Source organism: Amycolatopsis sp. NPDC051716, assembly GCF_040681595.1.
Lineage (GTDB): Bacteria > Actinomycetota > Actinomycetes > Mycobacteriales > Pseudonocardiaceae > Amycolatopsis.
In genome coordinates this window covers 284191-374508 of record NZ_JBFAZA010000003.1, presented here as the reverse complement: position 1 = coordinate 374508, position 90318 = coordinate 284191, and the positions used below count along the sequence as shown (strand labels likewise).

Annotated in this window: 87 protein-coding genes; 39 read left to right on the top strand and 48 right to left on the bottom strand. The window is 71.5% G+C overall.

The features are described 5' to 3' along the window. The first annotated feature begins 477 nt into the window (after nucleotides 1-477). Entirely contained in the window at nucleotides 478-1545 is a 1068-nt protein-coding gene (locus tag AB0M30_RS06040; protein WP_364580477.1) for a DUF2235 domain-containing protein, read from the top strand. 82 nt (nucleotides 1546-1627) lie between these two features. On the opposite strand, the gene AB0M30_RS06035 is transcribed toward AB0M30_RS06040, so the two are convergent. The 7 genes from AB0M30_RS06035 to AB0M30_RS06005 all read right to left on the bottom strand — a co-directional run bounded on the left by AB0M30_RS06035 (nucleotide 1628) and on the right by AB0M30_RS06005 (nucleotide 9998). After that, nucleotides 1628-2386: a hypothetical protein gene (locus AB0M30_RS06035; protein WP_364580474.1), complete on the bottom strand. Its 759-nt coding sequence runs from the start codon at nucleotides 2384-2386 to the stop codon at nucleotides 1628-1630. Nucleotides 2387-2498: 112 nt separating this feature from the next. Continuing rightward, nucleotides 2499-3944: a glycoside hydrolase family 3 N-terminal domain-containing protein gene (locus AB0M30_RS06030; protein WP_364580472.1), complete on the bottom strand. Its 1446-nt coding sequence runs from the start codon at nucleotides 3942-3944 to the stop codon at nucleotides 2499-2501. Nucleotides 3945-3947: 3 nt separating this feature from the next. Further along, entirely contained in the window at nucleotides 3948-4778 is an 831-nt protein-coding gene (locus AB0M30_RS06025) for a carbohydrate ABC transporter permease (protein WP_364580469.1), read from the bottom strand. Further along, nucleotides 4775-5761 carry a sugar ABC transporter permease gene (locus AB0M30_RS06020; protein ID WP_364580467.1) on the bottom strand — a complete coding sequence of 329 codons (987 nt, stop codon included), beginning with the start codon at nucleotides 5759-5761 and terminating at the stop codon, nucleotides 4775-4777. Before AB0M30_RS06020 ends, AB0M30_RS06025 begins: the two co-directional genes overlap by 4 nt. Beyond that, nucleotides 5758-7059 (bottom strand): sugar ABC transporter substrate-binding protein, encoded by a 1302-nt coding sequence (locus AB0M30_RS06015; RefSeq protein WP_364580464.1) that lies wholly within the window; start codon nucleotides 7057-7059, stop codon nucleotides 5758-5760. Before AB0M30_RS06015 ends, AB0M30_RS06020 begins: the two co-directional genes overlap by 4 nt. Before the next feature lie 301 nt (nucleotides 7060-7360). Then, entirely contained in the window at nucleotides 7361-9160 is a 1800-nt protein-coding gene (locus AB0M30_RS06010) for a TIM barrel protein (protein WP_364580462.1), read from the bottom strand. Beyond that, complete coding sequence (locus AB0M30_RS06005) at nucleotides 9150-9998, bottom strand: shikimate dehydrogenase (RefSeq protein WP_364580459.1); 849 nt, start codon at nucleotides 9996-9998, stop codon at nucleotides 9150-9152. The genes AB0M30_RS06010 and AB0M30_RS06005 overlap by 11 nt, the downstream gene beginning before the upstream one ends. A 113-nt stretch (nucleotides 9999-10111) precedes the next feature. On the opposite strand from AB0M30_RS06005, the gene AB0M30_RS06000 reads away from it, so the two are divergent. Together AB0M30_RS06000 and AB0M30_RS05995 are read left to right on the top strand one after the other, a co-directional pair. Next, a complete protein-coding gene (locus tag AB0M30_RS06000) occupies nucleotides 10112-10756 on the top strand; it encodes a TetR/AcrR family transcriptional regulator (protein ID WP_364580456.1) in 645 nt (214 codons plus the stop codon). A 130-nt stretch (nucleotides 10757-10886) separates the two neighbouring features. Further along, nucleotides 10887-12200: an MFS transporter gene (locus AB0M30_RS05995; RefSeq protein WP_364580453.1), complete on the top strand. Its 1314-nt coding sequence runs from the start codon at nucleotides 10887-10889 to the stop codon at nucleotides 12198-12200. Here AB0M30_RS05995 and AB0M30_RS05990 read toward each other — a convergent pair. The 3 genes from AB0M30_RS05990 to AB0M30_RS05980 form a co-directional block, all read right to left on the bottom strand. After that, nucleotides 12197-12334 carry a hypothetical protein gene (locus tag AB0M30_RS05990; protein ID WP_364580450.1) on the bottom strand — a complete coding sequence of 46 codons (138 nt, stop codon included), beginning with the start codon at nucleotides 12332-12334 and terminating at the stop codon, nucleotides 12197-12199. The genes AB0M30_RS05995 and AB0M30_RS05990 overlap by 4 nt on opposite strands. A gap of 229 nt (nucleotides 12335-12563) precedes the next feature. After that, nucleotides 12564-14666 (bottom strand): (Fe-S)-binding protein, encoded by a 2103-nt coding sequence (locus tag AB0M30_RS05985; protein WP_364580449.1) that lies wholly within the window; start codon nucleotides 14664-14666, stop codon nucleotides 12564-12566. Nucleotides 14667-14697: 31 nt separating this feature from the next. Further along, nucleotides 14698-15114 (bottom strand): hypothetical protein, encoded by a 417-nt coding sequence (locus AB0M30_RS05980; protein WP_103339050.1) that lies wholly within the window; start codon nucleotides 15112-15114, stop codon nucleotides 14698-14700. Nucleotides 15115-15334: 220 nt separating this feature from the next. On the opposite strand from AB0M30_RS05980, the gene AB0M30_RS05975 reads away from it, so the two are divergent. Further along, nucleotides 15335-15997 (top strand): nitroreductase family protein, encoded by a 663-nt coding sequence (locus tag AB0M30_RS05975; RefSeq protein WP_364580446.1) that lies wholly within the window; start codon nucleotides 15335-15337, stop codon nucleotides 15995-15997. 1 nt (nucleotide 15998) lies between these two features. Here the strand turns inward: AB0M30_RS05975 and AB0M30_RS05970 are convergent, their stop codons facing one another. The 3 genes from AB0M30_RS05970 to AB0M30_RS05960 form a co-directional block, all read right to left on the bottom strand. Next, complete coding sequence (locus tag AB0M30_RS05970; protein WP_364580443.1) at nucleotides 15999-18101, bottom strand: diguanylate cyclase; 2103 nt, start codon at nucleotides 18099-18101, stop codon at nucleotides 15999-16001. An 84-nt stretch (nucleotides 18102-18185) separates the two neighbouring features. After that, nucleotides 18186-19283 (bottom strand): alpha/beta fold hydrolase, encoded by a 1098-nt coding sequence (locus AB0M30_RS05965; protein WP_364580440.1) that lies wholly within the window; start codon nucleotides 19281-19283, stop codon nucleotides 18186-18188. A gap of 61 nt (nucleotides 19284-19344) precedes the next feature. After that, nucleotides 19345-20676 (bottom strand): cytochrome P450, encoded by a 1332-nt coding sequence (locus tag AB0M30_RS05960; protein ID WP_364580438.1) that lies wholly within the window; start codon nucleotides 20674-20676, stop codon nucleotides 19345-19347. A 122-nt stretch (nucleotides 20677-20798) separates the two neighbouring features. Here AB0M30_RS05960 and AB0M30_RS05955 point away from each other — a divergent pair, with 122 nt between their 5' ends. Beyond that, nucleotides 20799-21620, top strand: a complete 822-nt coding sequence (locus tag AB0M30_RS05955) for an SAM-dependent methyltransferase (protein WP_364580435.1) — start codon at nucleotides 20799-20801, stop codon at nucleotides 21618-21620. A 1-nt stretch (nucleotide 21621) separates the two neighbouring features. Here the strand turns inward: AB0M30_RS05955 and AB0M30_RS05950 are convergent, their stop codons facing one another. Beyond that, nucleotides 21622-24549 (bottom strand): glycoside hydrolase family 3 C-terminal domain-containing protein, encoded by a 2928-nt coding sequence (locus tag AB0M30_RS05950; protein ID WP_364580432.1) that lies wholly within the window; start codon nucleotides 24547-24549, stop codon nucleotides 21622-21624. A 347-nt stretch (nucleotides 24550-24896) separates the two neighbouring features. Between AB0M30_RS05950 and AB0M30_RS05945 the strand changes: the two genes are divergently transcribed. The 5 genes from AB0M30_RS05945 to AB0M30_RS05925 all read left to right on the top strand — a co-directional run bounded on the left by AB0M30_RS05945 (nucleotide 24897) and on the right by AB0M30_RS05925 (nucleotide 31142). Beyond that, entirely contained in the window at nucleotides 24897-25904 is a 1008-nt protein-coding gene (locus tag AB0M30_RS05945; protein WP_364580429.1) for a LacI family DNA-binding transcriptional regulator, read from the top strand. Nucleotides 25905-25956: 52 nt separating this feature from the next. Beyond that, nucleotides 25957-27189 carry a sugar ABC transporter substrate-binding protein gene (locus tag AB0M30_RS05940; protein ID WP_364580426.1) on the top strand — a complete coding sequence of 411 codons (1233 nt, stop codon included), beginning with the start codon at nucleotides 25957-25959 and terminating at the stop codon, nucleotides 27187-27189. After that, nucleotides 27186-28124, top strand: a complete 939-nt coding sequence (locus AB0M30_RS05935) for a sugar ABC transporter permease (RefSeq protein WP_364580424.1) — start codon at nucleotides 27186-27188, stop codon at nucleotides 28122-28124. Before AB0M30_RS05940 ends, AB0M30_RS05935 begins: the two co-directional genes overlap by 4 nt. A gap of 88 nt (nucleotides 28125-28212) precedes the next feature. Next, nucleotides 28213-29028 (top strand): carbohydrate ABC transporter permease, encoded by an 816-nt coding sequence (locus tag AB0M30_RS05930; protein ID WP_364580421.1) that lies wholly within the window; start codon nucleotides 28213-28215, stop codon nucleotides 29026-29028. A 110-nt stretch (nucleotides 29029-29138) separates the two neighbouring features. After that, a complete protein-coding gene (locus tag AB0M30_RS05925) occupies nucleotides 29139-31142 on the top strand; it encodes a TIM-barrel domain-containing protein (protein ID WP_364580418.1) in 2004 nt (667 codons plus the stop codon). Here AB0M30_RS05925 and AB0M30_RS05920 read toward each other — a convergent pair. Continuing rightward, nucleotides 31129-32067 (bottom strand): pentapeptide repeat-containing protein, encoded by a 939-nt coding sequence (locus AB0M30_RS05920; RefSeq protein ID WP_364580416.1) that lies wholly within the window; start codon nucleotides 32065-32067, stop codon nucleotides 31129-31131. The genes AB0M30_RS05925 and AB0M30_RS05920 overlap by 14 nt on opposite strands. Nucleotides 32068-32111: 44 nt before the next feature. On the opposite strand from AB0M30_RS05920, the gene AB0M30_RS05915 reads away from it, so the two are divergent. Then, nucleotides 32112-32714, top strand: a complete 603-nt coding sequence (locus tag AB0M30_RS05915; protein ID WP_364580413.1) for a TetR/AcrR family transcriptional regulator — start codon at nucleotides 32112-32114, stop codon at nucleotides 32712-32714. A gap of 21 nt (nucleotides 32715-32735) precedes the next feature. Here the strand turns inward: AB0M30_RS05915 and AB0M30_RS05910 are convergent, their stop codons facing one another. After that, nucleotides 32736-33293 (bottom strand): YceI family protein, encoded by a 558-nt coding sequence (locus AB0M30_RS05910; RefSeq protein ID WP_364580410.1) that lies wholly within the window; start codon nucleotides 33291-33293, stop codon nucleotides 32736-32738. A gap of 106 nt (nucleotides 33294-33399) precedes the next feature. Between AB0M30_RS05910 and AB0M30_RS05905 the strand changes: the two genes are divergently transcribed. The 3 genes from AB0M30_RS05905 to AB0M30_RS05895 are packed head-to-tail and all read left to right on the top strand — an operon-like array spanning nucleotide 33400 to nucleotide 35673. Then, complete coding sequence (locus tag AB0M30_RS05905) at nucleotides 33400-33876, top strand: MarR family winged helix-turn-helix transcriptional regulator (RefSeq protein ID WP_364580407.1); 477 nt, start codon at nucleotides 33400-33402, stop codon at nucleotides 33874-33876. Nucleotides 33877-33884: 8 nt separating this feature from the next. After that, nucleotides 33885-34868 carry a glutathione S-transferase C-terminal domain-containing protein gene (locus tag AB0M30_RS05900; RefSeq protein ID WP_364580405.1) on the top strand — a complete coding sequence of 328 codons (984 nt, stop codon included), beginning with the start codon at nucleotides 33885-33887 and terminating at the stop codon, nucleotides 34866-34868. Nucleotides 34869-34890: 22 nt separating this feature from the next. After that, nucleotides 34891-35673 (top strand): SDR family oxidoreductase, encoded by a 783-nt coding sequence (locus AB0M30_RS05895; protein WP_364580402.1) that lies wholly within the window; start codon nucleotides 34891-34893, stop codon nucleotides 35671-35673. 27 nt (nucleotides 35674-35700) lie between these two features. Here the strand turns inward: AB0M30_RS05895 and AB0M30_RS05890 are convergent, their stop codons facing one another. Further along, a complete protein-coding gene (locus AB0M30_RS05890; protein WP_364580399.1) occupies nucleotides 35701-36633 on the bottom strand; it encodes a WYL domain-containing protein in 933 nt (310 codons plus the stop codon). Nucleotides 36634-36694: 61 nt separating this feature from the next. Between AB0M30_RS05890 and AB0M30_RS05885 the strand changes: the two genes are divergently transcribed. After that, nucleotides 36695-37825, top strand: a complete 1131-nt coding sequence (locus AB0M30_RS05885; RefSeq protein ID WP_364580396.1) for an epoxide hydrolase family protein — start codon at nucleotides 36695-36697, stop codon at nucleotides 37823-37825. On the opposite strand, the gene AB0M30_RS05880 is transcribed toward AB0M30_RS05885, so the two are convergent. The 3 genes from AB0M30_RS05880 to AB0M30_RS05870 are packed head-to-tail and all read right to left on the bottom strand — an operon-like array spanning nucleotide 37822 to nucleotide 39422. Further along, the gene (locus AB0M30_RS05880; protein WP_364580393.1) at nucleotides 37822-38325 is read right to left on the bottom strand and encodes a GNAT family N-acetyltransferase; all 504 of its coding nucleotides are present in this window, start codon (nucleotides 38323-38325) and stop codon (nucleotides 37822-37824) included. The genes AB0M30_RS05885 and AB0M30_RS05880 overlap by 4 nt on opposite strands. Before the next feature lies 1 nt (nucleotide 38326). Next, nucleotides 38327-38839: a TetR/AcrR family transcriptional regulator gene (locus AB0M30_RS05875; RefSeq protein ID WP_364580508.1), complete on the bottom strand. Its 513-nt coding sequence runs from the start codon at nucleotides 38837-38839 to the stop codon at nucleotides 38327-38329. Continuing rightward, nucleotides 38781-39422, bottom strand: a complete 642-nt coding sequence (locus AB0M30_RS05870; protein ID WP_364580390.1) for a GNAT family N-acetyltransferase — start codon at nucleotides 39420-39422, stop codon at nucleotides 38781-38783. Before AB0M30_RS05870 ends, AB0M30_RS05875 begins: the two co-directional genes overlap by 59 nt. 133 nt (nucleotides 39423-39555) lie before the next feature. On the opposite strand from AB0M30_RS05870, the gene AB0M30_RS05865 reads away from it, so the two are divergent. Further along, nucleotides 39556-40155: a hypothetical protein gene (locus AB0M30_RS05865; RefSeq protein WP_364580387.1), complete on the top strand. Its 600-nt coding sequence runs from the start codon at nucleotides 39556-39558 to the stop codon at nucleotides 40153-40155. 76 nt (nucleotides 40156-40231) lie between these two features. On the opposite strand, the gene groL is transcribed toward AB0M30_RS05865, so the two are convergent. The 9 genes from groL to AB0M30_RS05820 form a co-directional block, all read right to left on the bottom strand. Continuing rightward, nucleotides 40232-41923, bottom strand: coding sequence for a chaperonin GroEL (groL, locus tag AB0M30_RS05860; RefSeq protein WP_364580384.1), 1692 nt, complete (start codon nucleotides 41921-41923; stop codon nucleotides 40232-40234). 11 nt (nucleotides 41924-41934) lie between these two features. Continuing rightward, nucleotides 41935-42960, bottom strand: coding sequence for an NAD(P)-dependent alcohol dehydrogenase (locus tag AB0M30_RS05855; protein WP_364580381.1), 1026 nt, complete (start codon nucleotides 42958-42960; stop codon nucleotides 41935-41937). Next, the gene (locus AB0M30_RS05850) at nucleotides 42957-43652 is read right to left on the bottom strand and encodes an iron-sulfur cluster assembly protein (protein WP_364580378.1); all 696 of its coding nucleotides are present in this window, start codon (nucleotides 43650-43652) and stop codon (nucleotides 42957-42959) included. The genes AB0M30_RS05855 and AB0M30_RS05850 overlap by 4 nt, the downstream gene beginning before the upstream one ends. Continuing rightward, complete coding sequence (locus tag AB0M30_RS05845) at nucleotides 43649-44686, bottom strand: amidohydrolase family protein (RefSeq protein WP_364580375.1); 1038 nt, start codon at nucleotides 44684-44686, stop codon at nucleotides 43649-43651. Before AB0M30_RS05845 ends, AB0M30_RS05850 begins: the two co-directional genes overlap by 4 nt. A gap of 136 nt (nucleotides 44687-44822) precedes the next feature. Continuing rightward, complete coding sequence (mimD, locus tag AB0M30_RS05840) at nucleotides 44823-45194, bottom strand: propane 2-monooxygenase effector subunit MimD (protein WP_364580372.1); 372 nt, start codon at nucleotides 45192-45194, stop codon at nucleotides 44823-44825. Next, nucleotides 45191-46360, bottom strand: a complete 1170-nt coding sequence (locus AB0M30_RS05835) for a toluene hydroxylase (protein ID WP_364580369.1) — start codon at nucleotides 46358-46360, stop codon at nucleotides 45191-45193. The genes mimD and AB0M30_RS05835 overlap by 4 nt, the downstream gene beginning before the upstream one ends. A gap of 8 nt (nucleotides 46361-46368) precedes the next feature. Further along, the gene (locus AB0M30_RS05830; RefSeq protein WP_364580366.1) at nucleotides 46369-47397 is read right to left on the bottom strand and encodes a 2Fe-2S iron-sulfur cluster binding domain-containing protein; all 1029 of its coding nucleotides are present in this window, start codon (nucleotides 47395-47397) and stop codon (nucleotides 46369-46371) included. 15 nt (nucleotides 47398-47412) lie between these two features. Further along, nucleotides 47413-49062 (bottom strand): methane monooxygenase, encoded by a 1650-nt coding sequence (locus AB0M30_RS05825; protein ID WP_360185760.1) that lies wholly within the window; start codon nucleotides 49060-49062, stop codon nucleotides 47413-47415. Between the two features lie 105 nt (nucleotides 49063-49167). Beyond that, the gene (locus AB0M30_RS05820; protein WP_364580363.1) at nucleotides 49168-49407 is read right to left on the bottom strand and encodes a hypothetical protein; all 240 of its coding nucleotides are present in this window, start codon (nucleotides 49405-49407) and stop codon (nucleotides 49168-49170) included. 138 nt (nucleotides 49408-49545) lie between these two features. Between AB0M30_RS05820 and AB0M30_RS05815 the strand changes: the two genes are divergently transcribed. After that, nucleotides 49546-51333, top strand: coding sequence for a helix-turn-helix domain-containing protein (locus AB0M30_RS05815; RefSeq protein WP_364580360.1), 1788 nt, complete (start codon nucleotides 49546-49548; stop codon nucleotides 51331-51333). A 44-nt stretch (nucleotides 51334-51377) separates the two neighbouring features. Here AB0M30_RS05815 and AB0M30_RS05810 read toward each other — a convergent pair whose 3' ends face one another. Further along, nucleotides 51378-52553: an FAD-dependent monooxygenase gene (locus tag AB0M30_RS05810; RefSeq protein WP_364580357.1), complete on the bottom strand. Its 1176-nt coding sequence runs from the start codon at nucleotides 52551-52553 to the stop codon at nucleotides 51378-51380. A gap of 97 nt (nucleotides 52554-52650) precedes the next feature. On the opposite strand from AB0M30_RS05810, the gene AB0M30_RS05805 reads away from it, so the two are divergent. Further along, nucleotides 52651-53220, top strand: coding sequence for a TetR family transcriptional regulator (locus AB0M30_RS05805; RefSeq protein WP_364580354.1), 570 nt, complete (start codon nucleotides 52651-52653; stop codon nucleotides 53218-53220). 72 nt (nucleotides 53221-53292) lie between these two features. On the opposite strand, the gene AB0M30_RS05800 is transcribed toward AB0M30_RS05805, so the two are convergent. Beyond that, complete coding sequence (locus tag AB0M30_RS05800; RefSeq protein WP_364580352.1) at nucleotides 53293-54000, bottom strand: DUF4142 domain-containing protein; 708 nt, start codon at nucleotides 53998-54000, stop codon at nucleotides 53293-53295. Nucleotides 54001-54221: 221 nt separating this feature from the next. Here AB0M30_RS05800 and AB0M30_RS05795 point away from each other — a divergent pair, with 221 nt between their 5' ends. After that, complete coding sequence (locus tag AB0M30_RS05795; RefSeq protein ID WP_364580349.1) at nucleotides 54222-54695, top strand: MarR family transcriptional regulator; 474 nt, start codon at nucleotides 54222-54224, stop codon at nucleotides 54693-54695. Between the two features lie 17 nt (nucleotides 54696-54712). After that, nucleotides 54713-55126: a DUF5655 domain-containing protein gene (locus AB0M30_RS05790; protein ID WP_364580346.1), complete on the top strand. Its 414-nt coding sequence runs from the start codon at nucleotides 54713-54715 to the stop codon at nucleotides 55124-55126. A gap of 3 nt (nucleotides 55127-55129) precedes the next feature. On the opposite strand, the gene AB0M30_RS05785 is transcribed toward AB0M30_RS05790, so the two are convergent. Further along, the gene (locus AB0M30_RS05785; RefSeq protein WP_364580343.1) at nucleotides 55130-56395 is read right to left on the bottom strand and encodes a YncE family protein; all 1266 of its coding nucleotides are present in this window, start codon (nucleotides 56393-56395) and stop codon (nucleotides 55130-55132) included. 177 nt (nucleotides 56396-56572) lie between these two features. Here AB0M30_RS05785 and AB0M30_RS05780 point away from each other — a divergent pair, with 177 nt between their 5' ends. Then, a complete protein-coding gene (locus tag AB0M30_RS05780; protein WP_364580340.1) occupies nucleotides 56573-57691 on the top strand; it encodes a helix-turn-helix domain-containing protein in 1119 nt (372 codons plus the stop codon). A gap of 10 nt (nucleotides 57692-57701) precedes the next feature. Then, nucleotides 57702-58151 carry an HIT family protein gene (locus AB0M30_RS05775; RefSeq protein WP_364580337.1) on the top strand — a complete coding sequence of 150 codons (450 nt, stop codon included), beginning with the start codon at nucleotides 57702-57704 and terminating at the stop codon, nucleotides 58149-58151. 8 nt (nucleotides 58152-58159) lie between these two features. Here AB0M30_RS05775 and AB0M30_RS05770 read toward each other — a convergent pair whose 3' ends face one another. The 5 genes from AB0M30_RS05770 to AB0M30_RS05750 all read right to left on the bottom strand — a co-directional run bounded on the left by AB0M30_RS05770 (nucleotide 58160) and on the right by AB0M30_RS05750 (nucleotide 65218). Next, a complete protein-coding gene (locus AB0M30_RS05770) occupies nucleotides 58160-58369 on the bottom strand; it encodes a DUF2945 domain-containing protein (protein ID WP_364580334.1) in 210 nt (69 codons plus the stop codon). A 20-nt stretch (nucleotides 58370-58389) separates the two neighbouring features. Then, nucleotides 58390-59628 (bottom strand): FAD-dependent monooxygenase, encoded by a 1239-nt coding sequence (locus AB0M30_RS05765; protein WP_364580331.1) that lies wholly within the window; start codon nucleotides 59626-59628, stop codon nucleotides 58390-58392. A 31-nt stretch (nucleotides 59629-59659) separates the two neighbouring features. Beyond that, nucleotides 59660-62665, bottom strand: coding sequence for a BTAD domain-containing putative transcriptional regulator (locus AB0M30_RS05760; RefSeq protein WP_364580328.1), 3006 nt, complete (start codon nucleotides 62663-62665; stop codon nucleotides 59660-59662). Nucleotides 62666-63035: 370 nt separating this feature from the next. Next, complete coding sequence (locus AB0M30_RS05755; protein WP_364580326.1) at nucleotides 63036-64094, bottom strand: winged helix DNA-binding domain-containing protein; 1059 nt, start codon at nucleotides 64092-64094, stop codon at nucleotides 63036-63038. Then, on the bottom strand, nucleotides 64091-65218 hold the full coding sequence (locus AB0M30_RS05750; protein WP_364580323.1) for an epoxide hydrolase family protein: 1128 nt from the start codon (nucleotides 65216-65218) through the stop codon (nucleotides 64091-64093). The genes AB0M30_RS05755 and AB0M30_RS05750 overlap by 4 nt, the downstream gene beginning before the upstream one ends. A 62-nt stretch (nucleotides 65219-65280) precedes the next feature. On the opposite strand from AB0M30_RS05750, the gene AB0M30_RS05745 reads away from it, so the two are divergent. Then, nucleotides 65281-66249, top strand: a complete 969-nt coding sequence (locus AB0M30_RS05745) for a YafY family protein (RefSeq protein ID WP_364580320.1) — start codon at nucleotides 65281-65283, stop codon at nucleotides 66247-66249. Here the strand turns inward: AB0M30_RS05745 and AB0M30_RS05740 are convergent. Together AB0M30_RS05740 and AB0M30_RS05735 are read right to left on the bottom strand one after the other, a co-directional pair. Beyond that, the gene (locus tag AB0M30_RS05740) at nucleotides 66218-66697 is read right to left on the bottom strand and encodes an SRPBCC family protein (RefSeq protein WP_364580317.1); all 480 of its coding nucleotides are present in this window, start codon (nucleotides 66695-66697) and stop codon (nucleotides 66218-66220) included. The two genes, AB0M30_RS05745 and AB0M30_RS05740, sit on opposite strands and share 32 nt — an antisense overlap. Nucleotide 66698: 1 nt before the next feature. Then, nucleotides 66699-67034, bottom strand: a complete 336-nt coding sequence (locus AB0M30_RS05735; RefSeq protein ID WP_103339421.1) for a metalloregulator ArsR/SmtB family transcription factor — start codon at nucleotides 67032-67034, stop codon at nucleotides 66699-66701. Nucleotides 67035-67122: 88 nt separating this feature from the next. Here AB0M30_RS05735 and AB0M30_RS05730 point away from each other — a divergent pair, with 88 nt between their 5' ends. The 6 genes from AB0M30_RS05730 (at nucleotide 67123) to AB0M30_RS05705 (ending at nucleotide 73279) form a co-directional block, all read left to right on the top strand. Continuing rightward, nucleotides 67123-68346, top strand: coding sequence for an ROK family transcriptional regulator (locus AB0M30_RS05730; RefSeq protein WP_364580505.1), 1224 nt, complete (start codon nucleotides 67123-67125; stop codon nucleotides 68344-68346). A gap of 101 nt (nucleotides 68347-68447) precedes the next feature. Then, nucleotides 68448-69467, top strand: a complete 1020-nt coding sequence (locus tag AB0M30_RS05725) for an ABC transporter substrate-binding protein (protein ID WP_364580314.1) — start codon at nucleotides 68448-68450, stop codon at nucleotides 69465-69467. Beyond that, a complete protein-coding gene (locus AB0M30_RS05720) occupies nucleotides 69464-70237 on the top strand; it encodes an ABC transporter ATP-binding protein (protein ID WP_103339004.1) in 774 nt (257 codons plus the stop codon). Before AB0M30_RS05725 ends, AB0M30_RS05720 begins: the two co-directional genes overlap by 4 nt. Beyond that, nucleotides 70234-71076, top strand: coding sequence for an ABC transporter permease (locus tag AB0M30_RS05715; RefSeq protein ID WP_364580312.1), 843 nt, complete (start codon nucleotides 70234-70236; stop codon nucleotides 71074-71076). Before AB0M30_RS05720 ends, AB0M30_RS05715 begins: the two co-directional genes overlap by 4 nt. Then, nucleotides 71073-72386, top strand: coding sequence for an LLM class flavin-dependent oxidoreductase (locus tag AB0M30_RS05710; RefSeq protein WP_364580309.1), 1314 nt, complete (start codon nucleotides 71073-71075; stop codon nucleotides 72384-72386). Before AB0M30_RS05715 ends, AB0M30_RS05710 begins: the two co-directional genes overlap by 4 nt. Next, nucleotides 72383-73279: a TauD/TfdA family dioxygenase gene (locus AB0M30_RS05705; RefSeq protein WP_364580306.1), complete on the top strand. Its 897-nt coding sequence runs from the start codon at nucleotides 72383-72385 to the stop codon at nucleotides 73277-73279. Before AB0M30_RS05710 ends, AB0M30_RS05705 begins: the two co-directional genes overlap by 4 nt. Nucleotides 73280-73327: 48 nt before the next feature. On the opposite strand, the gene AB0M30_RS05700 is transcribed toward AB0M30_RS05705, so the two are convergent. Continuing rightward, nucleotides 73328-74515, bottom strand: a complete 1188-nt coding sequence (locus AB0M30_RS05700; protein WP_364580303.1) for an amidohydrolase — start codon at nucleotides 74513-74515, stop codon at nucleotides 73328-73330. A gap of 89 nt (nucleotides 74516-74604) precedes the next feature. Here AB0M30_RS05700 and AB0M30_RS05695 point away from each other — a divergent pair, with 89 nt between their 5' ends. Beyond that, nucleotides 74605-76065, top strand: a complete 1461-nt coding sequence (locus tag AB0M30_RS05695; protein WP_364580300.1) for an ornithine decarboxylase — start codon at nucleotides 74605-74607, stop codon at nucleotides 76063-76065. A 49-nt stretch (nucleotides 76066-76114) separates the two neighbouring features. Here the strand turns inward: AB0M30_RS05695 and AB0M30_RS05690 are convergent, their stop codons facing one another. After that, a complete protein-coding gene (locus tag AB0M30_RS05690) occupies nucleotides 76115-76594 on the bottom strand; it encodes a hemerythrin domain-containing protein (protein WP_360185831.1) in 480 nt (159 codons plus the stop codon). Nucleotides 76595-76691: 97 nt separating this feature from the next. Between AB0M30_RS05690 and AB0M30_RS05685 the strand changes: the two genes are divergently transcribed. Together AB0M30_RS05685 and AB0M30_RS05680 are read left to right on the top strand one after the other, a co-directional pair. Next, nucleotides 76692-77786 (top strand): glutamate--cysteine ligase, encoded by a 1095-nt coding sequence (locus tag AB0M30_RS05685; RefSeq protein ID WP_364580297.1) that lies wholly within the window; start codon nucleotides 76692-76694, stop codon nucleotides 77784-77786. Between the two features lie 111 nt (nucleotides 77787-77897). Then, entirely contained in the window at nucleotides 77898-78629 is a 732-nt protein-coding gene (locus AB0M30_RS05680) for a hypothetical protein (protein WP_364580294.1), read from the top strand. A gap of 45 nt (nucleotides 78630-78674) precedes the next feature. Here AB0M30_RS05680 and AB0M30_RS05675 read toward each other — a convergent pair whose 3' ends face one another. Further along, nucleotides 78675-79061, bottom strand: a complete 387-nt coding sequence (locus tag AB0M30_RS05675; RefSeq protein WP_364580291.1) for an STAS domain-containing protein — start codon at nucleotides 79059-79061, stop codon at nucleotides 78675-78677. A 106-nt stretch (nucleotides 79062-79167) separates the two neighbouring features. On the opposite strand from AB0M30_RS05675, the gene AB0M30_RS05670 reads away from it, so the two are divergent. Together AB0M30_RS05670 and AB0M30_RS05665 are read left to right on the top strand one after the other, a co-directional pair. Further along, nucleotides 79168-80301: a glutamate--cysteine ligase gene (locus AB0M30_RS05670; protein WP_364580289.1), complete on the top strand. Its 1134-nt coding sequence runs from the start codon at nucleotides 79168-79170 to the stop codon at nucleotides 80299-80301. A gap of 8 nt (nucleotides 80302-80309) precedes the next feature. Beyond that, nucleotides 80310-81305, top strand: coding sequence for an iron-containing redox enzyme family protein (locus AB0M30_RS05665; RefSeq protein ID WP_364580286.1), 996 nt, complete (start codon nucleotides 80310-80312; stop codon nucleotides 81303-81305). A gap of 49 nt (nucleotides 81306-81354) precedes the next feature. Here AB0M30_RS05665 and AB0M30_RS05660 read toward each other — a convergent pair whose 3' ends face one another. Both AB0M30_RS05660 and AB0M30_RS05655 read right to left on the bottom strand, forming a co-directional pair. Next, nucleotides 81355-81567 (bottom strand): CDGSH iron-sulfur domain-containing protein, encoded by a 213-nt coding sequence (locus AB0M30_RS05660; protein ID WP_103338993.1) that lies wholly within the window; start codon nucleotides 81565-81567, stop codon nucleotides 81355-81357. Further along, entirely contained in the window at nucleotides 81554-82273 is a 720-nt protein-coding gene (locus AB0M30_RS05655; RefSeq protein ID WP_103338992.1) for a methyltransferase, read from the bottom strand. The genes AB0M30_RS05660 and AB0M30_RS05655 overlap by 14 nt, the downstream gene beginning before the upstream one ends. Nucleotides 82274-82429: 156 nt before the next feature. On the opposite strand from AB0M30_RS05655, the gene AB0M30_RS05650 reads away from it, so the two are divergent. Further along, complete coding sequence (locus AB0M30_RS05650; protein WP_014467084.1) at nucleotides 82430-82594, top strand: hypothetical protein; 165 nt, start codon at nucleotides 82430-82432, stop codon at nucleotides 82592-82594. A 66-nt stretch (nucleotides 82595-82660) separates the two neighbouring features. On the opposite strand, the gene AB0M30_RS05645 is transcribed toward AB0M30_RS05650, so the two are convergent. After that, nucleotides 82661-83935, bottom strand: a complete 1275-nt coding sequence (locus tag AB0M30_RS05645; RefSeq protein ID WP_364580283.1) for an ATP-grasp domain-containing protein — start codon at nucleotides 83933-83935, stop codon at nucleotides 82661-82663. 83 nt (nucleotides 83936-84018) lie between these two features. On the opposite strand from AB0M30_RS05645, the gene AB0M30_RS05640 reads away from it, so the two are divergent. Next, entirely contained in the window at nucleotides 84019-85536 is a 1518-nt protein-coding gene (locus tag AB0M30_RS05640) for an FAD-dependent oxidoreductase (protein WP_364580280.1), read from the top strand. Nucleotides 85537-85592: 56 nt separating this feature from the next. On the opposite strand, the gene AB0M30_RS05635 is transcribed toward AB0M30_RS05640, so the two are convergent. After that, nucleotides 85593-86120 carry a DUF1360 domain-containing protein gene (locus AB0M30_RS05635; protein WP_364580277.1) on the bottom strand — a complete coding sequence of 176 codons (528 nt, stop codon included), beginning with the start codon at nucleotides 86118-86120 and terminating at the stop codon, nucleotides 85593-85595. A gap of 91 nt (nucleotides 86121-86211) precedes the next feature. Here AB0M30_RS05635 and AB0M30_RS05630 point away from each other — a divergent pair, with 91 nt between their 5' ends. Together AB0M30_RS05630 and AB0M30_RS05625 are read left to right on the top strand one after the other, a co-directional pair. Further along, complete coding sequence (locus AB0M30_RS05630; RefSeq protein ID WP_364580274.1) at nucleotides 86212-87225, top strand: DNA topoisomerase IB; 1014 nt, start codon at nucleotides 86212-86214, stop codon at nucleotides 87223-87225. Between the two features lie 81 nt (nucleotides 87226-87306). Next, nucleotides 87307-87636 (top strand): hypothetical protein, encoded by a 330-nt coding sequence (locus AB0M30_RS05625; RefSeq protein WP_364580271.1) that lies wholly within the window; start codon nucleotides 87307-87309, stop codon nucleotides 87634-87636. A gap of 530 nt (nucleotides 87637-88166) precedes the next feature. Here the strand turns inward: AB0M30_RS05625 and AB0M30_RS05620 are convergent. Next, complete coding sequence (locus AB0M30_RS05620) at nucleotides 88167-88547, bottom strand: VOC family protein (protein WP_364580268.1); 381 nt, start codon at nucleotides 88545-88547, stop codon at nucleotides 88167-88169. Nucleotides 88548-88551: 4 nt separating this feature from the next. Next, entirely contained in the window at nucleotides 88552-89535 is a 984-nt protein-coding gene (locus AB0M30_RS05615) for a YihY/virulence factor BrkB family protein (protein WP_364580265.1), read from the bottom strand. An 82-nt stretch (nucleotides 89536-89617) separates the two neighbouring features. Between AB0M30_RS05615 and AB0M30_RS05610 the strand changes: the two genes are divergently transcribed. Next, nucleotides 89618-90085 (top strand): SRPBCC family protein, encoded by a 468-nt coding sequence (locus tag AB0M30_RS05610; protein ID WP_364580262.1) that lies wholly within the window; start codon nucleotides 89618-89620, stop codon nucleotides 90083-90085. Nucleotides 90086-90318 lie beyond the last annotated feature (233 nt).

Below are 90318 nucleotides of genomic sequence, written 5' to 3'. Positions count from 1 at the left end.
GCGCGTCGCAAGTTGTTTGACGTCCGGGAAGAGCGCCCCAATGTGGCCTTCGGTGCGTTGAACGCAACCAAGGCCACATTGGGGCGCTCGGGGACCGGGCCGCTGTCACTGAACTTCGGACGCGCGACACTAGTCGAGGTGGCCGAACTCCTCCCGAGGATAACAAAGCAGCACGCAAGGAGACGTTCCTCGCCGGCGGGCAAGAGGCTGACCCGGACCATTGCCGCTCCGCCGGGCACGTCGGCGGTGAACGGGGATCTGCCGGGAAACGGGCCATGGCACACGACGCTCGTCGTTCCGCGGTCCAGGGTGCCGCCGAGACACTGCGGAAGGTGGAGGACTGTCCCCTTCCGGCACCTGGTGCTCGGGCCGCCGGGCGATCGCCGAAACGGGAAGCATCACCGTTCCGGGTGATCGGCCAGGCGTAACGCCGTACCGGGTGCCGGCGACTCACGGGGGTCGGACCGGGGAGGAAGCATGGCGAAACGTCTGGTCATCTGCTGTGACGGGACCTGGAACACCCTCCGCCAGCCGGCTCCGACCAACGTGGGCCAGCTCCAGAAGGCCGTCGCGCCCGCCGACCCGGCCGGTGTGCCGCAGCGGGTGTACTACCGCGAAGGCGTCGGCACCGGGAAGCTGTGGGACCACCTCATCGGCGGCGCTTTCGGCATGGGACTCTCGGCGCACGTCCAGGACGCTTACCGCTTCGTCGCCGAAAACTACGAACCCGGCGACGAACTGTTCTTCTTCGGCTTCAGCCGCGGTGCCTACACCGCGCGCAGCACCGTGGGCTTCATCCGCAACTGCGGCGTCCTGCTTCCCGGCGAACTCGGCCGGCTCGACGAGGCCTACCGGCTCTACCGCGACCGCGATCGGGACACCTCGGGCCCGGACAGCCCGCGCGCCCGCGACTTCCGCGCGAAGTACGCCCGCGAAGACCGGACGCCCATCCGGTTCGTCGGCGTCTGGGACACCGTCGGCGCGCTGGGCATCCCCCTCAGCGGCGGCCGGCTGATCCACCTGCTGAACAAGCGCTGGCAGTTCCACGACATGGAGCTGACGTCGATCGTGCAGGCGGCGTTCCAGGCGCTGGCGGTCGACGAGCACCGCAAGTCCTTCAGCCCCGCCGTCTGGGCGCCGGCGAAGTCGGCGAAGGCGTCGAAAGCGGCCGACGGCCGGATTCGTGAACAGGTCTGGTTCGCCGGGGCCCATTCCGATGTCGGCGGCGGCTATCGGCCGTCGGCCCTGTCGGATCTGGCCCTGCGGTGGATGACCGACCGCGCGGAGCAATGCGGCCTCGCGTTCAAGGAAAACGCGTTCGGGTATCTGGCCAAGCCCGACGAACTGGGCGCGCTGCACAATTCGCTCAACGCGTTCTTCCGCTGGTTCGGCTCGGCCGACCGCGCCATCGGCGGGGTGGATCCGGCGACGGAGTTCGCGGGGTCGTGCGCGCTGCACCGCAGTGAGCAGATGCGGCCGCCGTACCGGCCCGGGAACCTGCTGGCCTACCTCGCGGATCCGGAGCACCGCGTCATGAAGATCTGACTGTCCGAACCGGACTGTGCACCGCACGCGGACGAGCCCCTGTCCGGGAGAGGTGGACAGGGGCTCGAACACGGTCAGCGAGTCAGTGGTTGACCTTGAACCACGGCTGCGACCAGCCGAGGTAGGTCTGGCCCCACTTGCTCTTGATCTGCGCGATCGTGGTCTCGGTGTAGCTGCCGTAGCCGTTGATGTCGTTCGACAGGAACTTGCCGCCGCCGATCGAGATCATCGTGTGCCCGGCACCGCTGCTCTTGAAGAAGGCGAGCCCGCCGGCCGGGACCTGGTAGTCACCCGGGTGCTTGAAGGAGCTCGGGATCTGGGTCCAGTGGACGTAGGCCGTCTCGGAGCCCGAAGCGGACCAGCCGTAGTTCTGGGCGTTGATCCGGTCGCACCAGCCCTCGTAGGCGTCGAGGTCGTTCGTGTGGATGCGGGTCTTCGCCTTGGCCACCGCTTCGGCGCAGGTGTTCGGGTCGCCGGTGCCCGAGGTCGAGCAGGCCAGCGTCGAGCCCGCGCAGTCCGGGGCGACCCGGCCGTCGGAGCCGGTGTAGACGTAGGCGTCGCTGACGTAGCCGTTGCCCACCTTGTCCCAGATGTCCGAGGTGCCGTACTTGCCGTCGACGGTGGATCCGTTGGTCTGGCAGCTGATGGTCACCGCGGTGCCGTCGGCGATGCTGCCGACCGAGCCCGCACTGGCGCTCGGGCTCGACCGCACGGTCAGCGGTGCGCCCGAATCGGTGTGCACGGTGCCCGCTGCGGCGAACGCCGGGCCCGCCCCGACGACCACGATCGCCGCGGCGATCCCGGCGACCCCCGCCATCCGCTTCACGATGCCCATGTTCATTCTTCCGTCCTCCAGTTTTCGGTGTGAGGACAGAATGAAGACCGCCGGTACAAGGCCCGTACAAATCGCGGACGCCGTTCTGGAGTTGCGGCAAACCGGACGAAATCCCGATTCAGGCCAGGTATTCCGCCGCGGCACGCAGGCTGACGTACGAACCGCTGAACGTGTCGATCCGCGGCCCGTGGCCGTCACCGCCGCCGGGTCCGGGCACGCCCGTTTCCACCCGGATGAAGTCCAGTCCGGACAGGGCGGTGAGCAGCGCGCGCACCCGCGGGTGCCGGTGCGCTTCCCGCGTCACCACGACGACGCTGCGGAACCCCGGCGCCGCCTCCAGCACCACGTCGGCGTCGTCGGGGGTCACGGTGAGCGCCCGGGTGCCCGGCACGAGCTCGGCCAGGTGCGCGCCGAGGCCCCACGGCATCGGCCCGGCCGCGATCGTCGGGTCGGTCTGGACGTCGACGACCAGCGGCGGGCCGGCCAGCCGGGGCTCGCCCTGCACCCGCAGCGCCTTGCGGGCCGCTTCGAGGCCCAGCCGCCGGTCGACCGGGCCCACCTGCGCCGGCGCCGGGTCGGTGCCCAGGCCCGCCGTCCGCGAAGCCGCCTCCGCCAGCCGCTCCAGTGGCAGCTCGCCCGCCGCGACCGCGGCCACGATCGCCGCGACGCAGGCGTCGAGGTGCTCGGCCTCGAACGCCGCGCCGCCGAGGCACAGCGCGTCCGCGCCCGCGGCCAGGGCCCGCACGGCCGAGCGGCCCAAGCCGTCGTGACGCCCGTACGCGCCGGACACCGCGCCCATCTCGAGGGCGTCGGTGATCACCGCGCCGGTGAAACCGAGCTCGCCGCGCAGGACGTCGGTGAGCGCGGTCCGGTTGAGCGTGGCCGGCTCGTCGCCCCAGGCGCGGACGACCAGGTGGCCCGACATCACCGAGCGGACGCCGGCCCGGATCGCCGCGGCGAACGGGACCAGCTCGATCGCGTGCAGTTCCTCGACCGTGCGCGGCAGCACCGGCAGCGCCACGTGCGAGTCCTCGGTCGCCGCGCCGTGGCCCGGGAAGTGCTTCGCGCACGCCGCGACGCCGTACTTCTGCAGGCCGGTCACGTACGCCGCGACGTGCGGCGACGCCTTCGCCGGGTCGGACCCGAACGCCCGGACGCCGATGATCGGGTCCTCGGCGGCCAGGGTCAGGTCCGCGCAGGGCGCCAGGTCGAGCGTGACCCCGCAGGCCGCGAGCCGTTCGCCGAGCGCGGCCGCGACGGCCGTGGTCAGCTCCGGGTCGTCGGCCGCGCCGAGGGCGAGCGGGCCCGGCACGAACGACCCGGTGTTCACGTCGAGGCGGGTGACGTCACCACCCTCTTCGTCGATCCCGACAACGACGCCGTCGCGCTCCCCGCGCAGCTGCGCGGTCAACGCGGCGACCTGCTCGTCGTCGACGACGTTGCGGCCGAACAGCACCACCCCGCCCAGGCCGCCGGCGATCCGGCGGCGCAGCCAGTCCGGCGCGGTCGTCCCGGCGAACCCGGGCAGGAGGACGGCTTCGGCGAGCTTCTCGGGCGAGGACAACGGCTACCCCTTCACCGCGCCGGCGGCCACGCCGGCGACGAGCTTGCGCTGCACGATCAGGAAGAACACCAGCGCCGGGACCGCGTAGATCACCGACGCGGCCATGACGCCGCCCCAGTCGGTCGCGAACGCCGTGCGGAACGAGGCCAGCCACACCGGCAGCGTCTCCCGTTCCTTGGTGTGGATGAACACCAAGGCGAACAGGTACTCGTTCCACGCCGTGATGAAGCTGAACACCGACGTCGTGACCAGCCCCGGCGCGAGCAGCGGCAGCGTCACCCGGCGGAACGCGCCGGTCTGGCTGCAGCCGTCGATCATCGCGGCCTCTTCCAGGTCGTACGGGATCCCGTTGACGAAGCCGTAGAGCATCCAGATGGTGAACGGCAGCGTGGTCGCGAAGTAGATCAGCAGCAGCGACGGCAACGTGTCGAGCAGCCCGGCGTCCCGCATCAGCAGGAACAGCGGGATGAACAGCGCCGACGTCGGAGCCAGCTGCGCCACCATCACCAGCAGCAGGAAGCCCTTGCGGCCGGTGAAGCGCAGCCGGGCCAGCGGGATCGCCGCCAGTGTCCCGGCGACCAGCGCGCAGAGCACCGCGCCGACCGCGACGATCAGGCTGTTGAGCAGGTACGTCGGGAAGTTGTCCCGGGCGAGCGCGGTGGCGAAGTTGCCGAACGAGAACGACGTCGGGATCAGATCGTACTTGGGCGAGAGGATCTGCCCCGGCGTCCGCAGCGACGTGACGAACATCCAGTACGTCGGGAAGAAGATCAGCAACGCCACGACGACGCCGACGACCGACAGCGCGATCCGCTGCGGCAGCGATTTCCTCACTTGAGCTCACCTTCCGGGGTACGGACGAGCAGCTGGATGTACCGGCCGGTGATGAGCGCGAGCAGGATCAGCATCAGCGTCGCGATCGCGCCCGCCGCGCCGAAGTGGTTGCCCGCGATGCCCTTGAGGTACAGGACGACGGCCAGTGTGGTGCTCTCGCCGTCCGGGCCGCCTTCGCGGATCGCCCAGATCTGGGCGAAGGCGTTGAAGTCCCACAGGACCGACAGGAACGTCACCATCGTGGTGATCGGGGCGATGGAGGGCCAGGTGACCGCGCGGAACGTCTGCCACGGTCCGGCGCCGTCCATCCCGGCGGCCTCGTACTGCTCCTGCGGGACGCCGATGAGCCCGGCGTAGAGCGAGAACGTCACGAACGGCACGGCCTGCCACACGATGAGCAGCCCGATCACGGTCAGCGTGCTCGCGCCACTGGAGAACCACGAAAACCCGATGAAGCCGGGGAACCCGAGCCGGTCCAGCGTCTTGTTCAGGATGCCGTACTGCTCGTCGAAGATCCACTGGAACACCGTGGTCGTGGCGATCACCGGGGTCGCCCACGCCAGCACCAGCGTCACCTGGACCATGATCCGCACGACCGGGCCGAGGTGGCGCATCAGGATCGCCAGCAGCAGGCCGCCGAGGATGGTGGCGGCCACGATGGCGGCGGTGAAGACCAGGGTCCGGACGGTGATCGTCCAGAACTCGGAGTCGGCCAGGGTCTTCGTGTAGTTGTCGAGCCCGATCCAGACGGTCTTGCCGGAGATGAGCTGCCCGACGTCGAGCTTGCGGAAGCTGATCGCCAGCACCTGGACCAGCGGCCACGCGAGGAGGACGAGGATCGCGGCGACGCCGGGGAGCAGGAGCAAGTACGGGAGCACCCGGTCGCCGAACCGGCCCCGCCTGCGCCTCTTGACCCGCGTGTCGCGCGGCGATGCCGGCGGGGTCGCCCCCGCCGGCATCGTCACATCGGCGGTCGCTGTCATCCGCCGATGAGCTTGTTCAGCGCTGCGTTGGCGTCGGCGGTCGCCTGGTCGAGCGTCTTCTTGCCGGTCAGGTACGCGGTCAGCATGTCCTTGACCGGGTTCTGGCCGGACTCCACGTCACCCCACTTCGGGCTGGCCGGCACGGCCTTGCCGTTGGCCGAAGCCTTGGCCATCACGCTGCCCAGCGGGTCCTTGTCCAGACCGGTGAGGTCGGTCGACGCGCCGGGCACGACGCCGGCCGCGGCGAACTGGCTCTGGTACTTCGAGCTGGAGATCAGCTTGATGTACTCCTTGGCCGCGGCCACGTTCTTGCTGTTGGCCGGGATGGCCAGGTTGGAGCCACCGAGGAAGACCGGGGCGCTCTGGCCGGCGGTCTTGCTCGGGATGGCGAAGGCGCTGGTCTTGCCGGTCAGGCTCGCGTCGGTCTTGGCCGCGGTGGCCAGCTCCCACGGGAGGCCGATCATCATGGCCACCTTGCCGGCGCCGTAGACGGTCGCCTGCTGCGGCTTGGCCTCGTCGGCGTCCTTCGGAGCCTTGGTGCCGGAGGTGTCGACGAGCTTCTTGTAGAAGTCCAGGCCGGCCTTGGCCTCGGGGGTGTCGAGGGTCGCCTTGTAGTTCTTGCCGTCGGCCTTGGCGATGTCACCGCCGTTGTCCCAGATGAAGGACAGCAGCGCGTACCAGTTCTGGCCGGGCATGTAGAGCGCCTGGAAGTCGGGGTCGGAGCCGAACTTGGCCTTCAGCTTGCCGATCGCGTCGATCCACTCGTCGTTCGACGCCGGCGGCTTGGCGATGCCCGCCTGCTCGAACATGTCCTTGCGGTAGATGACCTCACGGTTGGCCGCGTAGAACGGGACGCCGTAGGTCTTGCCGTCGTAGCTGCCGGAGTCGGCGAGACCCTTGAGCCACTGCGAGCCGTTGAAGCTGTCCTTGTCGGCGGTCAGGTCGGTCAGCACGCCGTCCTGCGCGGCGAACGCGGCGGTCTGCGTGTTGCCGATCTCGATGACGTCCGGCGGCGCGCCGCTGGCCAGCGCGGTGGTCAGCTTCTGCTGGATGCCGTCCCACTGCTGGACTTCGTACTTGACCTTGACCCCGGGGTGCGCGGCCTCGAACTCCTTGTGGAGCGCGTCGGTCAGGGTGGCCGGCGCGGAGCCGGTCATCAGCCAGACCGTGACGGTCCCGCTCAGCGGTGCATTGCCGCTCGACGAGGCCGCGGTGTCCGAGCCGCTGGAGCCCGCGCAGCCTGCGGTCGCGAGCGTGAGTGCGGCGGCGCCCGCCGCCAGCTTGAGCCAGCGTTTCACTCGATGCCGTCCTTTCCATGCCCGGCCAACCGCGGCCGAGCGCCCCAAATGGTGTAGACCAATGTTGGGGTTAGAGTGGTACGTACCACAGGCCCTGTCAAGGCGGTTGCCGGAACGTTGTAAACGCCTGCGGCGAGTAGCCGGGCGATTACCCACGCTCGGAGAGGCGCGCCAGAAGTCGTCCGAATAGGGTGGCGTCCCGGACCTTTTTCACCGCTGGGCACCGGAAATCCGCGCGTCCGCGGTGGCGGGCCACGACGAAAACCGCCCCGGGAAAGACTTCCCGGGGCGGTGAAGGCGATCAGGCCGGCGTTTTCACCGGCGGGGCCGCGTGTCGCCGCGCGCGGTGGGCGGCCATCCGCACCGGCGCGTTGGCCACGCCGAACCCGCGGTACCCGCCGATCCGCTGCACCACCTCGAAGAACACCCGCGCCCCGGCGAGCGCGGTGTAGAAGTGCAGGAACTCGCCTTCCGCGTCCCGGTCGTAGAGCACCGCATGCTCCCGCAGCGCGGCGAGTCGTTCCAGCGGCAGGTCCAGCCGGGCTTCGAGGTCGTCGTAGTAGTTGCCGGGGATGTCCAGCAGCGGCGCACCGGCCGCCCGCATCGCCGCGGCCGCAGCGAGCGCGTCCGCGCAGGCGAACGCCACGTGCTGCGGTTCGGGGACCGCCGGCGCCCATTCGCCGCGGCGGACCACGGCCGCCTCCAGCGTCAGCCGGACCTCCCCCGCCGCCACCGAGCGGCTGCGCACGAGCCCGAACGGCGCCGCGAACTCGGCCACCGGGGACGGCGTCAACCCGAACACCGAGCGGTAGAACAGCGCCGCCTCCTCGAAGTGGTCGAACGGCTGCGTGAGGGCCACGTGATCGATTCCGAGGATTCCCGCGCCGGCCGCCGTTTCGCAGGTGGGCGCGAAGTCGTCCCGCCAGTCGTCGCCGCAGAGGAACACCTGGGTGCCGTCCGGCGCCGCGACCGACGCCAGGTCGGCCTCGCGCGGGCCGCGCACACGCGGCAGGACCGGCGCGAGCAGGGCTTCGGCACGGGCGGCGGAGCGGGCCGGATCGGCGCTCACCAGCGCGACCGCCCCCACGGCGCCGTGGGCCGCGCCGCCTTCGTTGACCACCACCCGGGCCTCGCCCTGCTCCCACAGCTCGACCGGCTTGGTCCGGTGGACGCCGGTGCGCGCGAACCCGAGCGAAGCCAGCACCCTGCCCGCCCCCGCATCGGTCACGACCTCGGCGAACGCGTGGCCGGTCAGCGCCGGCGCGGCCGGCAGCTCGAGCACGCCCAGGGATTCCTTGAGCGCCAGCAGCGACCGCAGCGCGTCGACCGCGGCCGGGCGCGGGTCGGCCTGGCGGAACACGTCGTTGAAGACTTCCAGCGACAGCGGCCCGCGGTAGCCCGCGGCGAGCACGTGCCCGGTGAACGCGGTCAGGTCGAAGTCGCCCTGGCCGGGGAAGAGCCGGTGGTGGCGGCTCCACGGCAGCACGTCCATCGGCAGCGTGGGCGCGTCGGCGAGCTGCAGGAAGAAGATCTTTTCGCCGGGGATCGCGCGGATCGGCGCCGGGTCGTGCCCCTTCGAAAGGATGTGGAAGCTGTCCAGGCAGACGCCGAGCGCGGGGTGCGCGGCACGGCGGACGATGCGCCAGGCGTGCTCGTACCCGCTGACGTGCCGGCCCCAGGCCAGGGCTTCGTAGGCGATCCGCATTCCCCGCGCCGCGGCCAGCTCGGCCAGCGCGTGCAGCTGTTCGGCCGCCAGTTCGTCGTCGTCGATCGCCTCCGGCGACACCGAGGAGCAGACCAGGACCGTGCCGGTTCCGAGTTCGGCCATGACGTCGAACTTGTGCGCCGCGCGGCGCAGGTTGGCCGCGTGCCGCTCCGGCGGGACGGCTTCGAAGTCGCGGAACGGCTGGTAGAGGTCGATGGACAGGCCGAGGTCGGCGCAGCGGCGGCGGATCTCCGCCGGGCTCGACGGGGAGACCACCAGGTCGTTCTCGAACAGCTCGACGCCGTCGAACCCAGCCGCGGCGGCCGCGGCCAGCTTGTCCTCCAGCGTGCCGGACAGGCAGACGGTGGCGATGGCGGTGCGCGGTTCAGGCGACACGGGCGGCCTCCCCTTCCAGGGCGTCGAAGTGACGCAGCATCCGCGCCGGGTCGGGCTCGGCGCCGGTGAACAGCCGGAACGATTCGGCGGCCTGGAACACGACCATGCCCCCGCCGTGCAGCACCCGGCAGCCGCGGGCGCGGGCAGCGGCCAGCAGCGCGGTCTCCAGGGGGCGGTAGACGATGTCGGCGACCCACAGCCGCGGGTGCAGCAGCTCGGCCGGCACCGGCGAGCCCGGGTGGGCGGCCATCCCGGTCGGGGTGGCGTGCACCAGGCCGTCGGCGTGGTGGATCGCGGTCAGGTCCCCGGTCGCCGCCCGACCCGGGCCGAACTTCCGCTCGAGCCCTTCGACGAGGCGGGCGCCGCGATCGCCGTCGACGTCGTGGACGGTGAGGCGGCCGGTGCCCAGCGAGAGGAGCGCGTGGGCGACTGCCGCCCCCGCTCCCCCGGCGCCGAGCAGGACGACGTCGTCCAGCCGCACGTCCGGCAGGCCGCGGGTGAGGCTGCGGGCGAACCCGGTCGCGTCGGTGTTGTGGCCGATCGCGCGGCCCCGGTCGAAGACGACGGTGTTGACCGCGCCGAGCGCGGCGGCTTCGGGCGAGAGCTCGTCGAGGTGCGCCACGACCGCCTGCTTGGCGGGGTGGGTGACGTTCAGGCCGTCGAACCCGGCGAGCCGGGCCGCCGCGAGCACCTCGGGGACCGGGCGGCGCAGCACGTCGAGGTCCAGCAGGCGGTAGACGTAACGCAGGCCCAGCTCGTCGGCCTCGCGTTCGTGCAGGGCCGGGCTGGCGGACGGCCCGATGCCCGTGCCGACGAGCCCGATCAGGTAGCTGGTCACGCGTCACCCTCCGGCCGTTAATGTACGAACTAGTACGTTCACGGTAGCGCGGCGTCCGCCCCGGCGGAAGGGCTGGACTAGAGTGGGTGTTCACCTGCAGCGGAGGGAGCCCGGTGGCCGCACCATCGTCGGAGGCCGAGCGCCAGCGCGACAAGGAACGGACGCGCGCCGACATCCTCGCGGTGGCCACCCGGGAGTTCGCGGACAAGGGCTACACCGGCGCCCGGGTCGACGAGATCGCCGCCCGCACCAGCACCACCAAGCGGATGATCTACTACTACTTCGGTGGCAAGGAACAGCTCTACCTCGCCGTGCTGGAGCACGCGTACACCGCGATCCGGAAGCTGGAAGCGCAGCTGGACGTCGAGCACCTGGCCCCCGAGGACGCCCTTCGGCAGCTGGCCGCGCTGACCTTCGACCACCACGAGGCGAACCCGGACTTCATCCGGCTGGTCAGCATCGAGAACATCCACCGCGCCGAACACCTGTCGCGGTCGGAGATCCTCGCCGGGCTGGCCGACCCGGCACTCGGCAGCATCACCCGGATCCTCGACCGGGGCCGGAAGGCCGGCTTGTTCCGCGAGGACGTCGACGCACTCGACGTCCACATGCTCATCAGCTCCTTCTGCGTGTTCCGCCTGGCCAACCGCCACACGTTCAAGGCGATCTTCGGCCGCGACATGCTGGAGCCGGCTCGACGGGAGCACTACCGCGCGATGCTGGGCACCCTGCTGATCGAATACCTGACCGCACGCTGAGCGCTCCGCTCCGCCCGGCAAAAGGATCTCTTGACACCCGGGGTCCGGTCTCGCACTCTCTATTAACTAACTAGACCGTACATTGCTTCCCCTCCGCAGCAACGAAGCACGGACGTCAGGAGCACCTCCCGTGACCGGATCGATGCCCCGCAAGGCGGCGCTGGCCGCCTGGATCGGCAGCGCGCTCGAGTACTACGACTTCTTCATCTACGGCACCGCCGCCGCGCTCGTGTTCGGCAAGGTGTTCTTCCCCGCCTCCTCCCCCGCCACCGGCACCCTGCTGGCGCTGGCGACCTTCGGCGTCGGCTACCTCGCACGGCCGGTCGGCGCGTTCATCCTCGGCCACGTCGGCGACCGGTTCGGCCGCAAGCGCGTGCTCGTCTTCACCCTGCTGCTCATGGGATTCGCGACGTTCTGCGTCGGCTGCCTGCCGACGTACGCGAGCGTCGGCGTCCTCGCTCCGGTCCTGCTGGTCGTGCTCCGCCTCCTGCAAGGGCTTTCCGCGGCCGGCGAGCAGGCGGGCGCGAACTCGATGTCGCTGGAACACGCCCCGGAGCACCGGCGCGCCTACTTCACCAGCTTCACGTTGAGCGGCACGCAAGCCGGGCAGATCCTGGCCACCGCGATCTTCCTGCCGGTCGCCGCGCTGCCGGCGCAGGACCTGCTGACCTGGGGCTGGCGGCTGCCGTTCTGGGGCAGCGCGCTCGTAGTGGTGGTCGGCTTCGTGATCCGGCGCAAGCTCGACGAGACGCCGGTGTTCGAACGCACCGACGTCGCGAAGCTGCCGGTCGCGGTGCTGTTCCGCCACCACTGGGCGGACGTCCTGCGGGTGGTGGTCGCGGCGACGATCGCTTCGGTGAGCACGATCTTCACCGTCTACGCGCTGAGCTACGCGGTCAACACGATCGGCCTGTCCCGCACCCCGATGCTCTGGGTCGGCGTGCTCGCGAACGTCGTCGCGCTGGCGGCGATCCCGCTGCTGGCCGGGCTCGCCGACCGCATCGGCCGCAAACCGGTGTTCATCACCGGCTGCCTGGCATGCGGCGTGCTGATCTTCCCGTACCTGTGGTCGATCTCGATCGGCTCGTACGCCTTGCTGTTCGGGCTCGGCATCGCGTTGTTCGGCGTGGCGTACTCCGGCGTCAACGGGGTCTGGCCGGCCCTGTACGGCGAGATGTTCAGCGCCCGGGTCCGCCTGTCCGGCATGGCGATCGGCACCCAGATCGGCTTCGCGGTAGCGGGCTTCGCCCCCAGCGTCGTGGCGGCGATCGGTTCGGGCAAGGGAGACTGGCTGGGCGTCGCGATCTTCACGGCGGCGGTGTGCGTACTGGCGGCTTTGGCCGCGGCGACGGCCCGGGAGACCCACCGGGTACCGACCGCCCAACTCGGCGGCGCGGTGCCCGCGAAACCGTCCACTGTGGTCGCGTCCGCTGTGGACGGTTAGCACGGGACGGCGGCGGCGAGGGCCCGCACCGCCGTCCACCGCCCGGCGCCGGCGGTCGCGAGGCCGCCGGCGTCCCGGAGCAGGTCGCTCCAGCAACGCGAACTGCCGCGCATCGAAGCCCCGGCGTCGGTCACCCACGTCCCCCCGCGCGTCCTGGCGGCTCCAGGCATGCCGCAACGACACCTGGTCCGACGGCAGCCGCAGGTCCGCGTCGGGCCCCCGCCCCACCAGCCGCGAGCCCAGGCGCACCGCCAGGCGCGCGCCGGACGCCGGCCGTCTCGATCCTCGCCCCGCCCATCGGCACCCTCCCGCCGCACGGCCGCCCGATGGGCAGAGCCGTGCGGCGGCCCTGGAGAGCTCCGGTCAGACCTTCGGCACCGAGGTGTCCGTGGCTTTCACCCGCTCCAGCAACAACTGGGCGACATCGCGCACGTCCACGTTCTCCGCCTTCTGCTCGCTCTGGCGCTGGACCAGCCCATCGGTGAGCATCACCCGGCAGAACGGGCAGCCCGTCACGATCGTCTCCGCGTCCGTGGCGATCGCCTCGTCGACCCGCTCCAGGTTGATGCGCTTGCCGATCTGCTCCTCCATCCACATGCGAGCGCCGCCCGCGCCGCAGCACAGGGCACGGTCCGCGTGGCGCGGCATTTCCGCCAGCGATGCGCCCGTCGCGCCGACCAGTTCGCGCGGTGGTGTGTAGACCTTGTTGTGGCGGCCCAGGTAGCAGGGGTCGTGGTAGGTGACCTTCGGGCCGTCCTCGACCGGCTTCACCGGGGTCAGCTGGCCGCCGCGGACCAGGCGGTTGAGCAACTGCGTGTGGTGGACCACCTCGTAGTGGCCGTCCAGGTCCGGGTATTCGCGGCCGAGGGTGTTCAGGCAGTGCGGGCAGGTCGTCACGATCTTGCGCAGCCGCGGCTCGCGCCCCTCGAACACGGCGTTCAGCGTCTCGGCCGTCTGCTGCGCCATCATCTGGAAGAGGAACTCGTTGCCCGCGCGGCGCGCCGGGTCGCCGGTGCAGGACTCCTCCTTGCCCAGCACCACGTACTTCACCCCGGCGATGTGCAGGAGCTCGGCCGTCGCGCGGACGGTCTTGCGTGCCTGGTCGTCGAACGCGCCGGCGCAGCCGACCCAGTAGACGTACTCGACGTCCTCGGCCAGCTCGCCGTCGAACACCGGGACGTCGAAGCCCAGGTCCTTGGTCCAGGCGAGGCGTTCGGAGTTGTTCTGGCCCCACGGGTTGCCCTTGGTCTCCAGGTTCTTGAACAGCCCGCCCAGCTCGGTCGGGAACGCCGACTCGATCATCACCTGGTAGCGGCGCATGTCGACGATGTGGTCGACGTGCTCGATGTCCACCGGGCACTGCTCGACGCACGCGCCGCAGGTGGTGCACGACCAGAGCACGTCCGGATCGATGACGCCGCCGTCGGCCTCCGGCCCGACCAGCGGGCGCGCCTCCTCGTGCTCGGTGCCGGCGAGGATGTAGGGCGCCTCCTCGAACAGGTTGTCGCGCAGGTTCATGATGACGAGCTTGGGCGACAACGGCTTCCCGGTGTTCCACGCCGGGCACTGCGACTGGCAGCGGCCGCACTCGGTGCACGTGGCGAAGTCCAGCATGCCCTTCCACGTGAAGTCGCCGATCTTGCCGCGGCCGAACGTGTCGTCCTCGCCCGGGTCCTCGAAGTCGATCGGCTTGCCCGCGGACTCCATCGGCAGCAGCGGGCCGAGCGCGTCCGGCAGCCGCTTCGCCGAGACGTTGATCGGCGCCACGAAGATGTGCAGGTGCTTGGAGTAGAGCACGATCGACAGGAACACCAGCATGACGCCGATGTGCAGGAGCAGGCCGACCGTCTCCAGCACCTCGGTCGTCGAGTGCCCGAGCGGCTCCAGGAGGTTCCCGACGCCGAGCGAGACGTACGCGCCGGAGTCGTACGGGAAGTTGCCCGACGCCGAAGAGGCGCCGCGGAAGAAGAACATCGTCCAGACGACGTTGAAGATCATGGCGAGGATCAGCCACGCGCCGCCGGTGTGCGAGCCGTAGAACCGCGACGCCCGGTCCTTGCGCTCGGGGGCGTTCCGGATCCGGATGATCGCGAACACACCGAGCGAGACGGCCACGGCGACGGCGATGAAGTCCTGCAGGAAGCCCAGCACCGCCCAGTGCCCGATCCACGGGATGGCGAACTTCTCGTCGAACAACGCGCCGTACGCCTCGAGGTACACCGAAGCGAGGATCACGAAGCCCCAGAACGTGAAGAAGTGCGCGAGGCCGGGCACCGACCACTTCAGCAGCTTGCGCTGACCGAACACCTCGCGCACCTGCGCGAAGACGCGGGCACCGAGGTCGTCCGACCGTTTGGCGTCGGGCTGGCCCGCCTTGATCAGCCGGTACAGGAAGGCCACGCGCTTGCCGGCGACGGCGAGGCCGACGACGGTCATGAGCAGGCCGAGGATGAGACGAACGAGCACGAGTCCTCCGCGTCGTGATGGAAGGACCGGCTCAGTGCGAGCCGGTGTAGTACCGGCACGCCTTGCACGCGTACCGCATCTTCGCGATCCGCCAGTGCTTCCGGTACAGATCGAGGTCGGGCGAGCGCCGGACACCGAGGCGCTGGTAGCGCCCGGGCCGCCGGCCGGTTTCGTACTGCTCGGTCGCCCGGCCGAGGTGGGCGCGCCGCAGCACGCACCCCCGCGTCCCGCAGCGGCCGAGCGCGGTGCGGCAGAACCGGTGCAGCAGCACGAGATCGCCGGTCACTTCTTCGACCACGCCGTAGCCGGGGTGGTCGCCCGGCCCGGCGAGCCGCACCGGCAGCCCGCAATACGCGCATTTGAGCGTGCAGGGAAGGCAGCCGGTGAGGTGCCGCATCCGCAGTTCGCGCCGGTCTTCGGAACCGGGTCCCCGAACGCGCGACGCCATCAGGCCTCCTGGAACCACTGTGATCGGCACCACTGTCTGCTACTGGAGGGTAATGAGGAGATCACTTCGCGCGACAGGACCGAATGGACCAGTTTCTCTGCATCATTCGGCGCAATTTGTTCAGCAAGGATGCCTTACTGTCCGTTCAGCGGACGCTTAACACCGCGAATCGTACGTTCGGGCCTGCTGGACATCCCGTGTCGTCCGCCACAATCCCGGCATGACCTACCACCCGGTCCCCTACCGGCCCGCCCGGCTGCCCGATGACGAAGCCCTCTCCCGGGCCGCCGCACTCCGGCAGCGGATGGAAGCCCGGCGCTCGGTGCGGATGTTCTCCCCCGACCCGGTACCCGAACGCGCGGTGCTCGACGCGATCGCGGTCGCCTCGACCGCGCCCAGCGGGGCGCACCAGCAGCCGTGGACGTTCGTCCTCGTCGCGGATCCGGCGGTGCGCCGCCGGATCCGGGAAGCCGCCGAGGCCGAGGAACGGATTTCCTACGACGGCCGCCTCGGCGACGAATGGCTCGCCGCGCTCCGGCCGCTCGGGACCGACGCGGAGAAGCCGCACCTGACGGACGCGCCGGTCCTGATCGTCGTGTTCCAGCAACGGTTCGCCCTGGACGGCGACGGCGAGGTCCGCAAGCACTACTACGTCGACGAGTCGGTCGGCATCGCGGTCGGCATGCTGCTCACGGCGTTGCAGGTGGCGGGCCTCGCGGCGCTGACCCACACACCGTCGCCGATGCGGTTCCTCGGGGAGCTGCTGGGCCGCCCCCGCAACGAATCGGCGTTCGCGGTGATCCCGGTCGGCTACCCCGCCGACGACTGCGTCGTGCCGGACCTGCGGCGCAAGCCCCTCGACGAGGTGCTCGTGCGCATCTGAGTCAGCAGCCGGGCAAGCCGTCCGGCGGCTCCGGGAACGCCGGGCCCGACAGCAGGTCCGCGCCCCGGTCCCGCCACCACTCGGCTTCGGCCGGGTTCGCGATCCCGGCGACCGACACCGACGCCCCGGCGGCGTGCGCCGCGTCGATCAGCGCCGACAGCGGCGCGGCCACCAGCGGGTGCGTCCGCTTGGCGGCCAGGTTCGCCGCGATCCGGACCGCGCGCGCCGGGAACTCCGTCAGGCACGAGACGTCACCGAGGCCGTGGATCTCCGCCCGGACCCCGATTTCGCCCAGCACCTTGAAGTTGTCCGCCGCGTCCCCGGTCTCCGCGGTCAGGGCCGCGGCCGGGAAGCCGGGGCGCACGCGGTCCGGGGCCAGGCCGGTGCCGGCCAGGATGCTGCGGATTTCGCCGACCAGCTCGGGATCCGCCGCCTGCTGCGCCGTCAGCTCGACGACCAGCGGCACGCCGATCCCGGACGCCGCCAGCCGCTCGGCCGCCGTGCGCAGGAGCCAGGTGCCCAGCGGCAGCGCCAGCCCGGTCTCCGCCGCCAGCCGCACGCACTTCTCGTGCGGCAGCACGCCCTCGGCCGGGTGGTTCCAGCGCAACCGCGCCTCGACGCCCTCGGCCGCACCGCTCGTCGCGGACACCAGCACGCGGTAGCGGGCTTCGACCTCGCCGTTCTCCCACGCGCCCGCCATCGACGCGGCCAGCCCGAAGCCGTGCCGGTCGCGCCGGTCCAGCTCGCGGTCGAACAGGCCCCACTGGTTGCCCGTCCGCTGGGCGCGCCGCAGCGTCAGGTCCGACGCCTCAAGCAGCTCCGCGGGCGTGCTGTCGCGTGGCGGGCGGTGGACGACGCCGATGGCGGCCGACACCGCGACCCCGTGCTGCCCGTCGACGTACTCCGCCTCGGCGAGCTCGTGGGTGATCCGGCGGACGAGCGTCACCACGCCCGGCGTGTCCGCCGTGTTCTGCACCAGCACGCCGAATTCGTCGCCGCCGAGGCGGGCCACGAGCGCCTTCTCCGCTTCGAACACCGTCTTCAGCTTGGCCGCGACCCCGCGCAGCACCCGGTCGCCGAGCTCCCGGCCGAGACCGGCGTTGATCTGCGAGAAGCCGTCGAGGTCGAGGTGGAACAGCGTGACCCCGCGCGCCGGATCCGCGTCACGCAGCAAGGTCTCCAGGCGGGTGCCGAAGAACTGCCGGTTCGGCAGCCCGGTGAGGACGTCGTGCAGGGCCTGGTGGCTCAGCCGCCGCTGCAGCAGCGACACCTCGGTGTCGTCGTCGACGATCGTGAGCAGCTGCCGGGGCGCGCCGAGGGCGTCCCGGATCACCGACGCGGCGAACGTCGCCCACATCGGTTCGCCGTCCGTGCCGACCAGGCGGCGGCCGGCGCGCAGCCGGTGCAGCCGGCCGGCCACCAGCTCGCGGTAGCTCTCCCGCAGCTGTTCGACGTCCTCGGGGTGAACCAGGTCGAACAGCGTCATCGCGGCGATCTCCGCCGGTGTGCGGTTGAGCGTCTTGGCCAGCGCCGCGTTGGCCCGCAGCACCCGGCCGTCGAGTTCGGTCAGCGCGACGCCGCTGGCCGAGCCGGCGAACACCTCCTCGAACTGCGCGCGGGTGATGACGTGCTTCTGGCGCGTCTCCTGCTCGACCTTCAGCAGCGCGCGGCTCAGGCCCTCCTGCCGCTTCTGGATGTCCTCGCGCAGCATCTCGCCGTAGCCGGAGCTGAAGGCGCCGAGCACGACCACGACCCGCTCGGCCAGCCTGTCGGCCTCGCGCAGTTCCGGTTCGCGCAGCAGCGCCTTGCCCAGCACCTCCAGGCTGCGGCGCAGGCTGTCGGCGCCGACGCACCGCAGCTCGACGAGCCGCCCGCCCGCGCTCGCGGCCGCCTCGAGGTCCGGCGGATCGCTCGCCACCGCTTCGAACAGCCGCCCGGCCAGACCGGCCAGCTCGCGCTCGATCTCCTCGGGCGTGTGCGGCAGGTAGGCGGTCGTGCTGATCAGGTAGCCCCACTTGCGCGCGAGCGTGCCGAGCCGTCTCGCCGCGCGATCGGCGGACGGCTTCTTCCGCGGGACGTCGCCGCGGGGATGGGGAGCAGTCACCTCAGGCTGTCCAAGGGTTCAGTGCCCATCACTGTTCGGGGCAATCGATATATCTTGGCCCGGAATTGTGCGCTGCGCACGGGTTCAGTTTCGTCCGATCGAGTGATAACCCTGCGGAGTGATCCCCAGGCGGTCCCGCAGCCAGGAGCGGGTCGCGCCGCGGTAATCGCCGGCGTTTTCGTGCAGGGCCACGGAATGCCCGGCGCCGGGCAGCACGTACGTCGACAACTTCGACGGGTCGGCGTAATAGGGTGCTTCCTGGGCCCGCAGCACCGCCGCGTCGGAACAGTCACGCAACGCCAGCACTCCGCAGAAAAGGACGTCCTTTTCACCGACCACCTGGAAAACCGGTACGGAGATTCCCCACGTCGCGGGCACCACGATGCCGAACAACGCGACCGTGCCCATCCCGGGGACCGAAACCTGGTCCTTCGTCGCCTCGTCGGCGGCGACCACGGCGGGGTCGGCGTCGCCCGCGGCGTAGAACAGCCCGGCCCGCGCACCCGGCTTCGTCGTGAAGTACAGCGGGTCGCTGCCCAGGGTGCCCAGCCGGCCGTCGAGCAACGCGGGCTGCAGGCCGAGCGCCGCGCCGAGGGCGAGCACGGGCAGCGCGGGCAGGTGCGTGATGCCGGTGAGGACGACGCCGTCGACGTCGTGGTAGGTCGACGCCTCCACGGCGACGACCCCCGACCCGACCGAGTGCCCGACGATGACCACCTTCGCGAACGGGACGCCGCCGGCGCGGCCGGCCCGCAGGTGGCCGACCACCTCATGCATCGACTCGGCCGCGGCCCAGACCGACAGCGGCAGGCTCAGCGGCCGGCTGCTGCGCCCGGCGCCGAGCTGGTCGGCGGCGAAGGTCGCGTAGCCGTGCGCGGCCATGTCCCGCTGGTAGGAGTAGCGCGCCGGCTCGTAGGGCAGGTCCCAGTACGCGCTGTTGTACGTCCCGCCGTGCACGAGCAGCTGGACGGTGTCCGGGGCCGCCCCGGCGGGCAGGCACAGCCGGCCGTGCACGACCGCGGGCGCTCCCGGCACCAGGGGTGGCAGGCCGGGGCCGGTGACCGGCAGATCCGTGTCGCCGCAGGAGATCGCGGCGGCCTCCGCGGGCACCGCCGCGGTCAGCGAGGCGAACAGGACACCGCAGGCGAACAACGCCGACGTCAGCTTGAGCGGCCGTCTCAAACCCAACCTGCCTTCCGTTCAGGACCCCGGAACACTACACCCGGTAGTGGAATCGGCACCGTCAGGTCCGGCGGGGCACCACGGTCATCGGCAGCCGGTTCGGCTGCATCGTGGCCTTGATCTGCGCGTACACCTTCTTGCCCGGCACCGGGACCAGGCGCCAACGCGCGCCGATGGTCGTGGCCACGATGCCGATCTCCGTCGGCGCGAAGACGTGCCCCGGGCACAGCCTGGCGCCCGCCCCGAACGGGATGTAGGCCCCCTTCGGCAGTTCCGCGGTGCGGCCGGGCTCCCAGCGGTCCGGGTCGAACCGGTCCGGGTCCGGGAACCAGCGCGGGTCGCGGTGCAGGGTGTGCTGGCTGACGGCGACCTCGCTGCCCGCCGGGATCGCCACCCCGCCGAGTTCGACGTCCTCCCGCGCGCGGCGCATGAGGATCAGCGGCGGGGTGCGGCGGACGATTTCGTTGACGATCCGGTGCGTGTAACCGAGATCGGGCAGGTCCTCGAAGCGCGCGGGCCGGCCGTCGAGGACTTCGTCGACCTCGGCGTGGAAACGGCGCTCGACGTCCGGGTGCTGCCCGAGCTCGTGGAAGAACCAGGCCAGCGCGACGGCGGTGGTCTCGGCGCCGGTGGTCAGGATGGTGATGACCTCGTCGTGCACCTGGCGGTCCGACATGCCCTCGCCGGTCTCCTCGTCGCGGGCCAGCAGCAGCATCGAGAGCAGGTCGCCGTGGTCGGCGCCGTCCGCACGGGCCGCGACGACGGTCTCGCCGATCACCGCGCGCAGGCGCGCGGCCGCGGCGTCGAACCGCCGGTTCGGCGGGATCGGCAGCTTCTCGACGAACTTCGGGGAGAACGCCCGGATCAGCACGTACTTCAGCATGACCGGGATCGAGTGCCGGATCTCCGCGAGCGCTTCGTCGCCGAGGGCGGTGGAGAAGAGCGTCTGCCCGGCGATGGTCAGCACCAGGTCCTGCATCCGCCGGTCGAACTCGACGACTTCGCCGGGCCGCCACGAATCCACCAGCTCGCTGGCCAGCTTCGTCATGGTGTGTTCGGCGTAGCCGGCGATCCGCGTGCGGCCGAAGGCGGGCATCACCAGCCGGCGCTGGCGGCGGTTGAGCTCGCCGTTCGAGGTGGCCAGGCCGTCGCCGAAGAGCGGGCGCATCTTGTCGAAGACCAGGCCCTTGTCGAACTTGTCGGCGTCGGTGGCCAGCACCTGCCAGGCCAGCTCCGGGGTGGTGACCACGTGCACCGGCAGCGGGCCGAGCCGGATCCGGACGACATCTCCGTGCGCGGGCAGGGAAGTGAAGAACTCGAGCGGGTCGCGCAGCAGGGGCACCGTGTGCCCGAGCAGGGGCACCCGGCCGGGCACGGGACGCGGGTTCGGCATGGCCTCGTCTCCTCGTGACCGGGCCACCTTAGCCGCGCCCCGGGCGCCCGGAGCACGAGTCCACACGAACGGATGAGGGACTAAGCTCCGTCCCCGCAGCGTCCGCGAGGGTGGGAGGTCCCGTGACCGGAGAACTGAGCTGGGTACCGCCGGAGATCGACACCACGGTGCCGAACCCGGCCCGGGTGTACGACTTCTGGCTCGACGGGGACCACAACTTCGCCGCCGACCGGGCGCTCGGCGAGCAGATCCTGAAGATCATGCCGGGCGTCCGCGACGCCGCCCGGCTCAACCGCGCCTTCCTGCGCCGCGCCGCGCGGTACATGGTCGACGCCGGGGTCCGGCAGTTCCTCGACATCGGTTCCGGCATCCCGACCGTCGGGAACCTGCACGAAATCGTCCAGCAGGCCGACCCGGCGTGCCGGGTGGTGTACGTCGACCGCGAGCCGGTCGCCGTCGCCCACAGCGAACTGCTGCTGCAGGGCAACGACAACTGCGCGGTGCTGCAGGCCGACCTGCGCGACGTCAACGACATCTTCGACGCCGAGCCGGCCCGCCGGCTGCTCGATCCCGGGCAGCCGACGGGCGTGTTCATGTTGCTGCTGCTGCACTTCGTGCCCGATTCCTGGGATCCGGCCGCCATCCTGGCCCGCTACCGCGAACGGCTCGCGCCGGGGAGCTTCCTCGCCGTCACGCACGTCGCGGCGGACTCCGGATCGGCGGGCCTCGACGAAGCGATCGAGGTCTACACGAGCCGGCAGAACCAGCAGAACCAGCCGTTCCCGCGCACGCACGACCAGGTGCTCCGGTTCTTCGAGGGCTTCGACCTCGTCGAACCGGGCCTGGTCGGCTGCGCGATGTGGAACCCGGAGGGGGTCGGCGACATGTCCGACGACCCTTCGGTCAACTCCTTGCCCTATGCGGGAGTGGGCCGGAAGCCCTAGCTCACCGCAGCGAGAACGTCGACACGTTCACCGGGCCGTCGAAGGTGAGGTAGACGTCGTGCCGTCCGCTCGCTTTCGCCAGCGCCGCGGTCACCGTCGTGTACGCGTACCGGTCACCGGTCGACGACACCGGAACCGTGCCCAGCACGCGGCCCGTCGGTGAATCGAGGCGAACCGTGACGTGCGCCGACGCCGGTGCGGAAACCGAGGCCGAGAACCGCGACGGGCCGTTCAACGCCACATTGCGGTACGCCACCCAGCTGCCCGCCACGCCGGCGACCGAGGTGCCCGAGACCTTCGACGTGTCCGTCAACGTCGTGCCGGAGTAGTCGTCGAAGTTCTGGGCCTGGGTCGGCCGGCTCAGGTCGCGCGGCAGTGCCTGCTCCCCCGGCACGTAGACCGGCTGCGGTGCCGAGAGTTCGGAGGCGTTGCGGCCCACGGAAAACTCGTACACCCCCGCCGCCACCACGGACCGGTCGCGGGAGACGTCCCAGGACGCCAGGTCCGACACCGGCACCTCGAACCGCACCGTGCGGGTCTCCTTCGGCGCCAGGGTCAGCTTCGAGAAGTCCCGCAACCGTTGCACACCGGAATTCTTCGAGTAGAGCTGGACGACGTCGGATCCGCTGCGGGCGCCGGTGTTCGTCACGTCGACGCTCACCCGGACCTTCCCACCGGACTGGGCCGTGCGGACGTTGCCGTAGCGGAAGCTGGTGTAGCTCAGCCCGTAGCCGAACGGGAACAGCGGCTTCCCGCGGTAGTACTGGTAGGTCATCCCGGTCTTGGCGATGTCGTAGTCGAGGATGCTCGGCAGCCCCGCGTCGGAGGCGTACCAGGTCTGGGTGAGCCGCCCGCTCGGGTCCTTGTCGCCGAAGAGCACGTCGGCGACCGCGTGCCCGGTTTCCTGCCCGGCGTGGCTGGTCCACAGGATGCCGGGCACCGGCAGGGTGTCCCAGCCGGTGGTCGGGTAGCTGTTCTCCACCACGACGACGGTGTGCGGATTCGCCTTCTGCACCGCCTCGATCAGCGCGCGCTGCCCCGGGGCGAGCTCGGTGCTCGTGCGGTCGTTCGCCTCGCGGCCGTTGATGAACGGCATGCTGCCGACCACGACGACGGCGGTGTCCGCGTCCTTGGCCGCGGCGACCGCGCTGCCGACCCCGCTGGTCAGCACGTCACGCCCGAACTTCGTCGCGTGCGCGGCGTCCGGGGCGGAGATCGTCAGGACGCCGTCCGCGCCGACGACGGCGAACTTGTTCGGGCCGAACCACGGCTCGTTCACCTCGTTGCCGGCGTACTCGAGCACGTAGCTGCCGTCCGGCTGCGCGTCCAGCTTCAGCTGCTGCTGCACGAACCAGCCGGCCGGCTGGTCGACGTCGTTCACCAGCGCGCCGCCGGAGTAGCTGAGGAACTTGCCGTTCGCGGCCGCGCGCAGCGTGTTCTTGCCCGCGCCCCAGTCGTAGACGTCGAAGGATTCCGCGGTGCCCGCGATGGTCCCGCCCGCGGTCACCTTCCCGGTGGTGGCCGGCGCGGTGAGGTACTTGCCGGTGGCGAGGTCCTTCAGCGCGATCCGGTCGACGCCTTCGGACGAGGCGACCGTGCCGGCCGAGCCGAGCCGTTCCTTGATGCCCTGCACCGGCGTGACCTTGTACTGCATCGCGCCGCTGTACCAGTCTTCGTACAGGGTGTCCGAGAGCGGGCCGACGACCGCGATCTTCTTGTTCTGCGCGGCGTTCAGCGGGAGCGCGTTGCCGTTGTTTCGCAGCAGCACCATCTGCTCGTCGGCGGTCTTGCGCGCCAGGGCCTGGTGCTCGGGCGAGCCGATGACGGCCGGGGTGATCTTCGCGTACGGGTTGCGTCCCGGCGGATCGAACTCGCCGAGCCGGAACCGCAGCGAAAGCAGGTGACGGTCGGCGTTTTCGACGTCGGCCATGCTCAGCAGGCCCTTGCTCAGCGCCTCCTTGACCGCGGCGGCGGTGATCGAACCGTCGGTGTCGTTGTCGGTGATGCTGTCGAGCCCCGCCTTGATCGCCGCCGCGTCCCCTTCGGCCTTGGTGGCGTAGTACTTCTCGGAGTTGACCAGGTTGGACGGCGCGCCGGCGTCGCTGACGACGGCGATGTCCTGCGGCGCCCACTTCCGCAGCTTGCCGTCGAGGTCCGGGCTCACGTGGTTGGGCCGGCCGTTGACCAGGTTGTACGACGGCATGACGGCGTTGGCCGCGCCCGCCTGCAAGGGGATCTTGAACGCCTGCTCGTCGTAGTCGTGCAGGATCTTCGGCGGCACCGAGGAGTTGCTGGTGTCGCGGTTGACCTCGTTGTTGTAGGCGAGGAAGTGCTTCAGCGTCGGGGCGGCCTGCAGGTACCGGGGGTCGTCACCCTGGATGCCGCGGCCGTAGGCGGTCGCGAACTCGCCGGTGAGGTGCGGGTCCTCGGAGTAGCCCTCCTCGTTGCGGCCCCACCGCGGGTCACGCAGCAGGTTCACCACCGGAGCCCACAGGTTGAGGCCCCACAGCGTCGGGTTGCGGGCGTTGAAGCCGCGCGCCTCCTGCCCGACGGCCGCGCCCACCTGCTTCACCAGCGCCGGGTCCCAGGTGCTGGCCAGGCCGATGGCCTGCGGGAACACCGTGCCGTCGGCCTTGACGACGGCGCCCTTGTTGTCGTAGTCGGTCGACCAGGCGACGCCGTGCAGGGCTTCGGTGCCGGTCTTGAAGACCCCGATGCCGAGCCGCGGGATGGCCGGTTCGTACTGGTGCAGCAGCGAGATCTTCTCGTCCGCCGTGAGGCGGGACAGCAGATCGTCGATCCGGGTCGCCAGTGGCAGCGACGGGTCGCGGAACGGGGGCGGGGCCGCCGCAAGCGCCGGCGAAGGTGCCAGCAGCAGGGTCGCGGCCACCGCCGGGACGAGAGCACGGCGGAAGAGGGAGTGGCGCACGGACAGCCTCCGGAATCGTCGAATCGTTTCGACGGCGCGGCACGAAGATTCGCGTCGAAGGGAGTGGGAGCGTGCCGACTATTACAGCCCGGTGAGCATCAGGTCAAGAGTGTCTGGGAACGCTCCCAGGCCCACTGATCGAATCCCCGCAAGCACCTGCTGAGCTGCGAGAACAGCCGCCAGCAGGCCAGTTCGACAATTTCGACGAACACCTCGGTTGTCGAAATACAATCGAATGCGGGCGAACGGCGAATGATGCTTGTGTTTCCGGCGTGTGTCACTTACCTTCGTGCCATCGTCGATGCGCTTCGACACCGCATCGCTCGCCCGTCCCCAGGAGGCCGCCCGTGGTCACGATCAACGACGTCGCCAACGCGGCCGGGGTCGCCCCCAGCACGGTGTCGTACGTGATCAGCGGCAAACGCTCGATTTCGCCGAAGACCCGGCGGCTGGTCGAGGACAGCATCCGCAAGCTCGGCTACCACCCGCACGCCGGCGCACGGGCGCTGGCCAGCAGCAAGACCAACGTGCTCGCGCTGGTCGTGCCGCTGCGCACGGACCTCAACGTCGCCGTCGTGATGGAGTTCGTCGCCTCGGCGGTCACCGCGGCCCGCGCGCACGACCACGACCTGCTGCTGCTCACCAAGGACGAGGGCCCCGCCGCGCTGCAGCGGGTGGCGTCCTCGGCCATCGCCGACGCCCTGATGGTGATGGACATCGAAACCGCCGACCCGCGGGTGCCGATGCTCCTGGCCCTCGACCTGCCGGTGGTGCTCATCGGCGTGCCCGACCACCCGGCCGGGCTGAGCTGCGTCGACCTCGACTTCACCGCGGCGGCGTCGGCCTGCGTCGCGCACCTGGCCGAGCTCGGCCACCGCTCGATCGCGCTGATCGGCCCGTCCCCGGCCGTCTACCGGCGCGGCACGAGTTACGCGACGCGGTTCCTGCGTGGCTTCGACGAAGCCACGCAGAGCCGTGACCTGCGTGCGGCCTCCCACGCGTGCGCCCACTCCTACGAAGCGGTGAGCGCCTGCGTCGACGAGCTGCTCGCCGCCGATCCCGGCCTGACCGGCCTGGTCGTGCACAACGAGGCCGTGCTGCCCGGGCTGCTGTCGGACCTGCGCCACCGCGGCCTGCGGGTGCCCGAGGACATCTCGGTCATCGCCGTGTGCCCGGACAGCATGGCCGAGCAGCACGTCGTCTCGCTGACCAACGTGGCCATCCCGGCCGAAGAGGTCGGCACCCAGGCCGTCGAAATGACCATGCGCCGGCTCGCCGGCCACACCACCCCGGAGGTCCGGCTGCTCGGGCCCCGCCTGACGCGGCGCGAGAGCACCGCCGCGCCCCGCGCCTAGCGCCGTCTCACCACCAGTCCCGGTTCTGCTCCGCCGCCGAAGGAGAATCACCATGTCCGTAGCCCGTCGCGCCCTCGTGCTGACCGCGAGCGCCGCGTTGCTGGCCGCCTGCAGCCCCAGCCCGGCCCCGTCCGCGTCGAACGGCGCCGGCGCTCCGGCCGCCACGTCGATCACCGAGCTCGACTACTACGCCGACGAGCAGGGATCCGCCGCCTGGCAGAAGATCCTCGACACCTGCGCCACGCAGACCGGGATCAAGATCGAGCGCCAGAAGGTGCCGACCAGCCAGATGCTGCCGAAGGTCCTGCAGGGCGCCAGCTCGAAGACGCTGCCGAACCTGCTCTTCACCGACAACCCGACGCTGCAGCAGGTCGCCGCCACCGGCGCGCTGACCCCGCTGACCGACTACGGCATCACCACCGACGGCTACTACCCGAGCATCGCCAAGGCCGGCACCTACCAGGACAAGCTGTACGGCGTCGCCCCCGGTGTCAACGGCCTCGCGCTGATCTACAACAAGGACCTCCTGCAGGCCGCGGGCGTCGAGCCGCCGAAGACGTGGGACGAGCTGAAGGCCGCCGCGGCGAAGCTGACCAAGGACGGCAAGTACGGCCTCTCCTTCTCCGCCATCTCCTCGGAAGAGGGCACCTGGCAGTTCCTGCCGTTCTTCTGGAGCAACGGCGCCGAGCTGTCCCAATTGGACTCGCCGCAGGCGACCCAGGCACTCCAGTACGTCACCGACCTGGTGAACTCCGGCTCGGCGTCGAAGTCCGTGGTGACCTGGAGCCAGAACGACGTCGCCGACCAGTTCGTCAGCGGCAACACGGCGATGATGATCAACGGGTCGTGGAACATCGCCCGGCTCGACGAGCAGAAGTCGCTGCACTACGGCGTCGTGCCGATCCCGGTCCCGCAGGCCGGCGGCAAGCCGGTCGTCGCCCTCGGCGGTGAGGTCGGCACCGTGCCGGTGACCAGCGGGCCCGCTCAGCAGGCCGCCGGCAAGGTGCTCTCCTGCATCCTCTCCGAGCCGACGATGCTCGAGTGGAGCAAGGCGCACGCCTACATCCCGTCGAAGACGGCCACGGCCCAGAAGTTCGGCACCGAGCAGCCGGCGATGCAGGCGTTCGTCGACGAGGTCGGCACGGCCCGCTCCCGCACCGCCGAGCTCGGCGAGAAGTACCCCAAGGTCTCGCAGGCGCTGGCCGACGCGCTCCAGGCGGCGCTGACCGGGAAGACGCCGGTCGACCAGGCCCTCAAAGCCGCCCAGCAGGCGAGCGGCTCGTGACGGTCACCGCCGCCCCGACGGTCTCGGCGCCACCCCGCGCGAGCCGGAAGTCCCGCCGGGACAACCGGTTCGCCGCGTGGGCGTTCCTGCTGCCGGCGCTGGCCTACGTCGTCGTGTTCTTCGGCTACCCCCTGGCCGCGAACCTGGTGATGAGCACGCAGAACTACACGGTGAAGTCGTTCTACACCGGCGAAGCACCCTTCGTCGGTGTAGAGAACTACGCCGCCGTGCTGAACAACCCGCTGTTCTCGACGGCGGCGCTCAACACGGTGCTGTTCACCGCCGGGTCGATCGTCTTCCAGTTCGGCATCGGCCTGGCGCTCGCGGTGTTCTTCAACGGCCGCTTCCTCGGCAGCGCGCTGCTGCGGTCCCTGCTCCTGCTGCCGTGGCTGCTGCCGCTGGTGGTCAGCGGCGCGGTCTGGCGGTGGATGTTCGACCAGGACCACGGCGTGCTCAACGCGGGCCTGCGGTTCCTGGGGTTCGACGCGGTGCCGTGGCTCAGCAGCACGAGCTGGGCGCTGCCGGCGGTGATCATCACCAACATCTGGATCGGCATCCCGTTCAACCTGGTGATCCTGCACGGCGGGCTGCGTGCGATCCCGGCGTCGCTCTACGAAGCCGCGGCGCTGGACGGCGCCGGGGCGTGGCAGCGGTTCCGGCACGTCACCTGGCCGCTGCTGCGGCCGGTCACCGGGATCGTGCTGATGCTCGGGCTGGTCTACACGATCAAGGTGTTCGACGTGATCATGGTCGTCACCGGCGGCGGACCGGCCGGCTCGACCCAGACGCTCACCACGTGGTCCTACCGGCTGTCCTTCCAGGACTTCGCGTTCGGGCAGGGCGCCGCGGTCGGCAACGTCCTCATCGTGGTGGCGACGGTCTTCGGGCTGCTCTACCTGCGTTCGGCGAAGGCGACCCTAGCGGAGGCGGCATGAGGACTGCTTGCAGGTCCGAATCATCAGACACCATGCCTGCCGACGCGAAGACACTGCCGCGGCTTGCCGCGTCCGAAAAGGAGGCGGCATGAAGACGGCGAACTGGCCGCGGACCGTGGCCGGCGTGCTGATCGTGGCGGTGCTGCTGTTCCCGCTGTACTGGATGGTCAACGCCTCGCTGCAGCCCAGCGGCGCGCTGCTGCGCCCGGACCCCGCGTTCTTCCCGGTCGGCGGCACGCTGGACGGCTACCGCAAGGCCCTCTCGACGCAGGCGCCCAACCTGCTCTCCAGCGTCGTCGTCGCGCTCGGCACGGTGCTCGTGTCGCTGCTGGTGGCGGCACCCGCGTCGTACGCGCTGGCCCAGCTCAAGGTGCGCGGCGGCCCGGCGCTGGTGTTCGTCCTGCTCATCGTGCAGATGATCCCGGGCATCGTGATGGCCAACGCGCTCTACACCGTGTTCAGCAACCTCGGCCTGATCGACAACTACCTCGGGCTGGTGCTCGCCGACTCCACCGCGACCATCCCGTTCGCCATCCTGCTGCTGCGGGCGTTCATGATCTCCGTGCCGAAGGAGCTGACCGAAGCGTCCCGGGTGGACGGTGCCGGGTACTGGCGCACCTTCGCCTCGATCATCCTGCCGGTCAGCCGCAACGCATTGGTCACCGCCGGGCTGTTCTCGTTCCTGTTCGCCTGGGCGGACTTCCTGTTCGCCGTCACCCTGACCACCGGGCAGTCGTTCGAGCCCATCACCGTGGGCATCTACCGGTTCGTCGGCAACCAGTCCGCCGACTGGAACGGGATCATGGCCACCGCCGTCCTCGCCGCGATCCCCGCGGCCGTCCTGCTGGTCGTCGCCCAGCGCTACGTCGTCGCCGGGCTGACCAGCGGCGCCGTCAAAGACTGAGGGTTGTTTTGGTCAGGCCGCCGCGCCCCACAGCGTAAGCCGCAGGTCAGCACAGACGTCATGCGGCGGCCGACGGCAAAACAACCCTCACCGATTTCCTAGGAGACCGCGTGATCGCCACGACCGAAGACGGCCGCTCGCTCGAAGTCAGCGTGCGGCACGAGGTGCTGCGCATCGAGCCGTGGGGCGACGGCAGCCTGCGCGTCCGGGCCGGCCGGCACCGCATCCTCGACGACGTCCCGGGTGCGCTGCTGCCCGCGAAGCCGTCCGCCGCCACCGCCTCGGTCGAGGGACGGACCGGCCGGGTCGTCAACGGCGCGCTCACCGCGATCGTCGAGATCGCCGACACCGACACCGGCATCGACGCGCAGCTGCGGTTCGTCCGCACCGACACCGGCGAGGAGCTCCTCGCCGAGCAGCGCGCGCACTTCTGGTGGCCCGGCGCGCGGCTGTTCATGCCCTCGCGCAACGGCTACGGCCGGCTGGAACAGCGCTTCAGCGCCTACGACGACGAGCGGCTCTTCGGGCTCGGGCAGCACACGCACGGCCGGCTCGACCAGAAGGGCCTCGTGCTCGACCTGGTGCAGCGCAACGCCGAGGTGTCGGTGCCGTTCCTGCTCTCCAGCCGCGGCTACGGGTTCCTGTGGAACAGTCCCGCCGTCGGCCGGGTCGAGCTGGCCGCGAACGGCACCCGCTGGGTCGCCGACGACGCACGCCAGCTGGACTACTGGATCACCACCGGCGACGGTCCGCGCCAGATCCTCGGCCACTACGCCGACGCGACCGGCCACGCGCCGATGCTGCCGGAGTGGGCGGCCGGGTTCTGGCAGTCGAAGCTGCGCTACCGCACCCAGGAGGAGCTGCTCGCCGTAGCGCGGGAGTACCACGAACGCGGGCTGCCGCTGTCGGTGATCGTGGCGGACTTCTTCCACTGGACGCACCTCGGCGACTGGAAGTTCGACCCGGCCGAGTGGCCCGACCCGGCCGGGCTGGTGCGCGAGCTTTCCGAACTCGGTGTCAAGCTCATGGTCTCGGTGTGGCCGTCGGTGAACCCGCTCTCGGAGAACTACCGCGAGCTGCAGGAACGGGGTCTGCTGGTCGCCGCCGAGAGCGGCGTCCCGGCGCACGCGCCGTGGAAGGACAAGGGGTTCGGCGTCGAGATGCCGGTGGCGTTCTACGACGCGACCAACCCGGAGGCCCGGCGGTTCGTCTGGAGCAAGGTCAAGGAGAACTACTACGACCTGGGCGTGCGCGCGTGGTGGCTGGACGGCGACGAGCCGGAGATCCAGCCGGGCCACCCGCACAACCTCGGCTTCCACGCCGGCCCGGGTGCGGAGGTGTTCAACCTCTACCCGCAGGTCAACGCGCAGACGTTCCACGACGGCATCCGCGCCGAGGGCGACGACGAAGTGGTGCTGCTGTCCCGCTCGGCGTGGGCGGGCAGCCAGCGCTTCGGGGCCGCGCTCTGGTCGGGTGACGTCGGCGCGACGTGGGCGTCGCTGCGGGCGCAGGTCCGGGCCGGGCTGAACGTGGCACTGGCCGGGATCCCCTGGTGGACGACGGACATCGGCGGCTTCCACGGCGGCGACCCGGACTCGCCGGAGTACCGGGAGCTGATGGTCCGCTGGTTCTCCTACGGGGTGTTCTGCCCGCTGTTCCGCCTGCACGGCTTCCGCGACCCACGCCCGGCGTTCGGGCCCGAGATGACCGGCGGCCCCAACGAGGTCTGGTCGTTCGGTTCTTCTGCGTATGAGTCGATCACGGCCTCGCTGCGGTTGCGGGAGCGGCTGCGGCCGTACCTGATGGAGCAGATGCGGGTGGCGCACGAGCAGGGCATTCCCCCGATGCGGCCCGTGTTCGTCGACTTCCCGGCCGACCCGGCGGCGTGGGACGTGGACGACCAGTTCCTCCTCGGGCCGGACGTGCTGGTGGCGCCGGTGCTCGAGCCGGGCGTCACCACGCGCCGGGTGTACCTGCCGGCCGGGGCGTCCTGGACGGACGCGGTCACGGGCTCGCGGCACGAAGGCGGCGAGTGGGTCGAGGCGGCGGCCCCGCCGGAGCGGATCCCGGTGTTCCTCCGCGACGGGGCGGACCTGCCGATCAGAGCCGAGTGAGGCCGGCCCACCGCCGCGGCTCGGGCTCGCCGGGTGCCCAGCCCGGCGGCCAGGTCCGGACGACGCGCGCGTCCAACCGGACCTGGGCTCCGGTGAAGTCGAACCCGCCCGCCGTCGCGGCCGTGAAGTCCGCGTGGCCGCCGAAGCGGGCCCGGGTGAAGTGCGCTCCGGCGGCGAACCGGCTGCCGGTGAAGAGCGTGCGGCCGGCGAACCCGGTCGCCTCGAACGAGACGTCGTCACCGAAGGCCGCCGCGGTGAAGTCCGTGCGAGCCGAGAACCGGGCGGCGTCGAACCACATCGGGCCGCCGGCGGTGACGCCGGCGAAGCCGGCCGTGCCGGTGAAGATCGCGTTCTCGAAGTCGGCGCCCGTCCCGAACCGTGCGCTGCCGAAGAGGGCGTGGCGGGCGAAGCAGGATCCTTCGAAGCTCACCAAACCGGTGAAGACCGCTTCGGCGAAGCGGGCGTCGCCGGCGAACCGCACGGCGTGGAAGCGCGCGTCGCGGACTTCGCAGCCACGGAGGTCGACCGCGTGCAGCACCAGGCTGTCCAGCTCGAGGTCCATTCCCGGCCAGAACCACGGGGACCCGGGGTGCAGGTGCGGCAGCAGGAGCCGCCACAGTTCGGCCTGCCAGGCCGGCGGGTCCGGCCAGCCGGACCGGAACTGGGTGAGGATCTCGCCGACGCACTCCTGACGCAGGTCGGGGTCAGCGTCGGCCTGCCGGGCGAAGGACGCCAGCGCGGCCAGCCGGGCGGCGCGCTCGTCGTCCACCAGCCGAGCAGCGACTTCCTCGGGCACGGGCTCCGGCGGCGCCGACGGGGTCAGCACCTCGGCGGGCCGGTCGCGGCGCAGGAGCAGCCACGCCGTGACCGATCCGGACACGGCGCCGATCAGCGCCAGGATCGCGAACGGCGTGACAGTGGACATACCCGGAATTCTCCCGGGCCCGGCCAGCGAATTAAAGTGGACCTGTGAGTCCAAAGCTGACCCCGAAGGGCGCCGCGACGCGGCAGCGGATCGTCGAAGGCGCCGCGGCGGAGATCCGCGAGCGCGGGGTCGCCGTCACGACGCTCGACGACGTCCGGGCGCGGACGGGGACCAGCAAGAGCCAGCTGTTCCACTACTTCCCGGACGGCAAGGAAGAGCTCCTGCTGGCGGTCGCGCGCTACGAGGCCGACCAGGTCCTGGCGGTCCAGCAGCCCCAGCTGGGCAGCCTGACGTCGTGGGCGGCGTGGCAGCGGTGGCGCGACACGGTCGTCTCGCACTACGACAGCCGTGGCCGGCACTGCCCGCTCAACGTGCTGCTCTCCCAGCTCGGCCGCGTGACGCCGGGCGCGCAGGCGGTGGTGACCGAACTGCTGCGGCGCTGGCAGGACGAGATCGAGGCGGGCATCCGCCACCTGCAGAAAGCCGGCGAGGTCGGCCCGGACCTGGACACCGGGCGCGCGGCCGCCGCCCTGCTGGCCGGCATCCAGGGCGGCGTGGTGGTGATGCTGTCGACCGGCCGCATCGATCACCTCGAAGCGGCGCTCGACGTCGGCATCGGCAACCTGCGGGCGAGCGGGAACCGGTGAGCCCGGTTCCCGCTCCCGGGATCAGGCGGACTTGATCGCGGAGATCTCGAACTCCAGCGTGACCTTGTCGCTCACCAGCACGCCACCGGTCTCGAGGGCGGCGTTCCAGGTGATGCCGTAGTCCTTGCGGCTGATCGTGGTGGAGCCTTCGAAGCCGATGCGGTCGTTGCCGAACGGGTCCTTCGCGGCGCCCTCGAACTCGATCGGGATGGTCACCGAACGGGTGACGTCCTTGACGGTCAGGTCACCGGTGACCTCGAAGCTGGTCTCGCCGGTCTGCTTGATCTCGGTCGAGGCGAAGGTGATCTGCGGGTACTCGTCCATCGCCAGGAAGTCGTTGCTCTTCAGGTGCCCGTCGCGGTCGGCGTTGCGGGTGTCGATGCTGTGGGCCTGGATGGTGACCTGGGCGGACGACTTCTCCGGCGCGTCGCCGTCGATGGTGGCGGAGCCGGTGAACTCGTTGAAGCTGCCGCGCACCTTGGTCACCATGGCGTGCCGGGCGACGAACCCGATCCGCGAGTGCGCGGGGTCGATGGTGTATTCGCCGGTCAGCTGGGGGTAGGTGGTCGCGCTGGTCATCTCGGTTCTTCTCTCCTCGTAGTGGCGCCCCCCTGTGATTGAGGGTTCAACGACACCCTACTCACTTTGGCTGGTTGCGCAAGCAAGCTTTCGGTAGAGTCGCCGTATGGGTGATATCTCCGCGCTCGACGCCGACGAAACCGCGTTCTGGCGGCCGCTGATGCGCATCATGACGGCGCTGCCGCGCGCGCTCGAGGACCAGTTCCTGCCCGAGACCGGGCTCGCGATCACCGACTACGGGGTGCTGGTCGCGCTGTCCGAAGCCTCCGATCGCCTGCTCCGCATCTCGGCGCTGGCCGCGACCACCGGGCTGTCGCTGAGCCGGATCAGCCGGGTCGTCGACGACCTGACCCGCCGCGGCCTGGTCGAGAAGCGCCGCTGCGCGGAGGACGGCCGCGCGTCCAACGCCGTGCTGACCGAGGCGGGATTGGCCAGACTGGAGGCGGCCTACCCGGGCCACCTCGCCCGCGTGCGGGCTTCGGTGTTCGACCACCTGGGCGCCGAGGACATCCGCACGGCCGGGCCGGTGCTGGCCCGGCTGGCCGCGGCCCTGGAAACCACTCCCCCGACCGACGACTGCTGAGGACGCCGATGACCGACAAGGGCGAGTACAAGCGCGACCTGAACTACCTCCCGGACCGCATCACGGCCGACGGCCGCGACGGCTGGCCGGTCGAGCCGGACCGCTACCGGCTGGTGGTGGCGCGGGCGTGCCCGTGGGCGAACCGCGCGGTGATCGTGCGCCGCCTGCTCGGCCTCGAGCCGGTGCTGTCGATGGGGATCGCGGGCCCGGTGCACGACGAGCGCAGCTGGAGCTTCGACCTGGACCCCGACGGCCGGGACCCGGTCCTCGGCATCGAGCGCCTGCAGGAGGCGTTCTTCAAGCGCGACCCGGACTACCCGCGCGGCATCACGGTCCCGGCGTTCGTCGACGTCCCGAGCGGCCAGGTCGTCACCAACGACTTCGCGCAGATGACGCTGGACATGTCGACCGAGTGGACGGCGTACCACCGTTCCGGTGCGCCCGAGCTGTACCCCGAGAAGCTGCGGGACGAGATCGACGACGTGGCGCAGAAGGTGTTCACCGACGTCAACAACGCGGTGTACCAGTGCGGGTTCGCGCGCTCCCAGGAGGCGTACGAGCACTCGTACCGGAAGCTGTTCGCCCGGCTGGACTGGCTTTCCGAGCGGCTCGCCACCCAGCGCTACCTGGTCGGCGACACGATCACCGAAGCGGACATCCGGCTCTTCACCACGCTGGTCCGGTTCGACGCGGTGTACCACGGCCACTTCAAGTGCAACCGGCAGAAGCTGGCCGAGCTGCCGGTGCTGTGGGCGTACACGCGCGACCTGTTCCAGACGCCGGGGTTCGGTGACACGATCGACTTCGCGCAGATCAAGGAGCACTACTACGTGGTGCACAAGAACGTGAACCCGACTGGGATCGTGCCACTGGGCCCGGACCCGAGCGGCTGGCTGACCCCGCACGGCCGCGAGGAGCTGGGTGGCCGCCCGTTCGGCGACGGGACGCCGCCGGGTCCGCCGCCGGCCGGTGAGCGGGTGCCCGAGCTCTGAGTTCTTGGCTACGGTGATCGCCATGGAACGCCTGCGCGATCGCCGAGTCCTGGTCACCGGCGCCGGTTCCGGCATCGGCCGGGCCACCACGCTCCGCCTGATGGAGGAGGGGGCCCAGGTCATCGGCACCGACGTCTCCGAAGAAGGCCTGATCGGCACCCAGCAGGCCGCGCACCTCGAAGGCTTGACGACGTACGTCATGGACGTGGCCGACGAGGCGTCGGTGGCCTTCGGGGTGAAGTCGGCGGTCGACGTGCTCGGCGGCCTCGACGTGGTGGTCAACGCGGCCGGGATCCTGCTGGCGTCGCACACGCACGAGACGTCGCTGGAGCTGTGGAACCGGGTGCTGGCGGTGAACCTGACGGGCACGTTCCTGGTGACCCGCGCGGCTCTGCCGGCCCTGCTCGAATCGCCGAACGGCGTGGTGGTGAACTTCAGTTCGACCTCGGCCTCGTTCGCCCACCCGTACATGGCGGCGTACAGCGCGAGCAAGGGCGGCATCCAGGCGTTCACGCACTCGCTGGCCCTGGAGTACGGCAAGCAGGGCCTGCGCGCGGTCAGCATCGCCCCGGGCAGCGTGAAGAGCGGCATCACGGACTCGGCGGCGAGCTGGCTGCCCCAGAACGTGGACTTTTCCCTGTTCGGGCGGCTGCTGCCGATCCTCCCGACGGAGTTCACGACGGAAGTGGGCAACGCGGTGGCGGGCCCGGAGACGGTGGCGGGAGTGGTGGCGATGCTGGCTTCCGACGACGGCAAGTTCATCACGGGAACGGAAATCCGCATCGACGGCGGCACGCACACCTGAGCCCGCAGCTTCGCCCCCGCGGCTCCCCTAGGTCGCTGCGGCGTACCGCGCCGAAAGCACCTCGAGCCGCTCGCTCAGCTCCGGAGGCGACTCCACCTCGAACGGCACGTCCAGCATCCCCACGACGAACGCCACGATGTCCCACGAATCCGAAGCCAGCTCGAGCCGGCAGGTCTTCGAATCCAGCGCGGTCACCTCGCCGTCGACGCGGCCGGCCACCTCCTCGGCCGGCGCGTGGAGCTTCAAGACCGCGCGCAAGGGCCACATGTCGCGGCCCATCGTGCGCTTGAGGTACGCCGTGAGGTCGCCGTCCGGGGGCTCGCGGTGGCTGAAGCGGGGTCCGTTCGGCGTGCGCAACGAGAGGCGGTCCGCGCGGAACGTCCGCCAGTCCGCGCGGCCGGTGTCCCAGCCGACCAGGTACCAGCGGCGGCCCCACGAGACCAGGCGGTGCGGCTCGACCGCGCGGCGGGACTCGCCGCCGTCGTGGCTCACGTAGTCGAACCGCAGGGTCTCCGACGCGCGGATCGCCGCCGACACCGCGGTCAGCACCTCCGCCGCCACCACCGGGCCGCGGACCGGGAGCGCCAGCAAGCTCGCCTCCAGCGCCGCCACGCGGTGGCGCAGCCGGGACGGCAGGACCTGCTCCACCTTCGTCAACGCCCGCAGCGACGCCTCCGCCAGGCCCGAAACGCCGCCGGCGTGCAGGCCGACCACCACCGCGACCGCCTCGTCGTCGTCGAGCAGCAGCGGGGGCAGCTCGGCGCCGGCGCCGAGGCGGTAGCCGCCGATCGGGCCCATCGCCGCGTGCACCGGGTAGCCCAGATCGCGCAGGCGGCCGACGTCGCGGCGGACGGTCCGGGTGGTCACGCCGAGGCGGTCCGCCAGTTCGGTGCCGGACCAGTCGCGGTGCATCTGGAGCAGCGACAGCAAGCGGAGCAGCCGGCCGGGGGTTTCGCGCATGGGGCAAGTCTGCCGGACATCGAGGACCGTTCCTGTCCTACATGGGCGACAGAGTGCGGCCATGGATCCCTTCCGCATCGACGTCCCGCAGGCCGACCTCGACGAGCTGCACCACCGGCTCGCCCGCACCCGCTGGCCGGGCGAACTGCCCGGCGCCGGGTGGGCTTACGGCGTCAGCGAGCCCTACCTCCGCGAGCTCGCCGGGTACTGGCGCACCGGCTTCGACTGGCGAGCCCAGGAGGCCCGGCTCAACGCGTTCCCGCAGTTCACGACCACCATCGACGGCCAGCGCATCCATTTCCTGCACGTCCGCTCCCCCGAACCCGGCGCCACCCCGCTGATCATGACCCACGGCTGGCCGAGCACCGTCGCGGACTTCCTCGACGTCCTCGGCCCGCTCACCGACCCCCGCGCCCACGGCGGCGACCCGAAGGACGCCTTCCACGTCGTCGCACCCTCCGTGCCCGGGTTCGCCTTCTCCGGCCCCACCGGCGACCGCGGCTGGAACACCCGCCGAACCGCCCGGGCCTGGGCCGAGCTGATGCGGCGGCTCGGCTACGAACGCTACGGCGCCCAGGGTGGCGACTTCGGCAGCATCGTCTCCCCCGAACTCGGCCGGGTCGCCCCCGAAGCGGTGCTGGGCGTGCACGTCAACGCCGTCGCCAACGCCGGGGTGCCGACCGCTCCCGGCGACCTCGAGCGACTGTCCGAAGAGGACCGGAAGCGGGCGCGGGAGAACCAGACCTGGTGGTACGCCCACTCCGGCTACGCCACGCAGATGGCCACCCGCCCGCAGACCCTCGCCTACGCGCTCAACGACTCCCCCGCCGGGCAGCTCGCGTGGAACCTCGAGTGGTTCGTCGACTGGGACCCCACCACCACGAACCAGACGCCGGTAGACCGGGACGCCATCCTCACGAACGTGACGATCTTCTGGCTCACCGGCACCGCGGGCTCGGCGGCGCGCCTGTACCTGGAAGCGGGCCAGGACGGCTGGGGCGAGCGCCCGGCCCCGTCCGGCGTCCCGACGGCGGTGGCGAACTTCCGGGGCGACCACGCACTGCGGGGACTGGCCGAGCTGTCCAACACGGTGACGCGGTGGTCGGAGTACGACGCGGGCGGGCACTTCGCCTCGCTTCAGGCCCCGGAAGTGCTGGTGGGCGACATCCGGGAATTCTTCCGGGAGCTCTAGCGCAGGGAGCGAGTCAGCCAGACGACCACCCCGCTGTCCTCAGTGGACACGTGATGCTCTTCGAACCCGAGCTTCCCGAGCACGCGGAGCGACGGGGCGTTCCCCGCGCCGACGGTCGCCCAGAGCCGCCTCCGCCCGGTCGCCGTTGCGGCTTCGAGCACCGCGGTGGCGGCCTCGGTGGCGTAGCCGTTTCCGTGCGCTCGCCGGAACAGCTCGTACGCGATCTCGGGTTCGTCGAGGGTGGCGCGGCCGATGATCAGCCCGCAATAGCCGATGAAGTCGCCTTCGGCGCGGCGCTGGATGGGCAGCAGGGTGATCCCGGTCGTCTCCGTCGCGGTGAGCTGCTTCGCGATGAGTGCCCGGATTTCGTCGAGCGCGGGCGTCCCGGTGCCGCGTTCGGCGTGCAGGGCGCGGAGATCCTCGGCGTCGGACTCGCGCCACGGCCGCAAGACCAGCCGCTTCGTCGTGTGGTGGAGCGACATCGGGCCGTAAGTGGCCACGTCAGATTTCGCGGCGGCGGCGCCGGTCCACGGCGCCGTCGAGCAACGGCCGCAGTTCGGCGACCACCGTCTCCAGCGGCGCGATGTCCCGGTGGGCGCGGGCCAGGACGATCGCGCCCTCCAGTGCGCTGAGCATGAGCACCGCCAGGGACGCGCTGCGGGCCGGTGGCACGCCCAGCTGCTCGAGCGTCGCGGCGACCGGGCGCTGCCAGCCTTCGAACGCCTTGCCCACCGCTTCGCGCAGGGTGTCACTGGTGGCTGCCGTGTCGGCGACCGTCGCGACCAGCGGGCAGCCGGCGTCGAAGCCCGACGTCGTGAACTCGTCCTGCCACTGCGCGGCCATGGCCGCGAACAGCTTGCCCGGCGTCGGGTCTTCGAGCTTGGCCGCCGCGCGCGTCACGCGCCGGGCGGCGTAATCGCCCGCCCAGGTGACGGCTTCGGCGATCAACTGGTCCTTACCGCCGGGGAAGTAGTGCTGCAGGGACCCCCGCGGTGCTTCGGCGTGGGCGACCACGTCCCGCATGCCGGTCGCCCCGACACCCTGGATCCGCACCAGCTGCGCGGCGCTGAGCACCATCCGCTCGCGCGGTGTCCTGGTCATCGACCGCCTCCTTCATGACGTCCGTCATGGTAGCCCAGTCCGGCACGACCAGCGCGAAGTCGCGTTCGCCGCGTTCGTACGACGGCACCGGCCGGAACCCCTGGCCCAGCAGGAGTGCCTCGGCGCCGGCGTTCCCGGCCTGGACGGTGGCCCGCACGGTCCAGCCCGCCCAGCGCCCGGACGCCCACAACCACCGGCTCAGCGCGCTGCCGATCCCCTGCCGCTGCCACGCGTCGGCGACGAGGATCCCGATCTCCGCCTCCCCCGGCGTCTCGGAGACGAAGTTGAGCAGGCCCACCGGGCGGCCGCCGCGGGAGGCGAGCAGTGCGGCGCCGTCCGGCGGCCCGGCGAGCAGAAACCGCTGGTATCGCTGGAAGACCTCGGCCGGCCGGGCGGGGCCGCCCATCATGAACCGGCGCCGGAGACTGTCCGGCGAGCAAGCCGCGACCAGCGCGGCGACGCACTCGCGGTGCGCGACCTCTATGACAGTGGTCATAGCCCCATGAGAGCACACCGCGACGGGGAACACACTATGACCGCCGTCATAGCCCACCGGGCCCGGTTCGCCCCGAGGGGACGCGGGTACGTTGCCGTGGCCGCGCTCCCCCACCGCGAAAGGCGTCCCCCCGATGCAGCTCTACGCCGAACGGCCGATCCGCCGTACCGCCCAGCTCGTCAGCGATCTCCTGGCCGTGCTGCTCATCGTCGTCGCGGTGTGGCTGGGGACTTCGGTGTACGACCAGATCATGAAGCTCCGGGCGCCCGGCGACGGCCTCGTCGACGCCGGCACCGGCCTGCGCGGCACCTTCGACTCCGCCGCGAACTCCGCCGACGGCATCCCGCTCGTCGGGGACGCGCTCGCGAAGGCCCTCCACGGCGGTTCGGACGTCGGGACCAAGCTGACGGACGCGGGCCGCTGGCAGATCGAAGCCGTCGAGAACCTGGCCTGGTGGATGGCGGCGATCATCATCGCCCTGCCGGTGCTGACGCTCCTGGTGACGTGGCTGCCGCTGCGCTGGCGCTACGCCCGCCGCGCCACGGCGGCCGCGCGGCTGCGAACCCTCGGCGACGAGGGGCTCGACCTGCTGGCCCTGCGGGCCCTCGCCACACAGCCGTTGGGGCGCCTGGCTTCGGTGGGCGAACCGGCCACCGGCTGGCGGGAGCGCGACCGGGACGTCATCGAGAAGCTCGCCGGGCACGAACTGGCCCGGCACGGGCTCGCTCCCTGAGCCGGAGGACTCCCCGCCGGGGCTCAGGACACCGGCGGGGAAACCTCCGCACTCCGCGGGCTGAGGGACGGGCAGCTCAGCCGACGGAGGGGCCCATTCCGAGGGACTGCGGCGTGCTCGCGTCGGGCGAGGGCTGGTGCAGGCCCTCGTCCAGCGGGCCGAACTCGGTCATCAGGGCCGCGCTGCCGCCCCACGGGGTCTGCTCCTCGGCGATCAGCGAGTTCGTCGTGAGCAGCAGGCCCGCCACCGAAGCGCCGTTCTGCACGGCGGACCGGCACACCCGCAGCGGGTCGACCACCCCGAGGGCGATCATGTCCCCGAAGCGGTCGTGCAGGGCGTCGAAGCCCTCGTCGTCGCCGAGTTCCCGGGTGCGCGCGACGATCTCGTGGGCCGGGTGGCCCGCGTTGTACGCGATGAGGAACGCCGGTTCGGCCAGCGCCCGCCGGACGATCTCGACGCCGATCGCCTGGTCACCCTCCAGCCCGAGACCCTCCAACGCCTTCTCGGCGTGCAGCAGCGCCGCTCCCCCGCCGGCCACGATGCCCTCGGCCATCGCCGCCCGGGTCGCCGACAACGCGTCTTCGACCCGGTGCTGCAGCTCCTTCAGCTCGGCCGGGGTGGCCGCGCCGACGCGGACGACCGCGACCTTGCCGGTCAGTGCCCCGATCCGCTCGGTCAGAACGTCTTCGTCGACGCCGAACTGCGCGCGCTCCAGCTCCGCCCGCAGCTGCCCGACCCGGAAGTCCACCGCCTCCGATGAACCCGCGCCGCCGACGATCGTGGTGCGGTTCTCGGTGACCCGGACCTGCTTGGCCCGGCCGAGGTGCTCGAGGGTCATCGTCTCCATCGTGAAGCCGGACTGCCGCGAGAGCACCGCGCCGCCGACGATCGCCGCGAGGTCCTCCAGCTTGTGCAGCCGCCGGTCGCCGAAGCCCGGCGCGCGGACGGCGACCGACTGGAAGGTGCCGTTCATGTGGTTGTGCACCAGCATGGACAGCGCCGTGCCCTCGACCGTCTCGCCGATCACCACCAGCGGCCGGGGCGCCCGCATCACCTTGTCGAGCAACGGCATCAGCTGCTGCACCTTGGTGATCTTCTCCGCGCACATCAGGATGTACGGGTCGTCGAGCACCGCTTCCAGCCGCCCCGGGTCGGTGACCAGGTACGGCGAGAGGTAGCCGTTGTCGAACTCGAACCCTTCGACGAACTCGACGCTCATCCCGATCGTCGGCGACTCCTCGACCGTCACCACCCCGCCGTCGCCGACGGTGTGCAGGGCCTTGGCGATCACCGCGCCGACAGCGTCGTCGTCGTTGGCCGAGATCGCCGCCACCCGGGCGTAGTCCTGTTCGGACACCACCGGGTGGGCCCGCTTCTCCAGGTGCGCCACCAGCAGGCCGACGGCGTGGTCGATGCCGCGCTTGACCAGCACCGGGTTGCCGCCGGCCGAGATCGCCCGCATGCCTTCGCGGACGATCGCCTGGGCCAGCACGGTCGCCGTGGTCGTGCCGTCGCCGACGACGTCGTTGGTCTTGATCGCCGCTTCCTTGACCAGCTGCGCGCCCATGTTCTCGAACTGGTTCTTCAGGTGGATCTCGCGGGCGATGGTGACGCCGTCGTTGGTGACCACCGGCGAGCCGGTGATCTTCTCGATGATCACGTTGCGGCCCTTGGGGCCCAACGTGGACTTGACCGCTTCGGCCAGCTTGTCGACGCCCGCCAGCAGCAGGTCGCGGGCCTCCGCGCCGAACCGCAGTTCCTTCGCCATGTGCGGTGCTCCTAGGGGGTGAGGATGGCCCGGCCGCGCACGCGCCCGGCGTCGAGGTCCGCCAGCGCGTCGAGCGCCGCGTCCAGGGGGTACTTCTTCGTGTGCAGGGTGACCTTCCCGGCCTGGGCCAGCACCATCAGCTCGGCCAGGTCGTTGTAGGTGCCGACGAGGTTGCCGATGACGTTGCGCTCGGTGGAGATGATGTCGATCGTCGGGATCTCGATGTTCGAGCCGTAGCCGATGACGAAGTGCGACCCGGCGCGGCGGGTCATCGCGAAGGCGTCCTGCTGGGCGCCCTGCTCGGCGACGAAGTCGAGCACGACCTCGGCGCCGTGGCCGCCGGTCAGGTCGAGCACGGCGTCGACCTGCTTGCCGTCGGCCAGCACGGTCTCGTCGGCGCCCAGGGTCGACGCCAGTTCGAGGGCGTCGGCGTTGCGGTCGACCACGATCACCCGGGCGGCCGTCAACGCCCGAAGCGACTGGATGCCGATGTGCCCGAGGCCGCCGGCGCCGTTGACCACGCAGGTGGTACCCGGGTACAGGTGCGGGACGGCCTTGCGCACCGCGTGGTAGGCGGTGATGCCCGCGTCGGCCAGCGCGGCGACATCACCGGGCTGGGTCGACGGATCGAGCTTGATGCACGCCCGCGCCGACGTCAGCAGGTACTCCGCCATCCCGCCGTCGGAGTCGATGCCCGGGAAGCTCCCGTTGGGACAGTGCATGTCGTCGCCCGCGCGGCAGGCGTGGCACAGCCCGCACGTCGGCGTCGGGTGCAGGATGACCGTGTCGCCGACCTCGACGTTCGTCACCGCCGGACCGACCTCGTGCACCCAGCCCGCGTTTTCGTGCCCGATCGTGTACGGCAGCTCGACGCCGGACTTCTCGGCCCACTGCTCCTCGATGATGTGCAGGTCGGTGCGGCAGACGCCGGCGCCGCCGATCTTGACCACGACGTCGAAGGGCCCGGTGGCGCGCGGCTCCGGGACGTCTTCGATCACCGGGTGCTGGTGGTACTTCTGCAGCCGCACGGCCTTCATCCCGTGCCCTCCTCTTCGCTGGTCAGGGCGTACCGCGCGCGCAGCATGCCGCGGCAGACGCCCGAGTTGGCCTCCATGCTCGTGCGCGTCAGCCGGGCGAAGGCGAGGTGCCGCTTCGCGTCGGCCGGGGCTACCGCTCTCCCCGTCGCCGGGTCGAGCAGCAGCGGGTCGCCGTCCCCGGCGGGCAGGCCCAGCTCGCGGCGGCGGGCCCGGAGCCGATCGAGGTCGGGGCTCGGCGGGACGTCACCGAGGGTCAGCGATCGCGGGTCCCGGCCCAGGGACCGGCAGACGCGGTCGGTGCCGGCCAGCACGGCCTTGCGGACGAAGTCGTACCGCAGCGTGTCGAGCTCGTCGGCGGCCTCGCCCTCGAACGACGCGACGAACCCCTGCCGCGCGGCCACCCCGCGGTTGATGACGTCGGAGGCGAAGTGGTCGTCGAGCCGGATGTCGAGCCCGGTCAGGCCCGGCACCCCGGCCACGGCGTCGTAGGCGTCCGCCACCATCAGGAAGGCGAAGTTGGGCGCGCAGAAGTACGTCGGCAGCCGCAGCCGGACGACGGCGTGGCCCGCGTCGCTCACCTCGCAGCGGGCCACGAACCCGAGGTCGGTGAGGGGTTCGTCCAGTTCGGGATCCCGGACGGTGCCCAGCGCCGCCCACACGGCGGCGCGGGCCCCGGTCACCACGGCGGTCATGAGTTCGGCACGCCGACGGGCTCGACGTTCTTCGGGTCGGCCAGTTTCAGCTCCTCGGGGACGTCGATGTCGTAGAGGCGGGCGGCGTTCAGCCCGAGAATCTTCTTCTTCTGGTCGACGGTCAGCGGCGGGAAGTCCGACAGCTCTTCGTCACCGGGCATGTTCCAGTCGACGAACCCCTCGACCTGCCACTTCGGCTCCCAGATCGCGTAGTCCGCCCCGAAGATCAGCTTGTCCTCGCCGAGCCAGAACATCAGCTCGCCCATGACCTTCGCGAAGAACTTCGGCCGGGCGTGCATCAAGCCGCCGACGACGACGGCCAGGCCGGCGTAGACGTTCCGCTCCTGGGTGGCCATGAAGCAGAAGTCCTCGATGCGCGGCAGGCCGACGTGCTCGACGATGAAGTTCAGGCCCTGGAAGTTCGTCGCCGCGTGGTCCACATCGGACACGTCGAAGGCGTCCTTGTCGAGGGGCCAGATCGTCGGTCCCTTGTGGATGTGGACGTTCTTGACGCCGAGTTCCTCGCACTTCTCCAGGTAGCGCGAGGCTTCCGGGTCCTTCAGGCTCCAGCCGCGGGAGTCACCCCGCCACTCGGCCGTGTAGAGCTTGACGCCCTTGCAGTGGTACCGCTTGACGCGTTCCTCGAAGGCCTTCATGCCCTCGTCGCCTTCACGCGGGTCGAAGGTGGTGTTGACGAGAAACTTGCCGGGGTGCTTCTCGGCCAGCGCCGCGTCGGCTTCGGTGGTGTTGAAGCCGTTCTTGTACCACTGCCGCAGGTTCGTCGGCTGGAAGATGGCGGTGTCGACGTGCCCGACCTCGAACAGGTCGTGCATCATCAGTTCCTCGGAGTACTTCTGGAACCGGTCGATCGGCCAGTGCGTCTCCTTCGGGCCGAGTCCCTGGTAGGCGTGGAAGCACTCGATCCAGCCCTTGGCGTATTCCTCCTGGCCCTCGACCCAGTTGTCCGGGCTCGCGTCCCAGAAGTGGGTGTGGGCGTCCACCACGAAGTACTTCTCGCCGTCTTTTTCGTACATTCCTGATCCTCCTGAGCGGGATCGAGCACTGCCGGGCGGAGCGCCCCAATGTGGCCTTCGGTGCGTTCAACGCACCCAAGGCGGCCTTCGGTGCGTTGAACGCAACCAAGGCCACATTGGGGCGCTTGGGGCGGGGCTAGCTGATGGGCTTGAGGTCGAAGTCGAGGTATTCGGCCGCGTCCTCGGGGTTGGCGAACATGATCGTGCGGTCGTCTTCGTGGATCATCCGCCCGTAGTGGGTGGACATGCTCTCCTCGAACTCGGCCGCGTTGAACCAGCCTTCTTCTTCGCCGGCGGCCTCGTCGACCTCGGCGTAGACCAGGTCCGTCCGGCCCCGGGCGTCGACGCGGATCATCGACGGCAGCGGGGTCACGGTCACGTTCTCCTTGGTGCCCATGACTTCCGCGATGATCGCGCCCACCTGGTTGTTCATCAAGGTGAACCCGCACATGTTCGACGCGGTGTTGTCGGCCTTGAACGGGCTTTCCGCGGTCTTGAAGACAGTCACTGGCCCAGCTCCTCGGGTGCTTTGAGGCCCAATTCGGACAGGATGCCGGCGAACCGGCTCTTCACGCGGTCGAGACCGTCCTCGAACCGGATCGGCTTGGCGTCGGGCTGCGACCACAGCGGCTGCAGGGCGCGGGCGGCGGCGATGCTCTTCGGCACCCAGTCCTCGAGCCACTTCTGCAGCAGCGCCTTGTTGTGGCCGGCGAACTCCTTGTCGTTGATCAGCAGGTGGTACAGCTGCTTGGTGTAGCGGAGGTCGCGTTCGGAGAAGTCGAACTCCTCGGCGCCGATCAGCGTCGGAGTGACGAAGTCGCCGTTCGCCGGCGCGGCCTGCTGGACCAGGTTGCTGCGAAACAGCTCGCCGACGAGGGGCTCGAAGACGACGTTCGCGGCGAAGATCGCCTCACCCCAGTCCCAGATCCCGGTCAGCTGCTCGGCGGTGTCCCGCACGCCCTGCCACGCCGGGTCCTCGTTCCAGGTGGCCAGGTGGGCGGTGCCGTCGAAGCCCTCGATCTCCTCGGTGAGCGTCAGGGTGTACAGCGCCAGGTCCTGCGCCGCGCGGATGCGGTGCATGCTGTTCACCGAAATGGCGTTGTTGTGCATGTTCGTCGGGGCGCGGCGGTTGGCGTTGGCGAACAGGTACAGGCCGAGGCCGTGGTCGACGTGCATCCAGGCGCCGACGTGCTTGGCGACGAAGTCGACCCAGTTGCGGTTCCACTGCTCGAACGCCTTGGCCTGGCGCGCGGCGTCGATGTTCTGGTTGAGCTGGCGGACGACGTTCGCGTTGTAGCGGTAGAGGGTGAGCTCCCACTCCTCGTTGGGGTCGCGGAACTCGTGCCAGCCGTGCGCCGGCCAGTCGTAGCCCTGGCCGCCGGACCCGGGACCGCGTTCGGGCACCGGACGGTCCGAACCCCACGCCTTCAGCGCGGTCCATTCCAGCGGGTATCCGGCCTTGCCGTCCGCGAAGGCGTAGAGCCAGCCCTGGGACAGGTAGTGCCGCGGGTCGGGCTGGACCTCGACGGTGACGTCTTCGTAGTGGCTCTGCTTGCGCTTGGCCGGGGTGAAGTAGTTGTACTGGCGGGCGGTGGAGTCCGGGAAGACCTTCGCGCCCGCTTCGGCGTCGGTGAACGCCGGCTTCGGCACGCTGCGTTCGGAGGTGGCTGTCATGGGTTTCCTTACCCTTCGCCCGTGGTGGTGAACTTGTCGTAGAAGACGCGCTTGCCGTCGACGCCGAGCGCGGGCAGCAGCTCCAGCGCCGCTTCGACCATCGGCGGCGGCCCGCAGACGTAGGCGTCGGCGCCGGTCAAGTCGATCCCGGCGCGGCGCAGGACGTCGGTGACGAAGCCGGTCTCGCCGGTCCAGTCCTCGTCGCCCGGCTCGGAAAGCGCGGGGACGTACCGGAAGCCGGGCAGTTTCGCTTCCAGCTCCCGCAGTTCCGCCTCGAAGCAGAGGTCACGGCGGCGGCGGGCACCGTAGTAAAAGGTCGCCTTCCGGTCGATGCCGCGCTCGGCCATGGACCGCAGCAGGGACAGGATCGGCGCCATCCCGGCGCCACCGCCGACGAACACGAGGTCCTTGCCCGGGTTGTCCCGGAGGGTGAACACCCCGAACGGGCCGGTCACCCGGAGCCGGTCGCCGACCGCGACTTCGGCGGCCAGGAACCGGGAGAACAGCCCGTCGGGGTAGATCTTGATGACGAACTCCAGCAACCCGTCGCGGGCCGAGGTGCTGGCCATCGAGAACGACCGCGTCTCCTCGGTGCCCGGGACGGCGAAGTCCAGGTACTGGCCGGGGAAGAACTTCAGGTCCCCGTCCAGCCGGACGACCAGGTGCCGCAGGTCGTGGGTCACCGGATCGTTCGCCACGACCTCGACCTCCGCCTCCTGGATCGGCAGGCCGGACTGGATCATCTCCTCGTCGTAGTTGAGCAGCTCGATCGTCAGGTCTTCGTAGGCGTGGGCCCGGCACAGCAGCGTGAAGCCTTCCTCCTTTTCGTAGTCGGGCAGCGCGAAGGTCGAATAGCGGTCGTGTTCGACGTCGTCGCCGTCGAGGAGGAACGACTTGCAGGCCGCGCACTGCCCTTCCTTGCAGCCGTGCATGAGCATCACGCCCTGCTCGGCGGCGGCGCGCAGGATCGTCTGGTCCTCGGCGACGTCGATCTCGATCCCGACCGGCTCGAACCGGACGCGGTGCTTCTCCGTCATGCCGGACCCCGCCCGTCAGGCCTGCGGCGCCGGGCGCCCGGCCGGGCCCTGGCGGTTGTAGTCGGCCACGAACGCGGCGCGCTGCTCCGCGGTCATCTGGTTGAGCAGCACGTTCGGCGACTGCACCTCGGGCATCCGGCGCAGGTGGTCGAGCGTCCACATCTTCTTCGGGTCCAGGTCCAGGTGCGGCTGGGCGACCATGGTCTTGCCGTCGTCGCGGACGAAGCCCATGTCGGAGACGACGTCGGCCCAGTTCCAGCCGTGGTAGAGCGTCTCCCACTCGCGGGCGCCGACCAGCTGGCCCATGTTCGGGGTGCTGCGGCCCTGGTAGGTGGGCCGGAACGCCTCGGCGTCGGTCCAGCGGCAAGTCTCCGAGCAGTACGTCCGGTGCTGGCCGTCGACCTCGTCGACCACCATGTCCTCGCGGATGAGACACGGCACCATGCACGTCCAGCAGCGGTGCGGGTACACGTAGCCAACGTCCTCGGCGACGATCGGGTGGTGCCCGTTCGGCGTCGCGAGGCGGTTGTAGTTCTCCCACCACTTGCCGTACTTGTCGTACCAGCCCGGGTACTTGTACTCGAACCATTCGAAGTCTTCGTCGGTCATCGGGTCGATGCGCCAGTAGTTGGCGAGCCACCCGGTGGCGAAGAACTGCGCGACTTCGTGGACGTAGCCCTTGTTCCAGATGCGGTTCCACGCCTCCTCGATGAGGTCGTGCGGGATCACCAGGCCGTACTTCTCGAGCGGGACGAGGTAGCTGCGGTAGTAGTCGTCGTAGATCCAGCGGCGCCACATTTCCGCGTAGCTCTCGCGGTCCTTGCGGCGGTCCTTGGTGCCGTATTCGATGAACGTACCGATCGCGGCGTCGACGACGGCGTGGTTGTTCCACCACGCGTACCGCAGGTCGCGTTCGAGCAGCTGGTGGTTGCTTTCGTCGGACAACGCCATCAGCAGCGTCGCGTAACCGTTGCTGATGTGGCGGGATTCGTCGGACTGGACCGAGTGGAACACCGTGGGCAGCAGGTAGTCGCCGTTCGCGGCGGCTTCGGCCGGCATGGCGACGAACAGCGTGTTCGTGAACGCCGTTTCGGCGACGATCGTGAGGTAGATGCTGGCCGCGGTGATGGCGTCACCGGTGATGAAGCCTTCGGCGAACTGGCGGCCGATGGTGCCGCAGTAGTCGTTCTGGAAGTTGCGCAGGCTCGAGTTGAAGCCCGCCGGGTCGATGTAGTTCTGCATGTACAGGCGCTTGAGGTTCTGCTGGATCGTCGAGTGCCGGACCTCGTCGATCATCTGGATCGCCTGGCCGTTGTGCAGTTCCGGGTTCGGGACCGTGCGGAACAGCAGCGGCATCGCCCGCGCCGCGGAGATCTCCGGCAGCGGGATGATCGACAGGAACAGCTTCTGCCACTCCAGCCAGCGTTCCTGGACCTGGCGGAACATGTTGCCGCGGATCGCGCCGTCCTCGGCGCCGTAGACCCGGTGGTCCTTTTCCTCCTGCATCGGGAAGTACGAGCGGAGGACCTGCTTCAGCGGGTCCTTCTTCTTGGCCTTCCGGAAGGTGTAGTCGGTGCCGTAGTGCGAAACCGGGGTGTGGTAGGCCGGTTCCCACGACAGTTCCTGGATCTTCTGGTGGGCTTTCGCCACACTCTGGCGACTCATGGATCACTCCTTATCTCCTGAGCTCGCCGCCCAGGGCGTCCTGCGCTCACCATTAGGCGGGCATCCGCGCCGGACGCGGGTCTCAATCTGAGACAGAACCGCTGCTCAGGACGGTTCGCCGGGGTCGAGCAGCCGGGCGCGCAGCCCGGCCAGCTCGTCGTGGATCCCGGCCTGCACGCGCGCGTCGCCCTCGACGGTGGGGACGATCCCGAACGCGCGCAGCAGCGCGGCGGCGGGCTCGCCGGGGTGGCCCGCCGCGCCGAGCTCCGGGTGCAGGCCCTGCTCGGCCAGGTGCGTGAAGACCAGGTTGACGATCGTCCAGGGGTTGTACGTCTCGGCGGCCATCTCTCCATCGCACCGCCGCCGCGCCACCGGGAGCGTCTCAATTTGAGACACCGGCCCGGCCCTCGCACGCCTAGGCTGGACGGGCGGCACAACGGGTGTGCCCGCACCCACGTGGGCCGCGGGGAAACTGGAGGTCACGTGGACGAGACGGCCTTGGTCGCCGACGACGTGCTCGCCCGCACCCGGGTGCGGTTCCTGACCGCCGAAGCGGTGCCCGCGGACACGGTCCGCCCGACGATCCTGGCCTCGTGGCGGCGGTCGCGGGAGTTCCAGGTCGAAGCCGACCGGATCGACCCGCTCTACCTCGGCGACCAGAACCTCGACATCCCGCTCATGCGCGGCGCCGAACCGGTGCTGCACAAGCTGGGTGAGCAGTTCGAGGGCCAGCCGATCAGCCTCATCCTCACCGACCCGGGCGGTGTCGTGCTCACCCAGCGGACCGGCGACGCCGACCTGGCCCGGCACCTCGAGCGCGTCGAGCTGGTACCCGGGTTCAGCTACGGCGAGCAGTCCGTCGGCACCAACGGCATCGGCACCGCGCTGGAGGACGGCCGCCCGACGACGGTGTTCGGGCACGAGCACTACGCCGAGCACCTGGAGAACCTGGCCTGCGCGGGGGTGCCGATCCACCACCCGATCTCGGGCAAGAAGGTCGGCGCCGTCGACCTCACCTGCTGGCACAAGGACGCGGGCGGCCTGCTCGTCGCGCTGGCCCGCTCGACGGCCGAGCAGATCCGCCAGGCCCTGCTGCGGCACAGCGACCTGCGGGAGATGATGCTCTTCCAGGCCTACCTGCAGACCTGCCGCCGGTGGACGGGCATCGTGCTGGCGTTCAACGAAGACATCGTGATGATGAACGACCGGGCCCGGCAGCTGCTGGACCCGGCCGACCAGTCGGTGCTGCTCGGCCACGCCACCGAAGCGCTGGCCGAGGGCCGCCGGACCCCGGCGACGCTGTCCCTGTCCAGCGGGCTGCGGGTGCGGGTGCTGTGCCGCCGGGTCGCGGGCCGGCGCGAATCCGAGACCGCGGGTGGCGTGCTGTCGGTGAAGCTGATCGAGGCCGAGGAGCCGTTGGCCGTCCCGACGCCGATGCTGCCGATGTACCTGCCGGGTGTCGTCGGCTCGGCGCCGCTGTGGCAGCGCTGCGGGCACGACCTCGACCGCGGCCACCAGCGCGGCGAGTGGGTCGCGCTCGAAGGCGAGCCCGGCACCGGCAAGCTGACCTTGACGAAGGGCCTGCACCAGCGCCACCACCCGGCGGCGCGGCTGCTGACCGTCGACGCGGCAGCGCCCGGCACGGACTGGGCCGCGCTGCCGCGCGAGCACGCCGAAGCCCCGATCCGCACGCTGGTGATCCGGCACGCCGACCGGCTGGCGGCGCCGGCGGCCACCGCGCTGGCCGCGGTCCTGCGGACCCTGCGCGAGGACGCGAGCGCGCCGTGGGTGGTGGTCACGCTCGTGCCGGAGGCCGAGACCGAACCGGCGCTGGCCGAGCTGCTGAAGTTCTTCCCCCGGACGGTGCGCGTGCCGCCGCTGCGCCACCACGTCGAAGACCTCGCCGAACTCGTCCCGCTGGTCTTGAGCAAGCTCGGCTACGGCGGCCGGCTGACGTGTTCGGCCGCGGCCCTGCACCTGCTGATGCGGGCGGAGTGGCCGGGCAACACCGGCCAGCTCCACCAGGTGCTGCGCAAGGTCGCCCAGCGCCGCCGCGCCGGCACCATCCGCCCCGGCGACCTCCCGGCGGAGTTCCACGCGGTGACCCGGCGGCCGCTGAACCGCTTCGAGTCGATCGAGCGCGACGCCATCGTGCGGTGCCTGGAGGACGCGGACGGCAACAAGGTCAGGGCGGCGAAGCTGCTGGGCATCTCCCGGGCGACGATCTACCGCAAGATCCACGAGTACGGCATCGTGCCGCCGGCCCGGTGAGCGGTGCTGTGGGTGAGAATCCGCACCACCGCTCACGAGTCCCTTCAGCGGGCCGCGAGCTCCGCCAGCTGGTAGGCCAGCTTCGCGCGCACCGGCGGGAGTGAGAAGGCCGCCTTCAGCACCGTGTTGCGCAGCAGCCGCGCCGGGCGGGGGCGCAGGGTGGCCATCCGCGTCATGCGGTCGGTGAACGCCACCACCTCCGTCGCCACCGGGCGTCGCGTGGTCTCGTAGCCGTCGAGGATCGTGGCCGGCTCGCCGGCGACGACCCGCGCCAGCAGGCGGCCCAGCGCGACCGCGTCCTGGATGCCGGTGTTCATGCCCTGGCCGCCTGCCGGGCTGTGCACGTGGGCCGCGTCGCCCGCCAGGAGGACCCGGCCGGCCCGGTAGTGCTCGGCCACGCGGTGGTGCACGCGGAACCGGGAGCTCCACAGCACCTCGGTGACGCGGGTGCGGCCGCCCTCCGGGCCACGCGCGTCCACAATGGACTGCACGTCGGCGATCCCCGGCCGCTCCGGGGCTTCGGCGACGGTCGCGACCACGCGGTAGCGGTCGGGGGCGCCGGGTAGCGGGGCGACCACCGTCACGCCCTCCGGCGACAGGTGCAGGCTGACTTCGTCCCGGGCCAGCGGCCAGTTCATCCGGACGTCGGCCAGCACGAAGGACTCGGCGTAGCTGGAGCCGGTGAACGCGATGCCCGCCTGCTCGCGCACGGTGCTGTGCATGCCGTCGGCGCCGATCACGTACCGCGCGCGGACCGTGCCCGGCGTGCCGTCGGCATCCGAGACCGTGACCGTGACGCCGGTGTCGTCCCCGGCGAGCGCGGTGACCCGGTACGGGCGGCGCACGTCACCACCGGCTTCGCGCAGCCGCGCCAGCAGCACGGCTTCGGTGCGCTCCTGCGGCACCATCAGCGTGTACGGGAAGGCGGTGGGCAGCCCGCCGAAGGGCACCGTGGCGAGCACCGAAGCGCCGTCGCGGACGGTGAACCTCGGGACCACGACGCCCTCCTCCTTCAGCCGCTCGGTGACGCCGAGTTCGGCCAGCACCTCCAGGGTTCTGGCGTGCACCACGCACGCCCTGGAGGTGTTCGCCCCTTCGGCCAGGCGGTCGAGCAGCACGAAGTCGACCCCGGCCTCGGCGAGGGTGATCGCGGCGGCCAGCCCGGCGGGGCCGGCGCCCACGACGAGCACGTCGGTCCTGGCCGGCAGGGAGGTGGTCATGGCGGGCTCCTCGGATCGGTTTGCCAACAACTGTTGACATCGACTGTAGGCCTGCCCCGCGTGGCATGTCAACAGATGTTGGCCTACACTTGTTGACATGGTTGACGAGCCTTCCCCCCGCCGGTCCGACGCGACCCGGGCGGCCATCCTCGAGGCCGCGCGCCGCCGGTTCGCCGCCGACGGCTTCCGGCGCGCGACGATCCGCGCGATCGCCGCGGACGCGGCCATCGACCCGTCGATGGTGATGCGCTACTACGGCAGCAAGGACGGCCTGTTCGCGGCGGCCGTGGACGTCGCGCTCGACCTGCCGGACCTGGGCGCGGCCGACCCGGACACGGTCGGCGAGCTGCTGGTCCGGCAGTTCCTCGCCCTGTGGGAGGGCCCACCGACCGGCGAGATCCTGCTGACGCTGCTGCGGTCGGCGGTCGCCGACGACGCCGTGATCGAAAAGATCCGGCAGGTGTTCGCCGGCCAGGTCACGCCGGCGGTGCTGCGGTTCGGCAGCCCGGCCGACGCCGCGCGGCGCGCCGGGCTGGTCGTGAGCCAGCTGCTCGGCCTGGCGCTGACACGGTACGTCCTGCGCCTGCCACCGGTGGTCGCGCTGACCCCGGCCGACGTCGTCGACGAGATCGCCCCGACCGTGCAGCGCTACCTGGCAGGCGGCTGAACCGGACGAGAGCCGCCCGGACCCGGGGTTCCCCGGCGGGCGGCTCTCCTTCCCCAGAACCGATCGCGTCGGTTACTTCGCCGGCGGGTTCACCGCCGCGGCGACGTCGGCGATCGTCTTCGCGTCGACCAGCCCGGTGTCCTCCAGGACCGTCATGTGGTCCAGGACGGTCTGGTTCGCCTGCGTGGCGTGCCGCCGGATGACGTCGTTCTGCGTGCCGGCGCGGACTTCGGCGATGGTCGCGAAGATCTTGCCGTGCGAGGCGCGGAGCAGGTTCGCGAACAGCTTGTCGAACTCCAGGCCCTGGGCGTCGGTCAGCTGGCGGACCCAGCCCTGCTGTTCGGCGGTGGCCTGGTCCGGCAGCGTCACGCCGAGGATCTTCGCGTCCTCGCGGACGAGCTGGTCGAGGTGCGAGTGCCCGTCCAGCAGGTGCAGCCCGGCGCGCTTCACCTGTTCGCTGCTGGCGTGGGTCTGCGCCAGGTCCCCCGCGGGAATCTCCCAGAGCCCGGCCTGGCGGACCTTGACCAGGAACGTCTTGTCGAGCTCGGTGACCGGCCCGGCGCCGGCCACGTCGTTCGTGGCCGCGGCCTGGGCGGCGGAGCCCATCTGCATGCCGGCCATGTCGTGCGCCGGGACCTGCGCCTGCGTCGAGCCGGGCGCGGTCTGGGCGCTGGCGTTCAGCACCATGACCGAGCCGACGCCGACCACGGCGAGCGTGGCCACGACGACCAGCGCGGTCCGGGCCTTGGCACGGCTGGTCATGCCACGGTGATCCGGCATGCTTCCTCCTTCTGACGGCAGTTCGGTACCGGGAACACGGACGCCGTCAGGCGGAGGTTCAGCGAAATCCTTATGAATGTCTTACGTGCCAACGGAATCAGTGAAGCGGGCAGCCCTCGGCCACGGAAAAATGAAGCAATGGCCGACCGGCCGGACACCGCCGGCGAGCGCCGGGGATGTCCATCTTGACCGATGCTCTTGCGATTGGCAAGTATTGCGCCATGCAACCCCTCGGAAACGCGGCCCCGGGCGCCGACCCGGACGTGGCCGCCCTCGACGGCCTCACCGTGGTCCTGGTCGGGATCGCCTGGGAATGCGCGCACGCGGCCCCGCCGGAGGTGTCGTTCCCGCAGTCGCGGCTGCTGCTGGTCCTCGACCGCCTCGGCCGGGTCCCGAGCTCGCAGCTGGCGGCGGCGATGGGCGTCAACGCGTCCTCGGTGACGCGGCTGGCCGACCGCCTGGAAGCCCTCGGTTACGTGGTGCGCGGCCGCAGCCCCGGCAACCGCAGCGTCGTCACGCTGGAGGTCACCGGGACCGGGCACGAGATCGTGGCGCGGATGCTCGAGCGGCGGCAGGCCGCGCTGGGGGCGCTGCTGGACAAGCTGCCGCCGTCGCAGCGGACGGCCGCGGCCGAGGCGGCCCGGCAGCTGGTGCACGCGGCCGCCACCATCCCGGCGCTCCCGGCCGCGCTGTGAGTGCCATCCTGGACGGCATGCCGACCCGGTGGACGTGCCCGCGCTGCGACCGCGAGTTCGCCCGCGCCGGGCAGGGGCACACGTGCGTCCCCGGTTGCACGGTCGAGGAGACCTTCGCCGGCAAGGCCCCGTGGCAGCGCGAGGTCTACGACGCCGTCCTCGAGCACCTGCGCACGCTCGGCGACGTCCACGAAGACGCCGTCAAGGTCGGGGTGTTCCTGAAGCGGGACCGGAAACTGGCGGAGCTGCGCCCGCGGTCGCGGGACGTGCTGGTGTACCTGTGGCTGCCGAGCCCGGTCGAAACGGCCCGCATCGCCCCGGCGAGCTGGGCGAGCGGGCCGCGTGTCGGGCACAAGCTCAGCCTGCGCGCGGTGTCCGATGTGGACGGCGAAGTCCGCGGCTGGCTGACCGCGGCCTTCGCCGTCTCCTGAGGTTCAGGAACCCGTGGGTCCCGTCCAGCCGTCGGGCACGTGGCCGATGCGGACCCGCTGCGGGTGGTCGCCGACCGGCACCGAAACGAGCTTCTGCCCGGTCGCGAAGTCGATCGCGGTGACCTGGTCGGCGCCGGCCTCGGAAATCACGCAGGCCTTGCCGTCGCCGCTCACCGTCGCCCAGTACGGCTTCACCGCCGGCACCAGCGTGCCCTGCTGCAGGGACGCGCGGTCGACGACCGTGGCGTAGTCGTCCATGGTCCCGGCGATGCAGAGCTTGGTGCCGGCCGGGTTCATCGACATGCCGTGGTGGCGCGAGTCGTTGACGAAGGTCTTGCGGTCGTCGCTGGTGGCCGGGTTCTTCGGCAGTTCCTTGACCCGCGTGATCTTGTCGGTGGCGACGTCGTACTCGGCGAAACCGTTGAAGAACGACACCTGGAAGTACAGCTTCGACTCGTCCGGGGTGAACGCGACCGGCCGCACGGCGTCCGAAAGGTCACTGCGGCCGAAGGCGTCCAGCCGCTGGCGCATGTCGATCACCTTGACCTGCCGGAACGTCGCCGCGTCGACGACCGTGATGTGCCGGTCCCCCTTGGTGAAGTCCCAGCCCGGGTCGTCGAGGTCGGTGTTGACGTCGCCGATCGACATGTTCCAGAGGTACCGGCCGCCGTCGGTGAAGACGTTCTCGTGCGGCTTGTCCCCGGTCGCGAACGAGCCCACCTGCTGACCGGTGACGATGTCCAGCACGTGCACGGTGTTCGACGTCGAGGCGGAGACGGCGACGCGGCGGCCGTCCGGCGAGACCGCCATGTGGTCGGAGCGGAAACCCGACACCGGGAAGCGCCAGTTGATCCGGCCGGTCGTCAGGTTGATCGAGACGACGTCGGCGAAACTCGGCCGGGACGCCACCACCGAACCGCCGTCCGGTGTCGTGTACATGTCGTCGACGAACTGGTCGTGCCCTTCGCCGGGCCCGTTGCGGATGCCGAGGAAGAAGGCCAGCTTGATCGGGTTGAGGTAGATCTCCGTCAGGCGCTGGTCCTTGTCCGGGATGATGTTCACCCGCGCGATGCGGGCGAACGAGCCGCGCGACTGGATGACGTCCGCCGTGCCTTCCCAGTTGTTGCCGACGAACATCACCTCCCGCAGGGCGGCCGCCGCGCCGGTCGCCGGCACCGCGGCGCCGGTCGCCAGGAGGGCGACCGACGCGGTGAGGCAGGCCAGGCGGGAGAGGTACGAGCGGTTCCGGCGGACCGGGGAATTGCGCACGGGAGACACCTTTCGGCACTGAAGAGGTGTGGTGACCTTCGGTCGATGGATTTCGCGAAGGAACGGGGTTACTGTCCGGTATTGTCACGATAACCGGCCACCGGAGCTGCTCCGGTAGGGCCGCTCGCCCAACATCGCGGACGCGGTGTTGTGGCCCTGCCACAACGGGAGGGTGCCGTGCCGGCCTCACCGCTGCTCCGGCAGGTGCTGGACGCGATGGCCGCCGACGACGCCGTGGTCGACGAGCTGGTGAAGGCCGCGCGAAGCGAGTCACCCGAGGTCGCACGGCTGCCGGAAGCCGAGAACCGGCGGCACGTCCGGTTCCTGCTGTCGGCCGCGCTGCGCGCGACGACGAACCCCGACACCGCGGACTACACCACCGCCGAGGCGCTGGGCGCCGACCGGGCCGCGCAGGGTGTCCCGCTCACCGACCTGCTGCGCGGGGTCCAGGCCGGTCGCACGCTCGCGGCCCGCTTCGCCGTCGAACGCGCGCGGGCGGCGGGCCTGCCCGACGACGTCATCCTCGAAACCATCCTGGACGCCGAGCGCTACACCGGTGCGCTGGAGCGACACATCGTCAAGGGCTACCACGCCGCCGAGCTCCAGCTGTCCCGGACGGTCCGCGACGCGCGGACGCAGCTGCTGCGCACCCTGCTGCTGGCCGGGCACCCGCCCACGCCGGAAGAGCTCCGGCAGGCGGGGCTGCGTCCCGGAGGCCGGTACTCCTGCGTGGTGTCCGACGTCAGCGACCCGGCGCGGGCGCGCACCCTCGAACAGGCGCTGCTGGAGTTCGGCGGGGTGTACGGGCTGGTCGAGGGCAGGCTGACCGGCCTGGCGGCCCGCCCGCCCGCCGGCGTCGCGCTCGCCGAGGGCGTCCTGGTGGTCGTCGCGCCCCCGGCCGCCCAGCCCGAACTGCGGGAGGTGCACCGCCTCTGTACCGCGGCGGCCCGGATCGCCGGCCCCGGCTACCACGACCTCACCGACCTGGCGGGCGAAATCGCGCTGACGGCCCAGCCACTGCTGGCGGACCTGCTCGCGGCCGGCGTGCTCGGCGCGCTCGACCCGGGCAACGCGTTCCACCGCGAGCTGGCCGCGACGGCACTGGCCTACCTCGACCACGGCCAGCGCCTGCGCACCACGGCCGAGGCGCTGCACCTGCACCCCAACACCGTCCGGTACCGCCTCGACCGGCTGGCCGAGCTCACCCCGCTGGCCTTGGCCGAAAACGGCGGCGGCCGCGTGCTCGACGCCGTCCGGTCGTGGTGGGCCCTGCACCACTGGCTCGACGGTCGATAGGGTCACCCGCATGGCTGAACTCCGCCGCATGCCGGCGACCACGTCGACCGGAGAATGCGTTTTCTGCGCGATCGGCTCCGGCCAGGCCCCGGCGGCCTTCGTGCACGAGGACGACGACTTCGTCGCGCTCGTCGACCTGCGCCCGGTGACGACCGGCCACCTGCTGGTCCTCCCCCGGGCCCACCACGCGGACCTGGCTTCGCTCCCGGCTTCCGCCGGCGCGCGGATGTTCACGATCGCCCAGGAGCTGGCGGCGGCGTTGCGGCGCACGGACCTGCGGTGCGAGGCGATCAACCTGTTCCTGGCCGACGGCAAGGCGGCGGGCCAGGAGATCCCCCACGTCCACCTGCACGTGATCCCCCGCTTCGCGGGCGACGGCTTCGTCATGAACGCCGACTGGCGGGTGCGGACGAAGGAGGAGCTGACGGAGGTCGCGGCGAAGGTCCGCGCGGCGCGTTAAGCCTTGGTTCAAGCCCTGTGCAGCTTGTCCGGGTGGTGCACGGCGGTCTTCCCGGACTTCTCGCTGCGGACGAGGTACTGCGGGTTGTCGGGTGACGCCTTCACGTCCCGCTTGCCGGCGTGGGTGTCCTCCGTGATCTTCTCTTCGACCGTGCCGATCGAACTCTGGTTGCCCGCGTCCCACCGGACGCGGTCGCCCTTCTTGAATTCCTTGGTCATGGTGCTGCGGGTACCCGTGCTCACCGCGCGTACCCGTTACGGATGGACGACTGGCTGACGACCGCGTAGTCCTTCAGCTCCAAAGCGTTCGCCGCTTCGCGGATCGGGCGGGACATCTGCTCCAGCACCCGGTTGCGGCCCGGCAGGTACGGCATCAGCTTGATCATCCGGGTGTTGAACCACGCGAACGCCCGGGACTGCGGGATGATCCCGCGCAACGCCGTCTTCGCCAGCGCCTGGTTCTTCTCGATGAACGGCCGCATCGTGGTTTCGTACCGGGACAGCGCCGTCGTGATGTCGTCCGAAGTGGCCAGTTCGCCCGCCAAGACGTACGCGCCCGCCAGCGCCAGGCTCGTGCCCTGCCCCGAGGCCGGTGACGCGCAGTAGCCCGCGTCGCCGAGCAGCGTCACCCGGCCCGCCGACAGCTTGTCCAGCACGATCTGGCACACCGGGTCGAAGTAGAAGTCGTCCGCTTCGCGCATCGCCTCCAGCAGCTTCGGGATTTCCCAGCCCAGGCCGGCGAACCGGTCCGCCACCAGGGCCTTCTGGCCGTCGACGTCGCGGCGGTCGTAGGTCAGCGGGGGTGCGGTGAACCAGAACGCCGCCTTCGCGTCGGCCGCCCGCGCCGTGCTGTAGACGTTGACCATCTTGCCCGGCGCCGCCGAGTGCAGCAGCTCCCAGCGGTCCAGCTCGAAGCTGTTGGGCACCGTCGAGATCGAGATGTAGGCGTCGAAGCGGCGCAGGTAGTCCTCTTCCGGGCCGAACGCCAGCGCGCGGACGCCGGAGTGCAGGCCGTCCGCGCCGACCACCAGGTCGAACCGGCGGGGCGCGCCGTGGGCGAACGTCACCTCCACGCCGTCAGAACGCTGGTCGAGCCCGGTGATCCAGTCGCCGAAGACGTACTCCGTGTGCGACCGCGTGGCGTCGTAGAGGATCCGGGCCAGGTCGCCGCGCAGGATCTCGGTGTCGTCGCCGTGGCGGAAGCCGAACGTGTCCGCGTCGAGGGTGGCCAGCTGCTTGCCGCGCTTGTTCACGAACGCCGCGCCCCGCATGTCGGTGCTCGCCGCGTGCACCTGCTCCAGCAGGCCCATCCGGCGGACGACGTCGACCGCGACACCGCGGATGTCGACCTTGTAGCCGCCTTCGCGCAGGCTCGGGGCGCGCTCGACGACGGTGACGTCGAAGCCGTGGCGGTGCAGCCAGAAGGCGAGGGCGGGGCCGGCGATGCTGGCGCCGGAGATCAGGATGTTCTTCGTCATGCCCCGAAGGATCGCCCGCGCCGCTGACCGTTCACGAACCGAGCGCGAACCGCCGCTGACCGGCCTCCTCGACCGCCTGCTCGGGCGGCAGTTCGCGGCCGCGGTCGAACGCCTCGGCGTAGGCCCCGGCGCCGAGGCGCGCCCGGACGCGGTCCGTCACCGACGCGACATCGGGATCGCCGCTGACCGGGGCACCGCGCAGGCCGACCGCCACCCCGAGCAGGAACGCGGCCCGCTCGTCCTCGTCGCGTCCGGCGAGGACGCCGGCGAGTCCTTCGATCGCCTGGGCCGCGCCGGGCAGGTTCGCGTGTTCCAGCGCGGTGGCCAGGGCTTCCTGGTGCAGCTCGGTCGCCTCCTCGAGGCGGCCTTCGGCGGCCGCCGTCCAGCCGAAGCCGGTGTGGACGCGGATCCGCGTCTCGCCGCCGGTCACCGGGTCGGCGGCCAGGGCGAGCGCCGAGGTGTACCAGCGCCGGGCCGTGGCCAGGTCGCCCGCTCGCCGGGCGAGCTCGCCCAGGCCGCCGCGGGCCCGGGCGAGGGTCACCGGAGTGCCCGCGGCGCGCGCTTGCTCGGCGGCGGCTTCGTAGTCGGCCTTCGCGGCTTCGGCGTCCCCTTGCCGCAGGACGCCGTCGGCGCGGCGGCACAGCAGGTCGGCGGCGTCTTCGGCCGCGCCGAGTTCGGCGGCCAGCCGGACGGACTCGTCCATCAGCTCGCGGAACCGCGCGTGGTCGCCGCGCCAGTCCGCGAACTCCGCGAGTTTCTCCAGCGCGCTCGCTTCGCCCCAGCGGTCGCCCAAGGTGCGGAAGGCGTCCAGTGCGGCCGAAAAGTGCGCTTCGGCTTCGGCGATCCGGCCGCGGTACTGCGCGCCGAGGCCGTCTCCGATCCGGGCGAACGCCCGGGACCAGGCGTCCGGGCCGATCAGCGCGGCCAGCCGTTCGCCGTCTTCGGCCTTGGTGCGCGGGGAAAACGCCCACAGCAGGAAGAGGTACGGGTACCGCAGCGGCCCGTCGAGCCGCCGCAGGATCGGCTCGATCTCGACGTCGGTGTCCGACGCCTGGATCACGCAGACGACGTACTCCTCGGCCAGTCCCGGCGGCGGTTCGGGACCGGCGGCGGCGAGCACGGTGTCCGCGATCGGCGTCCCCTCGCTCCGCCGGCCGCTCAGCCACCAGTACCAGGACAGCGCCGCGAGGAGCCGCAGCGCGGTCTCCGGCTCTTCGGTGGCGCTCCAGCGCAGGGCCGCGTGCAGGTCGGTGTGTTCGGCGGTCAGCTCGGCCAGGGCGTTCAGCTGGTCCGCACCACGCAGTTTCGGCTCGCGGGCCACCGCGAAGTCCAGGAAGTACCGCGCGTGCGCCGCGCGCCGGTCGTCGCCCTGCTCGGCGCAGAACGCGCGGATGGTCTCCAGCATCCGGTACCGGCCGCCACCGAACTCGACGAAGGACTTCTCGACCAGGCCGGTCAGCACCGTGTCGGCGTCGGGGACGTCGCACACGGCCTCGACCGCCCCCGGCCGGGCGCCGCCGGCGAACACCGCGAACCGGCCGGCCAGCAGCCGCTCTTCCGGTTCCAGCAGGTCCCAGCTCCATTCGACGACGCCGCGCAGGGTCCGGTGCCGCGGTTCGGCGGTCCGGTCGCCGCGCGACAGGAGCCGGAACCGGTCGCCGAGCCGGGCGGCGACGTCGTCCGCGGACAGCGACCGCAGCCGGGCGGCCGCGAGCTCGATGGCCAGTGGGAGGCCGTCGAGGGCGGCGCAGATGCGGGTGACCGCGCCCGGGTCGGGTGCCGCGCCGGGCGCGACGGCCGCGGCCCGGTCGGTGAACAGCCGGGCCGCGGCGCCGGCGGGCAGCGTGCCGACCGGCACCAGCGTCTCGCCGGTCAGGCCCAGTGCCTCCCGGCTGGTCGCCAGCACGCGCAGGCCGGGGCACTCGCCCAGCAGGCGCCGGGCCAGCCGCGCGGCCTCGGCGACGACGTGTTCGCAGTTGTCGAGGACCAGCAGCAGCGGCCGGTCGGCGAGCCCGGCCACCAGGCGGTCGGCCGGGTCCGCGGCCGCGCCGGGTGTCAGCACGCCCTGTTCACGCAGGCCCAGCGCGGCCAGGACGGTGCGCGGGACCTCGGTGGTCGTCGCGAGCTCGGCGAAACACACCTCGCCCGCCGCCCGGGCCGCGGCTTCGACGGCGAGCCGGGTCTTGCCCGCGCCGCCCGGTCCGGTGAGCGTGACGAGCCGGGCGTCGCGCAGGGCCGCGGTGAGCCGGTCGAGCTCGGCGCGGCCGACGAACCCGGTGAGCGGCACCGGCACCCGGCGGGCCGGGACGGGCGCGGCGGCCCGCAGGACCGCGGTGTGCGCGTCCGCGAGCTCGGCCGACGGGTCGGCGCCGAGTTCGTCGGCCAAGCGCTCCCGCATCTCCGCGAACACCGCCAGCGCTTCGGCGGACCGGCCGCTGCCGTGCAGCGCGCGCACGAGCTGGGCGGTGAGGCGTTCGCGCAGCGGGTGCTCGCCGGTCAGTTCCCGCAGCTCGGCGACGAGCCGGTCGTGGTGGCCGAGCGCCAGCCCGGCTTCGACGCGGTCCTCGGTCGCGGCCAGCCGCAGTTCCGCCAGGCGGGCCGCGCGCGGCGGGTCGGCGAGCCCGTCGAGCGCCGGGCCACGCCACAACGCGAGCGCTTCGGTGAACATCGACAGCTTCGTCGCGGGATCGGGGGTTTCCCGCGCTTGCGCGGTGAGCCGCTCGAACCGGTGGACATCGACGTCCTCGGGATCGACGGCCAGCCGGTACCCGGCGGGGGTGAATTCCACCAGGCCCTCGGGCGCGCCGCCGTCGCGCAGGCGGCGTCGCAGCCGCGAGACCTGGGACTGGAGGGCTTCGGCCGCGCCCTCGGGCGGGTGCTCTCCGTGCAGGCCGTCGATCAGCCGCTCGGCACTGATGACGCGCCCGGCGTCGAGGGCGAGGAGGGCGAGCAGCCCCCGCAGCTGGGGCCCGCCGAGGGCGACCGGGGTCCCATCGGGACGGTGGGCTTCGACCGGCCCGAGGATGGCGAACTGCACGCCGACGATTCTGGCCCAGTGCGAGGGTTCGGTGGCCGGCTTTCGGTGAATCGGACCGGCCGCGCCACAGGCACCCGCCGGCCGGCCCCCGGCGAACGGGACCGGCCAGACCGCAAGCACCCACAGGTCGGCTTCCGGTGAACCCGGACCGGCCAGACAGCCCCCAGCACCCGGCGACCGGTCTCAGGCGATCCAGACCGCCCAGACCCCAAGCACCCGCCGGCCAGCCCCCGGCGAACCGGACTGGCCAGACCGCCCCAGCACCCGCCGGCCGGTTTCTTGTGATCCGGACTGCCCAGGCCCCGAGCACCGGCCGGCCAGTCCCCGGCGAGCCAGACCGCCCAAGCCCCAAGCACCCGGCGACCGGGCTTCAGATGATCGAGACCGACCGGTCCCCCGCGTCGAGAAACCGCAGCAGCCGCTCGCCTTCCGCCTCGATCTCCGCCCGCTCCCCCGCCGTGAGCCGGTCCTGTGCGGTGACCTCCAGTCCGTCGGAGTGCAGTCGCCAGTCCGCGCGGTAAAAGCCGTCCACCAGCAGCGTTCCCCGGGAAGCGCCGTTGCCGGGCGGCAGCGGGACCCGCCGCTCGGGCGGGAGCACCCGGGCCCGGTCGGCGTGCGCGAGCAGGACGTTGTCGTACTCCGGCAGGAACCGCGCCGGCGCCGGGGTGTCCGGGTCCGGGAGCAGGCCGTCTTCGACGTCGTACAGCAGCTCGCCGGACTCCGCGCGCACCGTCCGCAGTCCCATCGGCTCCACGGCTTCCCGCAGCTTCGTCAGCCCCGACCACGCCTGGACGTCGGCGACCGACGCCGGCCCGAACGCGCGCAGGTAGCGCCGCACGACGTCCTCGATCGGCGGCTTTTCGGCCAGCGGACGGCCGAGCCAGCCGTCCAGGGTGGTGAGCGTGGCCGGGCCGGTCGAGCCCCAGACGCCGCGGGGCGGGAGCTGGGCCGTCGGGACGAAGCAGCCGACAGCGTACGAGAGCGCTTCGGCGTCGTGGTCCGGCCAGCGTTCGGCGAGGAGGTCCCGCAGCTGCCGCCGGGTGCGCGGCCGTTCCTCGAGCCACGCCCGCCCGGCGGCCACCACCGCGCCGAGGTCGGCGTCGCCGATCCGGCGGCCGAAGTGGCCCGTGCAGCCGCTCGCCACGACGCGCTGGACCAGCGGCCGCAGGATCCGCGCGTCCTCGGCGAGGACGAGGTGGACCGTCCCCCGCATCAGCGACGCGCGCACGGCCTCCCGCCCGGTGATCAATGCGGCCAGCTCGTCCGGCCGGAACGCCGAGGTCCGCGTCCACAACCCGACGTACGGTGCGAGCGGGGCCTGCGCCTGCATCCCGACGAGGTGCCCGAGCACCGCGGCGACCGGCTCGGCCGTCCGCTCGAGGAGGTGCTGCCGCGCGAGCAGCGCCCGGTTGAGCGCGCGGACGTTCACGGCCGCAGCCCGCGGAAGAACGCGCGGACGTCGGCGACGAGCAGCTCGGGCTCCTCCATCGCCGCGAAGTGGCCGCCGGAAGCGAAGTCCGACCAGTGCGCGATCTTCTCCTCGGGGTCCATGATCCGCCGGACCACCGGCGAGCTGTTGAACACCGCCCAGCCCGCCGGCACGTCCGACGGCGCCAGCCAGCCGTGCCCCGAGTGGGCCGCCTCGTACAGGAACCGGGCCGCGCTCGCGCCACTGCGGGTGAACCAGTAGAGACTGACGTTGGTCAGCAGCCGATCGCGGTCGATGCCGGTCCCGCCGGTCCACCCTTCGAACTTCTCCGCGATCCAAGCCAGCTGCCCGACCGGGGAATCGGTGAGCGCGGCCGCGATCGTCTCCGGCTTGTGCGACTGGAGGTCGAGGTAGCCGCGGCCCGCCTTCCACGCTTCGCGGGCGGCGTCCAATTCGGACTGTTCGGCCTCGGACAGGTGCTCCGGCAACGGCAGCTGCTCGCCGGCCAGCGCGATCGTGCCGCGATCGCTGTTGACGTGGGTGCCGATGACGCGGTCCGGGTACAGCGCGGCGAGCCGCCCGGTGACGCCCGCGCCGATGTCGCCGCCCTGCGCGGCGAACCGGTCGTAGCCGAGCCGGGTCATCAGCTCGGCGAACGCGTCGGTCGTGCGGGCCAGCTCCCAGCCGGGGCCGCTCACCGGCGTCGAGAACCCGAAGCCGGGCACCGACGGGACGACGACGTGGAAGGCGTCCGGGCCCGGCTCGGTCAGCGGGCCGATGACGTCGAGGAATTCGGCGATCGAGCTCGGGTAGCCGTGGGTGAGCAGCAGGGGCACCGCGTCGGCATGTGTCGAGCGGACGTGCAGGAAGTGGATGACCTGGCCGTCGATCTCGGTCTTGAACTGCGGAAACGCGTTGAACGCCGCTTCCTGGGCACGCCAGTCGAAGCCGTCGCGCCAGTACTCGGCCAGCTCCCGGACGACATCGGTGGGGATGCCGCGGGACCAGTCCGGCTCGTCGCCGGGCACGGGCTCGGCGAACCGGGCCGAAGCCAGCCGCCGGTGCAGGTCGTCCAGCTCGGCCTGCGGGATGTCGATGCGGAAGGGGCGGATCTCGTTCGTCATGAGAAGCACGCTAGGAGCCAATGCGGAAGACTTTCTTCCGCGATTCGTGCGATCCTCGACGAATGTTGCAGACCTCCGCCCGCCTCCTGCGGCTGCTGTCGCTGCTCGAAACGCGGCGCGACTGGACCGGCGCCGACCTGGCCGGCCGGCTCGGCGTCACCGCGCGCACCGTCCGCACCGACATCGGCAAGCTGCGCGAGCTCGGCTACCCCGTCGAGGCCGCCCCCGGCGTCCAGGGCGGCTACCGCCTCGGCGCGGGCGCCCAGCTGCCACCGCTGCTGCTGGACGACGACGAAGCGGTGGCCGTCGCGGTCGGGTTGCGGACCGCGACGGGCGTCGCCGGCATCGGCGAGACGTCGGTGCGCGCACTCGCCAAGCTGGAGCAGGTGCTGCCGTCGCGGCTGCGGCACCGGGTGCGGGCGCTGCAGGCCGCGACGGTCGCGGTGCCCGGCGCCGGCCCGGCCGTCGACGCCGACGTGCTCACCGCGATCGCGACGGCGATCCGGGCGAGCGAGCGGCTGCGCTTCGACTACACGAGCCACCAGCGCACGCCGAGCCGCCGCGACGTCGAACCGCACCGGCTGGTCACCTGGGGACGCCGCTGGTACCTGGTCGCCTGGGACACCGCCCGCGACGACTGGCGCACCTTCCGCGTCGACCGGATGACGCCGAGGGTGCCGACCGGCCCGCGCTTCGCCCCGCGGGAGCCGCCGGAGGGTGACGTCGCGCAGTTCGTCCAGCGCAGCGTGGGCACGGCGACCTGGCGCTTCCACGCCCGGGTGCGGCTGCACGCGCCGGTGGACTACGTCCTTGCGCGGCTGCCGATCGCGGTCGACCTGACGGCCGAGGGCCCGGACCGTTGCGTGGCCGAACTCGGGTCCGACCACGCGCAGATGCTCGGGCTCTACCTCGGCCTGCTCGACGTGGACTTCGAGGTGCTCGACGCGCCGGAGCTCGCCGAGGCGCTGGCGAAGACGGGCGAGCGGTTCCTGCGGGCCGCTAGCGCAGGGAGTCCGCCAGCTCCTGGATGATCACGAACTGTTCCCGCACGCCGACCTCCATACCGGACTGCAGGATCGTGTCCCGCAGTTCCTCGCTGCCGGTCTCGGTCAGCAGCTCCAGGCGCGTGCGGTCGCCGTCGAGCGCGGTGAAGGTGACCGTGATGAGCGGGCCGTCCACGGAGTCGAGGTCGACGCCGGGCTGCTCGAACACCTCGGTGTAGACGAGCCGCTCGTCCGGCACGATCTCGCGGTATTCGCCGTGGAAGCCGACCTCGGCGCCGTCGTTCGTCTTCAGCACGTACCGCCAGCGACCGCCGGGCCGCAGGTCCATCTCGACCTCGGTGGTGGTCCCGCGGTGGCCGCTCCACCAGCGGCTCACCAGCTCTCGCGTGGTCCACACGCGGTAGACCAGGTGTCTCGGCGCGTCGAACTCGCGCGTGATGAGGATCCGGTCGGCGGCGGGGGTGGTGATCTCCACGTCATTGCTCCTGTTCCTTGAGTTCTTCGAGGACGTCGTCCATCAGGTCGAACCGCTCCGCCCACGTCCGTTCGTAGCGCTTGACCCAGTCGTGGATGGGCTTGAGCGCGGCGCCGTTGAGCCGGTAGAGCCGCTGGCGGCCGTCGCCGCGCACGTCCACCGCACCCACCTCGCGCAGCACCCGCAGGTGCTTCGAGACCTGGGGCTGAGCCAGGCCCAGCAGGTCGACGAGGTCGCCGACCGACCGCTCGCCGTCCCTCAGGACGTCGAGGATCTGCCGCCGCCGGGGTTCGGCGACCGCGTTGAAGGTGTCCGCCGTCGTCGCTGCTCGTGCCACGCGGTCATCATATTCCCATATGGGTATGCGTCAAGCCCGCATCCTGGGCAAGCTGGGCGCGCGCCGATTCGTCTGCCACGATCGGGCGATGACCAGCCGGGCGAAGAGTCCACAGAGGACGGATGCGCGCGGCGCCCGGCGCAGCGCCAGTGCGAGCGCCGTGCTGCGGGCGGTGCTCGACGGAGGGCCGATCGCGCGCAGCACCATCGCGCGGCGGACGGGGCTGTCCGCGGCCGCGGTCACCGGGCACACCGCCGAGCTGGCCCGGCTCGGGCTGCTGCACGAACTCGTCGAGTCCGAACCCGAACCGCGTGGGCGCGTCGGACGGCCGCACGTGCCGGTCGACCTCGACACCGGGCGGCACGTCGCCGGCGCGCTGCACCTGGCCGTGCACCACGCCACCGTCGCCCTGCTCGACCTGCGCGGGAACGTGCTGGTCCAGCACGAAGAACCGCACGACGGCCTGGCCGCCGAAGACCTGCTCGCGCGCGCGGCCGAGATCTTCGACGACCTCCTGCTCGGGCACGCCCCGGACCGCGAGCCGCTCGGCCTCGGCGTCGCCACCGGCGGCTGGGTCGACCGCGCGTCCGGCACCGTCGTCGAGCACCCGCTGCTCGGCTGGCGGAACGTGCCGGTCCGCGACTTCCTCATGGGCAGCACCGGGCTGGCGGTGGAGGTCGACGGGCACGCGCGGGCGCTGGTGCACGCCGAACGGCTCTTCGGGCACCCGCGCGCCCGGGACAGCGTCGTGCAGCTGTTCACCGGCAACGTCGTCGACGCCGCGTTCGCCACCGGCGCCGGCGTGCACCACGGACCGCGATCGGCCGCGGGCGCCGTGGCGCACCTGCCGGTCGACGGCAGCACCGAGCCGTGCCGCTGCGGGCGCACCGGCTGCCTCGAAGCCGCCGTTTCGGAAGGAACGCTCGCTCGCACGGCCGTGGAATGCGGTTTGCTCGAGCGCCCGGACTTTCCGGAATTGCTCGCGCTCGCCGAATCCGGCCATTCCGCGGCGACGCGGTTGTTCCACGAACGCGCGCGGCTCGTCGGCCAGGCGGCGGCGCTCCTGCTCGAACTGCTCAACCCGGCCGTGCTCGTGGTGGTCGACCGCAGTGTAACCCGGGTACCCGGCTGCCTTTCCATCATCCGGGACGAGGTCCGCGACCGGTCGCGCTGTCCCGATCCGGCGGAAACCGTGGTGGGCACCAGCTTCCCGGGCACGGAGCTGGCGACGGCCGGGGGCGCGGTGCTCCTCGACGTGCTCTACGACGACCCGCTCGGTCCGCTGCTGACCGGGTTGCCGCGCGCCTCGTGAACCGGCGGAGTTATTTCACGAACTCGCAAAATTGACCGTCCGCTCGTCGGCTGCGAACAATTGCTCCATCCCCGCCGACTCCCGGAACGGACGAAACCACCGTGAAGAAAACCCTGCCCCTGTTCGCCGCCGCCGTGGTGCTGCTGGCCGGCTGCGCTTCGGCGACGGCCACCGGTGCACCCGGCCAACCCGAGAAGCTGGAACTGCGCTACCAGGGCAGCGCGAACTCGGTCACCCTGCCCGAACTCGCCGAGGACCTGGGCTACTTCGGCCCGGTCAAGCTGAAGTGGGTCGGCAACACGATCAGCGGCCCCCAGGACATCCAGTCGGCGGCCACCGACCAGACCGACTTCGGCGGCGCCTTCACCGGCGCGGTCGTCAAGCTCGTCGAAGCGGGCGCGCCGGTCAAGGCGGTCGTCAACTACTACGGCTCCGACGACCGGACCTTCATCGGCTTCTACACCAAAGAGGACAGTGCGATCCGGACCGCCCGCGACCTGATCGGCAAGAAGGTCGGCGTCAACACCGCCGGCGCGAACCTCGAGGCCGCGCTCGACACCTGGCTGAAGGGCCAAGGCCTCGCCGACGACGAGATCAAGCAGGTGCAGCTGGTCGTCATCCCGCCGGTGAACGCCGAACAGGCGCTGCGCAACGGGCAGCTCGACGTCGCCGCGCTGCAGGGGATCCTGCAGGACCACGCCCTCGCGGCCGGTGGCGTGCGGCCGCTGTTCACCGACGTCGGCGCGTTCGGGCCCTACAACGGCGGGCCGTACGTGCTGCGCACCGACTTCATCAAGAAGTACCCGGAGACCGCGAAGATCTTCGTCTCCGCCGTGGCCAAGGCGATCGAGTGGGAACGCACCACCCCGCGCGACGAAGTGATCGCGCGCTTCACGAAGATCATCAAAGCCCGCGGCCGCAACGAAAGCACCGACACCCTCAAGTACTGGAAGAGCGTCGGCATCACCCGCGGCGGCCTCATCTCCGATGCGGACTACAGCCGGTGGGAGCCGTGGCTGAAGCAGGAGGGCTACCTCAAGCACGACAAGATCGACACTTCGAAGCTCTACACCAACGAGTTCAACCCCTACCGCGACGGCGCCCCGGCGGTGGCCAAGTGATCGGCATCCGCTCGGTGACCAAGACCTTCGGCGAGCTGACCGCCCTCGACGACGTCTCCCTCGACATCGCCGACGGCACGTTCCTGTCCCTGGTCGGCCCCAGCGGCTCGGGCAAGTCGACGCTGCTCGACCTGCTGGGCGGCCTCACCACCCCGACGTCGGGCGAGGTGCTCATCGACGGCGAGCCGGTGCGCGGCCCGGGCCTCGACCGCGGGGTCGTCTTCCAGCAGTACGCGCTGTTCCCGTGGCGCACGGCCCGCGCCAACGTCGAATTCGGCCTCGAAGGCGGGTCGCTCGGGAAGCGGCAGCGGGCGGAGCGGGCGCGCGAATACCTCGCCCTGGTCGGGCTGTCCGGCTTCGAGGACCGTTACCCGCACGAGCTGTCCGGCGGGATGAAGCAGCGCGTCGCGATCGCCCGCAGCCTCGCCTACGACCCCGCCGTGCTGCTGATGGACGAACCGTTCGCCGCGCTCGACGCGCAGACCCGCGAGCAGCTGCAGGAGGAGCTGCTGCGGATCTGGCGCCGCACCGGCAAGACGATCGTCTTCATCACCCACGGCATCGACGAGGCCGTCTACCTGGGACAACAGGTCGCGGTGCTGACGTCGCGGCCCGGGCGGCTCAAGGCCGTCGTCGACGTCGACCTCGGCGACCGCACCGGGGACGTCCGCTCCGGCGCGGCGTTCGGGCGGCAGCGCCACCGGCTCTGGGAACTGCTGCACGACGAGGTCCGCAAGGCGGCCGAACACGAACGGAGCGCGGCCCGATGACCACCACCCTCGAGGCACCTGCCGTCCACATCGGACTCGCGACCTCGGCGAGGAAGCCACGGCGGTGGCGGAAGAGACTCACCCGAGCGGTCCACGCGTCCGCCGCGGTCGCGCTGTTCGTCGCGCTCTGGGAGCTGGTCCCCCGGTTCGTCCTCGACGAGAGCACCCGGACGTTCCTGCCGCCGCTGTCGGAGGACCTGCAGGCGCTGTGGGACCTCGCGCTCGACGGCGAACTCGCCGACCACCTGCTGGCCAGCATCGGGCGCTCCGCCGCCGGGTTCGCCGTCGCCGTCGCGGTGGCCGTGCCGCTCGGGCTGCTGATCGGCTGGTACCGGCCGGTGGCGCGGTTCCTGCAGCCGCTGCTGGAGCTCGCCCGCAACACCGCCGCGCTGGCGCTGCTGCCGGTGTTCACGCTGCTGCTGGGCATCGGGGAGCTGTCGAAGGTCACCCTCGTGGTGTACGCCTGTGTGTGGCCGGTGCTGCTCAACACGATCGCCGGGGTCAACACGGTCGACCCGCTGCTGGTCAAGGCGGCCCGTTCGCTGGGGCTGTCCAGTCCGCGGCTGTTCCGGAAGGTGATCCTGCCCTCGGCGGTGCCCACGGTGTTCACCGGCGTCCGGATGGCCGCGTCCTACTCGATCCTCGTGCTGGTGGCGGCGGAGATGGTCGGCGCCAAGGCCGGGCTCGGCTACCTCATCAACACGAGCCAGGTGAACTTCCAGATCCAGCAGATGTACGCCGGGATCATCGCGGTCTCGCTGCTCGGCGTGCTCGTCAACGCCGGTTTCGTCGCCCTCGAACGGCGGTTTTCCACCTGGCGCCCCAAGGAGAAGCCATGATGCACCTCAACGCGTTCGTGATGCCGAACGGCCACCACGAAGCCGCCTGGCGGCACCCCTCGACCGACCCGCACCGGGCGCGGACGCTGCAGCACTACGCGGACATCGCGCGGACCGCCGAGCGCGGCAAGCTCGACTCGATCTTCCTCGCCGACGGCGTCGCCCTGTGGGGCAACGTCAAGCACAACTCGCACAGCCACTTCGAACCGCTGACACTGCTTTCGGCGCTCGCCGCGGCCACGGTCCACATCGGACTGATCGCGACGGCGTCGACGACCTACAACGAGCCCTACCACCTGGCCCGGAAGTTCGCTTCGCTCGACCACCTCTCCGGCGGCCGCGCGGGCTGGAACATCGTCACGTCGGCGGGCATCGACGAGGCCCGGAACTTCAACCTGGCCAAGCGCCCGTCGCACGACGCGCGGTACGACCGGGCCGAGGAGTTCGTCGAGGTCGTCAAGAAGCTGTGGGACAGCTGGGACGACGACGCGGCGGTCGTCGACCGGGCGAGCGGCGTCTACGCCGACACCGACCGGATCCGCGCGATCGAGCACGACGGACCCCATTTCCAGGTCCGCGGGCCGCTCAACATCGAACGGCCGCCCCAGGGACACCCGCTGCTCGTGCAGGCCGGGTCGTCGGAGACCGGCAAGGAGTACGCGGCCCGGCACGCCGAAGCCGTGTTCACCGCGCAGCAGACCTACGCCGAAGGCAAGGCGTTCTACGACGACGTCAAGGGCCGGCTCGCCCGGTACGGCCGGACGCCGGGCGAAATCAAGATCCTGCCCGGGATTTCGCCGATCCTCGGCCGCACCGAAGCCGAGGCCCGGGCGCGGGAAGCCGAGCTGAACGCGCTGATCATCCCGGACTACGGGCTGCGTCAGCTGTCGAAGATGCTCGACCACGACGTCACCGGCTACCCGCTGGACGGCCCGCTGCCCGACGTCGGCAGCTTCACCGAGGGCGGCCAGAGCCGGTTCGACCTGGTCGTCGGCCTGGCCCGGCGCGAGGACCTGACCATCCGGCAGCTCCTCGAACGGCTGGCCGGCGGGCGCGGGCACCGCGTCTTCGCCGGTACCCCGGCGCAGGTCGCCGACGAGCTGGAGGCGTGGTTCCTCGGCGGCGCCGCCGACGGCTTCAACGTCATGCCGCCCACCCTGCCCGGCGGGCTCGACGACTTCGTCGACCTCGTCGTCCCGGAACTGCAGCGGCGCGGGCTCTTCCGGACCGAGTACTCCGGCACCACCCTGCGCGAGCACTACGGCCTCGCGCGTCCCGCCACCCGCAACCGAGTGAAGGAGCCCGCATGACCACCATCGGCACCGACGTCCGCAAGCTGACCGGGAGGATCGGCGCCGAGATCGTCGGCTTCGACCCGGCCGGCGACCTCGACGACACGCAGGTCGCGTTCCTGACCGACGCCCTCCACGAGCACAAGGCGCTGGTGTTCTCGGGCGCCCGGCTCGACGACGAGGCCCAGCAGCGGTTCGCCGCGCGCTTCGGCGAGCTCACGAAGGCCCACCCGACGGTGCCCGCCGTCGAGGGCGCGCCGACGATCCTGCCCGTCGACAGCGAGCGGGGCCGGGCCAACCACTGGCACACCGACGTCACCTTCGTGCTCAACCCGCCGAGGGCCAGCACGCTGCGCAGCCTGGTGGTGCCGCCCTACGGCGGGGAGACGCTGATCGCGAACGCCGCCGCGGCGTACCGGGACCTGCCGGAGCCGCTGCGGGCGTTCGCCGACACGCTGCGGGCGGTGCACACCAACGACTACGACTACGTCCAGCCGCCGGAGACGGTGGACGAGCAGGAGCGGGCGCGGCGGGAGCAGTTCGTCTCGCGGAAGTACCGGACCGTCCACCCGGTGGTGCGGGTGCACCCGGTGACCGGCGAGCGCGGCCTGTTCATCGGCGGGTTCGCCCAGCGCATCGAGGGCCTGTCGGTGACCGAGTCACGGGACCTGCTGCGGCTGCTGCAGTCCTACGTCACGCGGCCGGAGAACGTCGTGCGCGTGGCGTGGGAGCCGGACCAGCTGGTCCTGTTCGACAACCGGATCACCCAGCACTACGCAATCGACAACTACGACGGCCTGCCCCGGCGGCTGAACCGGGTCACGGTGGCCGGGGACGTGCCGGTGGGCGTCGACGGGCGGCCGAGCGAGTCGCTCGAAGGCGACGCGTCGCACTACACGCCGGTGGCGTGAAACTCCGGGCGCGCCGGTGCCGGGGACCGCACCGGCGCGCCCGACCGGTCAGTGCCCGTTGCGCGCCGAGTCCCGGAAACAGTCCCACGCGCGGCTGACCAGCGCCGGGTGCGTCCGCAGGTCGATCACCGTGCGCGCCAGGGCCGCCGCCGAGGCCAGCATCGCCACCCGGCCGCGCGGGCTCGCCGCCGCTTCCGCGAACTCCGGCGTGTGGTCCGACATCTCCTCGGCCGTGATCGCGACGAACGGGTGGATCGCCGGGACGCGGACGCTGACGTTCCCGATGTCCGACGAACCGAGGAAGACGCCCGGCGCCGGCGGGGTCGCGTGGATCCCGCGCGCCGCCAGGTGCTCGGTGAACCGCTCCGACAGCACCGGGTTGTCGCGGAAGTGCGCGTACCCGCGGCCGAGGCGTTCGACGTCGACCTTCGCCCCGGTCGCCAGCGCCGCGCCTTCCGCGCACGTCGTCACGTCCTCGACGAGGCGATCCAGCGCGTCGGTCGTCAGGGCGCGGAGGCCGAACCGGCCTTCGGCGCGCTCGGGGACGATGTTCGTCGCCTCGCCACCGTGGGTGATGATCCCCTGGACGTGCGATCCGGCGGGCAGCCGCTGGCGCAGGGCCGAGACCGCGCCGAACGCCTGGATCAGCGCGGCGAGGGCGTCGATGCCGTGCTCCGGGTCGCCGGTCGGGTGGGCCGCCCGGCCGTGGAAGGTCACCTTCAGCTCCACCTGCGCGGTCAGCGGCGCCCACGACCACGAATGGACGCCGGGGTGGACCATCAGGGCCGCGTCGACGTCGTCGAAGACGCCCGCCTCGGCCATCGCGACCTTGCCGCCGCCGCGCTCCTCGGCCGGGGTGCCCACGGCAAGCAGCGAACCCGGAGCGTCTCCCAGGACGTCCTTGGCGGCCAGCGCGGCGCCCAGGCCGGCCGCGGCGATCAGGTTGTGCCCGCAGGCGTGCCCGAGGCCGGGCAGCGCGTCGTACTCGAGCAGCAGCGCGACGCAGGGGCGTCCCTCGCCGGCGCGCGCGACGAAGGACGTGGGGAGCCCGGCGACCCCGGTTTCCACCGCGAAGCCGTCCGCGGCCAGCTCGCCGGTGAGCCGTTCGGCGGCAGCGTGCTCCTCATAGGACAGTTCCGGCCGCTCGTGCAGCGCGGTGGCGACGGCCCACAACCGCTCGTCCAGGTGCTCGATACACTCGTCGGCCCGCTCGTGCAGATCCTCGTGCCACTCCATGCCCTCCGGAATACCCCAATCACGCACGGCCACGCCACCGGGGTGTTACGTGCGTGTTTCGCGCGAGGCGCGTCCGGCTACCCGGCGGAATGGACCACAGCAAAGCACCGGTGCTCGAGGCGCTGCGCGACTACCACAGCACCGGCTACGTTCCGTTCAACGCACCCGGCCACAAGCAGGGCCGCGGCATCGACCCGCGGGTGCTGGAGATCGTCGGCGCCGACGTGTTCAAGTCCGACGTCATCGCGCTCAACGGCCTCGACGACCGGCTGATGCGCCGGGGCGTGCTCGCCGAAGCCCAGGAGCTGATGGCCGACGCGGTCGGCGCCGAGCACACGTTCTTCTCGACCTGCGGCAGCTCGCTTTCGGTGAAGAGCGCGATGCTCGCCGTCGCCGGGCCGCACGAAAAGCTGCTGGTGCCCCGGCACGTCCACAAGTCGGTGATCTCCGGGCTGATCGTCAGCGGCGTCCGGCCGGTCTGGGTGCGACCCCACTGGGACGCCGAGCGGCACCTGAGCCACCCACCGGGCGTGCGGGAGTTCGCGGAGGCCTACGAGAGCGACCCCGAGGTCAAGGGCGCGCTCGTAGTGACCCCGACCGACTACGGCACGGGCGGCGACCTCCGCGCGATCGCCGCCTGGTGCCACGAACGCGGGCTGCCGCTGATCGTCGACGAAGCGTGGGGCGCCCACCTGCCGTTCCACGACGGCCTGCCACCGTGGGGCATGGACGCCGGTGCCGATGTGTGCGTCACGAGCGTGCACAAGATGGGTGCCGCGGTCGAGCAGAGCTCGGTCTTCCACCTGCAGGGCGACCGCGTCGACCCGGAGGTGCTGAAGTCCCGGGAGGATCTGCTCGGCACGACGAGCGCGAGCTCCCTGGTCTACGCGGCCCTCGACGGCTGGCGGCGGCAGATGGCCGAGCACGGCAAGGACCTGCTCGACGGCGCCCTGACGCTCGTCGAGTCGGTGCGCGGCCGGCTGACCGAGCTGGGCGTTCCGGTGATGCACGACGAGTTCCTCGGCCCCGACCTCGCCGACTCGGTCGACCCGCTCAAGGTCGTGCTCGACCTCGACCCGCTGGGCATCAGCGGGTACCAGGCCGCCGACTGGCTGCGCGAGCACCGGCACGTCACCGTGGGACTGTCCGACCACCGCCGGATCGTCGCCCAGTTCACCCACTCCGACGACGAAGCGACCGCGGGCACGCTGATCAACGCCGTCGACGCGCTGGTGAAGGTCGCGTCGTCGTTCGAGAAGCCGCCGAAGGTGGATCTGCCTTCGCCGCGGGAGATGGAGCTGGAGACGGCGATGCTGCCGCGCGACGCGTTCTTCGGCCCCGCCGAGCAGGTGCCCGCGGCGGAGGCGGCCGGCCGGATCGCGGCCGAGATGATCACGCCGTACCCGCCGGGGGCGCCCGGTGTGCTGCCCGGCGAGGTGATCACGCAGCCGATGCTCGACTACCTGCGCAGCGGCCTCGCGGCCGGCATGGAGCTGCCCGACCCCGCCGACTCCGCGCTGAAGTCGATCCGGGTCGTCGCGAACCGGTGACGAAAGCGCCCGGCGGGTGCACGACCCGCCGGGCGCTTCGCGAGCACCGTCAGGCCTTGGCGCTCTTGAGGTCCAACGGGTTCTTCGGCGCGGCCGAGCGGGCGTCGATCATCCGCTGCCCCAGCTCCTGCAGCTGCTTGCGGCCCATCGCCGAGCGGACCTCGGGGAACCACTCGTCCTCTTCCTCTTCGACGTGGTGGCGGACGTTCTCGGTGAGGACCGTGACCTTCGCGTCGAAGGTCTCCTCCTTCGGGTCCATGCCGTGCAGTTCGGACAGCATCCACACCACGACGTGGTGCTCCTCGACGCTCTCCAGGATGTGGTCTTTCGTCTGTGGCACGGCTTCCCGCGCCGCCGGGTAGAAGATCTCCTCCTCGATGTAAGCGTGGACGGTCAGCTCTTCGATGATGGAGTCGGCGATCCGGCGCTTCTCGTCGTACGCGTCCTCCCCCGCCTTCTCGAATTGCTTGAAGAGCTTCTCCACGGTCTTGTGGTCGTTTTTGAGCAGCACGATGGCGTCGGTCGACATGACCGGGCGAATACCCACTCCCCGCGCCGGAAAACGCCGTTTGCCGAAACCGCCGCACGGGTATCCAACCGGTCCCCGAACCCCCAGGAGAACACCGGTGAACCAACCGACAGGCGATGTGCTGACGTTCGGCATCGAAGAGGAGTTCTTCGTCGTCGACCGCCGAGGGCACCTGTCCCACGCCGGCGACGACGTCGTCGACGCGGCGGAAGCCGCCGGCGACGACCAGGGCGAGCTCCAGCACGAACTCACCCGCTCCCAGGCCGAGGCGGCGACCGATGTCTGCCGCACCCACACCGAAGCCCTGCGCCAGCTGCGCGGCCTGCGCGAAGACCTCGCCGGGGCCGCCCGGCGACGCGGGTACCGCGTGCTGCCCGCGGCGTCCCCGCTGCTGTTCGAAGCGGACCCGCCCGTCATCACCCCGAACCCGCGCTACGAGCGGATGGCCGAGCACTTCGGCGCCACCGCGCGGACGTCGCTCACCTGCGGCTGCCACGTGCACGTCGCGATCCCGGACAAGGAGAGCGGCGTCCAGGTCCTGAACCGGATCCGGCCGTGGCTGCCCATCCTGCTCGCGCTGACGGCGAACTCGGCGATCTCCGACGGCTACGACACGGGCTACTGCAGCTGGCGTTACCAGCAGTGGAGCCGCTGGCCGTCGGCGGGACCGCCGCCGCGGTTCGCGTCCTTGGACGAGTACGAAAGCATCGTCGACGGCTGGCTGCGCGCGGGCTCGATCCTCGACCGCGGAATGATCTACTGGGACGTGCGGCTGTCGGACAAGCAGCCGACGCTGGAGTTCCGCATCGCCGACGTCGCCGCGGTGCCGGAAGACGCGGTGCTGCTGGGCGTGCTGGCGCGCGCCCTGGTCGCCACCGCGCTGGCCGAGGACGCGCCCGCGCCGCACCTGTCGAACGAGGTGCTCCGGGCCCAGCTCTGGCGCGCGTCGCGCGAAGGGATCACCGGCTGCTGCCCGCACCCGAAGAGCGGGGACTTGGAGCCGGCGAAGGTGGTGCTCGACGACCTGGTGCAGCTCGTGGCCCCGGCCCTGGAAGCGGCCGGCGACCTCGACTTCGTCTGGGAGGGCACGGCCCGGCTCGCCGCCGAGGGCGGCGGCGCCGACCGGCAGCGGCGCCGGTTCGCCGAACGGAACCGCGCCGAAGACGTCGTCGACCTGCTCACGGGTGAATAGCTGAGCCGTTCACTCGGATGGCGGGCAACCGCCAACTGGTGCGATGCGTAAATGTTCAGTCACATCTCGCGTTCGCGAGACGTACGAACAGTTGCGAGGGGAAGCGCACACGTGGGTCGCTGGATCACCAAGAACGGAAACCGGATCTACATCGAAGGCGGTGCGGGCCCGTTGGTGGCGGTCGCGACCGCGGTCGTCCTCGCTGGAGGTGGCGTCGCCGGGGTGAGTGCGGGCGGCCTGTCAGCGGGTGGTGGCGGCGTTGGAACAGGAACGGCATCCGAGGTTTTCGCCGGCAATGCCGCTGGTGACGTCGTCGATTCGCTGCCGGGACGATCGATCAAGACCCGCCGGGCCGAAAGCCGCGAGTCGGCGAAGAAGGGCAAGCCGGGCGAGGCGTGGAGCAAGTTGAAGGTCAAACAGCTCAAGCGGGAAGTCCACGACCTCGAGCATGCGGCCGAGTGTGTCGCGGCCGCCACGGACAAAGTGCGGGAGTTCCTGACGAAAACACCGTGTTCGTCCCTGCACCGGATGCTGTTGGCCGTCGGGGACGGGCACGGCAACGCCGCGGTCATTTCGGTGGTGCGCGTCGGCTTCCGCAGCAAGAAGCAAGCCGCCGCGTTCGAAAAGGTGGAGCGGGTGCAGGGCAGCGGCGATGTGCGGCCACTGGACGTCGCCGTGGTGCTCGGAGTGGCCGGAGTGAAGATGACCGGGCTGCATTACGCCTCCCGCCCGGAGGGCTACGGGATGGTCGTGGCCGAAGCCGACAACGCCACCGGTCGCTTCGACGGCGAGACACTTGACGCGCTGGCCGAGGTCGCCTCTTGGATGTCCCTCAAGAAGTGACGTCCCCGTCGCACGGGTCACCCGGTCGGGATGTCGCCTGACGCCCTAACCCTGAAGCCGGTCCAGCAGTTCCAGCGCTCGGATCGCGGCCCGCGACCGGCCAGGATCGACGACCAGGTGGACCCCCACAGCCTCGGCATGGCGGTGGGCGCGCAACAGGACGCGGATGCCCGCGGCACCGAGGAACCAGACCTGCCCCAGGTCGATCCGCAGGACACCCGGACGCGCCCGGAGGTGCTCGTCCAGCACGGCCGCCAGCCGAGCAACCGAGCAGAGGTCCACTTCGCCCAGGACCTCCACCACGACCGCGTCGGGGGTCTTCCACCGGATCCGGCTGCCCAGGTCGCTTTCGGACGGGGCGCGGGGTGCGGGCAGGCGGTGCACCGGCGCGGTGGCCACCCCGGTCACCCGCAGCCGCTCGTGGGTCGTCATGGGTGTGAAGTACCCGCGGGGCGCTCATCACGAAACCAGCCCGGCGCCCGGACGCATTTACGCCACCGGAACGGGTAACCCCAGCCGGTCCGGAAGGAGCCCGCCCATGTCCGACGGCCCGCCCACGATGGGTGTCGAAGAGGAGTTCCTCCTCGTGAACCCCCGCACGGGGCACGCGTCGCCGTGCGCCGAAGCGGTGCTGGCCCGGTACCGCCACCACGGGCCGCTGCCCGAGGGCGTCCGGGTGCACCGGGAACTGCGGCTCACCCAGCTCGAAGCCGCCACCGGCGTCTGCACCACCGCCGACGAGCTCCGCCACCAGCTGACCACCGCGCGCCGCGTGCTGGCCGGTGCCGCGGCGGCCGAGGACTGCGCGCTCCTGGCCGTCGGCACGCCGGTCGGGCCCGGACCGGCGACGGAGCCGCCCGCGAGCACCGGCCGGTACGCCGAGATCGACGCCACCTACGGCGCGGTCGTCGCCGACTACGAGGCCTGCGGGTGCCACGTCCACGTCGGGGTGCCCGATCCCGACACCGCCGTCGCCGTCGTCAACCACGTCGGCCGGTGGCTGCCCACCCTGCTCGCCCTCTCCGGCAATTCGCCGTTCGACCACGGCCGGGACACCGGCTACGACAGCTGGCGGATGGTGCTGCAGTCCCGCTTCCCCGGCGCCGGCGTCGCCCCGCACCTGAGCGGGCACGCCGAGTACCGCCGGGCCGTCGAGACGCTGGTCGGCTGCGGCGCGCTCGTCGACCCGGACCAGACGTTCTGGCTGGCCCGCCCGTCCGGCCGGTTCCCCACGGTCGAGTTCCGGGTCGCCGACACCGCGCTGACCGTCGACCAGGCGGTGCTGCAGGCCCTCCTGAGCCGGGCGCTGGTGCAGCGCGCCCTCACCGATCTCGCCTGCGGCCGGGAAGCCACGCCGCTGTCGCCGCAGGTGGCCGCGGCCGCGGTGTGGGCCGCGGCGCGCCACGGCCTCTCCGGAGACCTCGTGGACGCCGCGGCGGAAACCCGCCGTCCCGCGTGGACGCTCGTCGACGAGCTTCTCGCCCACGTCCGGGCGCCCCTGGAAGAGAGCGGTGACCTGGCCGAGGTCCGGAAGCTCGTCGACGCGGTCCGCGACGGCGGTACCGGCGCCGCGCGGCAGCGCGCCGTCGCCGATCGGGAAACGGCGGCCGCGGTGCGGTGGCTCACCGCGGCGACCGTGCCTGCGGCGCATGGAACGCTGCTGACCGGGTAGCCGGGATCATGACGACTTCCACCACAGCCGGAGCGGCCACCCTGCCGGCCGCCCGGGGCCCGCTTTCGGAGTCGGTGCTCTCCACGTTGCTGCGCGAGCACCCGCGGGCGGACCTGGACTTCGACGGCCTCGCCGACGCCGACCCGCTCGGCGACGACCTCCAGCTGGCGCTGCACCTGTGCTACGAACTGCACTACCAGGGCCTGCCCGGCGTGTCCCCCGATTGGGAATGGGACCCGGAACTGCTGCGCCTGCGCGGGGCGCTCGAGGCGCGGTTCCTCGACGCGCTCCGCGACAACGTGGCCGGCGGCGGCGACGTCACGGCGGCCCTCGACGCCCTGCTGGTCGAGCCGATCGACGTCGAAGGCGTTTCGCACTACCTGCGCGACCACGGCGACTGGACGCAGCTGCGCGAGTACTTCACGCACCGCTCCGTCTACCACCACAAGGAAGCCGACCCGCACGCGTGGGTGATCCCCCGGCTGCGCGGCCGCGCCAAGGCCGCGCTGGTGGCGGTCGAGTTCGACGAGTTCGGCGGTGGCCGCGCGGAGCTGATGCACGCGCGCCTCTACACCGACCTGCTGCGCGCGGCCGGCCTGCCCGACGGCTACCTCGAGCTCATCGACCAGGTGCCCGGCGCGATGCTGGCGGTCGTCAACATGATGTCGCTGTTCGGCCTGCACCGGTCGCTGCGGGGTGCGCTGTGCGGGCACTTCGCGGCGGCGGAGATCACGACGGCACCGTCAGCGCAGCGGATGGACCAGGCCTTGCGGCGGCTGGACGCGCCGGAGGCCTGCCGGTTCTTCTACACCGAGCACATCGAAGCGGACGCGGTCCACGAACAGGTCATGCGCCACGACGTGCTCGGCGACCTGCTGGAGCAGGAGCCCGAACTGGCCGCCGACGTCGTGTTCGGCATCCAGGCGACCGAGTTCCTCGAGGGCCGCTTCGGCGAGCAGGTGCTGAGCCGCTGGAAGGCCGGGAAGTCCTCACTGCGGACGTGACGCGGAAATGGCCTCCCGGATCACACCGGGAGGCCATTTTCGTCAGTAGTCAGTCATCCGTCTGCGTGCGGACGCGTTTGCGGTGACTGGTGTCGCAGAACGGGAACCGCTTGCTGCGGCGGCACGCGCACACCGCGACCACGAACCGGTCGGACCGCACGAGCTCGCCCTCGGGCGTACACAGCTCGACCGGTCCCTCCACCAGGACCGGGCCGCCCGGAACGACGGTCACGCGGCGGGGGCCCCGCTCAGCGGTCGGCACGCAGCACCACCAGCTCCTCCACCCGCTGGCCCGGCTCGATCAGCCCGGCCGCCTCGAGGAACTCCGTCCGCCCGGACAGGACCGGCCCGAACGGGATCCGGGCCCGCCGCACCACCGATGCCCGAAGCCCTTGCGCGGCCAGCATTTCCCGCGACTTGTCCACATCGGACAGGGTGGAGTGGACGAGCAGCATGGTCCCGCCCGGGCGCAGCAGCGTGCCCGCGGCGGCGCACAGCGGGTCCAGCAGCGCGCGGCCGTCCCGGCCGGCGTCCCAGCCCCGGGTGGACCGGACCGTCGGTGCCGGAGACGGCACGTAGGGCGGGTTGGCGACGACGACGTCGAACGGGCCCTCGCGCAGCGCTCTGGCGAGGCCTCCCCGGCACGGGCGCACGGCGAGCTGCCGGATCAGCGCGTTGAGCCGCGCCGAGGCGAGCGCCCGGCGCGAAAGGTCCACGGCCAGCACGGTTCCCGCGCCGCGGCGGGCCAGCGTGATCGCCTGCGCGCCGGTGCCGGTGCACAGGTCGAGGGCCCGCGCGCCGGCCGGGATCGCCAGTTCGGCGATCGCCGAAGCGAGCAGGGCGGTGTCTTCCTGCGGGCGGTAGACGCCGGGCAGCCGCAGCATCCGCGGGGCGGCCGGCACCGGCTGGTGGACGACGGACCGGGCGGCCAAGGGGCCCGGGCGGACGGGTTCCGCCGACGTGGTCATCTGGGTCTCCTTCACTCGCCGCGGTCCCGGCGCGATCGCCGGCGGACAACCGCGTCGCTCCCGGGCTTACCCGGCGATCATCGCGGCAAACGCCGGCGGTTGAGCCGGGCGTGACCGGGTATCCGGTACGGAAAGGACCCTGGAAGGAGGCACGAAATGACATCCGAAGAGCGCACCCAGCACCCGACCGACCCCGCCGAAGGCCCTCGCGGCGACGACCCGCACGGCGACACGCCGGAAGCCCAGCGCGAGACGCTGCGCGGCGAGCAGGGCACGTCGAGCGGCGACGAGCACGACGACAGCGACCCGCAGTCGGGCTGACCGGCCGGAAAGGCGGGGGTCGCGTTCGGACTGTCCGAACGCGACCCCCGCTTTTCCGTGTCAGGGTCAGGCTTCGGCGAACTCGAACGGCAGCGCGTCCACGCACGCCCGGTACTTCTGCACCATTTCGTGTTCGGTGTGCGCCGCGACGAACAGGTGCGCCAGCTCGAAGCTGTAGCTGTCCTGCTCGGGCAGGTCGGACAGCCGCTGCCCCGCCTCCGGCACGATCGTGATCTGCGTGCCGTCGATGCGGTCCTGCACGGCGGCGATCTCCTCGGGGGTCGGCACCCGCGTCACCACGCCGTCCTCGAACCGGCGCAGGTACCACTTGCCGGCGATCTGGTACGTGCCCTTGGTGGGGCGGCGGCCGGGATCCTGGCCGAGGCCGAGGCGCACCATGATCTCGTGGTTGGCGACGCCGTCGACGAACTCGAACAGCTCCGCGTGCGACTGCGAATGCCGGGGGTTGATCTCCAGCAGCGCCACCTGGCCGGACTCGGGGTCGCAGAAGAACTCGATGCTGAAGGTCCCGTTGTCGAAGCCGATCTGCTGCATCACCCGCTCGGCGACGTCCCGCATCCGCCGGCCGGTCTCCTCCCCCAGCCGCGACGGGTACTGGTGGCGCAGGAAGGACGAGCTGTCCGGGTAGTTGATCGAGTCGAGGGCGCCGTAGACGGTGACCTCGCCGCGGTGGACGTACCCTTCGACGGCCGCCTGGACGCCGTGCAGCGCTTCTTCGGCCAGGCAGGCGGCGCCCCCGACCCGGGCGATCTCCGGCGGGAGATCGACCTGCGCGAGCACGGAGTCGAACGGCTCCCCCACGCGGCCGACCCCGGCCCGGATCCCGGCCACCGCGTCGGCGAATTCGGCGTCGTTCCCGGCCTTGAAGGCGAGTTCGGAGGAGAAGGACTTCACCGGCTTGAGCCACATCGGGTAGCCGACGCCTTCCGGCGGGGCGGGTTTCTCGTCGTCGAGGTCGACGATGCCGAAGTTCGGCAGCTCGTCGATCACCGTTCTCTGTTCGAGCCGGCTCCAGTACTTGTGCTCGCACTTCAGCACGGCTTCCAGCGACACACTGGGCAAGCCGTAGCGGCCGCACAGGATGGGGACGAGCGTTGCGGCGGGGAAATCCCAATAGCTGACGATCGCGCCGACCTCGCCGTCGAAGGCGTCCAGTTCGTGCTGCGCCGTCTTCAACAACGCTTCGAAGTCGATTTCCCCGTGCTGCAGCTCTTCGGGGGTCAGCAGGCCGTGGAACCGGTAGCTCGCGGCCCACGGCAGGCGCTCGAGGACGCGCTGGTTCTCCTCGTCCAGGCCGATCACGAAGATGTCGGTACTCATGCGAACGGGCTACCCGACGCCTCGAGCGGGCCAAACGGGCCGGATGGCCGGTTTGGCCGGGCCGTCAGCGGGCATTCGCAGGCATGGCTGTGCCGTCTCAACCCGTCCTGCCCGATCCGCTTTCGCTGTGGGTGGAAACCGCCCCTTCCCCGGACCGCACCGGCGTGCCGGTGCCGGAATCCGCCGACGTCGCGGTGCTCGGCGCGGGCATCGCCGGGCTCACCACCGCCCTGCTGCTCGCGCGCGCCGGCCGGTCGGTCGTCGTGCTGGAGGCCGAGCGGGTCGCGGCCGGGGTGTCCGGCCACACCACCGCGAAGGTCAGCGCGCAGCACGGGGCCAAGTACGCGGACCTGACGTCCCGCCACGGCGCCGGCGCGGCGAAGGCCTACGCCGGAACCCAGGCGGCGGCGCTCGAATGGATCGCGGCCACGGCGGCCGAACTGGGCATCGACTGCGGGTTCACCCGCGCCGACAGCTACGTCTACACGACGCGGGAAAGCACCGTGGACTCCCTCAAGCGGGAAGCGGACGCGGCCGCCGCGGCGGGCTTGCCGGCGTCGTTCACCGAAGAAGTCGCGCTCGACGTACCCGCGCTCGGGGCCGTGCGGACCACCGGGCAGGCGCACTTCCACCCACGCCGGTGGCTGCTCGGCCTGGCCGCCGAGATCGAGCGGGCGGGCGGCACCATCGTCGAGCACGCCCGGGCGACCGCGGTCAACGGGCAGACCGTCCGCACTTCGCGGGGCGACGTCGTGGCGGGCGAAGTGGTCGTCGCGACCCACTACCCGGTGCTCGACCGCGGCCTGTACTTCGCCCGGCTCGACCCGGTGCGCGACCTCGTCGTGGCGGGCCCGGCGGCGGGCGGCACCGCGCCGGCGGGCATGTTCCTCGACGCCGACACGCACCACTCCGTGCGCGGGTACACCGAACAGGGGACGCAGCTGGTGATCGCCGGCGGCGAGCACTACCGGGTGGGCGCGCACGTCAACGTCGAACGCCGGTACCGGCGGCTCGCGGAGTGGGCCGACGCGCACGCGGGCCTGCACCGGGTGACCCACCGGTGGTCCGCCCACGACATGTCGACGCTCGATCTGCTGCCCTACATCGGCCGCTACCTGCCCGGGACGAAGAACCTGTGGGTGGCCACCGGGTTCGGCCAGTGGGGCATGACCGGCGGGACGGCCGCGGGCCACGTGCTGGCGGCGCGGATCCTCGGCGAGCCGCACCCGGCCGCGGACCTGTTCGACCCCAACCGCTTCGACGCCCGTTCCGTGCTCGAGGTGGCGCAGGACAACCTCACCGTCGCGAAGTACCTCGTCGGCGACCACGTCGCCGCGCTGTGGCGGTCCGAGAAGCTCGACGACCTCCGGCCCGGGGAGGCCGAGGTCGTCCGCGTGGGCGGCGAGCTCGTCGCGGCCCACCGCGACGACGCCGGCCGGCTGCACACGGTCGGCGCGCACTGCACCCACCTGGGGTGCCTGGTTTCGTTCAACGACGCGGAGAAGACCTGGGACTGCCCCTGCCACGGCTCGCGGTTCGGCGTCGACGGCGAAGTGGTGCAGGGCCCGGCGGTCCGCCCGCTGCGCCGCGGCCCGGAATGAGCCGGCGGGGAACGTTCCTCCCCTCTGCACCGAGGAACGTCCCCCGCCGGGTCTTGTCAGCCGGACGCCAGTTTCTTGCCCGCGTCGTACAGCAGGTGCAGGGCGTCGGCCAGGCCGACGGCCGTCAGCACCGTGGCCGCCAGCCGGGTCGCGCGCGGCGCGATCACCAGCCCGGCGGCCAGCCCGGTGCCGACCCAGACGTTCAGGCAGAACGGGCACGACACGAGCTCGCCGACCGCGTGCTCGACGTGTCCCTTCGCGGGGACGGACTCGTTCAGCTCGTCGTCGCCGGCCGGCTCTTCGTACCGGGTGAACGGGGCGCGCAGCGGGCTGGTGACCGCGTCCTTGGCGAGCAGGCGGCTGGCCTTGAACGTCGCCGCGCCCAGCAGGACCGTGTCGCCGGCGCCGAACCGCTGCGGCAACCGGGCCCCGACGGCGCGGCCGAGCAGCGCCAGCCCGCCCACCAGCCCGCTGTAGGCGCCCATCGCGACGGCGTACCCGGCCAGCGGCCGGTCTTCCCCGCCGGCGTAGCTGCGCTGAACCCGCTTCGCCTTCTCGGTGACCTCTTCGACCACGCTGGTCATCGGTGCTCCTTCCGGTGCTCCTGGGCGGGCTACCCGCCGCCGCGGGCGGCAATCATGGTTTCCCGGTACGCCTGGCGGGTATTTCGCGGCGGTGGGACGCACCAGACTCCGGCGCAGTGACCTGCGCGGCCCGGGCATCAAGCGCATCCGCCGCGGCCGCGGGTTCTCCTATGCCATGCCCGACGGCTCTCCGGTGACCGACGACGAGCTCCTGGCCCGGATCAAGGACCTCGTCATCCCGCCGGCCTGGCGGAACGTGTGGATCTGCCCGTACCCGAACGGGCACGTCCAGGCGGTCGGCACCGACGACGCCGGGCGGCGCCAGTACCTCTACCACGAGCAATGGCGGCGTGACCGGGACGAGGAGAAGCACGACCGCGTGCTGCAGATGGCCCGCCGGCTGCCGCAGTGGCGCGCTTCGGTGGCCGAGGACCTCGCCGAGCCCGGCCTGACGCGCAAGCGGGTGCTGGCGGCGGCGTTGCGGATGCTCGACCGGGGCATCTTCCGCACCGGCGGCGAGGAGTACGCGGAGGAGAACGGCACTCACGGCGTCGCGACGCTGCTGCGCTCGCACGCCGCGGTCCGGGGCGACGAGTGCCGCTTCTGCTACGTCGCCAAGGGTGGCCTCGGTCGTGAGGTGGCCATCTGCGACGCCGAGCTGGCCGCGGTGCTGAAGTCGCTGCTGCGCAGCCGCTCGGGCAGCGACCGGCTGCTGGTCTACCGCGAGGGCGGCACGTGGCACGAGGTGCACGCCGCGGACATCAACGAGCGGTTCAAGGAGCTGGCGGGCGAGGACTGCACGGCGAAGGACATGCGGACGTGGAACGCGACGGTACTGGCGGCAACGGCGTTCGCCACGGTGGACCCGCCGACGTCCGAAACGGCCCGCAAGCGCGCGGAGGCGAAGGTGATGAAGGAGGTCTCGACGGCGCTGGGGAACACCCCCGCGGTCTGCCGGTCGTCCTATGTGGACCCCCGGCTGGTGGAGGCCTACCGCGCCGAACGGACGATCGCCCCGGCGCTCAAGCGCGCGGCGAAGCTCGACGGGGACGAGGCACGGGCGGTGCTGGAGAAGGCGTGCGCGCGGCTGCTGAACGCGTCGTGACGGTGTGGAGTGGGAGGCCCGGTGGGATCCATCCGAACGTGTACTGGCCCGCGGCCGCGGTCGTCGGGGAACCTTGAGGGGATGACTTCCTCCGCAGTGCGCTGGCGCGCGTCGATCAGCCTCACCGTGGGCGACGGCGGGCCGGTCTCGAGCATCGTCGAGTCCGACCACGGGAGTGAGGGGTCGGCGCGGGAGTGGATCGAGCGAAAACTGCCCCGCACCCGGTTCCCGGCGTGGATCCCGGCGGCTCGCCGGCGCGACGGGGTGGAGTTGTTCGGCCGGGTGGCCCGGGGCCGGATAGTGCCGGACCAGCTGCTCCCGACCTGGGAGCCCGAGCCGGCGCCGGTCTGGCACGCCGACCGAGCCGGCGACCAGGTCCAGTGGCGCCGTTGTGCGGCCGACGATCGGTGAGGTCCGGCCCGGTCGGCTGAGGCACGCCCCCAAGGTGGCCTGGGTGCGCTAACGCCCCCAGCGTGGCCCTTGGGTATGCCAACGCGGCCCTCGCTGCGCCCAACGCACGCAACGCGGCCCTCGCCGCACCCAACGCGGCCTTCGCTGCGCCCACGCGAGCAAGGTGGCCTCGGTGCGCCCACCGCGCCCAGTATGGGCCCTCGCCGCGCCCAATGACCCCAACGGGACCCTCGCTGCATCCAACGCACCTCAAGCCGCCCTCGCTGCACCCAAAGCCGCTCTCGCTGCCCTCTCGGTGCGCCCCAAAGCACCTAAAGCCGCCCTCGGTGCGCCCGACGCACCCAACGCGGCCGTCGCTGCCTCTCGATGCGCCCAACCGCACCCAACGCGGCCCTCGCTGCGCCCAGCACGGCCCCGCCGGACCCAGCACGGCCCCCGCCGCGCCCAGCGCAATCCAACGCCACATTGGGGCACTCGCCGGCGCAGCAGCCATAGCCGCGGCCGCAGCGGAGATCAGGCCGCGGCAGAACTCAGGTCGCGCCCACGTCCGTGCGCAGCAGGCAGAACTCGTTGCCCTCCGGGTCCTGCAGCACCACCCACGACTCCTGCCCGGTCTGGCCCACGTCCGCCGGGCGGGCGCCCAGGGCCGTCAAGCGCTCGAGCTCCGCCTGCTGGTCCACCCCCGCCGGGCTCACGTCGAGGTGCAGCGGGAGCTTGCCCCGGCGAGGGTTGTCCGTCCGGGCCAGGATCAGGGTCAGCGGGCCTTCGCCGAACCGGGCGCCCGCCGGGCCCAGGGCCAGGCCGTCCGGCTCGTGGCCGGTCACCTCGTAGCCGAGGACCGCGCACCAGAACTCCGCCAGGCGGTCGGGGTCGTGGCAGTCCAGCACCAGTTCGGTGATCCGGCAGGCCATCCGCTCACTTCCGTTCGGACTCCGCCACCGCCGCGGCTTCGTCGTCGTCCATCGCCTTCGTGTCCCGCGGCGGCAGGAACGGCTCCTCCTGGTCCTCCACGCGCCCCGCCTCGATCGTGCGGCCGCGGGCCAGCTCCGCGTCCAGCTCGGCCCCCAGCAGAATCGCGAGGTTGGAGATCCACAACCATACAAGGAACGCGATCACCCCGGCCAGCGAACCGTAGGTCTTGTTGTAGGAACCGAAATTCGCGACGTACAGCGCGAAACCGGCCGACGCCAGCACCCACAGCACCACGGCCAGCAGCCCGCCCGGCGTCAGCCACTTGAACCCCGGCTGCCGCACGTTCGGCCCCACCCAGTACAGCAGCGCGAACGCCACGCTCACCAGCAGCGCGATCACCGGCCACTTCGCGATTTCCCACACCAGAACCCCGGTCGACCCCAGCCCGATCAGGTCGCCGATCCGGCGCGCCACCGAGCCCGTGGCGACCACGCCCAGCGCGCACAGCGCCAGCAGCACCACGATGGCGATCGTCAGCGCCACCCGCAGCGGGATGACCTTGTAGATCGGCCGGCCCTCGGGCATGCCGTAGATCGCGTTCGACGCCCGCATGAACGCGCCGATGTAGCCCGACGCCGACCACAGCGCACCCAGCAGCCCCAGGATCGCCAGCGGGCCGGCCAGGCTGCGCGAGCCCGTCAGCTCCTTGATCGCGCCGACGAGGATGTCCTTGCCCTGGCCGGGGACGAGCTGGTTGACGTTGTCGATCACCGTCTGGATCTTGTCCGGGCCGAGCAGGCCGAGGATCGCGGTGAGCACGATGATGCCCGGGAACAGCGACAGCACGCCGTAGTAGGTGAGCGCCGCCGCCCAGTCGGTGAGGTTGTCCCGGTTGAACTGCTTGAACGTCCGTTTGAGCGCCGCACCCCACGACCGCTTCGAGAGTTCCCCGGGTCCGTCGGGTGCTTTTCCGTGTCCGGCCACCATCGCCACCTCCTGCTCGGTCCGGCGGGCATACCCCGTCCGGGAGTGGGTATGCCTGTTTCGTCACTCGAACCAGGAGGAAGCCGTGCCCGAGGTCAGCCGCGTGATCGACGTACCGCCCGACGCCGTGTTCGCGGTGCTCGCCGACGGCTGGCTCTACGCCGGCTGGGTGGTCGGCAGTTCCCACATCCGCGACGTCGACGAGGACTGGCCGGCAGTGGGCTCCCGGATCCACCACAGCGTGGGCCCGTGGCCGGTGCACATCCAGGACGTGACGGTGGTCCGGGCGGTCGAGCCGGGCCTGTCGCTGTCACTGGAGGCGCACGGCTGGCCCCTGGGAGCGGCCGCGGTGGGCCTGACGCTGGTCCCCCACGGCGACGCGCAGACGCTGGTCCGGATGACCGAGCACATCACCCGCGGACCGGGCAAGGTGCTCCCGGCGGCGGTCCAGGCGCTGATCGCGAAGCCGCGCAACACGGAGTCGCTGGCCCGGCTGGCGGACTTGGCGACGGGCAAGTACGCCCGCGCCCGGCACGGCCACCCGAGCCCGTAGGCCGCGCCCGTCTCCACAGCTCGAGGGCTCGGCTGAGGGGAGAGCGGTGGCCCAGCCCAGGTCGACGCCCTCGGCGGCCCTGGTCACCGCCGCGCGGGATTCGGCCGCGCTCGGTTGCCCTGGTCACCGCGGCGCGGGATTCGGCCGCGCTCGGCGGCCCTGGTCACCGCCGCACGGAATTCGGTTGCGCTCAGCGGCCCTGGTCACCGCCGCACGGAATTCGGTTGCGCTCA

Coding starts and splice junctions, on each gene's coding strand:
- AB0M30_RS06040 (WP_364580477.1), top strand. CDS start 478: ATGGCGAAACGTCTGGTCATCTGCTGTGACGGGACCTGGAACACCCTC.
- AB0M30_RS06035 (WP_364580474.1), bottom strand. CDS start 2,386: ATGAACATGGGCATCGTGAAGCGGATGGCGGGGGTCGCCGGGATCGCC.
- AB0M30_RS06020 (WP_364580467.1), bottom strand. CDS start 5,761: ATGACAGCGACCGCCGATGTGACGATGCCGGCGGGGGCGACCCCGCCG.
- AB0M30_RS05980 (WP_103339050.1), bottom strand. CDS start 15,114: ATGGCGTCGCGCGTTCGGGGACCCGGTTCCGAAGACCGGCGCGAACTG.
- AB0M30_RS05975 (WP_364580446.1), top strand. CDS start 15,335: ATGACCTACCACCCGGTCCCCTACCGGCCCGCCCGGCTGCCCGATGAC.
- AB0M30_RS05960 (WP_364580438.1), bottom strand. CDS start 20,676: ATGCCGAACCCGCGTCCCGTGCCCGGCCGGGTGCCCCTGCTCGGGCAC.
- AB0M30_RS05940 (WP_364580426.1), top strand. CDS start 25,957: ATGTCCGTAGCCCGTCGCGCCCTCGTGCTGACCGCGAGCGCCGCGTTG.
- AB0M30_RS05930 (WP_364580421.1), top strand. CDS start 28,213: ATGAAGACGGCGAACTGGCCGCGGACCGTGGCCGGCGTGCTGATCGTG.
- AB0M30_RS05920 (WP_364580416.1), bottom strand. CDS start 32,067: ATGTCCACTGTCACGCCGTTCGCGATCCTGGCGCTGATCGGCGCCGTG.
- AB0M30_RS05910 (WP_364580410.1), bottom strand. CDS start 33,293: ATGACCAGCGCGACCACCTACCCCCAGCTGACCGGCGAATACACCATC.
- AB0M30_RS05905 (WP_364580407.1), top strand. CDS start 33,400: ATGGGTGATATCTCCGCGCTCGACGCCGACGAAACCGCGTTCTGGCGG.
- AB0M30_RS05900 (WP_364580405.1), top strand. CDS start 33,885: ATGACCGACAAGGGCGAGTACAAGCGCGACCTGAACTACCTCCCGGAC.
- AB0M30_RS05895 (WP_364580402.1), top strand. CDS start 34,891: ATGGAACGCCTGCGCGATCGCCGAGTCCTGGTCACCGGCGCCGGTTCC.
- AB0M30_RS05890 (WP_364580399.1), bottom strand. CDS start 36,633: ATGCGCGAAACCCCCGGCCGGCTGCTCCGCTTGCTGTCGCTGCTCCAG.
- AB0M30_RS05885 (WP_364580396.1), top strand. CDS start 36,695: ATGGATCCCTTCCGCATCGACGTCCCGCAGGCCGACCTCGACGAGCTG.
- AB0M30_RS05870 (WP_364580390.1), bottom strand. CDS start 39,422: ATGACCACTGTCATAGAGGTCGCGCACCGCGAGTGCGTCGCCGCGCTG.
- AB0M30_RS05865 (WP_364580387.1), top strand. CDS start 39,556: ATGCAGCTCTACGCCGAACGGCCGATCCGCCGTACCGCCCAGCTCGTC.
- groL (WP_364580384.1), bottom strand. CDS start 41,923: ATGGCGAAGGAACTGCGGTTCGGCGCGGAGGCCCGCGACCTGCTGCTG.
- AB0M30_RS05855 (WP_364580381.1), bottom strand. CDS start 42,960: ATGAAGGCCGTGCGGCTGCAGAAGTACCACCAGCACCCGGTGATCGAA.
- AB0M30_RS05850 (WP_364580378.1), bottom strand. CDS start 43,652: ATGACCGCCGTGGTGACCGGGGCCCGCGCCGCCGTGTGGGCGGCGCTG.
- AB0M30_RS05845 (WP_364580375.1), bottom strand. CDS start 44,686: ATGTACGAAAAAGACGGCGAGAAGTACTTCGTGGTGGACGCCCACACC.
- AB0M30_RS05835 (WP_364580369.1), bottom strand. CDS start 46,360: ATGACAGCCACCTCCGAACGCAGCGTGCCGAAGCCGGCGTTCACCGAC.
- AB0M30_RS05830 (WP_364580366.1), bottom strand. CDS start 47,397: ATGACGGAGAAGCACCGCGTCCGGTTCGAGCCGGTCGGGATCGAGATC.
- AB0M30_RS05825 (WP_360185760.1), bottom strand. CDS start 49,062: ATGAGTCGCCAGAGTGTGGCGAAAGCCCACCAGAAGATCCAGGAACTG.
- AB0M30_RS05820 (WP_364580363.1), bottom strand. CDS start 49,407: ATGGCCGCCGAGACGTACAACCCCTGGACGATCGTCAACCTGGTCTTC.
- AB0M30_RS05810 (WP_364580357.1), bottom strand. CDS start 52,553: ATGACCACCTCCCTGCCGGCCAGGACCGACGTGCTCGTCGTGGGCGCC.
- AB0M30_RS05805 (WP_364580354.1), top strand. CDS start 52,651: ATGGTTGACGAGCCTTCCCCCCGCCGGTCCGACGCGACCCGGGCGGCC.
- AB0M30_RS05800 (WP_364580352.1), bottom strand. CDS start 54,000: ATGCCGGATCACCGTGGCATGACCAGCCGTGCCAAGGCCCGGACCGCG.
- AB0M30_RS05795 (WP_364580349.1), top strand. CDS start 54,222: ATGCAACCCCTCGGAAACGCGGCCCCGGGCGCCGACCCGGACGTGGCC.
- AB0M30_RS05790 (WP_364580346.1), top strand. CDS start 54,713: ATGCCGACCCGGTGGACGTGCCCGCGCTGCGACCGCGAGTTCGCCCGC.
- AB0M30_RS05775 (WP_364580337.1), top strand. CDS start 57,702: ATGGCTGAACTCCGCCGCATGCCGGCGACCACGTCGACCGGAGAATGC.
- AB0M30_RS05770 (WP_364580334.1), bottom strand. CDS start 58,369: ATGACCAAGGAATTCAAGAAGGGCGACCGCGTCCGGTGGGACGCGGGC.
- AB0M30_RS05765 (WP_364580331.1), bottom strand. CDS start 59,628: ATGACGAAGAACATCCTGATCTCCGGCGCCAGCATCGCCGGCCCCGCC.
- AB0M30_RS05750 (WP_364580323.1), bottom strand. CDS start 65,218: ATGACGAACGAGATCCGCCCCTTCCGCATCGACATCCCGCAGGCCGAG.
- AB0M30_RS05745 (WP_364580320.1), top strand. CDS start 65,281: ATGTTGCAGACCTCCGCCCGCCTCCTGCGGCTGCTGTCGCTGCTCGAA.
- AB0M30_RS05730 (WP_364580505.1), top strand. CDS start 67,123: ATGACCAGCCGGGCGAAGAGTCCACAGAGGACGGATGCGCGCGGCGCC.
- AB0M30_RS05715 (WP_364580312.1), top strand. CDS start 70,234: ATGACCACCACCCTCGAGGCACCTGCCGTCCACATCGGACTCGCGACC.
- AB0M30_RS05710 (WP_364580309.1), top strand. CDS start 71,073: ATGATGCACCTCAACGCGTTCGTGATGCCGAACGGCCACCACGAAGCC.
- AB0M30_RS05705 (WP_364580306.1), top strand. CDS start 72,383: ATGACCACCATCGGCACCGACGTCCGCAAGCTGACCGGGAGGATCGGC.
- AB0M30_RS05700 (WP_364580303.1), bottom strand. CDS start 74,515: ATGGAGTGGCACGAGGATCTGCACGAGCGGGCCGACGAGTGTATCGAG.
- AB0M30_RS05695 (WP_364580300.1), top strand. CDS start 74,605: ATGGACCACAGCAAAGCACCGGTGCTCGAGGCGCTGCGCGACTACCAC.
- AB0M30_RS05690 (WP_360185831.1), bottom strand. CDS start 76,594: ATGTCGACCGACGCCATCGTGCTGCTCAAAAACGACCACAAGACCGTG.
- AB0M30_RS05675 (WP_364580291.1), bottom strand. CDS start 79,061: ATGACGACCCACGAGCGGCTGCGGGTGACCGGGGTGGCCACCGCGCCG.
- AB0M30_RS05670 (WP_364580289.1), top strand. CDS start 79,168: ATGTCCGACGGCCCGCCCACGATGGGTGTCGAAGAGGAGTTCCTCCTC.
- AB0M30_RS05665 (WP_364580286.1), top strand. CDS start 80,310: ATGACGACTTCCACCACAGCCGGAGCGGCCACCCTGCCGGCCGCCCGG.
- AB0M30_RS05655 (WP_103338992.1), bottom strand. CDS start 82,273: ATGACCACGTCGGCGGAACCCGTCCGCCCGGGCCCCTTGGCCGCCCGG.
- AB0M30_RS05650 (WP_014467084.1), top strand. CDS start 82,430: ATGACATCCGAAGAGCGCACCCAGCACCCGACCGACCCCGCCGAAGGC.
- AB0M30_RS05645 (WP_364580283.1), bottom strand. CDS start 83,935: ATGAGTACCGACATCTTCGTGATCGGCCTGGACGAGGAGAACCAGCGC.
- AB0M30_RS05640 (WP_364580280.1), top strand. CDS start 84,019: ATGGCTGTGCCGTCTCAACCCGTCCTGCCCGATCCGCTTTCGCTGTGG.
- AB0M30_RS05635 (WP_364580277.1), bottom strand. CDS start 86,120: ATGACCAGCGTGGTCGAAGAGGTCACCGAGAAGGCGAAGCGGGTTCAG.
- AB0M30_RS05625 (WP_364580271.1), top strand. CDS start 87,307: ATGACTTCCTCCGCAGTGCGCTGGCGCGCGTCGATCAGCCTCACCGTG.
- AB0M30_RS05620 (WP_364580268.1), bottom strand. CDS start 88,547: ATGGCCTGCCGGATCACCGAACTGGTGCTGGACTGCCACGACCCCGAC.
- AB0M30_RS05615 (WP_364580265.1), bottom strand. CDS start 89,535: ATGGTGGCCGGACACGGAAAAGCACCCGACGGACCCGGGGAACTCTCG.